The sequence below is a fragment of the Stutzerimonas sp. S1 genome, from assembly GCF_025966695.1.
Taxonomy (GTDB): Bacteria; Pseudomonadota; Gammaproteobacteria; order Pseudomonadales; family Pseudomonadaceae; genus Stutzerimonas.
Window position 1 is genome coordinate 428,751 of the sequence record NZ_JAOEIY010000001.1, and the last position, 115,343, is coordinate 544,093.

Here is a 115,343-nt window from a genome sequence, read left to right on the forward strand (position 1 = left end):
TTCCAGCAAGCGCTGCAAAGCTCCAGGGTTCTCAGTGAGGAGGACCAAGTAGGCGGAACGCCGCGCAACCGCTTCCACCAGCGGCAAAACGCGTTCGAGCACCAGATCCGGGTCGTCCTGTTCGACCGCCAATGCAAGCAGGCGCGGGATGAACGCATCTAGCCGCTCGCGCCCCAGCCGCTGCATGGTGCGCACCTGCTTGCCGTTGCGCAGCGCCGCTAGGCGCTGGCAGGCCGCCTGACCATCGCGAAAGCCCGCCTCGGTCAATTGCCGGCAGGCAAATTCCTCGTCCCAATCCTGCTCCCACAGCGGTAGCCATTCCCCGCCCACCAGGCTCTCGCCTTCGCTGTCTTCGTCCTCGTCGGGATCGGCGATGACCTGACGGAAATGCCAGTCGATACGCCCACGCCAGTGCAGCAACCGCTCATGAAACGCCTGCCAGCCATCGAAGCCGAGCATGAAGGCAACCCGCTCACAATCCACCTGGCTTTCCGGCAGCATCTGCGTCTGGCGGTCGCCGATCGTCTGCAGCGCATGCTCGGTGTAGCGGAGGAATTCGTAGCCTTCACGCAACTCGTCGACGGCTGCCGACGGCAGATAGCCTTGCCCTGCCAGCGTCGCCAATACCTTGAGCAACGACCGCTGTTGCAGACTGAGATCTCGCCCGCCGTGAATCAGCTGAAACGCCTGAGCGATGAACTCCACCTCGCGAATGCCGCCGGCGCCCAGCTTGATGTTGGCGGCCATGCCCTTGCGGCGGACTTCCTGCTGGATCAGCTGCTTCATGCTGCGCAGCGCCTCGATGGCCGAGAAGTCCAGGTAGCGCCGATAGACGAACGGCCGCAGCATTTCCAGCAGCTCCTTACCCGCCCGCTGGTCGCCGGCCACGACACGAGCCTTGATCATCGCGTAGCGTTCCCAGTCGCGCCCCTGGTCCTGGTAGTACTGCTCCAGCGCGCTGAAGCTGAATACCAGCGGCCCGGAAGAACCGTACGGCCGCAGGCGCATGTCGACGCGGAACACAAAGCCGTCGACGGTGATCGCATCGAGTGCCTTGATCAGGCGCTGGCCAAGGCGCACGAAGAAGTCTTGGTTATCCAGCGCGCGCTTGGCACCGACGGTTTCCCCACCTTCCGGATAACCGAAGATCAGATCGATGTCCGAAGACAGGTTCAGCTCGTGGGCACCGAGCTTGCCCATGCCCAGCACCACCATGTGTTGCGGCTTGCCGGAGCGATGCCCGGTTGGCACACCGAATTGCTCGCAATGACGGACGTACAACCAGTGATACGCCAGATCGATGCAGGCATCGGCCATCTCCGACAGGTCGCGGCAGGTTTCCGCCAGATCCGCCTGGCGGGCTAGGTCGCGCCAGATGATGCGCACCTGCTGTCGGTTGCGAAAACGCCGCAGTAGCACCGCTAGCTCATCTTCGCTGTCGCACTCGGCGAGCAAGGCCGCCAACATGGCTCGCATCTCGCCTGGTTGCAGCGCCCGCTCCAGCAGGCCCTCGCCCATCAGCTCCAGCAACATCTGCGGATCTCGGCTAACCTGTTCGCTGACAAAATCGCTGGCGGCACAGACGCGGCCGAACATCTCGCGCAGGGATGCCGGCCACGCGGCCATAGTCTGTCCGGACGAGCCGTCGATGCCCAGGAGGAACGACTCCTGCGCGCGACTGACAAAAGGCTGAAGCGAGACAGGTAATGCAGCCAGAGGTGGCAGGCTCATGTAGGTAATCCTTTTTCACCGTCGAAAACTGTGAATCGCGCGGCCTAGAGCCTCGCAACTGCCACTATCGGAGGATGGCAGCGCCACTGCTATTGTAGTTTTACTACTAAAGAATGCTGCAGGGGGCTGATCACGGCGTAGTTTTGTAGTAAAACTACAGGCGTCCGGCCCTATCCCCGGCATTACCCAAGAACATATATACGCCCCCGCTCAAAAAGCGGGACGCGCAGCAGGCGACCGATTCTGGAAGCCTTTCCGCCATGGAGCAAGCCATGCAAGATCTCGATCCCGTCGAAACCCAGGAATGGCTGGACGCCCTCGAGTCCGTCCTCGATCGCGAGGGTGAAGAACGCGCTCACTATTTGATGACGCGGATGGGCGAACTGGCCACCCGCAGCGGCACTCAACTGCCCTACGCGATCACCACGCCCTACCGCAACACCATACCCGTTACTCACGAAGCACGGATGCCCGGCGACTTGTTCATGGAGCGCCGCATCCGTTCGCTGGTGCGCTGGAACGCACTGGCCATGGTGATGCGCACGAATTTGGCGGATCCGGATCTGGGCGGCCACATCTCCACTTTCGCCTCCAGCGCGACGCTGTACGACATCGGTTTCAACTATTTCTTCAAGGCACCGACCGAAGAGCACGGTGGCGACCTGATCTATTTCCAGGGCCACGCCTCCCCGGGCGTCTACGCTCGTGCGTTCCTCGAAGGGCGCATCAGCGAAGAGCAGCTGAACAACTTCCGCCGCGAAGTGGACGGCAACGGCCTGTCCTCCTACCCGCACCCCTGGCTGATGCCGGACTTCTGGCAATTCCCCACGGTGTCCATGGGCCTCGGCCCGATCCAGGCAATCTACCAGGCACGCTTCATGAAGTACCTGGAAGACCGCGGCTTCATCCCAGCCGGCAAGCAGAAGGTCTGGTGCTTCCTCGGCGACGGCGAGTGCGACGAGCCGGAGTCCCTGGGCGCCATCTCCCTGGCCGGCCGCGAGAAGCTGGACAACCTGATCTTCGTCATCAACTGCAACCTGCAGCGTCTCGACGGTCCGGTACGCGGCAACGGCAAGATCATCCAGGAGCTGGAAGGCAACTTCCGCGGTGCCAACTGGAACGTCAACAAGGTCATCTGGGGCCGTCTGTGGGACCCGCTGTTCGCCAAGGACGAAGCCGGCCTGCTGCAGGCACGCATGGACGAAGTGGTTGACGGCGACTACCAGAACTACAAGGCCAACGACGGCGCGTTCGTGCGCAAGCATTTCTTCGGTGCACGTCCCGAGCTGCTGGAGATGGTCAAGGACCTCTCCGACGAGGAGATCTGGAAGCTCAATCGCGGTGGCCACGACCCGTACAAGGTCTATGCGGCCTATCACCAGGCAGTGAACCACAAGGGCCAGCCCACCGTGATCCTGGCCAAGACCATCAAGGGCTACGGCACCGGCTCCGGTCAGGCGCAGAACATTGCGCACAACGTGAAGAAGGTCGACGTCGAGAGCCTCAAGCGTTTCCGCGACAGCTTCAACATCCCGATTCGCGACGAGGATCTGGAAAAGCTGCCGTTCTACAAACCCGAGGAGGACAGCGCCGAGGCCAAATACCTGCGCCAGAAGCGCGAGGCACTCGGTGGCTTCGTGCCGCAGCGCCGCACCAGGAGCTTCAGCATCCCGACCCCGCCGCTGGACACCCTCAAGGCCATCCTCGACGGCTCCGGTGATCGCGAGATTTCCACCACCATGGCCTTCGTCCGCGTACTGGCACAGCTGGTCAAGGACAAGGATCTGGGCTCGCGCATCGTGCCGATCATTCCGGACGAGGCGCGTACCTTCGGCATGGAAGGCATGTTCCGCCAGCTCGGCATCTACTCCTCGGTCGGCCAGCTGTATCAGCCGGTAGACAAGGATCAGGTGATGTTCTACCGCGAGGACAAGAAAGGGCAGATCCTCGAGGAAGGCATCAATGAGGCCGGCGCCATGTCCAGCTGGATTGCCGCGGCGACTGCCTACAGCAATCACAACCAGCCGATGCTGCCGTTCTACGTGTTCTATTCGATGTTCGGCTTCCAGCGCATCGGCGACCTGGCCTGGGCGGCTGGCGACAGCCGTGCACGCGGTTTCCTCATCGGCGGCACCGCCGGACGTACCACGCTCAATGGCGAAGGCTTGCAGCACGAGGACGGCCACAGCCATATCCTCGCCGCAACCATACCCAACTGCCGCACCTATGACCCCACCTATGGCTACGAGCTGGCGGTGATCATCCGTGAAGGCATCCGCCAGATGACCGAAGAGCAGCAGAACATCTTCTACTACATCACCGTGATGAACGAAGCCTACCAGCAGCCGGCGATGCCGGAGGGCGTGGAAGACGGCATCATCAAGGGCATGTACCTGCTCGAAGAAGACAAGATGGACGCCGCGCATCACGTCCAGCTGCTTGGTTCCGGCACCATCCTGCGCGAAGTGCGCGAGGCGGCGAAGATCCTCCGCGAAGACTACGGCGTCGCCGCTGACGTCTGGAGCGTGCCGAGCTTCAACGAACTGCGCCGCGACGGCCTGGCGGTGGATCGCTGGAACCTCCTGCACCCGCACGAGAAGCCACAGCAGTCCTACGTCGAACAGTGCCTGGCTGGCCGCAAGGGCCCGGTAGTGGCCTCGACCGACTACATGAAGCTGTTCGCCGACCAGATCCGCCAGTGGGTACCGAGCCGCGAATACCGCGTGCTGGGCACCGACGGTTTCGGCCGCAGCGATAGCCGCAAGAAGCTGCGTCATCACTTCGAAGTGGATCGCAACTGGGTCGTGCTGGCCGCGCTGGAGCAGCTGGTCGCACGCGGGGAAATGGAAGCCAAGGTGCTGGCCGAAGCAATCGCCAAGTTCGGCATTGACGCCAACAAACCCAACCCGCTGGACTGCTGAGGAGCGAAGCCATGAGTGAACTGATTCGCGTACCCGACATCGGCAGCGGCGAAGGTGAAGTGATCGAGCTGTTCGTCAAGGTTGGCGATCGCATCGAAGCCGAGCAGAGCCTGCTGACGCTGGAGTCGGACAAGGCCAGCATGGAAATTCCGGCACCCAAGGCCGGTGTGGTCAAAGCCCTCAAGGTCAAGCTGGGTGATCGCCTGAAGGAAGGCGACGAACTGCTGGAACTGGAAAGCGAAGGCGGCGAAGCGGCTGCCGAAGCACCCGCCCCGGCAGCTGAAGCGCCGCAGCCGACCCAAGCACCGGACGAAGCCGAGGCTAGCGATGCTCCGGCCGCTAGCGAAACACCGGCGTCCGCCGGCGCTGCAGAGCAGAGTCAGGAAATCCGCGTGCCGGACATCGGCTCGGCCGGCAAGGCCAACGTCATCGAGATCATGGTCAAGGCCGGCGACTCGGTGCAGGCCGAGCAGTCGCTGATCACCCTGGAGTCGGACAAGGCCAGCATGGAGATCCCATCGCCGGCGGCTGGCGTGGTGGAAAGCTTGGCGATCAAGCTGAACGATGAGGTCGGCACCGGCGACCTCATCCTGACCCTCAAGGTCCAGGGCGCGGCACCGGCCAAGCAGGCCGAGTCGACGCCAGCACCGAGTCCCGCCGAACCGGCCAAGGCCGCAAGCCCAGAACAAGCCGACCGCAAGCCGGCACCAACCGCGCAGAGCGAAGCTCCACAGGCGGTCGGCGCACCGAGCCGCGACGGCGCCAAGGTGCATGCCGGCCCGGCCGTGCGCCAGCTGGCCCGCGAGTTCGGCGTCGAGCTGAGCGCAGTCGCCGGCAGCGGTCCGAAGGGACGCATCCTCAAGGAAGACGTGCAGCAGTATGTGAAGACCATGCTGCAGCAGGGCAAGGCCGAACCGACCGCAATGGCAACCGGCGGCGCCGGCATCCCGCCAATCCCTGCCGTGGACTTCAGCAAGTTCGGCGAGGTCGAGGAAGTCGCGATGTCGCGACTGATGCAGATCGGCGCCGCCAACCTGCATCGCAGCTGGCTCAACGTGCCGCACGTGACCCAGTTCGAGTCCGCGGACATCACCGAGCTGGAAACCTTCCGTGTGGCGCAGAAGGCCGCCGCCGAGAAGGCCGGCGTCAAGCTCACCGTATTGCCACTACTGCTCAAGGCTTGCGCGCACCTGCTGCAGGAACTGCCGGACTTCAACAGCTCGCTGGCCCCGAGCGGCAAGGCGCTGATCCGCAAGAAGTACGTGCACATCGGCTTCGCCGTGGACACCCCGGACGGCCTGATGGTCCCGGTGATCCGTGACGTCGACCAGAAGAGCCTGCTGCAGTTGGCCGGCGAAGCCGCCGAGCTGGCGGACAAGGCGCGCAACAAGAAGCTCTCGCCGGATGCGATGCAGGGTGCCTGCTTCACCATCTCCAGCCTCGGCCACATCGGCGGCACCGGCTTCACGCCGATCGTCAATGCGCCTGAGGTGGCGATCCTCGGTGTCAGCAAAGCCACCATGCAGCCGGTATGGGACGGCTCGGCCTTCCAGCCGCGCCTGATGCTGCCACTGTCGCTGTCCTACGATCACCGCGTGATCAACGGCGCGGCGGCAGCGCGCTTCACCAAGCGTCTGTCCGAGCTGCTGGCGGACATCCGCACGCTGCTGCTTTAACGCTCCATTGACGCACACAAAAAACCCCGCACAGTCGCGGGGTTTTTTGTTCCTCATCATCCTCGGAGCGTCAGCCCTTCTGCAGGTTGCGGATAAGGAATGATAGAGCCTTGGCCAGCTCTTCGGCGCCCTTCGGGTCGCGCAGGATAGTGACCAGCGGCGTGCCGTCGGCCGGACTATCGATGATGCAGGCCGGCCCCTGTGGCGGGCAGCGATAGCTCAGATAGGGATCGAGGCCATACACTGACAGGCTACGATTGCGCACCGCGATCCCGCTACCTGGGCCGCGCACCTCCTCCCGGACCTGTAGCTCGCCGGAGCCGGCGGCGCTCAATCGGTAGTGGAGGTCTTGCGGGTTCGGCACGCCGACCTGGTAAGCGACCCGCAGTGCGTAGGTATCGAGCAGGCCATTACTGTGTGCCAGCAAGGCGTCGCGCTCGCTGGAGACCATGTACAAGGCCTTCAGGTCGGACAGATAACGCTCGGCTTCGCTGGTGTCGAATTGCAGCGACTCGGCGGCGTGAACCTGCACTGCGGCATAGCAGAAAATCGATGCCACCAATAACTTCACCCGCCGACTTGTCAGTCCTCGTCGCATGATGCACCCTTGCTTGAAGTTAGTATTAATTCGCCATCGTTGGCTTGCTGGGGGCGATGCAAGAGCACAACCAGCGGTTCGGTCAGCATACTGGAAGCCAAGCGCTCGATGAAAATACATACCGATGCCGCCAGCCGTTTGGCGACCGAGGTTGTGACGCAGTTGCCAGTGCCGTCGAGGCTCGGAATGCTGCGTTTCGAGCGTTTGAACGAGGCCAGCTGGGCGTTGCTCTATCTGGACCCGGTATGTGAACGCCATTTCGGCGTCCCTGCCAACGAGCTCTGTTCGCTGATCGACTCGCCCTATGCCAGCCTGATGGAGCCGCACGCCCGACATCAGTTGCATGACCAGATTCAGCTGCAGCTGATGCGGCAGGCGTACTACTCGGTCGAGTACCGCCTGCACACACCTCGTGGCGTTCTCTCACTGACTGAAGTGGGCGAGCGTTGCCAGAAATACGGCCACGAGCTGCTTGCTGGATATCTGATTGCAGGGAAGCTTTCCGATTTGGATCACGACCGCGGCACTTCGCACGGCCTGCATGCCGTCCTCGGCCTGGAATCGCCAGATGAACAGTTGGAGCAGCTGGTACGCACGCGCGCCCAGCAGAACCTGATTGTCCGCCTGGCCCGTCATCGCTACGGCTCGTCCGACCCGCAGCTCGAGGCAGCCGAGTTGATCACCCAGGCGGCCTGCGAAGCCTACAATGTCTGCCGCGCGGCAATCTGGCAGTTGAACGGGACTCGTCTGGAAGCCATCGCCGCCTTCCGGCGCGACGACGACGGGTACGAATACCCACCGGTTATCGATCTCTCGCCCTTTCCGCGCTATCTCGACGCATTGCGCAACAGCCGTACCATCGACGCCCGTGACGTGCTGCTCGACCCGCGCACCAGCGAGCTGGCGCGTGGATTGTTGATACCCCGCGGGGTCCGCTCGGTACTGAATGCCACGATTCGCGTCGGCGGCGACATGGTCGGGCTGCTCTGCCTGCAGCACGATGGCGATCCGCGCACCTGGCAGCCAGACGAAGTCGCGTTCGCTGGTGAGCTCGCCGACCAGTACGCACAGGTCATGGCCAACCAGCAGCGTGTCAACGCCACCCAGATGCTACATCTGTTCCAGCGCGCAGTTGAGCAAAGCGCCAGCGCGTTCGTCCTCGTCGATCGCGACGGGCGGGTCGAATACGTCAACCCGAGCTTCACCACGATTACCCAGTTCTCCGCCGAGGAAGTCCGTGGTCATCGCCTGGCAGACCTTACCAGCCTGGAAAATCTAGGCGAGCTGCTGTTCGACACCTCTTCCGCACTGGCGCAGAACAACAGCTGGCAAGGCGAATTTCGCAGCCGGCGTAAGAACATGGAGCCCTACTGGGGCCAGCTGTCGATATCCAAGGTGTTCAACGACGCCGGCGAGTTGACTCACTACATTGGTATCTACGAAGACATCACCCGCAACAAAATGGCGCAGCAGCATATCGAACGGCTCGCCTACACCGACAACCTGACCAGCCTCGGCAATCGGCCATTCTTCATCCGCAGCATCGAGGAACGCTTCGCCAGCAATCGAATACCCCAGCTGTGCCTGCTGTTGGTCGACATCGACAATTTCAAGCGAATCAACGACAGCCTGGGCCACCAGACCGGTGACAAACTGCTGACCTGCCTGGCTCGCCGGCTGCGCAACAGCCTGAATCGCGACAGCGTGCTTGCCCGCTTTGCCAGCAACGAATTCGCCCTGCTGCTCGACGGCATGGATCTGGAGGAAGGCCAGCGCCTCGCCCAGCAGGTGCTGAGAACACTCGACAAACCGCTGTTCGTCGACCAGCAGCTGATCAGTGTCAGTGGCTCAATCGGCCTGGCATGCGCGCCGTTGCACGGCAGCGATCCGGAAACCCTCATGAAACACGCCGGCCAGGCGCTGCACAAGGCCAAGGCCAACGGCAAGAACCAGGTCCAGGTGTTCACCGATGCGCTGCATGCCGAGGCCAACTACAAACTGTTCGTCGAAAACAACCTGCGTCGCGCGCTGAACCAGAACGAACTGGAAGTGTTCTATCAGCCCAAGCTCTGCCTGCGCTCCGGACGCCTGCAGGGTGTCGAGGCATTGCTGCGCTGGAACCATCCGGACAAGGGCATGATCCGTCCGGATCAGTTCATCAGCGTGGCGGAAGAGACCGGGCTGATCATCCCGATCGGCAAATGGGTCGCACGCGAGGCGTGTCGTATGGGCATGCGTCTCGCGGCGCTGGGGCTCGGCAAACCGCAGGTTGCTATCAACCTGTCACCCAAGCAGTTCTCGGATCCGGATCTGATCGCATCGATCGCCACCATCCTGCACGAGGAGCAGCTGCCTCCTGAGCTACTCGAACTGGAACTGACCGAAAGCCTGCTGCTCGATGCCACCGAGGAAACCCGTCAACAGCTGCTCGGCCTGAAAGCACTGGGCGTGACCCTGGCGATGGATGATTTCGGCACTGGCTATTCCTCCCTCAGTTACCTGAAGAAGTTTCCCATCGACGTGATCAAGATCGATCGGAGTTTCATCAAGGACATTCCGGACAATCAGGACGACATGGAAATCACCTCGGCGGTAATTGCCATGGCGCGCAATCTGCGTCTCAAGGTGGTCGCCGAGGGCATCGAGACCCCCGCGCAGCTCGCATTCCTGCGTCGTCAGCGCTGCGATATCGGCCAGGGTTATCTGTTCGACAAGCCGATCCCCAGCACAGCGCTGCCGGATGCTCTACGACGTTATCCGCACTGGGCGTGAACCACCGCCGGCGACCAACCGGCAGCTAGCGCTTCAAGATGGCAGCGGCCTCCGGTAGCCTACCCTTCCGACATCCGCTCCGGCCGAGGTATCCCATGCCGCTACGCTCGCAGATACTTGTGCACCAGAACGCGCTACCCACCGCCGAACAGGCTCTGCCGGGACGCGCCAGCGCGATGCCCGTCCCCACCGAGCACTATGTCAACGGCCACCCGCTGCAACCGCCATTCCCCGCCGGCCTGCAGCAGGCACTGTTTGCCCTAGGCTGTTTCTGGGGCGCAGAGCGGCGTTTCTGGGAGCAACCGGGCGTGTGGACCACGGCGGTCGGCTACGCCGGTGGGCACACACCTAATCCGACCTATGAGGAAGTCTGCTCCGGCTTGACCGGCCATACCGAAGCCGTGCTGGTTGTCTTCGATCCGCAACAGATCGATTACCTGACGCTGCTCAAACGGTTCTGGGAATCGCACAACCCCACGCAGGGCATGCGCCAGGGCAATGATATCGGCACGCAATACCGCTCCGCGATCTACTGGCAGGACAACTCGCAACGTGATCTGGCGCTGGCCAGTCGGGCGGCTTTTCAACAACAGCTCACCCAGGCCGGGTACGGCGCAATCACCACGGAAATCGCCGAGGCGCCGACGTTCTATTATGCCGAGGCCTATCACCAGCAGTATCTGGCGAAGAATCCCGGAGGCTATTGCGGGCTGGGTGGAACCGGCGTGTGTATGCCTAGTTGACGCGGCAATGGCGCGCTGGGACTAAGCCACACTGGCGAGACGACGCAAGCACCAGGCATGTCATTCGATAGTTAATCCGCAGACAACCGAGCGGAAAAGAAAAAACCCCGCCGAAGCGGGGCTTTGCAGACTGAAAATCCTGACATCCGTGGTCTTGCACCATCCTGGCGCTATTCCCTTCCCCGGTCCGTCTTGTCGAGCGCGCTTTCCTTACGCAACGTCCATATGCAGAAGAGTACTGGCCGCCTCAGCGAGACAGTAGTAGCCATTTTGCATCACGCGCTGTAAGCAATTTCCTACATCCGAACCGTCCATGGCTCGGCCCGTAGGCAATCGCTTACAGCGACGTGCTTTTATGACCGGGGTGGTGGCATTAACGTTCCGCTCACATGGCCATTTAATTTCATAACGCCGTCAGATTAAGCCAACCTTCAGAATTCTTCGGATGCCAACAGGAACAAGGAATCGCTCCCTGCGCGCACCGTTGCGGTTAGCGAGTGAATACGCGGCAACAGGCGAGCGAAGAAGAAGCGTGCAGTACCGAGCTTGCTGCGATAGAACGCTTCGTCCTTGCCGAGCGCAGCCCGAGCCATCATTGCCCACATGTAGGCATACGCGGTGTAGCCGAACACATGCAGATACTCCACCGATGCAGCGCCGATTTCATTGGGGTTCTGCTTGGCTCGCTCAATGAGCCAGGCGGTCAGCTCATCCAGGTTGTCCAGGGCATTTCTCAGCGGTTCGACGAACTCGCTCAGCTCTGGCCCAGCGGAAGCGATGAAGCCGCGAATCTCGTCCGCAAAGGCGCGGTACATCTCGCCGCCACTGCCCACCACCTTGCGCCCGACCAGGTCGAGCGCCTGAATGCCATTGGTGCCTTCATAGATCTGGGTGATGCGGCAGTCACGCACCAGCTGCTCCTGGCCCCATTCACGGATGAAGCCGTGGCCGCCGAAGACCTGCTGGCCGTGCACGGTGGCCTCCAGTCCCATATCGGTGAGGAACGCCTTGGCCACAGGGGTCAGCAACGCCACCTGGGCCTCGGCACGCTGACGGGCCTCGGCGTCGTCGCTGAACTTAGCGATATCCAGCTGCAACGCTACATAACTTGAGAACGCACGGCCGCCTTCGTTCAGCGCCTTCATGGTCAGCAGCATGCGGCGCACGTCCGGATGCACGATGATCGGATCGGCCGCTTTGTCCTGCGCCACCGGGCCGGTCGGTGCACGGCTCTGGATACGCTCTCGAGCGTACTCGATGGCGCTCTGATAGGAACGCTCACCGGTAGCCAACCCCTGGATGCCGACCCCCAGACGCTCGTAGTTCATCATGGTGAACATCGCAGCCAAGCCCTTGTTCGGCTCGCCGACCATCCAGCCGGTGGCGCCGTCGAAGTTCATCACACAGGTCGCGGAGGCTTGGATACCCATCTTGTGCTCGATCGAACCGCAGGACAGCGAATTGCGTTCGCCCAGCGAGCCGTCATCGTTAACCAGGACCTTGGGGACCAGGAACAGCGAGATACCTCGCGAGCCGGCCGGTGCATCGGGCAGCTTGGCCAATACCAGATGGATGATGTTTTCGGTCAGGTCGTGCTCGCCACCAGTGATGAAAATCTTGGTCCCGCTGACCTTGTACGAACCGTCGGCCTGCGGCTCAGCCTTGGTCCGGATGATGCCCAAATCAGTACCCGCGTGCGGCTCGGTCAAACACATGGAGCCGGCCCAGACTCCGGCATACATGTTCGGCAGGTACTTCTGCTTCAGCTCCTCGCTGGCATGCGCGTAGATCGACAGGCAGGCACCGGAGGTCAGCATGGGATACAGACCGAAAGCCAGACTGGCCGAGTTCATCATCTCCTCAACCTGTGCCGAGATGGCCTTGGGCATGCCCATGCCGCCGTACGCTGGATCACCACCGACGCCAACCCAGCCGCCCTCAGCGTACAGGCGATAAGCTTCCGGATAACCAGCGGGCGTGGTGACCGTCCCGGCGTTCCAATGGCAGCCCTCTTCGTCGCCGCTGCGATTCAGCGGTGCGATGCTGTTGGCGGTAATCTTGCCCGCCTCCTCAAGAATCGCATCGGCCGTGTCGGCATCGACCACCTCGGCCAGGGTCGGCAGGGTCTGCCAGAGTTTCGGCGCATCGAAGACTTCATTCAGGACGAAACGCATGTCGCGCAGCGGCGCTTTGTAGTCAGCCATGGGAAGGGATCCTCGCAAGACACTGAGTGGCAGCCACTATGGGCCGTTTCGGCGAGTCTAACTGAATAACAAAGATAGGATTAAGCGTCTTTTTGTGACCAATAAGTTCTTATTGGTCACGCCAATTGCTTATGGACGGTTCAGCTCGACCGTTCCGCCATGCGCACGGCACCGCGGCCGCTGGCATGCGCGCGCACGCAGTTACGGCCAGCCTTCTTGGCGCTGTAGAGCGCCTGATCAGCCGCCTTGATGACCTCTTCGGGGCTACGCTGTTCGCCCTGCCGCTCGGCCACGCCGATGCTGATGGTTACCGAAACCTGGCTTGCCGAGGACTTTCCTCGCGCCAGGCGCCCGCGACGATCATCCTTCGGTCGCTTGTCGGTATCTCGCAACTGCAACGCATACGCCTCGACTGACTGACGCACGACGTCCAAGTGGGGCAAGCATTCATCGATGCTGCGCCCGGGGAAGACCAGAGTGAACTCCTCACCGCCGTAACGGTAGGCCCGCCCGCCGCCACCAACCTTGCGCAGGCGACTGGCGACCATCTTGAGCACCTGATCGCCGACATCGTGGCCGTGGGTATCGTTGAAGCTCTTGAAATGATCCACATCCGCCATCGCCAGCACATACTGACGCCCCAATCGCTGCAGCCGCTCGTTCAGAGCTCGACGTCCGGGCAGTCCGGTCAGCTCGTCACGAAACGCCATGAGGTAGGCTTCGTGGGCGATAGCTACCACCAGCATGAGCAGCACATGGCTGCTCAGCACGTTCAGCGCACCAGGGCGGCTGAATGTTTGCGGCAGCATCAGCAAAATACCAAACAGCGCAACGAGCTGAGCGGCGTGGGAGGGCCTGGGCTGGCGGAGGTACTGGACCACCAGTAACACCATCGCCAAGAGAAACGCGGGGTAGGCCAACTGGATCAGATTCAACCACTCGGCCCGCAACGCCGGCCAGCGAATCTCCACCAGCCAGGCGTGCAGCGCCTCCGGGAATCGCCGTGCCAAGGCCAATGCCACGACCCAAACCGCGAATAGCACGGCAGCGCGTGCCAGGCCGTCCTGTGCCAGATGGCTACGCTCCCGCCAGACGCCGTATAGGCCGTACAGCAGCGGCAGCAGCAGACTACACAGATGGAACGTCAGTGCAGCATCGTCCAGCAGCTTACGGTGGCTGCGGTAATAGTCGGCGTGAGTGTCGAGCAGGAAATAGACGATATAGACACAGAGCAACAGGAACAGCTCGCGAACGCGACCGTAAACCACACACAAGGCCCCACCCAGTAACAGCAGCACCGTCGGTAGGACGTTGTACAGCGATGTGAAAAACTCGTTGAGGGTGACTTGGCGCGCAACGATCAGTCCACCAACCAGCAGTGCCAGCGGTGCAAGGAAGTGGTTGAAACGAGGGGAGAACGTGCGTGACAAGGGAACTCCGGCTGATGCCGAGAAACTGGCATTTTGCCTTCTAGGCTTGAGGAGTACAGTCGACCAAGCGGCAAAACGGCAGCGTGAGCAAAACGCTTCCAATGTAAAAAGCCGCTGCAGAGCAGCGGCTTCGTTTTAACGCATCAAACCCATCAGTAACCGAGAGCGAAATCTTCCTCGGCCATCTCCATCAGATTGTCGGCGCCGGACAGCATGGCTTCTACATGCGTACGGGTACGCGGCAGGATGCGCGCGAAGTAGAAGCGCGCGGTCTGCAGCTTGGCCTTATAGAAACCTTCTTCCTCGGTGCCGGCCGCCAGCTTCTCGGCAGCGACGCGCGCCATGTCCGCCCAGAAGTAGGCAAGGCAGGCGTAGCCGGAGTACATCAGGTAGTCGACCGATGCGGCGCCGACTTCCTCGCGGTTCTTCATCGCGGCCATGCCAACCTTCATGGTCAGCTCGCCCCACTCCTTGTTCAGCTTGGCCAACGGCTCAACGAACTCCTTCACGGTGTCGTTGCCTTCGTTAGCCTGACAGAACTTGTGCACGATCTTGGTGAAGCCCTTGAGCGCCTCACCCTGAGTCATCAGCACCTTGCGGCCCAGAAGGTCCAGCGCCTGAATGCCAGTGGTGCCTTCGTACAGGCAGGAAATACGGCTGTCGCGCACGTTCTGCTCCATGCCCCATTCGGCGATGAAGCCGTGGCCGCCATAGATCTGCACGCCATGGTTGGCGGCTTCGAAGCCGACCTCGGTCATGAACGCCTTGGCGATCGGGGTGAGGAAAGCCAGCATGGCGTCAGCGGCCTTGCGCTGCTCCTCGTCCTGGCTGCGCTGCATCACGTCGACCTGCTTGGCGGCGAAGTAGAGCATGGCACGGTTGCCTTCGGCGAAGGCCTTCATGGTCAGCAGCATGCGGCGCACGTCCGGATGCACGATGATCGGGTCAGCGGCTTTTTCCGGCGCCTTCGGGCCGGTCAGCGAACGCATCTGCAGACGCTCACGCGCATACTTGATGCCACCCTGGAAGCCAATTTCGGCGTGAGCCAGGCCCTGCAGTGCCGTACCCAGACGCGCCGTATTCATGAAGGTGAACATGCAGTTCAGGCCCTTGTTCGGCGGGCCGATCAGGAAGCCGATGGCGCCGTCGAAGTTCATCACGCAGGTGGCGTTGCCGTGGATGCCCATCTTGTGCTCGATGGAGCCGCAGGACACACCATTGCGCTCGCCCGCTTCGCCTTCGGCGTTCGGCAGGAACTTCGGCACGATGAACAGCGAGATACCCTTGGTGCCGGCAGGCGCGTCGGGCAGGCGGGCCAGCACGATGTGCACGATGTTCTCGGCCATGTCGTGCTCACCAGCGGAAATAAAGATCTTGGTGCCGGTGACCTTGTAGCTGCCGTCGGCCTGCGGCTCGGCCTTGGTGCGCAGCATGCCCAGATCGGTACCGCAGTGCGGCTCGGTCAGGCACATGGTGCCGGTCCACTGACCGGAAACCAGCTTGGTCAGATAAGTCTGCTGCTGCTCGGGAGTGCCGTGCTCGTGCAGAGTGTTCATGGCGCCGTGAGACAGGCCGGGGTACATGCCCCAGGACCAGTTGGCTTCGCCGATCATTTCGCTCATGGCCATGCCGAGCGACTCCGGCAGGCCCTGGCCGCCGTGTTCGACGTCATGAGCCAGGCTCGGCCAACCGCCTTCGACGAACTGCTGATAGGCCTCCTTGAAGCCGGTCGGCGTCTTCACACCGGACTCGCTCCAGGTACAGCCTTCGGTGTCACCGACGCGGTTCAGCGGTGCCAGCACCTGCTCACAGAACTTCGCGCCCTCATCGAGAATGGCATTGACCATGTCCGGGGTGGCGTCTTCACATCCCGGGAGGCTCTGATAGTGCGCCTCGTAGCCGAGCAGCTCGTCACGTACGAAGCGGATATCGCGCAAGGGGGCCTTGTAATCGGGCATAGCGTAAACCTCAGCGGTGAGTTCTTGTTGCAGCTGACCGGCAAGTCCGGCCATTCGAATTCAATTCCGACCCCGAGGACGATACGCCCGAAGGGTCAAACAGGCGTTTGAAACATACGTTTCGACCCGGATGATGTCAAGCAGGGGAAAGGGCACCGTCGATCGGCTGAATCGGCCAGATCATGGGGCACAGTCGCACCCGCCTCGATGGCAGGCAAGACGGACAAGCGTGCTGGAAATGGATTGTTGCAATCGCTTGGGGCGACGGGGTGAGCGCGGGTGAGACGAGCCACGAGTCCGGAAACAACCGAGCTGGCGCCCGGCGAAAAATTGATGATGTCGCGCTGCAGAGGAAGAGAAAGCGGGAAGCTTGATCAGGCCTGGGTGTCGATCAACGTACCGAGCACTTCGTCGGCGCTCTGGATCATGCGGGCGCCGAGCTTGGCAGTGTGTTCGCCGACCTTCAGCTGAATCAGCTCTTCGGTAAGTTCGGCGACCGCCTGGGAGTTACCCAGCACGGGCGTACTGGTGGAGGCGATGCTCGATGCGGCCTGCTCGACGCGCTGCTGGCCGTTCTGAAAGGCGCTCAGCCCGGCGCCCATGAGGCTGTTGGTGATCTGCATGGCTCGCTCCGCGCGCTATCAGGTTGCCAGCATTCAAGCAGATGTCGGTTGCGCCGGCAAGGCGCTAGCTACCGGAATGCCGACCGACTGGCAGCTGCAACGACGCGAGCGACAGATGAAGTGCGACCTGCTGCGCGGTTGGCTGATCCAGGCGGGGCACGCGGCCGAGGCATGGCGCCGGCAGCAGCTCGGCCAGCGTCGCGAGGTTCTCTTCCAGCCGCGAGGTGGCAGGGTCGACGATATTGGCCACCCAGCCGGCCAACGCCAGCCCATCGCGAGCAATCGCTTCGGCACTGAGTACGGCATGGTTGATGCAACCTAGCCGCACACCTACCACCAGGATCACTGGCAAACCCAGCGCCTGGGGAACGACCGAGAGGCTTTCCCGCGCATTGAGCGGGACGCGCCAGCCACCCGCGCCTTCGACCAGAATGAAATCCGCCTGCCCGGCAAGCACCGGCCGTATCGCCTGAACCAGGCGCTCGACATTCAGCTCGACGCCGGCTTCGCGAGCCGCAATATGCGGGGCGATCGCCGGGGCGAAGGCGAACGGGTTGACCGTCGCATAGTCCAGCGCCGGGCTGCACTCGGCAGATAGGGCCAACGCATCGCTGTTGCGCAGACCCTCCCGCGTTAGCTCGCAGCCGGAGGCCACCGGTTTCACCGCGGCAGTGGACAACCCGGCATGGCGTGCCGCGTGCAGCAGGCCGGCGGCGATGGTGGTTTTACCCACGTCGGTATCCGTGCCGGCAACGAAGAAGGCTCGGGTCATTTCATGGCACCTTGCGCAGAATCCCGTAGACAACCTGATAGGTGGCGGGCAGCCCTTCTGGCTGACGCAGATGCTCGTAGGCTTCGACCAGCGCGCGAATCCGCGCGCGCCCGGTCAACCCACCGGGACGGCCGGGATTGAGGTTGTGTGCGCCGAGCGCCTTGAGCTCGTGCGTGAGCTGGCGCAGATCGGGGAAATGCAGCACTTCGGGGCGCACGTTCAGGCTATCCAGGCGCAGGCCGCTATCGCGACAGAATGTCTGGTAGACCGTCACCGAACGGAACCGATTGACATGGGCAAAGCCATCGACCGCCTGCCAGCTGTCGCGTAGTTCCTGCAACGTGCCACTGCACAAGCTGCTGAAAGCAAATGTTCCGCCCGGCCGCAAGACCCGGCGCACTTCACCCAACACAGCGGCGAAGTCCTCGCACCACTGCAGCGCCAGGCTGGAAAAGATCAGATCCAAACTGTCGTCGCGCAGCGGCAGCCGCTCGGCGTCCCCGGCGACGAAGTACCTCGCACCGCCCCGCGGCCGCGCATGACGCAACATGCCTTCGGCGATATCCAGCGCCATGCCTTCGGCCTGGGGAAAAGTGGCGTCCAGCGCACGGGAGAAATAGCCGGTACCACTGCCCAGATCGAGCCAGCAAGAGGGCCGATGGTCGCTCGGTAGCAGAGCCAGCAGTTGCTTGCCAACCTGCCGTTGCAGGGCGGCCACGCTGTCGTAGCTGGTCGCAGCACGGGAAAAGGACGCCGCAACCTTACGCTTGTCAGGTAACAGACTCACCGGGCGTTCATCGAGTGCCGCGTCAGTCATCCTCGCCCTCACCCATGAAGGCCAGCATCGCCGTCGCCACATCTTCGGCACGCTCCAGTGGCAGGCCATGACTGGCATTGGCCAGTACGTCGACTTCCACATCGGGCAACCAGGCGAGCAAGGCCTCCGCCGCAGCTGCCGGCACTAACGCATCGCTACCGGCGAACAGGTGCAGCTGCGGGCCGACATAGCGCTGCAGCGCCTCGCGACCGTCCAGCTCGGCCAGCAGCCTCAAGCCGGCGGCGTGCACGCCCTGGTGCTGATCGACCAGGCTGACCTGCAGCTGTCTGGCCAGCGTGCGCGGGTCGACGGCACCGCGGCTGCAGAGCAGGCCGAAGCGCTTGAGGGTGTCATCCGGTCCCAGACGAAACGCCTCTTCGAAGGCATCGAAAACATCTGCTGGCATCGCTGCGGGCCAGTCCTTGCGGCTGCGGAAACAGGGGTTGCTGCAGAGCGTGATCAGGCCTGGGCAGCGATCGCCGCGCCGCGCCGCCAGCTGCGTGGCCAGCATGCCGCCCAGCGACCAGCCAACCAGCCAGCTGTCGGCAGGCAAACGCGCATCCAGTTCGTCGAGCCATTCGTCGGGCTGCTCCAGCGCCGGCAAGAGGGCGATGTCGACCTGCAGGCGTGGTTCACGCTCGCGCAGTACTTCGGCCAGCGGTTCGAGAGCAGCCGGGCCGAATGCCCAGCCCGGAAGCAGAATCAGTCGATCACGCATCGTCGCACTCCTCGGGCAACAGTGCCCAGCATTCGGCCAGCGCCTCCAGCAGGCGCTCCAGCTGCGCATCACTGTGGGCTGCGGTGAAGGTGATCCGCAGCCGTGCGCTGCCGGCCGGCACGGTCGGTGGGCGAATGGCGCCGACCAGAATGCCGCGCTCGCGCAGCAGTGCCGACAACCTCAGCGCCCGTTCGCTGCTGCCGACCAGCACCGGCTGGATCGGCGTCGGGCTATCCATCAGCATCAGGCCGATCTGCGCGGCCCCCTCGCGGAAACGCGCCACCAAACGCTGCAGATGCTCACGGCGCCAGCCCTCGCTACGCAGCAGCTCCATGCTTTTGAGTGTGGCACAGGCCACCGCAGGCGGCTGGCTGGTGGTGTAGATGTAGGGACGGGCGAACTGGATCAGCGCCTCGATCAACGCCTCGCTACCGGCGACAAAGGCGCCCGCCGTGCCGAAGGCCTTGCCCAGCGTGCCGACCAGTACCTGCACATCGTCGATGCCCAGACCGAAATGCTCGACGATGCCGCCGCCGGTCGCCCCAAGCGGGCCGAAGCCGTGGGCGTCGTCGACCATCATCCAGGCGCCATGTCGCTTCGCCTCGGCGCAGAGCGCCGGCAGGTCGGCGAGATCGCCATCCATACTGAACACGCCGTCGGTGACCACCAGGGTGTTACCGCTGGCCTTTTCCAGGCGTTTGGCGAGGCTGGTCGCGTCGTTATGCAGATAGCGCGAGAAACGCGCGCCGCTGAGCAGGCCGGCATCGAGCAACGAGGCGTGATTGAGGCGATCTTCCAGCACCGAGTCGCCCTGTCCGACCAGCGCGGTGACCGCGGCCAGATTGGCCATGTAGCCGGTGGAAAACAGCAGCGCCCGCGGCCGCCCAGTGAACTCGGCAAGGGCTTCTTCGAGCTCGTGATGCGGCGTGCTGTGGCCAATCACCAGATGCGAAGCGCCGCCGCCGACACCCCATTTCGCGGCACCCTGTTGCATGGCGGCGATCACCTCGGGGTGGTTGGCCAGGCCCAGGTAGTCATTGGAACAGAACGCCAGCAGCCGCTCGCCATCGACGACCACTTCAGGCTGCTGCGGGGTCTGCAGCAATGCGCGTTGGCGATAGAGGTGCGCGGCGCGGCGCTCGGCGAGGCGGGAGGCGAGATCGAAGGTCATGGGCAGAACCGGTAACGGTGGATGGCCGCAAGCGGGCCATCCACCCTACGAATAAGTCGGCTTCGCGGTGAATGAGGCTCGGCTCATCCACCGCACCGCACATCAAACAGCAGCGTTGTAGAACAGCTTGGAATCACGCTGCTCGATCAGCGCCTGTTCGATGGCGGCCTGGTGCACCTCGTCGGCATGCTCGTGGCGCTCTTCCGGCTTGATGCCCAGGCGCGCGAACAGCTGCATGTCCTTGTCCGCCTGCGGGTTGGCGGTGGTCAGCAGCTTCTCGCCGTAGAAGATCGAATTGGCACCGGCGAAGAAGGCCAGCGCCTGCATCTGCTCGTTCATCTGCTCGCGGCCGGCGGACAGGCGCACATGGGACTTCGGCATCATGATGCGCGCCACGGCGAGCATGCGGATGAAGTCGAACGGATCGACGTCCTGCTCTTCGGCCAGCGGCGTGCCCTTGACCTTGACCAGCATGTTGATTGGCACCGACTCCGGGTGCTCGGGCAGGTTGGCCAGCTGGATCAGCAGACCGGCGCGGTCGTCCAGCGACTCGCCCATGCCAAGAATGCCGCCGGAACAGATCTTCATCCCCGCTTCGCGTACGTAGCTCAGCGTCTCCAGACGCTCGCCGTAGGTGCGCGTGGTGATGATGTTGCCGTAGTACTCCGGCGAGGTATCCAGGTTGTGGTTGTAGTAGTCCAGGCCCGCCGCCGCCAGCGCGCGGGTCTGCTCCTGATCGAGCTTGCCGAGGGTCATGCAGGTTTCCAGGCCCATGGCCTTCACGCCTTCGACCATCTTCAGCACGTAGGGCATGTCCTTGGCGGACGGATGCTTCCAGGCCGCGCCCATGCAGAAGCGCGTCGAGCCGATGGCCTTGGCTTCGGCCGCCGCCTCCAGCACTTTCTGCACCTCCATCAGCTTCTCTTTATCGAGACCGGTGTTGTAGTGGCCGGACTGTGGGCAGTACTTGCAGTCTTCCGGGCAGGCGCCGGTCTTGATCGACAGCAGCGTGGACACCTGCACGCGGTTGGCGTCGAAGTGCTGGCGATGCACGGTCTGCGCCTGGAACAGCAGGTCGTTGAAGGGTTGCTCGAAGAGCGCCTTGACCTCGGCGAGGGTCCAATCGTGACGCGTAACGGAAGCGGCGGTGGCGCTCATGGGCATTCCTTGTAATTAATAGCGGCTGGGCGGCCTGGCACGGATGCGGAATGGTTAGCCAAGCCCGATACGCTGTCAACCAGGAACGGAATCATGGTTAACAACTGGTTAAATAATGAACAATATTGCCTGCTGTGCGACGAACCCTGTGAAGGCCAGCCGCTGTGCAGCCCATGCGAGGCAGAACTGCCCTGGCTCGACGGCCATTGCGCAGTCTGCGCCGTCCCCCTGCCGACGCACGGCCTGACCTGCGGCGAGTGTCTGCAAAAGCGGCCCAGCTACGATCACGTCGAGGCGCCCTGGCGCTTCGCCTTCCCCGTGGATGCATTGATCACCCGCTTCAAGCATCAGGCACGCTGGCCCTACGGCCGCCTGCTCGGCGAGCGCCTGGCCCACCATCTGCAGCACGCCTTCAGCGACGGCCTGCCGCGGCCGGAACTGCTGCTGCCGGTGCCGCTGGCGCGCCGCCGCTTGCGCCAGCGCGGCTTCAACCAGGCGCAGATGCTGGCGCAATGGCTGGGGCGCGCACTGGCGATTCCGGTCGATGAGCGCGTGCTGGAGCGGATCGTCGATACGCCCCCGCAACAGCAACTGGACGCCGCCACACGCCGGCGCAACCTGCGCCAGGCGTTTACCGTTTCGGCCTCAGCCACGCTCGAAGGCCGCCATCTGGCGTTGATCGACGACGTACTGACCACTGGCGCGACCGCCGAGGCGCTGGCGCGACTGCTCAAGCGTGCGGGGGCGGCACGGGTGGACGTCTATTGCCTGGCGCGCACGCCGAAGCCGGGCGACTGAGCGGCTCGACACGCGGTGGAAATCCGCTGCGCGAGATTTCCACCCTACGAACTGATCGCGGCGGACGCGCGGTTGTTTAAAAGCCCGGGTGCAATACACTGAACGGTCTATCCTGCGGAGCCGGTCATGTCTCATCCCTTCGATACACTCACGCCGGACCTGGTCCTCGACGCCGTGGAAAGCATCGGTTATCTCAGCGATGCCCGCGTGCTGGCGCTCAACAGTTACGAGAACCGCGTCTATCAGGTGGGCATCGAAGGCGAAACGCCGCTGATCGCCAAGTTCTATCGCCCTGGCCGCTGGGGCGACGCGGCGATTCTCGAGGAACACCAGTTCAGCCTGGAACTGGCCGAACATGAGGTGCCGGTGGTGGCGCCGCTCGAGCGCAACGGCACGACGCTGTTCGAGCACGCCGGCTTTCGCTTCGCCCTCTTCCCTCGCCGCGGCGGCCGCGCACCCGAACCGGGCAACCTCGACCAGCTCTATCGTCTCGGCCAGCTGCTCGGGCGCATGCACGCGGTGGGGGCCAGCCAGCCTTTCGTACACCGGGAAACCCTGGGCGTACAGAACTTCGGCCACGACTCGCTGAGTACTGTGCTGGAAGGCGGCTTCGTACCCCGCAGCCTGCTGCCGGCCTACGAGTCGGTCGCTCGCGACCTGCTCAAGCGGGTCGAGGATGTTTTCGCCAGCACGAACTTCACCCCGATCCGCCTGCACGGTGATTGTCATCCGGGCAACATCCTCGCCCGCGACGATGCCTTCTATCTCGTCGATCTCGACGATTGCCGCATGGGCCCGTCGGTGCAGGACCTGTGGATGATGCTCGCCGGCGAACGCCACGAGCGACTGGGCCAGTTGGCCGAGCTGGTGGACGGCTACAACGAATTCCACGATTTCGCCCCCCGCGAACTGCCGCTGATCGAGGCCCTGCGCGCGCTGCGGTTGATGCACTACAGCGCCTGGCTGGCGCGGCGCTGGGACGACCCGGCCTTCCCCATGAGCTTTCCCTGGTTCGGCAGCGAACGTTACTGGGGTGACCAGATCCTGATCCTGCGCGAGCAGCTGTCGGCGCTACAGGAAGAGCCGCTCAGGCTGTTCTGAGGCATGACGCGACTGCGGCCCCGGGCGGTGGATGTGAAAAGCGGCATCCACCCTACGGTTGATCAAGCGGCGTAGGGTGGATCGCGCTGTACCAATCCACCGGGTGGCGATCCACCGAGTGACGATCCACCGGGTGGCGATCCACGGGACGCAATCCACCGCCTTGCGATCTCCGCGGCTCAGGCCTCTTCGATCAGCCAGTCCAGACGCCAGCCACCCTGGCTCTGCGCCAGCTGCTCCGCCAGCCACGGCAACAGCTCACGCAGTTCGTCCTCCAGCCCCCACGGCGGGTTGGCAATGGCCAGGCCCGAGCCGCTCAGGCGACTGGCGTCATCGGCCGGATGGACGAACAGTTCGGCGCGCAGCAGCTTCGGCGCGCCGCTGCGGGCGAGGTCCTGATAGAAGCGCTTGAGCTGACGTTCGTCCTTGATCGGATACCAGATCACGCCGATGGTCTGGCGCATGCGACCCAGCGCTTCCTTCAGCGCTGTCACGCAACGGCTCAGCTCGTCAGCCTGCTCGAAGGGCGGGTCGATCAGCAGCACCACGCGTTTTTCCCGGGTCGGCATCAGCGCGCGCGGCACCAGCCAGCCTTCACCGAGGTGCACGGCCACACGGCGGTCGCCGGCCATGTTGTCCTTGAGCAGCGCGCCATCCTCGGGATGTTTCTCGTTGAGCTGCAGGCGGTCCTGCTCGCGGGTCAACTGCCGCGCAAGCTCCGGCGAGCCGGGGTAATAGCGCAACGCGGCGTCGGGATTGAGCTCGCGGATCACCCCGAGGTAGTCATCGAGCAGCGCCGGGTGCGTCTCGGCCTGCCAGATGCGGGCGATGCCCTGCAGCCACTCACCGGTACGACTGGCCTGATCCCCCGCCAGATCGTAGAGACCAACCCCGGCGTGGCTGTCGAGGTAGGCGAACGGCGCCTCCTTGCGTGCCAGCAGGGCGAAGATCCGGCTCAGGACCAGGTGTTTGAACACGTCGGCATGGTTGCCGGCATGGAAGGCGTGGCGGTAGTTCATCTGATGGCTCCTCGAGAGCCGCGCAGTTTACCTGCGCCGCCCACTGCTGCGCAGGCGCTTCATGACCGATGACGTTTTCCTGTATGGGTGCGGCGACTACAGTTGACATTTACCTTCAACCAACGACAGAACGGAGCTGACCATGGACCTGCGCGATCTACTCGGCATAGAGCACCCCATCATCCAGGCGCCCATGGCCGGCGCGCAGAACCATCTGCTCGCCGCAGCGGTGTGCCAAGCTGGGGGCCTGGGCTCGATCCCTGCCGGCATGCTCAATGCCGCGGCACTGGAGGCCGAGCTGAGCGCCATCGAAGCGCTGACCGACCGGCCCTACAATGTCAATTTCTTCTGCCACCAGACCCCGGCCCACGATCAGGCTCGCATCGAAGCCTGGCACAGCCTGCTGGCGCCCTATTTCGCCGAGTTCGGCGTCGACCCGAGCCAGATCCCCAGCGATGCCACCCGCCAGCCGTTCGATGCGACGATGGCCGAGGTACTGGAGCGGCATCGGCCGGCAATGGTCAGCTTCCATTTCGGCCTGCCGACACCGGAACTGCTGCAGCGCGTCCGCGCCACCGGGGCGAAGATTGCTTCCAGCGCCACCACCATCGAAGAAGGCCTCTGGCTGCAACAGCACGGCGTCGATGCAGTGATCGCTCAGGGCCTGGAGGCCGGCGGCCACCGCGGCATTTTTCTCAGCGAGGATCTGACCAGCCAACTCGGCACCTTCGCCCTGCTGCCACAACTGGTCGCCGCGCTGGACGTTCCGGTGATCGCCGCCGGCGGCATCGCCGACGCGCGCGGGGTAGCGGCTGCGCAGGCACTGGGTGCCGCTGGCGTGCAACTCGGTACCGCTTACCTGCTATGCCCGGAGAGCCGCACCAACGCGTTGCACCGCGCCGCACTGAAGAGCACGCGCGCCCGGCATACCGCGCTGACCACCGTGTTCACCGGCCGCCCGGCACGCGGCATCGTCAACCGGATCATGCGCGAACTCGGCCCGCTGCCCGTAGGCGTGCCGGACTTCCCGCTGGCCGGCAACGCTATCAGTGCGCTGCGCGCGAAGACCGAAGGGCTCGACCTGGATCATTGCACGCCGCTGTGGGCCGGGCAGAACATCAGTGGCTGCCGGGAAGTCCCGGCCGCCGAACTGACCCGCGAACTGGCGGCCGGCTGGCGCCGCTGAATCAACTCGCCACGCGCACCAGCGGCACCTGCGCCAGCGCGGCGAGATTCGCCGAGCCGGTGCAGAAACAGGCGATGCGCAGTTGCTCGATCAGCACCCGGAAGTGCGTGACCACCGCTTCCGGCGACAGCAGCGCACTCTCCAGTACCGCCGCTGCCTGCCCGACCAGGTCGGCACCGAGGGCGATGGCCTTGGCCGCATCGATGCCGTCGCGAATACCGCCGGAGCCGATCACCGTGGCTTGCGGGCAGGCGCGGCGCACTGCCCGGATCGCCTCGGCCGTGGGAATGCCCCAGCCGACGAACGCTTCGGCCACCGCACGCTGCTGGGCATTGACCGCCCGCGCCGCCTCCACCGCGGCCCAGCTGGTGCCGCCGGCGCCGGCGATATCCAGCACGCTGACCCCGGCATCCAGCAGTCGGCGCGCTACGCTGGCCGAAAGCCCGGCGCCAACCTCCTTGACCACCAGCGGCACCTCCAGCGTGCGCGCCAGCTGCTCGATGGCCTGGAGCACGCCGCGCCAGTCACGGTCGCCGCCCGGCTGCACGGCCTCCTGCAACGGATTGAGGTGAATGATCAGCGCATCGGCGTCGATCATCGCCACCGCGCGGCGCGCTTCGTCTATGCCGTAGCCGCGCACCAGCTGCGCCGCGCCGATGTTGCCCAGCAGCGGCACGTCCGGCGCGAGGCGGCGCAGTTCGCCGGTCAGGCCGTGACTGGCCGCGCCCGACTCCAGCGCCACGCGCTGCGACCCCACGGCCAGAGCGATACGCAACTCCTGGGCGGCTTCGGCCAGGTGCCGGTTGATCGTCGTCGCGCGCCGCGCACCACCGGTCATCGAACTGATCAGCAATGGCGCGGCCAGCGCTTTGCCGAACAGGCTGGCCGACAGATCCACCGCATCCAGGTCCAGCTCAGGCAAGGCACAGTGCTCGAAACGCCAGGCCGCGAAGCCGCTGTTCAGTGAACGCCGCCCGCGCGCCGGGTCCAGCACGATGTCCAGATGATCGTTCTTGCGTGTCGTCAGCTCACTGTCACTCATGCCGGTGCCCCTCTACTGCGCCTGCCGGAAGGATGCCAGAAGACCTGCGGTTTTATGCAGCTATCACCCGAATGTATGGAGCTAGGCAGTGCCGTTACGCGCTCCTTAGACTCGGGTCCATACAAACGGAGGCTGACCATGACCGAGACCCTGCTCTGCCCGCGTAACCTGGCATTCGAACTCTACGAAGTGCTGGATGCCGAGGCCCTGACCCGCCGCGAGCACTTCGCCGATCACAGCCGTGAAACCTTCGACGCCGCCATCGGCACCGCGCGCACCATTGCCGAGAAGTACTTCGCACCGCACAACCGCAAGTCCGACGAGCACGAGCCGCAGTACGTCAACGGCGAAGCGGTGCTGATTCCCGAGGTCAAACCGGCAGTGGACGCCTTCATCGAGGCGGGCTTTCACAACGCCCAGCGCAGTTTCGACGACGGCGGCATGCAGCTGCCGAACCTGCTCTCGCGGGCCTGCTTTGCGCATTTCCAGTCGGCCAACATCGCCACCAGCTCCTATCCGATGCTGAGCATGGGCGCCTCGCACCTGATCGAGACCTTCGGCTCCGAGGAGCAGAAGCAGCGCTTTCTGCAGCCGATGCTGGAGGGTCGCTTCTTCGGCACCATGGCGCTCACCGAGCCGCACGCCGGCTCCTCGCTATCGGACATCCGCACCCGCGCCGAACCCGCCGGCGACGGCAGCTATCGGCTCAAGGGCAACAAGATCTTCATCTCCGGAGGCGACCACCCGCTGTCGGAAAACATCGTGCACATGGTGCTGGCCAAGCTGCCGGACGCGCCGCCCGGGGTGAAGGGCATCAGCCTGTTCATCGTGCCGAAGTTCCTGGTCAACGACGATGGCAGCCTCGGTCAGCGCAACGACGTGCTGCTCGCCGGTCTGTTCCACAAGATGGGCTGGCGTGGCACCACCAGCACCGCACTGAACTTCGGCGACAACGGCAACTGCGTCGGCTATCTGGTAGGCGAGCCACACAAGGGCCTGGCCTACATGTTCCAGATGATGAACGAGGCGCGCATCGGCGTCGGCATGGGCGCGATCATGCTCGGCTACGCCGGCTACCTCTATTCTCTGAACTACGCCCGCGAGCGCCCGCAGGGCCGCCTGCCCGACGGCAAGGACCCGGCTTCGACCCAAGTGCCGATCATCGAGCACACCGACGTCAAGCGCATGCTGCTGATGCAGAAGGCCTACGTCGAAGGCGCCTTCGATCTGGGCCTGTACTCGGCACGACTGGTGGACGACGAACACACCGCGGAGAGCGACGAGGAGCGGCGCAACGCCGGCGAGCTGCTCGACCTGCTCACCCCCATCGTCAAATCCTGGCCGTCGGAGTTCTGTCTGAAGGCCAACGAACTGGCCATCCAGATCCTCGGTGGTCATGGCTACACCCGCGAATACCCCGTGGAGCAGTACTACCGCGACAACCGCCTCAACCCGATCCACGAAGGCACCCACGGCATCCAGTCGCTGGACCTGCTCGGGCGCAAGCTGCTGCAGAACAAGGGCGCCGGCCTGCGCCAGTTGCTCGAACTGATCCAGGCCAGCTGCGAACGCGCTGCCGAATACGACTCACTGACCGCACTACGCCAGCCGCTGGAACAGCATATCGCCCAGCTCACCCGCGTGACCCAGGCGCTGCTCGGCGACCTGATGGCCGGCAAGGTCAACCAGACGCTGGCCAACTCGGCGCTGTATCTGAAGGTGTTCGGCCATGCGGTGATCGGCTGGCGCTGGCTGGAACAGGCACTGCGCGCCGAGCGCGGACTGGCCGAAGGCAATCCGGCGGATGCCGATTTCTACCGCGGCAAACTGCAGGCCGCGCGCTACTTCCTGACCTGGGAGATACCAGCCTGCGCGGCTGAACTGGCCATCCTCGAAGCGCGTGACGATACCTGCCTGGCCATGCAGGACGCCTGGTTCTAGAGCGATCCGCACATGCTGTTACAGCGCCCCGCTTCCGCGGGGCGTTTTTTTGACAGCCTGTCAAATCATCAGGTTAGAATCGCTGGCATGCCCCCTGCATGCGTGCAGCGGTATCAACCTGGGAGAGCGCGTTTGGACGTAGGCAACATCAACCACCTGTTTTTCATCGGTGCCTTGTTGGTTGCTGCGAGCATCCTGATGAGTTCCCTTTCGGCACGTCTCGGCGTGCCGATCCTGGTCATATTCCTCGCCGTGGGCATGCTCGCCGGCGTCGACGGCATCGGCGGTATCGTCTTCGAGGACTACCAGCTGGCTTTCGTCATCAGCAACCTGGCGCTGGCGGTCATCCTGCTCGACGGCGGGATGCGTACACGCAAGGCCACCTTCCGCGTGGCGCTCTGGCCCTCGATGTCGCTGGCCACCGTCGGCGTGGCGATCACCGCAGGCCTGACGGGGGTCGCGGCGGCCTGGCTGTTCGACCTGGAGCTGATCGAGGGCTTGCTGATCGGCGCGATCGTCGGTTCCACCGACGCCGCGGTGGTGTTCAACCTGCTCAACGGCAAGGGCCTCAACGAGCGGGTCGGCTCCACACTGGAGATCGAATCGGGCAGCAACGATCCGATGGCGATGTTCCTCACCGTAACCCTGATCGGCATGATCGCCTCGGGCCAGACCTCCTTCAGCTGGGCCGTGTTGCTCAGCCTGTTCCAGCAGTTCGGGATCGGCATCATGCTCGGCCTGCTTGGCGGCTGGCTGCTGCTGCAACTGATCAACCGCCTGAAGGTGGCCGACGGCCTCTACCCGCTGCTGGCAGTCAGCGGCGGCATCTTGATCTATGCCATCTCCGGTGCCGTCGGGGGCAGCGGCATCCTCGCGGTGTATGTCTGCGGACTGCTGCTGGGTAACCGGCCGATCCGCAATCGCTACGGAATCCTGCACATGTTCGACGGCCTGGCCTGGCTCAGCCAGATCGGCATGTTCCTGGTGCTCGGCCTGCTGCTGACACCGAGCGAGCTGATGCCGATCGCCCTGCCGGCATTGGCGCTGTCGCTGTGGATGATCCTGTTCGCCCGTCCGTTGTCGGTATTCGTCGGTCTGCTGCCGTTCAAGGGTTTCCACCTGCGCGAACGGCTGTTCATCTCGTGGATCGGCCTGCGCGGCGCGGTGCCGGTGATTCTGGCGGTGTTCCCGCTGATGGCCGGGCTGGACAATGCGCAGCTGTTCTTCAACGTGGCGTTCTTCATCGTGCTGGTGTCGCTGCTGCTGCAGGGCACTACCCTCGGCTGGGCGGCACGCAAGGCCAAGGTCGAGGTTCCGCCGGCGCCGGCGCCGATCTCGCGCACCGGCCTGCAAGTGCACACCACCAGCCAGTGGGAACTGTTCGTCTACCGGCTGAACGCGAAGAAATGGTGCGTCGGCGCCGCCCTGCGCGAGCTGAAGATGCCGCCGGGTACACGCATCGCCGCGCTGTTTCGCGGCACCGAGCTGCTGCACCCCTCCGGCAGCACCCGCCTGGAGGTCGACGACATCCTCTGCGTGGTCGGCCACGACGAGGATCTGCCGGCGCTCGGCAAGCTGTTCAGCCAGGCACCCAAGCGCGGCCAGGATCTGCGGTTCTTCGGCGACTTCATTCTCGAAGGTGAAGCCGAGTTGGGCGCCATCGCCGCGCTGTACGGGCTGAAGCTGGGTGAGATCGACGCGACTCAGGCGATCGGCCCGTTCATCGGCCGCCTGGTCGGCGGTCAGCCGGTGGTCGGCGACCAAGTCGAATGGAATGGCATGACCTGGACCATCGCCGTAATGGAAGGCGGCGAAGTGCGCAAGGTCGGCCTCAAGTTTCCCGAGGGCGAAAAGCCCGGCCCGCAACTGATGTTCTGACGCTACCACGGGCGCTCGTGCGCCCGTCTCGTAAACTCGCACTCGCCCGGCACAGCCCGTAGACTCAGCAGTCCCTCTGTACATCGATTGCACCCATGTCTTCTTTGCGCACCCTCCTGCTGGCGGCCCTCGCCGCCCTCACACTCAGCTCGCCGTCCCTACAGGCGCAGGCGCTGGATATCACCGGCAGCAAACCGGCCGCCGAGGGCGAAGCGAAACCCGCGGGCCCATCTCTCGCCGAGCAGATCCAGCAGCAGGCCGAGCAAACCGCAGCCGCGCGCAAACAGCTCGAAGAGCGCAAGACACAGATCACCCAGGCGCCCAAAGAAATCAGCGAGGCGCGGCGCGAGCTGGCCACGCTCAAGGCCAGCCCGGCCGAAGACCCGGCCCAACGCTACGCCAGCCTGAGCGTCGATGCGCTCGATCAGCGCCTGGCTGCACGGCTCGAGGAACTGGCCGAGTGGCAGAAGCAGCTCAGCGCTGCCAACAGCCTGATCATCGCAGCGCAGACGCGTCCCGAACGCGCCCAAGCCGCAATCGGCAGCGCCCAGGCGCGTATTCAGGAGCTCAACGCGCAGCTCAAGAGCAGCCGCGAAGGCGGCAAGAGCATCAGCGACGAACAGCGCAATCTGCTGAATGCGGAGATCGAAACCCTCAGCGTGCAGATCGAACTGCGCCGCCAGGAGTTGGCCGGGAACAGCCTGATGCAGGACCTCGGCAAGGCACGCCGCGACCTGCTCGCCGAGCGTATCGCCCGCGCCGAGCTGGAAACCCAGACGCTGCAGGCACTGATCAACGAGAAGCGCCGCGCCGAGTCCGAACAGACCGTCGCCGAGCTGTCGGCCAAGGCCCAGCAGGCCGGTTCCGACACACTGCTGGCCGCCGAGAGCGCGGAGAACCTCAAGCTTTCCGACTACCTGCTGCGCGCCACCGAGCGCCTGAACAGCCTCAACCAGCAGAACCTGCGGACCCGCCAGCAGCTCGACACGCTGAACCAGACCGACCAGGCGCTGGAAGAGCAGATCAGCGTGCTCGAAGGCAGCCTGTTGCTGTCGAAGATCCTCTACCAGCAGAAGCTGACCCTGCCCAAGGTGCAGCTGGACAAGAACCTCGCCGACGAGATCGCCGACCTGCGGCTCTACCAGTTCGAACTGAACCAGGCCCGCGAAGCCGCCGGCAATCCGGAAACCTACGTCGATCAGCTGCTGGCCAAACAGCCGCCCGAAGAGGTGACGCCGGAACTGCGCGCCGCCCTGCTGGAACTGGTCAACACTCGCAGCGAACTGCTCGACCGGCTCAACCGCGAGCTCAATGCGCTGCTCAACGAGTCGATCACCCTGCAGCTGAACCAGAAGCAGCTGCACGACACCGCGAAGGTGCTCAGCGCGACACTCGACGAGCAGATGTTCTGGATTCCCAGCAACAAGCCGCTGGATCTGAGCTGGCTGAGCAGCGTGCCGCGGCGTCTGGAACGCCAGCTCAGCACCATTCCCTGGGGCTCGGTGCTGGCCGAACTCGGCGCCGGGCTGAAGGAACGACCGGCGTTCTTCCTGCCGCTGCTGCTGCTGATCGCCTTCCTGCTCTGGCGCCGCCAGGCGATCAACACCAAGCTCGATGCACTGAGCCGCGACGTCGGCCACTTCCGTAACGACAGCCAGTTACACACGCCGCTGGCGCTGCTGCTCAACCTGCTGCTGGCGCTGCCCGGTGCGCTGTTTCTCGCCCTGTGCGGCTACCTGCTGCAGATGGATGCCCGCGGGCAGAACCTCGGCCTCGGCGCCGCGCTGTACGAGATGGCCCAGGCCTGGCTGGTGTTCTACACCGCCTACCGCATGCTCTCGCCGGGGCGGGTGGCCGAGCTGCATTTCCGCTGGTCGCAGCCGCAAGTCGCCTTCCTGCGCGACGAGGTGCGTCGCCTGGGGCTGGTGGTGCTGGCGCTGGTGGTCGTGGTGAGTATCGCCGAGCAGCAACCGGCCAACCTCGCCGAGGACGTGCTGGGCTTCGTCGTAGTCATGGCCTGCTATGCGCTGATGAGCTGGCGGATGGCGCGCATCCTGCGCAAGGGCCCGGCCAGCGAGAACGCGCCGCACGGACGGCTGCTGCTCGGCATGTTGTTCAGCGTGCTGCCGCTGCTGCTGATCGTCGTGGTCGGCATGGGCTACTACTACACGGCGCTGAAACTGACCGAACGACTGATCGACACCCTCTACCTGCTGATGGCCTGGGTCGCGCTGGAAGCCACCCTGGTTCGCTCACTGACCATCGCCGCGCGCCGCCTGGCCTACCAGCGGGCGCTGGCCAAACGTCAGGCGAGCGAGGAGAACGGCAATGCCGAGACACTGGAAACCCTCGAGGAACCGGGGCTGGACATCGAACAGGTCAACCAGCAATCGCTGCGTCTGACTCGCCTGGCCACTTTCGGCCTGTTCGTCGTCGCGCTGTACTGGGTCTGGTCGGACCTGATCTCGGTGGTGTCGTACCTGGATAACGTCACCCTCTACGAGTTCAGCAGCGGCAGCGGCGACACGCTGACCACCTCGGCGATCAGCCTGAACGACCTGCTCGGCGCCCTGACGATCGTCGTCATCACCCTGGTGCTGGCCCGCAACCTGCCCGGTCTGCTCGAGGTCGCGGTGCTCTCGCGACTGAATCTGGCGCCCGGCAGCGCCTACGCCACCGGCACGTTGCTGTCCTACACCCTGGTCGGCACCGGCATCGTCTCCACGCTGTCGACCCTGGGCGTCAGCTGGGACAAGCTGCAGTGGCTGGTGGCAGCGCTGTCGGTGGGCCTCGGCTTCGGCCTGCAGGAGATCTTCGCCAACTTCGTTTCCGGCCTGATCATCCTGTTCGAGAAGCCGGTGCGCATCGGCGACGTGGTGACCATCGGCAATCTGTCCGGCACGGTCAGCCGCATCCGCATCCGCGCCACCACCATCACCGATTTCGACCACAAGGAAATCATCGTCCCGAACAAGACCTTCGTCACCGACCAGCTGCTCAACTGGTCGCTGAGCGATACCGTCACCCGCGTCACCATTCGCATCGGCGTGGAGTTCGGCTCGGATCTCGAGCAGGTCCGTGAGCTGCTGCTGCAGGCCGCGCAGGAAAACCCCCGCGTGCTCAAGGACCCGGAGCCACAGGTGTTCTTCCTCAGCTTCGGCGAAAGCCGGCTGGAGCACGAGCTGCGCCTGCACGTGCGCGACCTTGGCGACCGCAACCCGGTGATCGACGAGATCAACCGCCGCGTCGACCGCGAATTCCGCGAGCGCGGCATCGTCATCGCCTTCCGCCAGCTGGACGTACACCTGAAGGACCGCGCCGGACATGAGCTGCTGCTGCCGAAGAACCAGCCGATCGTGACGGGCGGCCCGCTGATCAAGGATCCGGATCCAAGCTGAACCCCACTGCGCGGTAAGGGCCTAATCTGACTGAACGGGCCGCTGGTGCAGCGTGCCGCGAAACCCCGCGCCGCTCTGCCGCCGCACATTCACCGCCCCGCTGCCGGGCACACTTGCGGAGCCATCGTGAAGACCCTTACCGAGCTGCACTTCGACAATCGCTTCGCCCGCCTCGGCGACGCGTTCTCGACCGCCGTCGAGCCACAGCCGCTGGCCGATCCGCGCCTGGTGGTGGTCAGCGAAGCCGCACTGGCGCTGCTCGACCTGAACCCGGCCGAGGTCGAGCAGCCGCTGTTCACCGAGCTGTTCTCCGGACACAAGATCTGGTCCACCGCCGAGCCGCGGGCGATGGTCTATTCCGGTCATCAGTTCGGCAGCTACAACCCGCAGCTGGGCGATGGCCGCGGCCTGCTGCTCGGCGAAGTGGTCAACGCGGCCGGCGAACGCTGGGACCTGCACCTGAAGGGCGCCGGCAAGACGCCCTACTCGCGCATGGGCGACGGTCGTGCCGTGCTGCGCTCGTCGATCCGCGAGTTCCTCGCCAGCGAACACCTGCATGCGCTGGGCATTCCCAGCTCACGGGCGCTATGCGTCACCAGCTCGGCGACGCCGGTGTACCGCGAGCGCCAGGAGCGCGGTGCCATGCTGCTGCGCCTGGCGCCCAGTCACGTGCGCTTTGGCCATTTCGAGTTCTTCTACTACACCCGCCAGCACGCCGAGCTGAAGCAGCTGTTCGATCATGTCATCGCGGCGCACTTTCCCGCGCTGGGCGAACATCCGCAGCCGTACCTCGCACTGTTTCGCGAAGTGCTCGAGCGCACCGCCGCGCTGGTCGCGCGCTGGCAGGCCTACGGCTTCTGCCACGGGGTGATGAACACCGACAACATGTCGATCCTCGGCATCACCTTCGATTTCGGTCCCTACGCCTTCCTCGACGATTTCGACGCGCGCTTCGTCTGCAACCACTCCGACGACGGCGGTCGTTATTCGTTCGAGAACCAGGTGCCCATCGCCCACTGGAACCTCGCCGCGCTGGCCCAGACGCTGACGCCCTTCGTCGAGGTGCAGCGCTTGCGCGAAACGATGGAGCTGTTCCTGCCGCTCTACGAAGCCGAATGGCTGGACCTGATGCGTCGCCGGCTCGGTTTCACCCAGGCCGAGGCGGAGGACGACAGGCTGACCCGTCGGCTGCTGCAGCTCATGCAGGACAGCACCGTGGATTACACGCGTTTCTTCCGCGAACTCGGCGATCGCCCGGCAGCGCAGGCGGTGCAGCGTCTGCGCGAGGATTTCATCGACCTCGCCGGTTTCGACGCCTGGGCCGCCGACTACTGCGCGCGTAGCGCCCGCGAAAACGCCACGCCGGACTCCCGCCAGGCGCGCATGCACGCGGTCAACCCGAAGTACATCCTGCGCAACTACCTGGCGCAACAGGCCATCGAGGCCGCCGAACAGGGCGACTACGGCCCGGTGCGAGAGCTGCATGCGGTGCTCAGCCGCCCCTTCGACGAGCAACCCGGCATGCAGCGCTATGCCGAGCGCCCGCCGGAATGGGGCAAACATCTGGAGATCAGCTGTTCGTCGTAGGTCCGGTGCAACCCGCGCCGCTCACGCCTGATCGCCACTCCGCAACAGCGCCCTACGGATTCAAGGGCAGCAGCACCCTAAACAACGCGCCCTGCCCCTCCTCGCTCTCGACCTGAATGCGACCGTCATGCGCCTTGACGATCTGCTCGGCGATGAACAACCCGAGCCCCAGCCCGGCACTGCTCTCGCTGCCCTCGGCGCGCTCGAACTGGCAGAAGATCCGCGCCAGGCTCTCCGGCCGGATGCCGATCCCGTGGTCGCGCACCTCGATACAGGCACCCTCCGCACAGCGGGTCACGCTCACCTGCACCGGCTGGCCGGCACCGTAGCGCATGGCGTTGGTCAGTAGATTGGCGACGACCTGCTCGATACGGAAGGCATCCCATACGCCGATGATCGATTCGGTCTGCTGGAAGTGCAGCGTGCAGCCCTTGGCCTCCATCTGCGCGGCGAAGCTCTCCACCACATGGGCCACCAGTTGCACCAGATCGAGGCGCGATGGCCGGATCGACAGCTTGCCGGTACGGATGCGAGACACGTCGAGCATGTCGTCGATCAGGCGGATCAGACTCTGGATCTGCCGCTCATCCTTGTCGACCATGCTGCGCAGCTTGTCCTCGCTGAATGCCGCAAGGTTGTTGCGCGCCAGCTGCAGCTTGCGCAGCTGCACCTCGAGAATCAGCGTGTTGAGCGGCGTCTTCAGCTCATGGGAGACGATCGACATGAAGTCGTCGCGCATGCGCACGGCGTTCTCCAGCTCGGCCTGGGTGCTGCGCAGCTCGTCGAGCAGCACCTCCTGCTCGCGGCGGCTCTTCTCCAGCGCCTCCAGCTGGCGCGCCATACGCTTGCGGTTGCGATAGAGGTCGACGAACACGCTGGCCTTGCTGCGCACCGCGTGGGCGTCCAGCGGCTTGTGCAGGAAGTCCACCGCACCGCTCTCGTAGCCCTTGAAGGCATAGTTGAGCTCGCGCCCGGCGGCGCTGACGAAGACGATGGGAATGTGCTTGGTGCGCTCGGTGCCGCGCATCAGCTCGGCCAGCTGGAAGCCGTCCATGCCGGGCATCTGCACGTCGAGGATGGCCAGCGCGAATTCGTGCCGCAGCAGCAGCTCCAGCGCCTGCTCGGCCGATTCGGCCTGATGCACGCGGATGCCCGGCGCCTGCAACAGCGCGCCGAGCGCCAGCAGGTTCTCCGGCAGATCGTCGACGATCAGCAGATTCGCCTCATCGGTTTGATCGGGCATGACTCACTCCAGTTCGCGCAACAATCGGTGTATGTCGCGCAGGGGCAAAATGTAGTCCGGCGCGAAGCGCTGGAGTGCGGCTTTGGGCATGGTGTCGATCTCCGCTTCTCGCGGATCCTGGACGATGGTCAGGCCGCCGGCACGCTGAATCGCCTGCAGCCCGGCGGCGCCATCCTCGTTGGCGCCGGTCAACAGGATGCCCGCCACCCGCGGGCCCCAGGCATCGGCCGCGGATTCGAACAGCACATCGATCGAAGGCCGGGAAAAGTGCACGACGTCGTCCTGGCTCAGCGACAGGCTGCCATCGCGCTCGACCAGCAGGTGGTAGCCGGGCGCGGCAAAATACAGGGTTCCGCCACGCACCGCTTCCTTCTCGTCGGCCTCCTTGACCCGCAGCCCGGTCTTGCGGCGGAAGATTTCCGCCAGCTGCGTCGGCACATGCGGCGGAATGTGCTGCACCACCAGCAGCGGCAACCGGAAGGCAGCGCTCAGGCCGTTGACCAGCACGCTCAGGGCGGCCAGGCCACCGGCCGAGGTGCCGATGACCACCGCCTCGATGGCCGGCTGACGTTTGCCGGCGACAGACACCACGCTGCTCATAGCTTGCGAAAGATCCTTTCCTGCTTGTCGAACGCCTCGAACTGTCCAGCGTAGGCGGAAAACTCCACGGTTTCCTTGGCGCCCAGGCCGAGAAAACCGCGATGACAAAGCGACTCGTGAAACAGGCCGAAGGCCCGGTCCTGCAAGGGCCGGTTGAAATAGATCAGCACGTTGCGGCAGGAAATCAGCTGGGTTTCGGAGAACACGCTGTCGGTCGCCAGGCTATGGTCGGCGAACGTCACCTTGTCCCGCAGCGCCTTGTCCATGATCGCCGAGTCGTAGGCGGCGGTGTAGTAATCGGCGAAGCTGCCCGTGCCGCCGGCCTGCTGGTAGTTCTCGGTGTACTTGCGCAGGTGGTTGATCGGGAAGATTCCCTGCCGCGCCTGCGCCAGTGAACGCGGGTTGATGTCGGTGGCATAGATCAGCGAGCGCTCCAGCAGACCCTCCTCGCGCAGCAGGATGGCCATCGAGTAGACCTCCTCACCGGTGCTGCAGCCGGCGATCCAGATCTTCAGCGACGGGTAGGTACGCAGCACCGGCACCACCTGTTCGCGCAGCGCGCGGTAGTAGCCGGGATCACGAAACATCTCGCTGACCGGAATGGTCAGGTACTGCAGCAGGTCCATGAAGGCCTGCGCGTCGTAGAGAATCTTGCGCTGCAGCGCCGAAACGTTCGGGCAGTCGAGCTGCTTGAGCGCGAGCATCACCCGGCGCTTGAGCGACGCGCCGGAGTAGTCGCGAAAATCGTAGCTGTACTTGAGGTAGATCGCCTCGATCAACAGCTTCAGTTCGATATCGACGCTGCGCTCGGACATGTCACAGCAGCTCCACTTTCGGCAGCCATACGCGAATCAGCGAGAACAGTCGGTCGAGGTCGATCGGCTTGGCCAGGTAGTCGTTGGCGCCGGCCCGCAGGCAGCGGTCCTGATCGTCCTTCATCGCCTTGGCGGTCACCGCAATGATCGGCAGCTTGGCGAAGCGCGGGTCCTTGCGGATCTCCTCCATCGCGGTGAAGCCGTCCATCTCCGGCATCATGATGTCCATCAGCACCAGATCGATGCCGGCGTCGTGCTGCAGCTTGGCGATCGCTTCCAGGCCATTGCGGGCGATCTCCACCACCGCGCCCTTCTGCTCCAGCGCGCTGGTCAGGGCGAAGACGTTGCGCACGTCGTCGTCAACCACCAGCAACTTGCGCCCTTCGAAGGCCTTCTCGCGGCTGCGCGCGCTTTTCAGCATCTTCTGCCGTTCGGGCGGCATATCCGATTCAACCTTGTGCAGGAACAGCGTGACCTCATCGAGCAGGCGCTCCGGCGAGCGCGCGCCCTTGATGATGATCGAGCGCGAGTACTTGAGCAGCGCCGCCTCCTCGTCACGGGTGAGGTTGCGCCCGGTATAGACGATCACCGGCGGGAAGGAACAGATGTCCTCCTTGGCCATGCGCTCGAGCAGCTCGCTGCCGTCCATGTCCGGCAGCTTGAGGTCGATGATCATGCAGTCGAACACCGTATTGCGCAGCAGGTCGAGGGCCTGCTCGCCGTACTCCACGGCGGTGATTTCCACGTCGATGTCCTCGATCAGCCGCGACACGCTCTCGCGCTGGCGGGCATCGTCCTCGACCAACAGGATGCGCTTGACCTTCTGTGCCAGCTTGGCTTCCAGGCGGCTGAACACCTCCTTGAGCTCGTCACGGGTGGTCGGTTTCATCGCGTAGCCGACCGCGCCCATCTGCAAGGCGGCCTCCTTGCGATCCTCGACGGACACCACATGCACCGGAATGTGCCGGGTCGCCGGATTCTCCTTGAGCCGCTCGAGCACGGTCAGCCCGGAGTGGTCGGGCAGGCGCATGTCCAGCAGGATGGCATCGGGCTTGTACTGCAGCGCGGTGTCGAAACCATCGTCGGCGTTCTGCGCGATCAGACAGCTGTACTGCAGCTCGTGCGCCAGCTCGCGCAGGATGCAGGCGAACTGCGGTTCGTCCTCGATGACCAGCACCGAACGCTCCTTGAACGGATAGGCGTCACGATCATCGGCAAGCGGTTCGACGAGCGGTTTCGCCACCTTCGGCGGCGCCTCCGGGCGTCGCCGGCGGGGTGCTGCCACCGGGGCGGCGACCGCCGGCAGCGGCGCCGCTGGCGGCTCCGGTTCGCGCGCGCCGGCCACGTAGTTCTCCGGCAGCAGCAGGGTGAAGGTGCTGCCAACCCCGGCCTCGCTCTGCACGCTGATCGAACCACCGAGCAGCTGCGCCAGCTCACGGGAGATCGACAGCCCCAGGCCGGTGCCACCGTAGCGGCGGTTGGTGGTGCCGTCGGCCTGACGGAAGGCCTCGAAGATCGCCTCCTGCTGCTGCGGCGCGATGCCGATGCCGGTATCGGTCACTGCGAAGGCGATCTGCCCGTCCGCCCGCGGCGAGATGCGCAGGGTCACCGAGCCGCTTTCGGTGAACTTGAACGCGTTGGCCAGCAGGTTCTTGAGAATCTGCTCCAAACGCTGGCGGTCGGTGTACACGCTCGTTGGCAGCCCGGCGTCCAGCTCGACGTGAAACTCCAGCGCCTTCTCCAGCGACTGGGCGAAGAACAGGCTCTTCAACCCTTCGGCCAGGCGCGGCAGGATGGTCAGTTCCGGATGCACATCGAGCTTGCCGGCCTCGACCTTGGCGATGTCGAGGATGTCGTTGATCAGGGCAAGCAGATCGTTACCCGCCGAATAGATGGAGCTGGCGAATTGCACCTGCTCGTCGCTCAGATTGCCGAGCGGATTGTCGGCCAGCAGCTTGGCAAGGATCAGCGAGCTGTTCAGCGGCGTGCGCAGCTCATGCGACATGTTGGCGAGGAATTCGGACTTGTAGCGGCTGGCGCGCTGCAGTTCGTCGGCGCGCTCCTCGAGCAGCAGCTGTGCCTCGCGCAGACGCCCGTTCTTCTCATCCATCTCGTCGCGCTGACGGGCCAGGGTATCGGCCTGCTCGGCCAGCTGCTCGTTGGTCTGCTCCAGCTCGGCCTGCTGCTCTTCCAGATGCATCTGCGACTCGCGCAGCGCGCTGGACTGCTCCTCCAGCTCCTCGTTGGCGGAGCGTAGCTCCTCCTGCTGGACCTGCAGTTCCTCGTTGAGCTGCTGGGTTTCGGCCAGCACCCGTTGCAAACGCTGGCGATAACGCGCCGCCTCGATGGCTGCGCCAATCGACGCACCGATGCGCCGCAGCAGCTCGCTGTCCTCCTCACGCAACGGGCGCAGGAAGCAGAGCTCGATCACCGCATTGAGCATGCCGCTGTCCTCGACCGGCACGATCAGCACCGCGCGCGGGCTGGTAGTGCCGAGCGCCGAGCTGACCTTGAGGTAATCCGCCGGCAGCTGCTCGAGCGCCATCAGGCGCCGCTCGAGCGCCGCCTGGCCGACCAGGCCGGCACCGAATTCGAGCGTGCGCTTGTCGTTCAGCTGCTGCGGGTCGTAGGCGAACTCGGCGACCCGCTGCAACTTGCCGTCCTGCACCACGTAAAGGGCGCCAACGGCGACGTCGAGATAGCGCGCGAGGAATTGCAGGATGCTCTGACCCAGCGCCGGCAGCGCCATCTCACCGATGATTGCCTCACTCAACTGGCTCTGCCCGGCGCGGTACCAGGCCTGTTTCTCCAGTGCCTGGGCATGGGCCTGCTGGCGCTCCAGTGATTCGCTGTAGGTGTTGGACAGGCTGAGCAGGTCGCGGCGCCCGAAGTAGGCCAGCAGGCCACTGAAGATCAGGCTGAACAGCAGGAAGCCGCCGATCAGCGCCGTGGTGATTGTCTCGCTGAGCTCGGTGCGCTCAGCGCGAATCTGCCGCTCGGTGGCGATGAAATCGTTGAGCAGCGCGCGGATCTGTCCGCTCAGATTCAGGCCGCGACCGCCCTGCACCAACTCCTCGATCGACTCGCCACGGGCGCGCTGGGCGAACGCCTGTTCGGCAAAGCGCACCCACTCCTCGTGCAACGCGATCACCTGATCGACGCGGCTGAGCTGCATCGCATCGCCCCGCGCGTAGTCCTTCATCTCGGCCAGCTGCTTGCGCTGCGCCGGCAGCTCGCGGTTGTAAGGCTCGAGGAACACCTCGTCGCCGGCGATCAGATAGCCGCGCATCGAGGCCTCAAGGTCGCCCATCATCTTCGCCGCCTCGTGGGCATGGGCCACACCACGCACCGATTTGTCGACCCAGTGGCTGACTTCCAGCAGGTAATAGACGATGCCGCTGAAAAAGAACGCACTGAGAAAACCGAAGCCGAGTGGCACGGTCACGTTCCGGTTGAGGATGCGTCTGAAGTTGCTTCGATCGATGAAGGAATCGCTCATCTGGTTTCCTTTCCGGCGCCCCAATGGCAGGTCAGACACATGCGTGGCGCAACCGTCCGACGCGTGACTGCACGGTCATGGCATTCCGTGGTGTTTCGGGATGATCTTGAGTGTTCCGCGCACGATAGGTTCCGCCGCGGCAGGTGCCCGGACTCTACACAAGCCGCCCGACGAGCACAAAAAAGCCCGACGTCAGGTCAGGCTGTTTTATTTACTGATCGTTTCAGCGGCGGGCGATGATCCATACCGCGTGAATGATGCCGGGAATGTAGCCGAACAACGTAAGCAGGATGTTCAGCCAGAAGGCGCCACCCAGTCCCACCTGCAGAAACACGCCGAGCGGCGGCAGCAGGATGGCAAAAATGATGCGGATCAGGTCCATCGTGGTCTCCCCAGAATGCAAATGGCCAACAGGGCCTATGCAGTCGACCGGATGCGCGCACGACGGTTCCGTTGCCGCGGCGGCGAGACCAGGAACTGCTCAAAGGTTGCAGAGGGAACGGCAACCGCCGCCGATCGGCAGCGGTTGGCAGCTCCGAGGCGTCCGGATCGGTCGCCAGGTTGCACCTTATTCAGGTGCGGCTGGGGTAGACGCGACCGGCCAGTCGTGGGACCGGTCTTACTGCGTCCGGCGACGTGCGCCTTGTGGGCGAACACCGCGACCAAGCGTAGCGCTTAGTTTGCTAACTATTTCAGAGGTGCACTACCGCTGCCATTGGCGGAAGGTCGATAGTCGGGCGCGGGCGCGCGACGGCAGTCACGCGCCTGGCTGGTCGGCTATGCTGCTCGGTGAATTGCCTGCGCCGATCGCCTGGCGGTGGAACGCAGGGTCACTCCACAGTGCTGCACCCCTTTTTCAACAGGAATCCCACGTGCCCACATTCAACTCATTGCTGTCGTACGCCGCGCCACGCACTGCCCGCCTGCTGGGCCTGGCGCTGCTGGCCTTGAGTCTTGCGTCCTGCGCGCTGTTCTCGCCACGCGATCCGCTCAGCGTACAGGTCGCCGGCATCCAGCCGCTGCCCGGCGAAGGGCTGGAGCTGCGTCTGCTGGTCAAGCTGCGCCTGCAGAACCCCAACACCACGCCGATCGAATACGACGGCGTGGCGCTGAGTCTGGAAGTCAACGATCGACGCCTGGCCAGCGGCGTCAGCGATCAGCGCGGTACCGTGCCACGCTTCGGCGAGAGCGTGCTCAGCGTGCCGGTGACTATCTCGGCATTTTCCGTCGCCCGGCAGGCACTCGGCCTGGCCGAGCACATCGGTCTCGACGAGGTGCCCTACGTGCTGCGCGGCAAGCTGGCCGGCGGCCTGTTCGGCACCCAGCGCTTCGTCGAGAAGGGCACCCTGGATCTGTCCGGCGCGGCAACCGGCCCCTACCGGCGCGCGCCCTAGCGCTAGTCGGAGCTGCCCGCCAGCGCCGACGCCCACTCTGGCCGGCACTGCCCGGCGCGACAGCGATTGGCCTCGTGCGCCGGATCTTCCTGCATGAGCTTGCGGGTCACGCCGTTGGTCCAGCCGAATCCATCCTGCAGGGCGTATTCGCCGCCGCCAGCATGCTCGGTGCAGGGGCGCAGCACGTACTTTTCCACCAGCCGGCTTTCGCGCTCGAACAGGTAGCTGACGATCTTCAACCAGCGCTCTTCGATCTCCAGCGCCAGCGTCTGCTCGCCGTAGTGCTGCAAGCCACGGATGCCGATCCACTGCAGCGGCGCCCAGCCGTTGGGGCAATCCCATTGCTCGCCGCTGCCGTAGATCTCGGTGGTACGCAGCCCGCCCGGCGCCAGCAGGCGCTCGCGCACGATCCGCGCCACGCCAGCCGCCTGGTGCGCGCTGGCTTGCTGGACGAACAGCGGTGCCAGGGTCGCGGCGGTGAGGTTGTCACGCTGGCGTTGGTTCGCCCAGTCGTAGTCGAAGAAGGCGCCGCTCGCCTCGTTCCACAGGTAGCGGTTCATCGCGGCGCGCCGTTGCTGCGCGTATCCGCGGAACTGTTCGGCACAGTGTGGCTGGCCCCTGATCGCGCTGAGCCGGGCGATCTGCCGTTCCAGCTTGTAGAGGAAGCTGTTCAGGTCCACCGGCAGGATGCAGGTGGTGCGGATGCTCGCCAGACAGTGCGGGTCGTCCAGCCAGCGCGAGCTGAAGTCCCAGCCGGATTCCGCCGCGGCGCGCAGGTGGCGATACACCTCGTGGGCCGGTCGCGGCGAGGCGCGCGCGGTCTCGACATCCTCGCGATAGGACTCCTCGCGCGGCGTGTCGCGCTCATCCCAGTAGCGATTGAGCAGGCTGCCGTCGGCCAGGCGCACGCAACGCCGATGCGCTTCCCCCGGGCGCAGCGCCTCGCCGCCATCCATCCAGAACGCGTATTCCTTGCGCAGCTGCGGCAGGTAATCGCTGGCGCGATGCACGCCGGTTTCCTCGAACAGGTCGGTCATCAGCGCGAACACCGGCGGCTGCGAACGGCCCAGGTAGTAGGTGCGATTGCCGTTGGGGATATGTCCGTAGGTGTCGATCAGGTAGGCGAAGTTGTCGGCCATCGCGCGCAGCAGCTCGCAATGCCCGCTTTCGTCCAGCCCGAGCATGGTGAAGTAGGAATCCCAGTAGTACAGCTCGGTGAAGCGCCCGCCCGGCACCACATAGTCGTGCGGCAACGGCAGCAGCGAAGAGAACGGCGGATGCTCGCGCGGATGGCGGGTCAGCACCGGCCAGAGCCGGTCGATGTGGGTGGCGAGACTGTCGTCCGGGTTGGCGACGAAGGCCTTGCGCGGCAGCTCGTAGACGCTGAAGTTGGCGTGCACGAAGGCGGCCAGGTCGAAATCGGCGGCGGTGCTTTGTGCGCGGTAGTCGTCGAGGATCAGTTGCGGATGGCGGTGCGGTGCGCAGTCGACGAAGGTCTTGCTGTCGTCGAAGACGCGCTGCATCTGCACCGCGACGAATAGCTCCTCGTAGCGCTCGGCCGGGCTCAGGGTGTCGGCCGCACCGGCTTGGTCATACTCGAACGGGTAGTCGGCGTCGGTCATTGCTCGCGGTAATTCCATAGCAGGCCGCCATCGACGGTAAGTGTAGTCCCGGTGATGTAGTCGGCGTCGGCCGAAGCGAGAAAGGCCACGGCCCCGGCCACATCGCGCGGCTGGCCGAGACGGCCGGCGGGAATGTTCTGCAGCAGGCCGGCGAGCTTGTCCGGGGCATCGAGCAGCTCACGGTTGATCGGCGTTTCCACCGCCCCAGGCGCCACGTTGTTCACGGTGATGCCCAGCGGCGCCAGCTCGATCGCCAGGTTGCGCATGAGCATCTTCAGGCCGCCCTTGCTGGCGCAGTAACTGGCGAAATTGGGGTGCGGCAGCTCTTCGTGCACCGAGCTGTTGTTGATGATGCGACCGCCATGGCCGGCATCGCGCAAATGGCGGGCGAAGGCCTGGGCGAGGAAGAACGGCCCGCGCAGGTTGACCGCGAGCACCCGTTCGTAATCCTCGGCGCTGGCCTCGAGAAAGCTGGCCTGGGTCTGGATCCCGGCGTTGTTGACCAGGATATCCAGCCCTCCCAGCTGTGCGACGCTCTCGCGCACCAGGCGCTGGCAGTCCTCCACGCTGGCGACATCGGCGGCGACGATGCAGGCGCGACGCCCGAGCGCACGCACCCGCGCGGCACTCTCGCGGGCATCGGCGTCGTCTGCACGACCGTTGATGACGATATCGGCGCCCTCCTCGGCCAGCCGCACGGCGATACCGCGGCCGATTCCCTGGGTGCTGCCGGTGACCAGCGCGACCTTGTTCTGCAATCTCATGTGCACCTCCGCTACCAGCATCTTTCGCTAGAGGTTCTGACGGAAGCGGCTGCGGCATGTTCCCCGCGAGGCGCTCGCAACGGCGCCGAGCAGACATCCGCCAGCGTCACCGCCGGCTTTCTCGCGTCTCGGCAAAGGCGCACAATAGCGCGCTTTTCCGCGCCTCCGAGAAGGACTCCATGGCAACCGCCGACCTGCGCAAAGGCTACCTGCTGGGGCTCATCACCTTCGGCATCTGGGGCATGTTCCCGCTCTACTTCAAATCGATCGAGCAGTTCGGCGCGCTGGAGATCGTCACCCAGCGGGCGATCTGGTCGGCGCTGTTCGGCACCCTCGCCCTGCTGATCTGGCGCCACGCCGGTTGGTGGCAGGAACTGCTGGCCCACCCGCGGCGCATCGGCGTGCTGGCGATCTCCAGCCTGCTGATCGCCAGCAATTGGCTGATCTACGTCTGGGCGGTGAACCACGGCCACATGGTCGAGGCCAGTCTGGGCTACTACATCAATCCGCTGGTCAACGTCCTGCTCGGCTTGGTGGTGCTGCGCGAGCGGCTGCGTCCGCTGCAATGGCTGGCGGTGGCGATGGCGGCTACCGGGGTTGCCCTGCAGCTGCTGACGCTGGGCGAGTTTCCGTGGATCTCCATCGTGCTGGCGCTGAGCTTCGGCAGCTATGGCCTGCTGCGCAAGCAGGCACCCGTGGCGGCGCTGCCCGGGCTGGTGGTGGAGACCTGGCTGCTGCTGCCAGTGGCGCTGATCTGGCTGTTCGTCTTCGGCAGCGGCGCGAGCACCGAGCCAGCCTTCTGGAGCACGAGCGAGGCGCTCTGGCTGGTGGCCGCTGGCCCGGTGACGCTGATTCCGCTGCTGTGCTTCAACGCCGCCGCGCGTCACCTGCCGTATTCGACTCTGGGCTTTCTGCAGTACATCACGCCGACGCTGTTGCTGATCCTTGCCGTGCAGCTGTTCGACGAGCCCTTCCCGGCGGACAAGCAGCTGGCTTTCTTCTTCATCTGGGCGGGTCTGGCGGTCTACAGCGTCGACACCTGGCGGCTGATGCGCAAGAACAGCCTGTAGCGTTCAGCCCGCCGGCTGCAGCTTGAGCTCTACCATCAGATCGTTGGCGAGGGTTTCCAGGCGCTCCTGCAGCAGCTCCAGCGACAGTTCGCTGGGCACTGCCAGACGCGCCTCGGCGCGGAACAGCGGCTCGTTGCTCATCGGCGCCGGCAGCACCTCGGTGTCCAGACTCTCCAGGTTGACGCCGTGCTCAGCCAGCAGATGGGTGATGTCGCGCACGATGCCCGGGCGATCGTTGCCCACCAGTTCCAGCTGAATCTCCTGCCAGCTCGACGGCGGTTCCGTGCCGCTGTGCGCCAGCAGTACGCGGATACCTTGCGCCTCGAGCCCCTGCAACGCGGCGGTGAGCTCGGCATGCGCCGCCTGCGGCACCGCCACCCGCAGAATGCCGGCGAACTGCCCAGCCATGCGCGACATGCGGCTCTCCAGCCAGTTGCCGCCATGCTCGGCGATGCACTTGGCCAGGCGCTCGACCAGGCCGGGCTGATCGGCGGCGATGACGGTGAGTACGAGGTGATCCATGGGCTGCTCCTCTAGCGGAAATCGGACGCGCGCCAAGGGCGGCCTCATAGGTATAGCAGCCACGTACGGGATGGCACCTGCGGGGTACCGCCGGCCATCGCCCCGCGGGTGACAACGCCGCCACTTTCAGCGGACTGATTTTCCCCGGCGCTTCATGTAGTATCCGCCGACCCGGACTACAAGAAATTGCATCCGACAGATTTGAAGAAGAACCAAGTGAGGCGAGTAATGACTGAGCGCGTTCAAGTCGGTGGCCTGCAGGTCGCCAAAGTCCTGTACGACTTCGTGAACAACGAAGCGATTCCCGGTACTGGCGTCGATGCCGCGGCCTTCTGGGCCGGCGCTGATCGCGTCATCCACGACCTGGCGCCGAAGAACCGTGCGCTGCTCGCCAAGCGTGATGAACTGCAGGCCAAGATCGACGCCTGGCACCAGGCGCGCGCCGGTCAGGCTCACGATGCCGTCGCCTACAAGGCCTTCCTGCAGGAAATCGGCTACCTGCTACCGGAAGCCGAAGACTTCCAGGCCACCACCCAGAACGTCGACGAAGAAATCGCCAGCATGGCCGGCCCGCAGCTGGTGGTGCCGATCATGAATGCGCGCTTCGCCCTGAACGCCGCCAACGCCCGCTGGGGCTCGCTGTACGACGCGCTGTACGGCACCGACGCCATCTCCGAAGAAGACGGCGCGACCAAGGGCCCGGGCTACAACGAAATCCGCGGCAACAAGGTCATCGCCTACGCGCGCGCCTTCCTCGATGAAGCCGCACCGCTGGAAACCGGCTCGCACGTCGACTCCACCGGCTACCGCATCGAAGGCGGCAAGCTGGTCGTCGCGCTGAAGAATGGCAGCACCACCGGCCTGAAGAACCCGGCCCAGCTGCAGGGCTTCCAAGGCGAAGCCAGCGCGCCGGTCGCCGTGCTGCTGAAGAACAACGGCATCCACTTCGAGATCCAGATCGACCCGGCCAGCCCGATCGGCCGGACCGACGCCGCCGGCGTGAAGGACATCCTGATGGAAGCGGCGCTGACCACCATCATGGACTGCGAAGACTCCATCGCCGCCGTCGACGCCGACGACAAGACCGTCGTCTACCGCAACTGGCTCGGCCTGATGAAGGGCGACCTGGTCGAGGAGCTGGAAAAAGGCGGCAAGCGCATCACCCGCGCGATGAACCCGGACCGCGTCTACACCAAGGCCGACGGCAACGGCGAGCTGACCCTGCACGGCCGCTCGCTGCTGTTCATCCGTAACGTCGGTCACCTGATGACCAACGATGCCATCCTCGACAAGGACGGCAACGAGGTGCCGGAAGGCATCATGGATGGCCTGTTCACCAGCCTGATCGCGGTGCACAACGTCAAGGGCAACACCACCCGCAAGAACACCCGCACCGGCTCGGTCTACATCGTCAAGCCGAAGATGCACGGCCCGGAAGAAGTCGCCTTCGCCACCGAGCTGTTCGGCCGCGTCGAGGACGTCCTCGGCCTGCCTCGCAACACCCTGAAGGTCGGCATCATGGACGAGGAACGTCGTACCACGATCAACCTCAAGGCCTGCATCAAGGAAGCACGCGAGCGCGTGGTGTTCATCAACACCGGCTTCCTCGACCGCACCGGTGACGAAATCCACACCTCCATGGAAGCCGGCCCGGTAGTGCGCAAGGCCGCCATGAAGGCCGAGAAGTGGATCAGCGCCTACGAGAACAACAACGTCGACGTGGGTCTGGCCTGCGGTCTGCAGGGCAAGGCGCAGATCGGCAAGGGCATGTGGGCCATGCCTGACCTGATGGCCGCCATGCTCGAGCAGAAGGTCGGTCACCCGCTGGCTGGCGCCAACACCGCTTGGGTTCCCTCGCCGACCGCCGCCACCCTGCACGCCATGCACTACCACAAGGTCGACGTGCAAGCGCGTCAGGCCGAGCTGGCCAAGCGCGAGAAGGCCTCCATCGACGACATCCTCACCCTGCCGTTGGCGCAAGACACCAACTGGAGTGAGGAAGAGAAGCGCAACGAGCTGGACAACAACGCCCAGGGCATCCTCGGCTACATGGTCCGCTGGGTCGAGCAAGGCGTCGGCTGCTCCAAGGTGCCGGACATCAACGACATCGCGCTGATGGAAGACCGCGCCACCCTGCGCATCTCCAGCCAGCACGTGGCCAACTGGATGCGCCACGGCGTGGTGACCAAGGATCAGGTGGTCGAGAGCCTCAAGCGCATGGCCGCCGTGGTTGACCGCCAGAACGAAGGCGATCCGCTGTACCGCCCGATGGCGCCGGACTTCGACAACAGCGTGGCCTTCCAGGCCGCCCTGGAGCTGGTCCTCGAAGGCACCAAGCAGCCCAACGGCTACACCGAGCCGGTGCTGCACCGCCGCCGCCGCGAGTTCAAGGCCAAGAACGGCCTGTAACCCGCCTGCGAGCAGCACAGAGAGCCGCCCTTCGGGGCGGCTTTTTCATGCCGGCCAGAAACAAATCTGCACCAACCACAAGCGCACTGACACCGGTCAGCCTCGTCCGCCGCCGGCCTGACTAGACTTACGTCCAATGTGCCCGCAACGGGTCGCAGCCGAACATGGAAAAAAAGTGGAAACGAACCATGAGTAAAGCTGATGCTTTCGCCGAGGCGGGTAAAACCGCGGTCATGCAGAACATCCATGGCACCATGGAATTTCTGCGCAAGTACCCCCCGTTCAAACAGATGGAAACAGCCCATCTGGCCTTCCTCGTCGAAAACTGCGAGCTGCGCTTCTACGCCGAAGGCGACCGCATCATTTCGCCCGAGGACGGAGTGGTCGAGCACTTCTATATCGTCAAGCAGGGCCGGGTACACGGACAGCGACCGCATACCGCCAAGCGGGGTAGCGAGACCACCTTCGAGGTGATCGTCGGCGAGTGCTTCCCCATGGCCGCGCTGATGGGCGAGCGCGCCACGCGCACCGCCCACCTGGCAGCCGAGGACACCTTCTGCCTGCTGCTCAACAAGCCCGCCTTCGTCAAACTGGTGTCGATTTCCACCGTCTTCCGCGATTTCGCCATGCGTGGGGTCAGCAGCCTGCTCGACCTGGTCAATCAGCAGGTACAGATGCGCGCGGTGGAAAGCCTCGGCGAGCAGTATTCGCTGGACACCACCCTCGGCGAGCTGGCGCTGCACCATCCGGTCGCGTGCGCACCATCGCTGCCATTGCGTGAAGCGGTCGGCCTGATGCAGACGGAGAATGTCGGCAGCATCGTCATCGTCGACGACCAGCAGCGTCCGCTGGGCATCTTCACCCTGCGCGACCTGCGGCGGGTGGTGGGCCTGCAACAGGGCGAACTGGACAGCCCGATCTCGGCCTTCATGACCCAGCAACCGTTCCACATGCCACCGGAGGCGACCGCCTTCGACGCCGCCATCGCCATGACCGAACGGCATATCGCCCACGTCTGCGTGGTGAAGAACGGCCTGCTGTGCGGCGTCATTTCCGAACGCGACCTGTTCTCCCTGCAGCGCGTAGACCTGGTGCACCTGGCACAGACCATCCGCCATGCGGACCGTGTCGAGTCGCTGGTACTGATCCGCAGCGGCATCAAGCAGCTGGTGGACAACATGCTGGCGCATGGTGCGTCGTCCACACAGATCACCCACATCATCACCCTGCTCAACGATCACACGGTCTGCCGCGTGATCGAGCTGGCAATCGAGGACATGGGCGACCCCGGCGTACCGTTCACCTGGCTGTGTTTCGGCAGTGAAGGCCGCCGCGAACAGACCCTGTATACCGACCAGGACAACGGCATCCTCTTCGAAGCGGCCGACGCTGCCGAGGCGGCGCACCTGCGCGGGCGGCTACTGCCTCTGGCCGAGCGGATCAACCGCGATCTGGACACCTGCGGCTTCACCCTGTGCAAAGGCAACATCATGGCCAGCAACCCCGAGCTGTGCCTGTCACGCCAGGAGTGGGCCCGTCGCTTCAGCTCGTTCGTCCGCGAAGCGACCCCGGAGAACCTGCTCAGCAGCACCATCTACTTCGATCTGCGGGCCATCTGGGGTCCGCAGGAAGGCTGCGAACAACTGCGCCTGGGCCTGCTCGAGGAGATTGCCGACAATCGCCTGTTCCAGCGCATGATGGCCGACAACGCCCTGCGTCACCGACCACCGGTTGGGCGTTTCCGCGACTTCGTGCTGGCGCGCAAGGGCGACGGCAAGGACACGCTCGACCTCAAGGTCCAGGGCCTGACCCCATTCGTCGATGGCGCTCGACTGCTGGCCTTGGCCAACGGGATCGGCGAGTGCAACACACTTGAGCGTCTGCGCCAACTGGTCGAGAAAGGCGCCATCGAAGCCAAGGATGGTGCCGCCTACGAGGAGGCCTACCACTTCATCCAGCAGACGCGCATGCAGCACCACCAACAGCAAGCGCGCGACGAGGCGCCCTATTCCAATCGGCTCGACCCGGATACGCTCAACGCACTCGATCGTCGGATCCTGCGCGAGTCCTTCCGGCAGGCCCAACGCCTGCAGGCAAGCCTAGCCCTGCGCTACCAGTTGTAATCCGAGATGAAAATGACCTGGTTCCACCCCCGCGGGCCGAAGCTCACGCTCGATCATCAACAACGCCTGGCCAAGCTGCCGCGCCCCATCGCACCGGGCGAGACGCCACTGCGCCAGCAGCGGCTGGTGGTGCTCGACCTCGAAACCACGGGGCTGCACCTCAAGCGCGACCTGGTCATTTCCATCGGTGCAGTCACCATCGAAAACGCTGCCATCGACTTCTCCCAGCAATTCGAGTGCACCCTCAACCGTCAGGTGAAGGTGACCGAAAGCGTGCTGATCCACGGCATCGCGCCCAGTGAACTAGCCAGAGGACTGCCGCCCGCCGAAGCGCTGCTCCAGTTCATGGAGTTCGCCGGCGACAGCGTGTTCCTCGCCTTCCACGCCCCCTTCGACCAGCGCATGCTCGCCCGTGCGCTGAAGAAGGAGCTGGGCTACACCCTGGAAAACACCTTTCTCGATGTGGCCGAGCTGGCGCCCATGCTGTTTCCACAGGCGCTGATTCACCGCGGCGGTCTTGACCACTGGCTCGAGTACTTCCACATCGACAACCCGCAGCGCCATCACGCGTCCGCGGACGCCATGGCCACAGCGGAAATCGCGCTGATTCTGATGAATCGCGCCCAGCGCATGGGCATCGGACGCATCGACGAACTGGCCCAGCGACTCAGATGCTGGAACCGTTCACGCCAGGCCGCGCTGCACTCATTCTGATCGACCCCCGAAACACGATAGGCAGCTCGCCCGCCAATGCTGTCCCAGCCAAAGGTACGGTTGAGGGCAGGTCCACGCTCGCGTTCGCCACACGCCAGTCGAAGGAGAACTCGGCGGAAACCGGGCACTTCTTCGGGCCCGGACCGCTCGCCCACAAGCTGATCGCGCATATACCCCGCCCACACGCCGCTCGTCACAAGCAGGATGGCGGCAGATTGGCGCGGGTGGATCGAAGCGATTGGCTAACGAGCGAATCGTTGGCCAGCACGCCGACTACCGGTCGGCGTTGCAGATAGCCTGGTAAAGCGGGGAATCGGCTTCCAGCTCGGTCAAGGTTTCCATCTTGGCCTCACCGGCATCGTTCAGCCGGAACATTGCGCGCTCGTTGCAGAGCAGTTGGTATTTGCCGCTTTTCACCGTGGACGTCAGGTGCTGCTTTTCAAAGCGATACAGGACGAACCGAGCCAGACGCCCCTGGGGAGTGTCCTGGATCTGCGCGTTGGTGTTGTCGAGCACCGTGTAGGCCAGCGGCATGGGGAAACGCAGGGTCCAGGGCCGCCACAGCATGTGGCCCTCTTCGCTGGAGACGACCACCGAGCCTTGCGGCAGGCGAGCCTGTGAAGTCTGAAACCAGCTGTACTCGTAATAGATCGTGTAGCCGAACATGCCCAGACCGGCGAACACCGGAATGATCCACTTCGGCAGCCGCTTGCCAGACAGGGAGCGCAACAACAGCGCGATCCCGGCGCCCGCGAAGGCGGCGACGATTGCAGCAATGAGATGCCAGAACATATACAACTTCCTTAAAGAAATCGGGCTTCCAGATGGAAGCCCGATTTATGCCTCAACCCTGGGTCAGGTACCAGACCTGACTTCGGTTTGCGTCTCGCTTAGTGGGCGATCGCAGTACCAGCACCTTTCGGCGTACGTACGCTTTCAACCAGATCCTGAATCTCCTTCGGCGGAGCCTCGGTAGCCATCGAAACGGCGTAGGCGACAGCGAAGTTCAGGATGGCACCCACAGCACCGAAGGCCTGCGGAGAAATACCGAACACCCACTCAGCCGGTACGTTGGCGAAGCTGTTGGTGCCAGGAACGAAGAACCAGCCCAGGTACAGGAAAATGTACACGGCGGTGCTCACGATACCAACCAGCATTCCCGCAACCGCACCCTTGCTGTTCACGCGCTTGGAGAAGATACCCATCATCAGCGCCGGGAACAGGCTCGCTGCCGCGAGGCCGAACGCCAGTGCCACAACCTGAGCCGCAAAGCCCGGTGGGTTCAGACCCAGATAGGTGGCCAGGAGGATAGCTGCCGTCATGGACAGACGTGCCGCCATCATCTCGTTCTTCTCACTGATCTTCGGATTGATGAGCGTCTTGATCAGGTCATGACTGATTGCCGAGGAGATGGCCAGCAGCAGACCAGCCGCAGTCGACAGAGCGGCCGCGATGGCACCCGCAGCGATCAGACCGATGACCCAGCCCGGCAGGTTGGCGATTTCCGGGTTGGCCAGCACGATGATGTCGTTGTTGACAGTCAGTTCGTTGCCGTTCCAGCCACGCTCCTGTGCAGTCGGAGTGAACTTGGCGTTGGTGTCGTTGTACAACTGGATACGACCATCGCTGTTCTTGTCTTCCCACTTGATCAGACCAGTGGTTTCCCAGGTCTGGATCCAGCTCGGACGCTCGTCGTAGCGAATCGCTTCAGCCTTCGGACCTTCCGGATAGATGGTATCTACCAGGTTCAGACGTGCCATGGAGGCAACGGCCGGTGCGGTGAGGTACAGCAGGGCGATGAAGATGAGGGTCCAGCCAGCGGACCAACGAGCATCAGCCACCTTCGGCACGGTGAAGAAGCGAATGATTACGTGCGGCAGACCAGCGGTACCGATCATCAGCGACAGGGTGAACAGGAACATGTTCAGCTTGTTGTCGACGTCGGCGGTGTAGGCAGCGAAGCCCAGATCGGTCACGACCTGATCCAGCTTGTCCAGCAGCGGCAAGCCGGAATCGGCGTGAGTACCGAACATGCCGAACATCGGGATCGGGTTGCCAGTCAGCTGCATGGCAATGAACACGGCCGGAATGGTGTAGGCCACGATCAGCACGATGTACTGCGCCACCTGGGTGTAGGTGATGCCCTTCATGCCACCGAATACCGCGTAGGCGAACACGATGGCAGCGGCAATCCAGATACCAGCGGAGTTGCTCACTTCCAGGAAGCGAGAGAACGCCACACCAGCACCCGCCATCTGCCCGATTACGTAGGTAACGGAGATGAGGATGAGACAGACAACGGCTACCAGACGCGCACCACGACTGTAGAAACGGTCACCGATGAAGTCCGGCACAGTGAACTTGCCGAATTTGCGCAGATAGGGTGCCAGCAGCATCGCCAGCAGCACGTAGCCACCGGTCCAGCCCATCAGGTAAACCGAGGTGCCATAACCACCGGCAGCAATCAGGCCTGCCATGGAGATGAAGGAAGCTGCAGACATCCAGTCCGCCGCCGTTGCCATACCGTTGGTTATGGGGTGAACGCCACCGCCAGCAACGTAGAACTCTTTAGTTGACCCAGCGCGAGCCCAGACCGCGATCCCGATATAAAGCAGGAACGAGGCGCCCACGAACAGCATGTTGATCCAATATTGGCTCATAGTGGTTACTCCTCAACCCCGAATTCCTTGTCCAGTTTGTTCAGCCGCCACGCGTAGTGGAAGATGATCGCAATGAACGTGATGATGGAACCCTGTTGAGCGAACCAGAAGCCTAGATCCGAGCCCCCAACGGGGATTCCGGATACCAGCGGGCGCAGGAGGATACCGAAACCATATGAGACAAGAGCCCAGACCACTAAGCTCCAAATGATAAGGCGAACATTCGCCTTCCAGTACGCAGCAGCATTTTCTTTATCGTTGTCGGCCATTGACGTTCTCCGCCTTATTTTTATTGCGTGTGAAGGGAACCCACATGCTGAATTTAGCAGGGGTAGGTTAATGAATGAAAGCCCCGACTTTAGTCTGACGAACAAGATCGATTGACCAACCGGGCCTGCACCAGAAGGTGTACGTCGACCAGAGGCAGAGCGCCAGCATGGGCTACGGAACCTTCGCCGCAGACAGCCTAGAACACACCTGAAGCGCCAACCAGGCCGATCCCGACCTTGAAGACCCATCCTGCAAACGAGGCGATGAAACGGACTGGTCGGTCACGGCGTTATTAATCTCACCATTACTGAGCAGCGCAAGTAACTCACAACCGCCCGACAATTAATACAAACAAACAAATAAACAAATAAACAAATAAACAAATAAACAAATAAACAAATAAACAAATAAACAAATAAACAAATAAACAGACCAGAACAAGTTAACCCAACACTACACAACAAACTATCAACCAAATTAACAAACCGCTTAAAACAAATTAAACAAACAAAAAAGAGCAGACGCCATCAGCTATTCAATATGATCCTCTGATATTTCCTTTTTATTGCACGCGGCCTCTATTCCAGAAGCGGTGTCGCGCTGACACCAACAGCTCTGCCGGGCGTCCTCACGCCCACCTGCGCCGCTCGGACGGGTTATCTTCTTTATATAGGGGATGACCGATCGGCAGCGCAGCGCCCAGAGCGCCGCGGCAGAGAAGCCGACCGGACGCAGAAGCCAACCGGAATGCCGCATGCAAAGCCGGCCAGGTGCCCTGCGCGCCCGGCCGTCCCTGATGTTCGGCTCGGTGACGCCGCGCTAGCAGGCTGGTCGGCCGGCGGTATATTTGCCTGCCGGATCGATCGCGGCATTCAGATCGCGGATAGTCTCCGCGCCGATCAACAACGGATAGCTGAAGTGAGAGCGATCGGTCAGGTTCACTTCCGCTTCGCGCAACTGGTCGCCGATGCACAACTGCATGCCGACGATGGGGCGCTCTGCACGCGGCGGCTCGCGCTCCGGGTCAACGTTGCCGGCTTCCTCGACACGCGTCTTGATTCGGCTGATGCCGAGCAGGCGTCGCTCGTAAAGGGTGTCGTCGGCTCCATCGACCGCCAGGCGGAAGCGTACCCAGTCTTCGCCATCACGCTCGAACTGCTCGATGTCCCGTGCGGACAAGGAAGCAGTCATGGCGCCAGTATCCATCTTGGCCGGCAGAGTCTTGCCGAGTTCTTCGATCTTGATGTGTTCGTAACGTCCATAAAGGGTGGGCTCGGCTGCCAGCGCCGGTAGGGCGAACAGGCCGAAAAGGAATAAAGCGCGGGACAAAACAAACCTCCAGGGTGCGGGAATGGATAATTTTCGATCAACCTCCCTGCGAGGGGTTCCGTCTTCGGGTTTTCAGAACATTTCGTCATGCCGCCGGATTCCTCGCAACACCTTGCGACCGACTTCTGCGCCGGCGGCCTGATAGACTGCAGTCCGCCTCCTTTGCGAAGACTTCTTCCGTGCCCAGTACCGCCTTTTCATCATTACCCCTTTGCACCGCCACCCTCGCCAACCTCGAAGCGCTCGGCTACACCGAGATGACGCCGATCCAGGCGCAGAGCCTGCCGATCATGCTCAAGGGCCAAGATCTGATCGCCCAGGCGAAGACCGGCAGCGGCAAGACCGCCGCCTTCGGAATCGCTCTGCTGGAGCCGCTCAATCCGCGCTATTTCGGATGCCAGGCACTGGTGCTCTGCCCGACCCGTGAACTGGCCGATCAGGTCGCCAAGGAACTGCGCCGGCTGGCGCGGGCAGCGGACAACATCAAGATTCTCACCCTGTGCGGTGGCGTCTCCATCGGTCCGCAGATCGGTTCGCTGGAACACGGCGCCCATGTCATCGTCGGCACGCCAGGGCGGGTGCAGGAACACCTGAAGAAAGGCAGCCTGAAGCTGGACGGGCTCAACACGCTGATACTCGACGAAGCCGATCGCATGCTCGACATGGGCTTCTACGACGCCATCGCCGAGATCATCAGCCAGACTCCGACACGGCGGCAGACCCTGCTGTTCTCCGCCACCTATCCGGCCGGGATCAAGCAGCTCGCGGCGACCTTCATGCGCGACCCGCAGCAGGTCCGGATCGAGGCGCTGCACGACGATAGCCAGATCGAGCAACGCTTCTACGAGATCGACCCCAACGAGCGGCTGGAAGCGGTGCTGCGCGTGCTTGCCGGCTTCCGTCCACAGAGCTGCGTGGCGTTCTGCTTCACCAAGCAGCAATGCCAGGACGTCGTCGACTACCTCACCACACACGGCATCTCGGCGATGGCCCTGCATGGCGACCTGGAGCAGCGTGACCGCGACCAGGTGCTGGCGATGTTCGCCAACCGCAGCCTGTCGGTGCTGGTGGCGACAGATGTGGCGGCACGCGGCCTGGATATCGATGCGCTGGACATGGTGATCAACGTCGAACTGGCACGCGATGCGGAAATTCACGTGCACCGCGTCGGGCGTACCGGGCGGGCCGGCAACCGCGGCATGGCGATCAGTCTGGTAGCGCCGGCCGAAGCACATCGCGCGCAAGCCATCGAAAATCTGCAGAAGGCAGCGCTGAACTGGCAGCCGTTAGACAGCCTGAAGGCCAAAACCGGCGAGCCGCTGCAGCCACCGATGGTGACGCTGTGCATCGGTGCCGGTCGCAAGGATAAGCTGCGCCCCGGTGACATCCTCGGTGCGCTGACCGGCGAGGCCGGTATTCCCGGCAGCCAGGTGGGCAAGATCGCCATCTTCGACTTCCAGGCCTTCGTGGCAGTCGAACGCGACGTGGCCCGGCAGGCGCTCAAACGCCTGAATGACGGCAAGATCAAAGGCCGTTCGCTGAAGGTACGGGCGCTCTGAGCCGAGCACCCGTCATGCGCCCCACGACAGGTAGGGCGCATGCACTGACGCTGCAGTGATACGGGGCGAACGGTATAAGCTTTGCAGCAGACGAAGCTGATGGCGGAGACGCGTGACAGCCGCACCGCGCCGACGTCCAATAGCGTCTACTCCAGCCAAGGTCGTCCCACTTATGCCGACTCCCTCGCTCAGCCAATCCCTACGTCGCCTCTGGGCGCTGGAGAAGTTCGGCTACAGCCTGCGGGTGTTTATCGCGCTGGCCGGCAGCATGGGCCTGAGCTGGGGGCTCGACCAGCCCGGACTCATGATTCCGCTGTTCCTGGGCATCATTGCCAGTGCCCTGGCGGAAACCGACGACAGCTGGCGCGGCCGGCTGAGTGCGCTGCTGGTGACCCTGGTGTGCTTCAGCGTGGCCTCGATTTCGGTGGAGCTGCTATTTCCCTACCCGTGGCTGTTCACCCTCGGCCTGGCGGCTTCGGCCTTCGCCCTGGTGATGCTCGGCGCACTGGGCGAGCGCTACGCGACGATCGCCCAGGCCACGCTGATCCTGTCGATCTACAGCATGATCGCCGCCGATCAGCGCGACGGCGTGATGCTGCACTTCTGGCGCGATCCGCTGCTGCTGGTCGCCGGCGCCACCTGGTACGGACTGCTCTCGGTGCTGTGGAACGCGCTGTTCGCCCATCAACCGGTGCAGCAGAGCCTGGCGCGCTTGTATCGCGAGCTGGGACAGTACTTCAAGCTGAAGGCGATGCTGTTCGAGCCGGTACGCCAGCTCGACGTGGAAGAGCGCCGGCTGCACCTGGCGCAGCAGAACGGCCAGGTCGTCAATGCGCTCAATGCGGCCAAGGAAACCCTGCTGCACCGTCTGGGCAATGGCCGGCCCGGGGTGAAGATCAACCACTATCTGAAGCTGTACTTCCTCGCCCAGGACCTGCACGAGCGGGTCAGCTCCTCGCACTACCCCTACCAGGCGCTGGCCGAGGCGTTCTTCCACAGCGACGTGCTGTTCCGCTGCCAGCGCCTGCTGCGTCTGCAGGCCAGCGCCTGCGCCGAACTCGGCGACGCCATCCAGCTGCGCCAGCCGTTCCGCTACAGCGAGGCCAATGCACAGGCGCTCGACGATCTGCAGGCCTCGCTGGAGCATCTGCGCGAACAACAGAACCCGGCCTGGCGCGGCCTGCTGCGCTCGCTACGCGCGCTGTCGGGCAACCTCTCGACCATGCAGCGCCAGCTCGCCAGTGCGAGCAACCCGGATGCCTTGGTCGGCGAACAAGACAGCAGCCTGCTGGATCGCCAGCCGCAGTCGCTAAGCGAGGCGTTCAGCCGCATCCGTCTGCAGCTGACGCCGACCTCGCTGCTATTCCGCCATGCACTGCGCATGAGCATCGCATTGGTCTGCGGCTACGCAGTGTTGCATGCCATCCACCCGGAACAGGGCTACTGGGTGCTGCTGACCACGGTATTCGTTTGCCAGCCAAACTACGGCGCCACGCGGATCAAGCTGGTGCAGCGGGTGGGCGGCACCATCCTCGGTCTGGTCGCCGGCTGGGCACTGTTCGACCTGTTTCCCAGCCAGCCGGTGCAGGCGCTGTTCGCCGTGGCCGCCGGCGTGGTGTTCTTCGCTACCCGGAGCACGCGCTACACCCTGGCGACGGCCGCGATCACCCTGCTGGTGCTGTTCTGCTTCAACCAGGTCGGCGACGGCTACGGGCTGATCTGGCCACGCCTGTTCGATACCCTGCTGGGCAGCGCCATCGCTGCGACCGCGGTATTCCTGATCCTGCCGGACTGGCAAGGCCGCCGGCTGAACCAGGTGGTGGCCAACACGCTGAGCTGCAACAGCGACTACCTGCGGCAGATCATGCACCAGTACGAGAGTGGCAAGCACGACGACCTGGCCTACCGCCTGGCCCGGCGCAACGCGCACAACGCCGACGCGGCGCTGTCGACCACACTGTCGAACATGCTTCTGGAGCCCGGGCACTTTCGCAAGGACGCCGAGACCGGCTTCCGCTTCCTGGTGCTCTCCCACACCCTGCTCAACTACCTGTCCGGGCTGGGCGCCCATCGCGAGAGTCTGCCGGACGACGCCAGCGACGCACTGCTGGAATCGGCCGCCGAATGCCTGGCGCAAAGTCTCGATGAACTGGCAGCGGCGCTGCGCGACAACCGCCCGCTGGCGCTCCACAGCGAAGCGGAAGATGCCCTGGCCGAGCGGCTGGAACAGCTTCCCGACGACATCGACGACGGCCACCGTCTGGTGCAAACGCAGCTCGGCTTGATCTGCCGGCAGCTGGCGCCGCTGCGCAGCATGGCCGTGCATCTGCTCAAGCAGGGCACCATCGAGCCCGCCGGGCAGCCGTAAACCGATCGGCGCGGTAAGATGCGCGCCTTTGCGAACGAGGGCATACCGTGCGAACCACAGACGTCATCATCATCGGCGCCGGCGCGGCCGGGTTGATGTGTGCATTCAGCGCGGCGCTGCGCGGCCGCCAGGTGCTGCTGCTCGATCACGCCAACAAGGCCGGCAAGAAGATCCTCATGTCCGGCGGCGGGCGCTGCAATTTCACCAACCTGTATACCGAGCCGGCGAACTTCCTCTGCGGCAATCCGCACTTCTGCAAGTCGGCGCTGGCGCGCTACACCCAGTGGGACTTCATCGAGATGGTCAGCCGCCACGGCGTGCCCTATCACGAGAAGAAGCTCGGCCAGCTGTTCTGCGATAACAAGTCCAGCGACATTCTCGAGATGCTGCTCGACGAGTGCGCCCAAGCCGGTGTCGACCTGCGTCTCGCCACCACGGTCGAGACGATCGAGAAAACGGCAACAGGCTACGCGCTGCAGACCAGCGCAGGCGAGGTGCACTGCCAGTCACTGGTGGTCGCCACCGGCGGGCTGTCGATCCCGACGCTCGGCGCCAGCGGCTTCGGCTACCAGATCGCCCGCCAGTTCGGCCACCACGTGCTGCCGACCCGCGCCGGGCTGGTGCCGTTCACCATTACCGAGCCATCGCTCAAAGCGCTGTGCGGCGAGCTGTCGGGCACTTCGGTGGATTGCCTGGCCAGCTGCAACGGTCAGAGTTTCCGCGAAAACCTGCTGTTCACCCACCGCGGCCTCAGTGGTCCGGCGATGCTGCAGATCTCCTCCTACTGGCAGGCCGGCGATGCACTGACGATCAACCTGCTGCCCGATCGCGATGCCGAACGCTGGCTGCTCGACGAACAGGTCGCGCGGCCGAACGTGGAGCTGAAGACGGTGCTGGGCGAGGTATTCACCCGCAAGATGGCGGGCCTGCTCAGCGAGCAGTGGTTCGCCTCGAAGCCGCTCAAGCAGTACACCCCGACGGAGCTGAAAGGCATAGCAACACGACTCGCCGAGTGGACACTGGTGCCAGCCGGTACCGAGGGTTATCGCACGGCCGAAGTGACGCTGGGTGGTGTGGACACTCGCGAGGTATCGTCCAAGACCATGGAGTCGCAGAAATCAGCGGGGCTGTACTTCATCGGTGAGGTGCTGGATGTCACCGGCCATCTCGGCGGCTTCAACTTCCAGTGGGCATGGGCTTCGGGCTACGCGGCGGCGCAATACGTCTGAGGGCGAGCCCTCACTGACTGGGCGGGCTCGACGGCGGCGAGATTTCGCGCGGGCCGGCGGGGTCGGTGGCGGTGTTGTGGTACTCCTGAGCATTGTCCTCGACGTTGTCCAGGGCCGAGTTTTTCTCATCCTCCGGCGAACAGCCGGTAAGCGGCAGGACGAGAGAAGCGCACAGCAGCAGAGAGAATGGCTTCATCAGTACCTCCGAAGCGTTTCAGCAGCATTGGCTGCAGGAGCGCAGGCTCCCGCAGCCACGACCGATCACTGCGAGCTGCCGCTCGTGCCAGTGCCGGTGCTCGGCGCGGTGCCGGAACCAGATTCGGTATCCGTGCCACCTGCCGGTGGAGTTGTCATGCCGCCGCTGGTCCCGGTACCCGTGCCAGTCTCAGGAGCCGGCGTCGGTGCCGGAGCGGTCGACGGTGCAGCAGGCTGCTCGGTGGTCGCCGGCGGCGGCGTGGGCTCCGACTTCTTCTCCTCGCCACAACCGACCAGCAGCAGACCGAGAAGCGGTGGCAGTAAATAAGTTAGACGCATGGATAACCTCCTTCGGGTGAGCCGACGGTTGGCCGGCAAGTACTGAATCATCAAGATTCACGGGAGGTAGACCCGCGGATCGGGCAAGAGTGCCGCTGACCAGTATTTTCTTGTGCGACGAAAAGGTGCGACTACGTCGACCGGCTCCGAACCGCAGAACCAGTGGTCTTGCATGCTCCAGCCGGCGAACAGCGAGTCGACCAGCACCAACAGCCCGTGACGGATGCCACCACGAGCCACCAACGCCGTGCCACTCGACGACTTGTGCCCCGCAGGGAAATCAGGCCGCCTGCTTGGCGCTGAAGTCCTTCTTCAGACGGCTGCGCAGGGCCTCCATCTGCTTGCCCATGTCCTCCAGTTGCGCCGCATCGAACAGCTCGCGCGCCTCGGGGAACATCTCGGACTCCTCCTCCTCGATATGGTGTTCGAGCAGCTCCTTGCACACCTTCGCGCGGCCGGAAAACTCCACGCTGCCCGGCTCAGTGGCCTTGAGGTCCGGCAGCACCAGCGAGTCGACCGCGCGGTGCTCTTCCTTGGCCTCGTGATACATCTTCAGTTCCTCCTTGCCGCCAGCTTCCTTGTAGGCCGGATAGAGGATCTGCTCTTCCAGCTGGGTATGGATGGTCACTTCCATCTCCAGCTTGTGCAGCAGCTCGGCGCGGGTCTTGACCGCGCGTTCGGTGGACTCGGTCAGGCGCGTCAGAATTTCCTTCACACGCTCATGGTCCTGGATCAGCAGGTCGATGGCATTCATCAGGCATTCCTCTCGTAGCGGTAGGTTCGCGGTGCCGGGCTCGACGGCCCGGTTGGGCGGGGCTGCGCCACGTGTGCGGGCACAGCCCGTGACCGCTTAGGCGTACTCGTAGGTCGGCAGGGCCGTACGGCTCTGGCTCTGCAGATGCGCAATGGCCGGTGACATACCAGCCTCCAGGGCCAGGTCACGACGAACCGAGCTGACCACCCATTCCAGCTGGATGTCCGCCTGGGTCTGGCCCTTGGACAGGGCGCGCTTGATGATGATCCGATCATCGTTGCGCAGGGTCAGCAGCAATCCGCCATCCGGACGCGGAGTGGTGAGCACTTCGAACTCGGGGAAAGCGGCAGCGAGGTAACGTTGGGCAGCAGTCATTTGTTCTGTACTCCGGTAAAAGTTCCAGCACCGGACGTAGGAGCAGTGTTCGTGCCAATCCGAAGATCAGCAATATTTACTTTTAAATCAATATGTTATGCATTAACACGCAAAACAGACACCGTGCATAACGCATGATCGCGCACCGCTGGGCTTGCATTCTGCGGGACTTGGCGCACGGTTCAGTTCTTGCGCCAGACACTCGCCAGCCATGGCTGCTGGGCACGTGGCAGACCGCTGGGCCGGTAGTAGTGTTCCAGCTCGAGGAACCCAGCTGCGCACAGCAGTTCGCGCCAGGTCGGCCAGTCGTACCAGCAACCGTAACGATCGCCGCTCCAGCCCTCCTCGTTCTGCCCCCGCGGATTGGAGCAGAACAGCACCCCGCGCGGCTTGAGCGTCGCGTGCAGCTGGCGCAGCACACGTGGCAGCTCCCGGCTGGGCAGGTGGAACAGCACGGCGTTGGCGAAGATGCCATCGAAGGTTTCCTCCGGCAGATCGAGCTGCAGCAGGTCCTGCTGCCACACCTCGCAGCCGCTCTCGGCACGTGCCATGGCGACGAACGGCTCGGCGCCATCCAGCCCCACCGCGATATGGCCGAGTGCCGTGAAGCTCTTCAGGTCCCGCCCAGGGCCGCAGCCGAGATCAAGGATGCGCAGCGGTGGCGCCGCCTGGATATGTCGCAGCAAGGCCGCGATGTTCTGGCTGACGTCGTGGTCACGGGTGCCGGCACGAAAGGCTTCGGCGCTATGCCGATAGTGATCGAGCGTGCCCTCGACGATGGTACGCAGCTGTTCGGGGTCGGTCATGACACGGACTTGGGCGACAGGAAAAATCGCAGCCTAACCCTCTCGATCGCTACTGCCAAACCCCGGGCAGAGCGACTCTGCTGAACCTCGGCAGGTCGGCCAGCCGCAGCAGCCACCAAGGTCGCGGTTGACGAGGACGTGTCGATCGCTGAACTTGCACCAGCGCACTCGCTCCAACCCACAGCGCCCGCCTCGACGGCGCTGCCGCAAAACGTTCACAGAAGGCGTCGAGAATTGCAGTGATGAAGTCCTCCTCAAAAGTCGTTCTACTCGTCGAAGACGAGCCGCACATTCTCTGTCTGCTTTCCGATTACCTGGCCAGCGAAGGCTATCAGGTGCTGGAGGCGGACAGCGCCACCCGCGCGTTCGAGATCCTCGCGACGAAACCGCGTCTCGACCTGCTGGTGAGCGACTTCCGGCTGCCAGGCGGGGTTTCCGGAGTGATGATCGCCGAGCCGGCGCTCAAGCTGCGCCCCGACCTCAAGGTCATCTTCATCAGCGGCTATCCGATCGAAATCTACGAATCCGGCAGTCCCATCGCCCGCTCCGCGCCGGTGCTGGCCAAACCATTCTCGCTGGATTCGCTGCGCAGCCAGATCCAGCAGCTGCTGGCAGGCTGAGCCAGCCAGCAGAAATGAAAGAGCCCGCATTGCGCGGGCTCTTTCTTGCGGGTCGGATCAGTTGATCTTCGGATCCAGTTCGCCACTGGCATAACGCTGGAACATGCCTTCCAGGGAGATCGGTTTGATCTTGGAGGCATTGCCGGCGGTGCCGAACGCTTCGTAGCGGGCGATGCAGATGTCGCGCATGGCCGCGATGGTCTTGGCGAAGTACTTGCGCGGGTCGAACTCGCTGGGGTTCTTCGCCAGGAACTCGCGGATCGCGCCGGTGGAGGCCAGGCGCAGGTCGGTGTCGATGTTGACCTTGCGCACGCCGTACTTGATGCCCTGCACGATTTCCTCGACCGGCACGCCGTAGGTTTCGCCAATCTCGCCGCCGTACTGGTTGATGATCTTCAGCCACTCCTGCGGCACCGAGGAGGAACCATGCATCACCAGATGGGTGTCGGGGATGCGCGCATGGATTTCCTTGATGCGCTGGATCGACAGGGTGTCGCCGGTCGGCGGCTTGGTGAACTTGTAGGCGCCGTGGCTGGTGCCGATGGCGATGGCCAGGGCGTCGACCTTGGTGGCTTTGACGAACTGCGCGGCTTCTTCCGGATCGGTCAGCAGCTGGCTGTGATCGAGCACGCCCTCGGCGCCGACGCCATCTTCCTCGCCGGCCATGCCGGTTTCCAGGCTGCCCAGGCAACCCAGCTCGCCTTCCACGGAGACGCCGCAGGCATGCGCGAAGGCCACGGTCTGCTGGGTCACGCGCACGTTGTAGTCATAGTCGGCCGGGGTCTTGCCGTCTTCCTTCAGCGAGCCGTCCATCATCACCGAGGAAAAGCCCAGCTGGATCGAGCGCTGGCAGACGTCCGGGCTGGTGCCATGGTCCTGGTGCATGCACACCGGGATGTGCGGGAATTCTTCGATGGCGGCGAGGATCAGATGGCGCAGGAACGGGGCGCCCGCATATTTGCGCGCACCGGCGGAAGCCTGGACGATCACCGGGGAATCGGTCTTGTCGGCCGCTTCCATGATGGCGCGCATCTGCTCGAGGTTATTGACGTTGAAGGCCGGCACGCCATAGCCGAACTCGGCGGCGTGGTCGAGCATCTGGCGCATGCTGATGAGTGCCATGTTTTCCTTTCTCCCGGTCAGGGTCGTTTAATCGTGTAAGCCTGCCGCAGTGGCCGGCGCTGTTCAAGCGCGACACGCTGGGCGCGGCATTGTAGTGGCGGGCGCGCCGATTACCAGCGTTCACCCTAGGTTTTGGCGGCAGACGCACCGCGACCGCCGAGTCCGCCGCTGGTCAGAGGTTGATCAACGAAGCGCTGCAGCCGTGAGCCAGCAGCTCGTCGTCGGCCACGCGGTAGACCAGCGCCTCGTTGCCCTTGTCATGGAACGCGATCACGCCGTCGCTATAGAAACTGCCGTAGGTGGCAGGTTCCTTCTTCAGCCTGTGAATGCGTTCGCTATTACCAATCCTGAGATCGATCGCCGCGTGCCCGGCATCGGCGTAGCGCCAGGCGATGTACTGCTGGCCCTGGCACTTCCAGCGCACGAACGGCGCGTCCGGCCCGGATTGCCAGTGGCCGCAGCCGGCAAGCAACAGAGTGACCGCGAGGGTCGACAAGCCTTTCATTCCCGCTCCTTGGCAGTCGGTGGCTGGGTTCAGGGACAATCCTGCAGATCGTTACGGGTGGTCACCGTCGGGTCGCCACTGGCCTGCATCTCGACGCGCTGATCACGCTCGGCCGTGGGGCCACTCGCCGCCGGCGGCTCGAATACTTCGCAGGCCGTCTCCGGCGGACTGCCGGCACAACCGGCCAGTCCCAGACAGCAAACAGCAACAACGGCATAGCGCATGATGCATCCCCTTTCCTGTGTCTGACAGAACAGAGACCACAGGCGCCGGCCGGGGTTGCCACGCCGTTGCCTGCCGAGCAAGCCGCTGCCCGCCCGGCACGTGGTGGCGGTTACTCGGCGCCGCGCTGTTCCAGCACCTCGACCGCCGGCAGCACCTTGCCCTCGACGAACTCGAGGAAGGCACCACCACCGGTGGAAATGTAGGAGATCTGCTCGGCCACGCCGTACTTGTCGATCGCCGCCAGGGTGTCGCCGCCACCGGCAATGGAGAACGCCGGGCTCTGGGCGATGGCCTGGGCCAGGACCTTGGTGCCGTTGCCGAACTGGTCGAATTCGAACACGCCGACCGGGCCGTTCCAGAGGATGGTCTGCGAGGCCTTGAGCATTTCGCCGAACATGGCCGCGGTCTTCGGGCCGATGTCGAGGATCATGTCGTCGTCGGCGACGTCGCCGATGGCCTTGATCGTGGCCTCGGCACTCTCGGCGAATTCCTTAGCGACCACCACGTCAACCGGCAGCGGCACGGCGACTTTGGCGGCGATCGCCTTGGCGGTGTCGAGCAGATCGGCTTCATGCAGCGACTTGCCAACCTTGTAGCCGGCCGCGGCGAGGAAGGTGTTGGCGATGCCGCCGCCGACGATCAGCTGGTCGCAGATATCGGCGAGCGAGGTCAGCACGTCGAGCTTGGTCGACACCTTGGAACCGGCGACGATGGCAACCATCGGCCGTGCCGGCTTGTCCAGCGCCTTGCCCAGTGCTTCCAGCTCGGCGGCCAGCAGCGGGCCGGCGCAGGCGACCTTGGCGAACTTGGCCACGCCATGGGTCGAACCCTGGGCGCGGTGCGCGGTGCCGAAGGCGTCCATGACGAAGACGTCGCACAGCGCGGCGTATTTCTGCGCCAGCTCGTCGGTGTTTTTCTTCTCGCCCTTGTTGAAGCGCACGTTCTCCAGCAGCACCAGCTCGCCCGGCTTGACCTCGACGCCCTCAAGGTAGTCCTTGACCAGCGGCACCTCGCGACCGAGGGCCTTGGACAGGTAATCGGCGACCGGCTTGAGGCTGTCTTCCTCGCTGTAGACACCCTCTTCCGGACGCCCCAGGTGCGAGCAGACCAGCACCGCGGCGCCCTTCTCCAGCGCCAGCTTGATGGTCGGCAGCGAGGCGAGGATGCGTGCGTCGCTCTTCACCGCGCCATCCTTCACCGGCACGTTGAGGTCTTCGCGGATCAGCACGCGCTTACCGGCGAGGTCGAGGTCGGTCATCTTCAAAACGGTCATGTTGATCTTCCTTAAGGTCGATAGGCAGCGATGTTGCAGGCGCGGCTCGCTAGGCGCGATGAGCCACGCGCAGATAATGTTCGGTGACGTCCAGCATGCGATTGGCGAAGCCCCATTCGTTGTCGAACCAGGCCAGCAGGTTCACCAGCCGCGGCCCGGAGACCCGCGTCAGGCTGCCGTCGACGATCGCCGAATGCGGGTCGTGATTGAAATCGCAACTGGCATGCGGCAGCTCGGTGTAGGCCAGCAGTCCCTTCAGCGGGCCGCTTTCAGCGGCCTGACGCAGCACCCGGTTGATCGTCTGCGCATCGGTATCGCGCGCGGTCTGCAGGGTGATATCCAGGCAGGAGACGTTCACCGTCGGCACTCGCACCGCTTTGGCCTGAATCCGCCCGGAGAGTTCCGGCAGCAGGCGCTCGATGCCACGCGCCAGACCGGTGGACACCGGAATCACCGACTGGAAGGCCGAGCGCGTGCGGCGCAGGTCTTCGTGGTGATAGGCGTCGATCACCGGCTGGTCGTTCATCGCCGAATGGATGGTGGTGATCGAGGCGTACTCGATCCCGAGTGCATCGTTGAGCAGCTTGAGCAGCGGCACCCCGCAGTTGGTGGTGCACGAGGCATTGGACACCAGCCGTTCGGTGCCCGTCAGCTGCTGCTGGTTGATGCCCATCACCACGGTGGCGTCGATGTCGGCGGCGCTGGCCATCGGCTGCGAGAACAGCACCCGCGGCACGCCGGCGGCGAGGAAGCGCTCGCCATCGGCGCGAGTGGTGTAGGCACCCGAGCATTCCAGCACCAGGTCCACGCCCAGCGCCCGCCAGTCGATGGCCTCCGGGGTCGACTCGCGCAGCACCTTCACGCAATGGCCGTTCAGATGCAGGCAGTCGCCATCCACGCTCACCTCGCCGGGAAAGCGGCCGTGGGTGGAGTCGAAACGGGTGAGGTATTCCAGACTGGCCATGTCGGCCAGATCGTTGAGGGCGACGAACTGAAAATCGAAGGCTGCGCCGCGCTCATAGAATGCACGCAGCACGCAACGGCCGATGCGGCCGTAGCCGTTGAGGGCGACGCGATAGGGACGGGCGTTGGCCATCGGATTCGTCGATCCTGTCGATGGAAAACCGCTGCGCGGGTTCTCCACCCTACACAAGGTGATTTACGTAGGGTGGACGGCCGAAGCCATCCACCACCGCGCGATATCAGTCTTCCAGCAGCTCTTCGGCCACCGCGAGGATGTTATCGACAGTGAAGCCGAACTCCTCGAACAGCTGGTTGGCCGGGGCCGACTCGCCGTAGGTAGTCATGCCGATGATGCGGCCGTCCAGACCGACGTACTTGTACCAGTAGTCCGCATGCGCCGCCTCGATGGCGATGCGCGCACCGACTTCCACCGGCAACACCTGCTGCTTGTAGGCGGCGTCCTGCGCATCGAACACGCTGGTGCACGGCATCGAGACGACACGGACCTTGCGGCCCTGCTCAGTGAGCTTCGCGGCTGCCTGCACTGCCAGGCTGACCTCGGAACCGGTAGCGATGAGGATCAGCTCCGGCTCGCCCTGGCAGTTCTTCAGGATGTAGCCGCCGCGGGCGATGGCCGCTTCGGTCTCGTTGTCACGCACGTGGAACGGCAGGTTCTGGCGCGAGAAGATCAGCGCGCTCGGGCCGTCCTTGCGCTCGAGGGCGTACTTCCAGGCGACCGCCGATTCGACGGTATCGGCCGGGCGCCAGGTGTCCAGGTTCGGCGTGGTACGCAGGCTGGTCAGCTGCTCGATCGGCTGGTGGGTCGGGCCATCCTCGCCGAGGCCGATGGAGTCGTGGGTGAATACATAGAGCACGCGCTGCTTCATCAGCGCCGACATGCGCACCGCGTTGCGCGCATATTCCATGAACATCAGGAAGGTGGCGCCGTAGGGAACCAGGCCGCCGTGCAGGGCGACGCCGTTCATGATCGCGCTCATGCCGAACTCGCGCACGCCGTAATACATGTAGTTGCCCGAGGCGTCCTCGGCGACCACCGGCTTGCAACCCTTCCACAGGGTCAGGTTGGAGCCGGCCAGGTCCGCCGAGCCGCCGAGCAGTTCCGGCAGCAGCGGGCCGAAGGCGTTCAGGCAATTCTGGCTGGCCTTGCGGCTGGCGATGGTTTCGCCCTTCTCGGCGACCTCGCGGATGAACTGTGAGGCCTTCTCGGCAAAGTCCGCCGGCAGCTCACCAGCCATGCGCCGCTTGAACTCGGCGGCCAGTTCCGGGAACTCAGCGGCGTAGGCGGCAAAGCGCTGGTTCCACTCGTTCTCGGCCTCGGCGCCCTTCTGCTTGGCGTCCCACTCGGCGTAGATCTCGGCGGGAATCTCGAACGGCGGGTGGTTCCAGCCCAGCGCCTCGCGGGTCAGGGCGATCTCGGCGTCACCCAGCGCAGCACCGTGGGATTCTTCCTTGCCCTGCTTGTTCGGCGAGCCGAAGCCGATGATGGTCTTGCAGCAGATCAGTGTCGGACGGTCGCTCTTGCGTGCGGTTTCGATGGCGATCTGGATCTCGTCGGCGTCGTGGCCGTTGACGTTGCGGATCACCTGCCAGCCGTAAGCCTCGAAGCGTCGCGGGGTGTCGTCGGTGAACCAGCCGTGCACCTCGCCGTCGATGGAGATGCCGTTGTCATCGTAGAACGCGGTGAGCTTGTTCAGCCCGAGCGTACCGGCCAGCGAGCAGACCTCGTGGCTGATGCCTTCCATCATGCAGCCGTCACCGAGGAACACGTAGGTGTTGTGATCGACGATCTCGTGGCCGGGGCGGTTGAACTGGGCGGCCATGATCTTCTCGGCCAGGGCGAAACCCACGGCGTTGGCGATGCCCTGGCCCAGCGGGCCGGTGGTGGTCTCGACGCCGGCGGTGTAGCCGAACTCCGGGTGGCCCGGGGTCTTGCTGTGCAGCTGGCGGAAGTTCTTCAGGTCGTCGATGGACAGGTCATAGCCCGTCAGGTGCAGCAGCGAGTAGATCAGCATCGAGCCGTGACCATTGGACAGCACGAAGCGGTCGCGGTCGGCCCACTTGGGGTTGGTCGGGCTGTGCTTCAAGTGGTCGCGCCAGAGCACTTCGGCGATGTCCGCCATGCCCATCGGGGCACCCGGGTGGCCGCTGTTGGCTTTCTGCACGGCATCCATGCTGAGGGCGCGGATGGCATTGGCTCGCTCACGACGGCTGGGCATCGCTGAATCTCCTGCGGGGGTGATACGTAGAAAAAGGCGGCCATTTTCCCCTTTCGCGGGAGAGGGGGCAATGATTGAAATGGCCGAGCGTCAATCGAGCAGGCGTATTCCCTGAGCCTGCACGGCCGGCAGGTGCGCGAGCAGGTAGTCCTGCATCTGCGCCAGCACCGGGTGTACCTCGCCGTGCGCCGGCCAGACCAAGTAGTAACTGTCGCCGGAGCGCACCGCGGCATCGAACGGCAGCGCCAGCGTACCGCGCGCCAGCTCGGCGCCGACCAGCGCCAGGTCGCCGATCGATACGCCGTGCCCCTGCGCCGCCGCGGAAATCCCGAGCTCCAGCGTGTCGAACAGCTTGCCCTGCTGCCAGGCCACCGCATCGGCCAGACCGACGCGTTCCAGCCAGCGCCGCCAGTCGCGACAGTCGCGTGACGGATGAATCAGCTCCGCCGCTGCCAGTCGCGCCGCATCCCAGGGCGATGTGCCCAGCAGCGCCGGTGCGCAAACCGGCACCAGCCACTCGTCGAACAGTTTCAGGCGATTGAAATCGACCGGCAGATTGCCGTCACCGAGCAGGATCGCGCAGTCGAACGGTTCGCTGTGAAAGTCCACCGCATCCACGTCCATCCAGGCGCTGGTCAACTGCACACGCTGACGCGGATACGCCTGCTGGAAGGCTTCCAGCGTGCTCAGCAGCCAGCGCATGGTCAGCGTCGAGGGCGCCTTCAGGCGCAGCGCGCCACGCTGGCGGGTCACCGCGACGCAGGCGCTCTCGATGGTGCGAAAACCGACCTTCAGCTCCTGCGCCAGCCGCCGCCCGGTATCGGTCAGCGCCAGCTTGGAGCCTCGCCGCTCGAACAGCTGGCAGCCCAGCTGCTCCTCCAGTGTCTTCACATGCCGACTGACCGCACTCTGGGTGATGCACAGGCTCTGCGCCGCCTCGGTAAAGGAACCAAAGCGGGCCGCCACCTCGAAGGCGCGCAACGCATACAGCGGTGGCAACCGCGGCGTCATCGCGCACCCCAGCAGCATGAGTAAAACTCATTCCAGCAGACCGTTTTTTCCATTTTTCAACGCCTCGCTCCGTTCCGATACTCCGCTGCGACAGACTTCATCGACGCTCTGCCGCTCGATCAGGCCCACGCCTCGAATAAGTAAAACTCAGGGAAGGATGACATGTCCGCGGATAATTTCGACCACCTTCTGGCTGCCAGCATCACCCATGGCGGATTGAATCAGCGTCAGATCGCGCAGATCCTCAACTTCAAACTATTCGGCAACCCGGCCGGCTTCATGCGCCTGACGCAGCTGCCGATCGGCGAAATCCCTCCCACTCCGAGCAGCCGCGAATCGCTGTGCAAGGACGATGACAGCAGCGAGCGCCTGCTGCTGCAGGCGGCCGCCCTGCTGGGCGAGCCGGTCGGTTACGTGCAGGAGTCCGGCGGCTCGATCATCAACAACTTCTTTCCGCACCGGACGCAATCCCGGGCGGCGACGTCCGACAGCTTCGACACGGAGCTGGACCTGCATACCGAGAACGCCTTCCACGCCATCCAGCCTGACTACCTGCTGCTGCTCTGCCTGCGCCAGGACCCGACCAGCGAGGCGATCACCTACGTGGCATCGGTGGAGCGCATCCTCGACAAGCTGAGCTACGAGGAGCAGCTGTTCTTCCTCAACGAGCCCTACAACTTCCTTTCCGATTACGGGCCAAGCGAGAAGAACCAGCGCATCGACATCGACAAGCACCAGACGGTGCTCTACGGCGACCCCGACGCGCCATTTCTGCGCTTCGACCCACAGTTCATGCTGGCCTTCAGCAACCGCGCGCAGTCCCTGCTGGAACGCCTGCGCGACATTGCCTGGAGCGTCGTCGAGCCGGTGCGGCTGGACCCGGGTGACCTGCTGATCATCGACAACCGCCGCACCGTGCATGCACGCAGCCCGTTCGGCGCCCGCTTCGACGGCAGCGACCGCTGGATGCAGCGCACCTTCGCCATCTGCAACGCGCGCTACTACACCGAGCGCCTGGGCAAGCAATCGCGGGTCTACGGCCTGGTGACCGAACTATGAACGCCACCTACCTCGCCTTCGCCGCCGCGGTGGCCCTGCTGATCGCCTCCCCCGGCCCAGTGGTGGCATTGGTAGTCGCCGATGCCCGACGCGTCTGGCCGCTGTGGACGATCCTCGGCGGTGTGCTTTCGGCCCAGGTGCTGATGCTCGCGGCGCTGCTGGCGATCTATCTGGCGCTCGACCTCGAGCCGGTGATTCTCGAATGGGGCCAGGTGCTCGGCGGCCTCTACCTGATCTGGCTCGGCGCCGACGGCCTCTGCGGCGGCGGCAGCGAGTACGGGCGGCCGCGCAAGAGCCACGCGCATCACTTCTGGCGGGCGATGGCAGTCGGTCTGTCGAACCCCAAGGACATCCTGTTCTTCCTCGCCTTCCTGCCCGGTTTCATCCTTCCCGGCCAGCCATTCGCACCACAGGCGCTGGCGCTGATCGCGATCTGGGCGGTCATCGACCTGTCCGTCCTGCTCGCCTACAGCCTGCTGTCGCGCCGCCTCACCGGCACGGGTTTGCTGCAGCGCCTGCTGGACGTCCTGCCGAGCTACTTCCTCGTCGGCCTCGGCCTGACGTCCTGCTGCCTCGGCGTGCTGCGCATGCTGCAGTGACCCTACACCGCACAAGGCAATATCAAAACTTTTTGATATTGCCCTTGCTGTACGAAAAATGACCGACTAGACTGCGCGGCCTATGAGCCTGCGCCTGCCCCAGATCCGTTTCGACCCCAGCGACCAGCTGGCCGCGCTGTGCAAAGCCGGCGGCGAGGCGCTGCGCCTGAACGTGCTGCGCGCGCTGGCCAGCGATTCGTTCGGCGTGCTGGAGCTGGCACAGATTTTCGCCACCGGCCAGTCGGGCATGAGCCACCACCTCAAGGTGCTGACCCAGGCCGGGCTGCTGGCGACCCGGCGCGAAGGCAACGCGATCTTCTACCGACGCAACCTGCCGCAGGGCGACAGCCTCGGCGGCAAGCTGCACGCCGCGCTGCTGGAAGAGGTCGATCAGCTGGAACTGGCCGAGGATGTCCAGGCGCGCATCGCCGCCGTGCATGCCCAGCGCAGCGCCGCCAGCGAGGATTTCTTCGCGCGCATGGCCGGCAGCTTTCAGGCTCGTCAGGACCTGATCGCCGGCCTGCCGCAGTATCGCGACAGCGTGCTGGCGCTGCTCGATGCGCTGAACTTTCCGGCGCAGGCCAGCGCGCTGGAGGTCGGTCCGGGCGACGGCAGCTTCCTGCCCGAGCTGGCCTGCCGTTTCAGCCAGGTGGTCGCACTGGACAACAGCCCGGCCATGCTCGAGCTGGCACGCACGCGCTGCGAGCAGGCGGGCCTGAGCAACGTCGAGCTGAAGCTCGCCGATGCCCTGCATGACGACTGCCCGGCAGCCGATTGCGTGGTGCTGAACATGGTGCTGCACCACCTGGCGGCGCCGGGTGAGGCAGTGAAACAACTGGCGCGGCTGGTGAAGGTGGGCGGCAGCCTGCTGATCACCGAGCTGTGCAGCCACAACCAGAGTTGGGCCAGGGAGGCCTGCGGCGATCTCTGGTTGGGCTTCGAACAGGACGATCTGGCCCGTTGGGCCGATGCCGCGGGGCTCACGCCCGGCGAGAGCCTCTACATTGGCTTGAAGAACGGTTTTCAGATCCAGGCCCGGCATTTCTCCCGGCCCATCCCTGACGACCGACTCACCCACCGGTAATAGGAAACCGATTGATGAGCGAATACTCGATTTTCACCTCCGAGTCCGTGTCCGAAGGGCATCCGGACAAGATCGCCGACCAGATCTCCGATGCGGTGCTGGACGCCATCATCGCCGAAGACAAGCACGCCCGCGTCGCCTGTGAAACCCTGGTCAAGACCGGTGTGGCGATCGTCGCCGGCGAAGTCACCACCAGCGCCTGGGTCGATCTGGAGCAACTGGTGCGCGACGTCATCGTCGACATCGGCTACAACAGTTCGGACGTCGGCTTCGACGGCGCCACCTGCGGCATCATCAACATCATCGGCAAGCAGTCGGTGGACATCGCCCAAGGCGTCGACCGCTCCAAGCCGGAAGACCAGGGTGCCGGCGACCAGGGCCTGATGTTCGGCTACGCCAGCAACGAGACCGACGTGCTGATGCCGGCACCGATCCGCTTCTCCCACGCCCTGGTCGAGCGCCAGGCCGAAGCCCGCAAGAACGGCCTGCTGCCGTGGCTGCGTCCGGATGCCAAGAGCCAGGTCACCTGCCGCTACGAGAACGGCAAAGTCGCCGGCATCGACGCCGTGGTGCTGTCGACCCAGCACAACCCCGAGGTCAAGCAGAGCGACCTGCGCGAAGCGGTGATGGAGCTGATCATCAAGCATTGCCTGCCAGCCGAGCTGCTGCACAAGGACACCCAGTTCCACATCAACCCGACCGGCCAGTTCGTCATCGGCGGCCCGGTGGGTGACTGCGGCCTGACCGGGCGCAAGATCATCGTCGACACCTACGGCGGCATGGCCCGTCACGGCGGCGGCGCCTTCTCCGGCAAGGACCCGTCCAAGGTCGACCGTTCGGCTGCCTATGCCGGCCGCTACGTAGCCAAGAACATCGTCGCCGCCGGCCTGGCCGACCGCTGCGAGATTCAGGTCTCCTACGCCATCGGCGTGGCTCAGCCGACCTCCATCTCGCTGAACACCTTCGGCACCGGCAAGCTCGGCGACGACAAGATCATCGCTCTGGTGCGCGAGCACTTCGATCTGCGTCCGTACGCGATCACCACCATGCTCGACCTGCTGCACCCGATGTACCGCGCCACTGCGGCCTACGGCCACTTCGGCCGCAATCCCTACGAGATGACGGTGGGTGCCGACACCTTCACCGCCTTCACCTGGGAGCGTACCGACAAGGCCGACGCCCTGCGCGCCGCTGCCGGGCTGTAACGAGCCACGCGCACTGACAAAGCCCCGCCGGCCCAGCCGTGCGGGGCTTTGTCGTTTCAACGGAGACAAAACAGACGGCCTGCACGGCGACCGGTGCGAACCAGCGCGGGAAAACGGATCGCGCAGCTTGCGGAGCCACGACGCGGTTAGGCAAGGTGGCGCGCGGATAACCGATAAGGAGATTGGTCATGTCCGGCAAACCCGCCGCCCGCCTGGGCGACCCCACCGCATGCCCTAAGACCGGGCACGGCAACAATCCGATCACGTCCGGCTCGCCCGACGTACTCTTCGACGGTCTACCTGCAGCACGCCAGGGCGACCCCACCGCCTGCGGCAGCGCTCTGTCCGGCAACCTCATCGCCAATGTGCTGAACGGCAAACCGGCCGCCACGCTGGATAGCCTGGGGGATCACGGCAACGTGGTCATCGGTGGTTCCGGCAGCGTGATCATCGGCAATACGCCGGTCCCGGCGCCCTTCTCGCCACTCGCAGCACTGAACCTACAGCCGGCTGTAGAAAGCCAAGCCCTCGACACGCCCACCTCACGACACTCGCCAGCTCCGCAGCGACCTAGCCCCGGCCAAGCCCTGGTCTTGGATGAGAAGGCAGGTCACAACGCCCCGCACGGTCTGGAAGAAGAGGAGGAAGAGGAAGAACTCGCTAGCCGCCAGGCCGTCACCCTGCGCATCGGCGTGTTCTTCGACGGCACCGGCAACAATGCCGGTAATAGCGCGATCGGTACCCAGTGTCGCGCCTCGGATATCGGGTTGGGTGAGGTAGAGGCGCAGATCGTCGTCCAGCGCTGCGAAGCCCACCATCTCGATCCAGACAGTAGCTATGGGAACGATGTCAGCAACATCTGGCGGCTGTATGAGCTTTATCGCGACGAACCGGTACCCAAGGACTCCAGGACACCCAGCATCCTTCGCGTCTACGTCACCGGAGCCGGCACGACAACCGGCAAGAAAGACACGCTGTTCCCCGGGCAGGCACTTGGGCGAGGTGACACTGGCGTATTGGCCAAAGTCGATGAAGGTTTCTCACTTATCACTCAGGCACTGGATACCTTTCAGCAAGCGAACCCTGACTCGTCGCTCGGGACCCTCGAACTGGACATCTTCGGCTTCAGCCGCGGCGCGGCCGCAGCCCGACACTTCGCCAATCAGGTACTGCAACGTGCCAGCGGGCCATTGGGTGCATTGCATCGCCACGGAAAATTCACGCCTGACCCAGATTTCGAGTGGAACCGCGACCTCATCATCAACTTCATCGGTCTGTTCGATACCGTTGCGGCAATCGGCGGCTGGGAAGATTGGGCCGACCCCAGCGACGCCATGAATGGCGGCATCGACCTTCATCTGGCGTCCAATGCGGCCCGCCAGGTCGTCCATCTGGTGGCCCGTGACGAACACCGCCTCAACTTCGCCCTCAGCCGGGTCTCCTCGCCACACCGTGAAATCGTCCTGCCGGGCGCCCACTCCGACCTTGGCGGGGGCTACCTACCCCAGTCCGTAGAACGACTCTACGTCGCTCGCCCTCGTCGTAGCTGGGTCAGCCGTGCAACCCACCCGTTGCGTACTTTCGCCTATCAGCAGGCGCATGAGGACACCGAACTCGCCCATCAGGCCGACCTGCTCGATCCACAGGACCGCGCCGCACGTCTGGAGACCGATGTATGGGAACATTTCCCAGCATTTAACCAAAGCCGTACCGATGCGATGAAGTACGTAATGGCTGCGCCCTATCTGGAGCGTACGGTGTATGGGCACCTCTCTCGTGTGTATCTGCGAGTGATGCATGCGCTGGCAACCAGCAAAAAGGTACCTTTCAAAGAGGTTCCTGAAACCGAGGATTTGGGCTTGCCTGACGAGTTGCTGCCTATCTGTAACAAGCTGCTCACGTGGAGCCAGAGCGGCAAGGGATCGCTGGATGCGGATGAGGAACGTCTACTGCGTCAGCGCTACATCCATCTTTCATCCAACTGGAACGCAGCCGTCGGACAGGGCGGCGGTCGTTGGGACCTGGTTTTCGTCAACGCCCCTGCCGAGAATGGCCGTGAGCGCTACAAGGATATGCCCGGAGCAAAACAATGAAATCATTATGTTTGGGTCTCTTGGTATTCCTGCTCGCCGGTTGCGCCAACTCCGAGCAATACGCCAGCAACCTGCCCTATCCGTACTGGCGTCTAGGCTTTCTCGCTCCGGACTATATGGAAGTGTGGGTGGAGACTGCCGATGTGGAAGATATCCGCGGCAACTTCTTCCATCGAATGGGAGGTGGCACGGTATCGATTGCAAAGCCTGCCGATGGCAGCGGAAACGCTACTCGCTGGCGCAGCAATTTGGGCTGGGGCGCCGGGCGCCACGTTAACGGAGCCGACCTACCCAAGCGCATCTATGTTCGCTGGCAGTCGCTCGCTGAACCCCAAACCTACCGGGTAACGCTCGAAATTCCCGAGCGAGCCCGGCAACTGATGGTGGAGAAGCTTGTTCCACCTTGCCGCACCAGCGAATATCGCCATGCGCTGGCACTGGGCCTAGCGCCCGGCGGCGTGGTCAGAGGCTGGGTGATGAGCACTTGCGGTGGCCCAATCGAGATTCTACGCGCCCAGGCGGAAATCGAGCCGAAGGGGCCATCCCAAGGCAAAACTGGCGGTCGGTACGCGCTGCCCCTAGAGCTTGAATCCAAGGCCTATATAGAAAAACACGGCATCCCTTACGGATCATGGTAAGCAGGCAAACAATCATGACCGCACGCAACCTATCGCTCATTCTTGCTGTCCTGCTACTCGGCGGCTGCACCGCTGCCGAGAGACCCCCTGGCAGCCTACCCTACCCCTACTGGCGCCTGGGCTTCCTGGCACCGGACTATATGGAAGTCTGGGTGGAGACAGCTGCCGTGGAAGACATCCGTGGGCGGAAATTCTTCCACGTAGGTAGCGGCATAGCTGCCGTTCGTACGCCACCTGAAGATGTCAACGGCGCCGACCTGCCCAAGCACATCTACGTGCGCTGGCAATCCCTGGCCGAACCCCAGACCTACCGCGTCACCCTGGATATTCCCGAGCGCGCCCGGCAACTGATGAGCGAACGACTCGAACCACCCTGCCGTACCAGCGAGTACCGCCATGCCCTGGCGCTGGGACTCGCCCCTGGCGGTGTAGTCAGAGGCTGGGTCATGAGCACCTGCGGTGGGCCCATCGAAGTTCTTCGCGCCCAAGCGGAAATCGAGCCCAAGGGGCCATATGGCGGCCAATCCGATGGCGAATATTACTTCCTCTCGGAAAGCTCCAAAGCCTATATCGAAAAGCACGGAATCCCTTACGGCTCATGGTGAACAGGCAGCGATCATGACTGCATGCAACCTGTAGCTCGCTCTCACCTCTACTCAGCGGCTGCGCCAAGGCCGGAACAACCCCGGCGGCCTGTCCTATCAATATCGGCGCCGGGGTTTCTTCGCCCCGAACTATATGAAGGCCCGGATGGCGACCGCTGATATGAACGTCCGCGAACACAACCTCTTCCAAGCAGACAGCGGCATATCGGCTGGGGCGCGAGACGCCACGTCGCCACACACCCCGGCAGCAACCCCCGCCGGCTATCCTTGAGACGAACGACAGCCGCATCGCGCGGCCATGCAGCGAGAGCCTGCCATGCCCCTAGCCGCACTGGACACCTACGCCGACAGCTACGAAACCGCCGCCCAGCGCGCCAGCGCCAACGTACCGGTCATGGCACCGGCGTGCCGCACCGGCGAGGCTCGGCGGGCACTGAATGGCCAGCGCTACGACTGCGCCAGCCACATCGTGGTCTGCGACGAGCAACGGCGCTTCCTCGGTATCGTGCGCATCGAGGACCTGCTGGCCGCCGATGCGAACCTCAGCCTGGCCGCGCTGATGGATCCGGAAGCCCCCATCGTCGCCCCTGGCGTCGATCAGGAGGTCGCCGCCTGGCGCGCCGTTCGCAACCGCGAATCCGCCCTGACGGTGGTCGACCCGCAGGGCCTGTTCCTCGGGGTGATTTCACCGCACCAGCTACTGGCCGTGTTGCTCGCCGAGCATGAAGAAGATCTGTCGCGCCTAGGCGGTTTCACCAAGTCCAGCGAGGCCGCGCGTACCGCCAGTGAAGAGCCGGTCGAACGCAGCTTTCGCCACCGCCTGCCCTGGCTGTTGCTGGGCATGGTCGGCGCATTGCTGGCCGCCGACCTAGTCGGATCGTTCGAAGCCCAATTGCAGAGCATGGTGATGCTGGCGTACTTCGTCCCGGGCCTGGTGTACCTGGCCGACGCGGTCGGCACCCAGACCGAGACAGTGATCGTCCGCGGTCTCTCGGTGGGCGCGAAGATGCGTCGGATGATCAACCGCGAACTGCTGGTGGGGCTGGCAATGGGGCTGGTGCTGGCGCTGATCGCCATGCCTCTGGTGTGGTGGCGCTGGGGCGATGGGCAGATCGCATTGATCCTCGGTCTGAGCGTGTTCGCCGCCTGCTCGACGGCGACGCTGACCGCGATGGCGCTGCCCTGGTTGCTGAACTCGCTGGGGCTCGATCCGGCGTTCGGCAGCGGGCCGCTGGCCACGGTAATCCAGGACCTGCTGTCGATCCTGATCTACTTTGCCATTGCCACCGCGCTGCTCTGAGCCGCGTGCCGCGAACAGCTAGTTCTTCAGGCGATAGCCGGTCTTGAAGATCCACCACACCGCCAGCAGGCAGGCGCCGAGAAAACCGAGGATCATCGCCAGGCTGATGCCGATGCTGATGTCGGATACACCGTAGAAACTCCAGCGGAAGCCGCTGATCAGGTACACCACCGGGTTGAATAGGGTGACCTTCTGCCACAGCGGCGGCAGCATCTCGATGGAATAGAAACTGCCACCGAGGAAGGCCAGAGGCGTGACGATCAGCGCCGGGACGATCTGCAGCTTCTCCCAGCCGTCGGCCCAGATGCCGATGATGAAGCCGAACAGGCAGAAGGTGACGGCCGTCAGCACCAGGAATAGCGCCATCATCAGCGGATGCTGGATCTCGTAGTCGACGAACAGCCGCGCGGTGAGCAGGATGATCACACCGAGGATCAGCGATTTGGTCGCCGCCGCACCGACGTAGCCGATGACGATCTCGATATAGGAAACCGGCGCCGACAGCACCTCGTAGATGGTCCCGGAATAGCGCGGCATGTAGATACCGAACGAGGCGTTGGAAATGCTCTCGGTGAGCAGCGCCATCATGATCAGGCCGGGGATGATGAACGCACCGTAGGGAATGCCGTGCATCGCCTCCATGCGCGCGCCGATGGCCGAGCCGAACACCACGAAGTACAGCGAAGTGGAGATCACCGGGGTGGCGATGCTCTGCAGCAAGGTGCGCCAGGTGCGCGCCAGTTCGAACAGGTAGATCGCGCGGATCGCGTAGAAATTCATGCGGGCTTTTTCCTCAGCGACCGTGAACGAGGTTGACGAAGATTTCTTCCAGCGAGCTCTGGCTCGACTGCAGATCCTTGAAGTCGATGCCATGCGCCGCCAGGCGCTTGAGCAGCTCGGCAATGCCGGTGTCCTCATGCTGGGCGTCGAAGGTGAACACCAGCTGGTTGCCGGCATTGGTGAGCTCAAGGGGATAGCTGGCCAGCTCCGGCGGAATCTCGGCCAGGGGCCGCTGCAGATGCAGGGTCAGCTGCTTCTTGCCGAGCTTGTGCATCAGCACATGCTTGTCCTCGACCAGGATGATCTCGCCTTTGCTGATCACCCCGATGCGGTCGGCCATTTCCTCGGCTTCCTCGATGTAATGGGTGGTGAGGATGATGGTCACGCCACGTTCGCGCAGGCCGCGGACCATTTCCCACATGTCACGGCGCAATTCGACGTCAACGCCGGCAGTGGGCTCGTCGAGGAACAGGATCGACGGTTCGTGGGACAGCGCCTTGGCGATCATCACCCGTCGTTTCATACCGCCGGACAGGTCAAGGATGCGCGCGTCCTTCTTGTCCCACAGCGACAGGTCGCGTAGCAGCTTCTCCAGGAAGGCATCGTCCGGCGCCTTGCCGAACAGCCCGCGGGAAAAGCGCACTGTGGCCCAGACGCTCTCGAAGCCTTCGTTGAACAGTTCCTGCGGCACCAGGCCGATCTTCGAGCGCGCGGCACGGTAGTCGCGCACGATATCGTGACCATCGACCAGGACCCGACCGCTGCCGGGGTTGACGATGCCGCAGATGATGCTGATCAGCGTGGTCTTGCCGGCGCCGTTGGGGCCGAGCAGGGCGAAGATTTCACCCTTGCGGATTTGCAGGTCGATCCGCTTGAGGGCCGGATAGCCCGAGGCATAAGTCTTGGTGAGCTGCTCGATGGCGATCACGGGGGGCACGGGCGCATCTCTCCGAAAAACTGTGGATGGGCGATTGTAGTGAAACCACGAGCAGGGCGGGCGCCGGGTAACTGATGATCGTCATTTCGCGGCGCACGCAAACACGGCATGCTACGCGCCGCGGCTGAACGGAACGACCGGCCGCGCGACGGCGAAGCATGAGGATCCCTGTCATGAAACCCATCAAACTTACCTTTCTGGGCTTGTTCATCGGCCTGACGCTGCTCTGGCTGCTGGCTGACGATATTCTCGTGGAGCAGCTGGGCTTCTGGCCGCTGCGCACGCTGATGGTTCATTACAGCGGCATTCTCGGCATGGGCGCGATGAGCGTGGCGGTGTTTCTCGCCACCCGCCCGGTACGCGTCGAGCCATTGCTCGACGGCCTGGACAAGACCTATCGCCTGCATAAGTGGCTGGGCATCAGCGCGCTGGTGCTGGCGATCTTCCACTGGGGCTGGGCGCAGATTCCGAAATGGCTGGTCGGTTATGGCTGGCTGGAAAAGCCGGCGCGACGGGGTGCCCGTCAGGTCCACGAAGGGCTGCTCGGCTGGCTGCAAGGCAAGCGTGGCTTTGCCGAGGACATCGGCGAATGGGCGTTCTACGCCGCCGCCCTGCTGATCGTGCTGGCGCTGATCAAGCGTTTTCCTTATCGCTGGTTCTTCAAGACCCACCGCTGGCTGGCGCTGGCCTACCTGGTGCTGGTGGTGCATTCGGTGATCCTGATGCCGGCGGGATACTGGAGTTCGCCGCTCGGACTGGTGATGGGCCTGCTGCTCCTGGCAGGCACTATCGGCGCGTGCATGTCACTGTCGCACCGAGTTGGCCGTAAGCACAAGGTGGTCGGGCGGATCGAGCAGCTGACCTATCACAAGGACAACCGTGTGCTGCGTGTCGGCATCGCCCTGGATGGTCCGTGGCCGGGGCATCAGGCCGGGCAGTTCGCCTTCGTCACCTTTGACGAGCAGGAAGGCCCGCACCCCTTCAGCATCTCCTCAGCCTGGTGCAACGACGGCAAGCTGGCCTTCTCCATCAAGGGCTTGGGCGACTACACCAGCAGCCTGCCGGACAAGCTCAAGCAGGACGACTCGGTGACCGTGGAAGGCCCTTACGGCTGCTTCGACTTCAAGGGCCGCAAGAACGGGCAGATCTGGGTGGCCGGCGGTATCGGCATCGCTCCATTCATCGGTCGCCTGCAGGCACTGGCGGAAACCGGTGGCGGCGGCAACGTCGAGCTGTTCTACAGCACCAGTGCCCCGGACCAAGTGTTCATCGACAAGATTCGCCAGCTGGCCGAACGCGCACGAGTCCGCCTGCACGTGCTGGTCACCAGTGAGGACGGTCGCCTGACGCCGGAGAGGCTGCGGCAGATGGCGCCGTCCTGGAAAGGCAGCGACATCTGGTTCTGCGGACCGGCCGGGTTCGGCCACGACCTGCGCGACGACCTGATCAGCCGCGGCCTGGCACCGCAGGACTTCCATCAGGAACTGTTCAATATGCGCTAGCGCACGGCGCGGCAGTGCAGGCGGCAGGACAATCCACGCTCCCCCGGAGCAAGGATGCTCGCCATGCAACGCCTCATCGCGTCATTGCTGTTCGTCGTCTCGCCCTTCAGCCTGGCCGGCTGCCCACCCTGGAGCGCCAGCCAGGCACAGAGTGAAATCACCGAATTGCGCGGCCAGCTGGCCAGCTGGGACGACGCCTATCATCGCCGCGGCATTGCGCCAATCGACGACGAACTCTACGACCAGGCTCGTGCGCGCCTGAGCCAGTGGCAGCAGTGCTTCCCGGCGCAGGCCGGCGCACCGCAACAGCCACTGGCAACCGCGGGCGGCCCGCTACCGCACCCCATCGCGCAGACCGGCCTGACCAAGCTCGCCGATGCCGCAGCAGTGCGCGAGTGGATGGCAACGCGCGAGAACCTGTGGATCCAGCCCAAGGTCGATGGCGTCGCCGTGACGCTGGTCTATCGCAACGGGCAGTTGCAGCAGGCGATCAGCCGCGGCGACGGCCGCAGCGGCCAGGACTGGACAGCGCAGGCCCACCATCTGCCGGCGATCCCGCCTCGCCTGACGCAACACACCGACGTGATCCTGCAGGGCGAGCTGTACTGGCGGGAGCACGCCCATGTGCAGGCCAGCGCCGGTAGCGCCGGCGCGCGCAGCCGGGTCGCCGGCATCATGCACAGCCACCAGCCGGCGGCGGCGGCCAGCGCGGCGCGGATCGGCCTGTTCATCTGGGACTGGCCCAACGGCCCGGCCAGCATGGCCGAGCGGCTGGCCGGGCTCGAGGCGATGGGCTTCGCCGACAGCCGGCGCTTCAGCCAGCCACTGGCGAATTTCGAGGAGGCCCAGCAGTGGCGTCAGCGCTGGTACCACCAACCATTGCCCTTCGCCAGCGATGGCGTGGTGCTGCGCCAGAGCCGCCGACCGCCGGCGCGCCGCTGGCAGGCCGCGCCGCCGCACTGGGCGGTCGCCTGGAAATACCCGCCGCGCTCGGCGCTGGCCCAGGTGCGTACGGTGGAGTTCCGCATCGGCCGCCGCGGTCGGATCACGCCGCTGCTGCAGCTCGAACCGGTGCAGCTGGATGACCGTCGCATCACCCGCGTCAGCCTCGGCTCGCTCAGACGCTGGCAGGCACTGGACATCCGTCCGGGCGACCAGGTCGCCATCGCCCTCGCCGGCCTGAGCATTCCGCGCCTGGACTCGGTGGTCTGGCGCAGCCCGCAACGCACGCCGCTGCAGCCGCCAGATCCGACGCACTACCACGCACTCAGCTGCTGGCGCGCGACGCCCGGCTGCGAGCAGCAGTTTCTCGCGCGCCTCAGTTGGCTCAGCGGCGACCACGGGCTCGCCATCCCCGGCCTCGGCCAGGGAACCTGGAGCGCGCTACTTGACGCCGGCCTGCTGCCGGACCTGCTCGGTTGGCTGGACCTGGATGCGGTGACGCTGCAGCAGGCAGCCGGAATCGGGCCGACCCGCGCCACCACCTTGGCCAGGCATCTGATGGCGGCTCGCCAGCGCCCCTTTGTCGTCTGGCTGACGGCACTGGGCCTACCAGGCGATGCTGCCCTCTCGGAGGACGACAACTGGCAGCAGCTCGCCGCGCGCAGCAGCGCCGACTGGCAGGCCGTGCCAGGCGTGGGCCCGGCGCGGGCTCAGCAGCTGCGGCAGTTCTTCCAGGCGGCCGAGGTGCTGGCGCTGCGCGAGCGCTTGCAGCAGGCTGGTATCCGCGGATTCTGAATACTGTCGCCGCACTTCGCCCATCCATATGGGTCGAACGTGCTTACAACCACCAATGGAGCACGCATGTCTGTCTGGCGATTAGCGGCAGTGCTGGCGGCAAGCTGCCTGCTCAGCGGACAGGCGGTCGCGGCGACAGCCAAAGCCGCTCCGCCGTGCGACGAGCAGCGCCATCAACTCAGCGAACAGCTGCAGGAAGCGCGCCTGCGAGGCCATCAGGCTCGCCAGGCGCAGCTGAACGATCAGCTCCAGGCCCTCAATCAGCAATGCCAGGGACTGATCGCGCTAGGCGCGCGCCACACCAATGCCACGGAACAGGCCAGTCGGCGCGTCGAACGGCGCGAACTCCTCCTGCGCGCGGCATTGGCAACCGGCGATGCTCAGCTCATCGCGCTGCGCAAGGATCAATTGGCCAAGGCGCGTGCGCAGCTCGAGGCGGTACGCCACCCCTGAGTGGTGGTCAGTACGCGCGAAATTCCTTGTGGCAGGTTTCGCAGGCATCCTCGACGCGCTGGAACGCCGGCGCCACCTCCTGCGGTTTCAATGGCTGCACGGTGGTCGCGGCCACCAGGGCGGCAGTCTCGGCCTCGAGCATGCGCGCCAGTTCGTTGAAGCGCTCCTGCTGCTGCCACACATCGTCGCGCGCGTCGCTCTGTTCTTCCTTGACCGCCGGATAATGCTGCCATGGCTGGCGCGACAGCTCGTCGAGCTTCACCGCACCCGCGGCAAACGCCGCGCCATCGAAGGGCAGACGCCCGCGCAGCATGCCGCCGAGATCCTCCTTGATGTCGAGCATCTGCTGATAGATCGCCTTGCGCTTGCCGAGCGGTGAATTCGGATCGATACGGTCACAACCGGTCAGTACCAGCGCGGTCATCAGGGAAAGGCCCAACAGTTGCAGCTTCATGGTTACCCGCTCGCGAAATGCAAAGCGCGGGATTATCCCCGCTTGCGCGCGGGTGAACAAATCGCTCGGGTATCAACGCGACCATTGGCCACCGGCGCTCTCGCAATCAATTTTGGCCTGCGCACGATCACTGGCGTGGTAGTGGTAGGTGATGATCTTTGCCTGCTCCGGCACCGTGGTCGGTAAGGTGCCATTGTCCGCCTGGGTGCCGCCGGCTTGCTCGTTGGCCAGGGTTTCCGGCGTCACCGCTGCGGTGCAGACCCCGAAATAGCCTCCCGGGCAGCTTCGCCGCAATTCGCGACGGGCATTCTTCACTGCCTCGTCGTTGCGACAGAGCCAATCCATCGAGTCGTCCTCCGCCGGCATCCCGCGCAGCTCGAAGCACTTCTCGGTGACCACCGGTGCAGGCACGGCACCGGACGTTTCGCTATGGACATAACAGGACTGCGCCGCCGCCGGCAGGCTGACGGCAGCGGCGATCAGAGCCAGCGTGATGCGAAGCGTGGGATTCATGGGCGTCTCCTTGAGCATTCGCGCCCGGCGGGGCGCACCGGGCCTGAAGCTACGACCCGCGCGCCGACCGCAGAGTTCGCGCGATCGGGCCACCGCGACGGGGTTGGGATTGCCGACAGGCGCAGCTATAATCGCCAAGCTTTACTCGGCCGGCTCCGCTTCGGTCGTGCCCGCCACCCGTCCGAGGGGCGCTGCAGCAGGTATGAAAACCTGTTTTGGATCTCACAAGCCACGCGACTTACCTGTCGCGCCGCAGCAGATCCAGATCAGGCTTCACCTGTCAGGCTCGGATGGGGCGTTTCCTAGAACGCATCAACGGCGCCCATTCGCATCTATACGAATGGAGAACTCTTCGATGAGTGCTGTCATGACGCCTGCCGGTTTCACCGACTTCAAGGTTGCCGATATTTCCCTGGCCGCCTGGGGCCGCCGCGAGATCATCATCGCCGAATCGGAAATGCCCGCGCTGATGGGCCTGCGCCGCAAGTACGCCGCCGAGCAGCCGCTCAAGGGCGCGAAGATCCTCGGCTGCATCCACATGACCATCCAGACCGCGGTGCTGATCGAGACGCTGATCGCCCTCGGCGCCGAAGTACGCTGGTCGTCCTGCAACATCTTCTCCACCCAGGACCAGGCCGCTGCCGCCATCGCCGCCGCCGGCATCCCGGTGTTCGCCTGGAAGGGCGAGACCGAAGATGAGTACGAGTGGTGCATCGAGCAGACCATCCTCAAGGACGGCCAGCCGTGGGACGCCAACATGGTGCTGGACGACGGCGGTGACCTGACCCAGATCCTGCATGACAAGTACCCGCAGGTACTCGAGCGCGTGCACGGTATCACCGAGGAAACCACCACCGGCGTGCACCGCCTGCTCGATATGCTCAAGGGCGGCACGCTGAAAGTCCCGGCGATCAACGTCAACGACTCGGTCACCAAGAGCAAGAACGACAACAAGTACGGCTGCCGCCACAGCCTCAACGACGCCATCAAGCGCGCCACCGACCACCTGTTGTCCGGCAAGCAGGCGCTGGTGATCGGCTACGGCGACGTGGGCAAGGGTTCGGCACAGTCGCTGCGCCAGGAAGGCATGATCGTCAAGGTTTCGGAAGTCGACCCGATCTGCGCCATGCAGGCCTGCATGGACGGCTTCGAGCTGGTCTCCCCCTACAAGAACGGCCTCAACGACGGCACCGAAGCCAGCGTCGACGCCGCGCTGCTGGGCAAGATCGACCTGATCGTCACCACCACCGGTAACGTCAACGTCTGCGACGCCGGCATGCTCAAGGCGCTGAAGAAGCGCGCCGTGGTGTGCAACATCGGCCACTTCGACAACGAGATCGACACCGCCTTCATGCGCGCCAACTGGGGCTGGGAAGAGGTCAAGCCGCAGGTGCACAAGATCCACCGCACCAGCAAGACCGTCGACCCGACCAACGACGACTACCTGATCCTGCTGGCCGAAGGCCGCCTGGTGAACCTGGGCAATGCCACCGGCCACCCGAGCCGGATCATGGACGGCTCCTTCGCCAACCAGGTGCTGGCGCAGATCCACCTCTACAACGAGAAGTTCGCCGACCTGCCAGTCGCCGAGAAGACCCAGAACGTCACCGTCATGGTCCTGCCGAAGAAGCTCGACGAGGAAGTGGCGCTGGAGATGGTCAAGGGCTTCGGTGGCGTAGTCACCCAGCTGACCGCCAAACAGGCCGAGTACATTGGTGTGACCGTCGAAGGCCCGTTCAAACCGGACAGCTACCGCTACTGATCGGCTAAACGCCATCGGTAGGTGGGCAGCCGCGGCTGTCCACCGGACCTTCCCAGCGGCGGACCGCTTCGCGCGTCCGCCCTATGCCCGAACGGATCGATTTCATGTCTCAAGACCGCCGCTACAGTTTCGAGTTCTTCCCCACCAAGACCGAAGCCGGCCACGAGAAGCTGATGGGCGTCGCCCGCCAGCTGGCCGGCTACCAACCCGATTTTTTCTCCTGCACCTATGGCGCCGGCGGCTCCACCCGTGACCGCACGCTGAACACCGTGCTGCAACTCGACGGCGAGGTGAAGGTGCCGACCGCACCCCATCTGTCCTGCGTCGGCGACAGCAAGCAGGAGCTGCGCGAGCTGCTTAACATTTACAAGGATGCCGGCATCAAGCGCATCGTCGCCCTGCGTGGCGACCTGCCTTCCGGCATGGGCATGGCCAGCGGCGAGCTGCGCTATGCCAACGAGCTGGTGGAATTCATCCGCACGGAAACCGGCGATCACTTCCATATCGAGATCGCCGCCTACCCGGAGATGCACCCGCAGGCACGCAACTTCGAAGACGACCTGGCGAACTTCGTGCGCAAGGCCAAGGCCGGTGCGGACAGCGCCATCACCCAGTACTTCTTCAATGCCGACTGCTACTTCTACTTCGTCGAGCGCGTACGCAAGCTGGGGGTGACCATCCCGATCGTGCCGGGCATCATGCCGATCACCAACTACAGCAAGCTGGCGCGTTTCTCCGATGCCTGCGGCGCGGAAATCCCACGCTGGGTACGCAAGCAGCTCGAAGCCTACGGCGACGATCTGCCGAGCATCCAGGCCTTCGGCGAGCAGGTCATCAGCGAGATGTGCGAGAAACTGCTGGCCGGCGGCGCCCCGGGCCTGCACTTCTACACCCTGAACCAGGCCGAGCCGAGCCTGGCGATCTGGAACAACCTCAAGCTGCCACGTTGAGTTCAGCCAGCTTCGTGGAAATACGGAGCTGGCTAATGAACCCGTGACCTGCGACACTGTCAAAGCAATGCGGCGTTGACAGGCTCTGTTATACTCCGCGCTTCCGCCAGGCTTACGCCCGGATGTCGCCATCAGCAAATAGCGGCAGGACCGGACGGGATCGCACGCCAGTCGCGATTCGAGCCAGGCATGATCATCCCAGGGCCACGCCCTCTACGAGACAGGATCACTCATGTCCTTTGCTTCCCTCGGTCTCTCCGAGGCTTTGGCCGGTGCCGTCGAGGCCGCCGGTTATACCCAGCCTACTCCCGTGCAACAGCGGGCCATTCCCGCCGTGTTGCAAGGCCGCGACCTGATGGTTGCCGCCCAGACCGGAACCGGCAAGACAGGCGGTTTCGCCCTGCCGGTACTCGAACTACTGTTTCCGGGTGGTCACCCGGATCGTGAACACCGCTACGGCCCGAAACAGCCGCGCGTACTGGTGCTGACGCCGACCCGCGAGCTCGCCGCCCAGGTTCACGACAGTTTCAAGATCTACGCCCGCGACCTGCCGCTGAAAAGCGCGGTGATCTTTGGTGGCGTCGGCATGAACCCGCAGATCCAGGCCGTGGCCAAAGGCCTCGACGTGCTGGTCGCCTGCCCCGGCCGCCTGCTCGATCTGGCCAACCAGAAGGCCATCGACCTGTCGCATGTGGAAATTCTCGTCCTCGACGAGGCCGACCGCATGCTCGACATGGGCTTCATCCATGACGTCAAGAAGGTCCTGGCCAAGCTGCCGGCCAAGCGTCAGAACCTGCTGTTCTCGGCGACCTTCTCCAAGGACATCACCGACCTCGCCGGCAAGCTGCTGCACAACCCCGAACGCATCGAGGTCACGCCGCCGAACACCACCGTCGAGCGCATCGAGCAGCGCATGTTCCGCGTGGCTGCCAGCCACAAGCGCGCGCTGCTCGCGCACCTGATCACCCAAGGTGCCTGGGAACAGGTGCTGGTGTTCACCCGCACCAAGCACGGCGCCAACCGCCTGGCCGAGTATCTGGAAAAGCACGGTCTGCCGGCGGCCGCGATTCACGGCAACAAGAGCCAGAATGCGCGCACCAAGGCGCTGGCCGACTTCAAGGCCAACCAGGTGCGCATCCTGGTCGCCACCGATATCGCCGCCCGCGGCCTGGACATCGATCAGCTGCCCCATGTGGTCAACTTCGAGCTGCCCAACGTCGAGGAAGACTACGTCCACCGCATCGGCCGTACTGGCCGTGCCGGACGCAGCGGTGAAGCCATTTCGCTGGTCGCGCCGGACGAGGAAAAGCTGCTCAAGGGCATTGAGCGGATGACCAAGCAGCGCATTCCGGAAGGCGACCTGATGGGCTTCGATGCCAGTGCCATCGAAGTCGAGAAACCTGAAGTTCGCGAACCACGCCAGCCGCGCCCGCAGCGCGGCGAACGCAAGGCGCGTGGCGAGCAGCGCGACAAGCCGGCAGAAAAGAGCGCCGAGCAGAAGGAGCGCAACCGTCGCAACAAGCCGCGCAAGCCCGCACGCGACGGCGTAGCCGGTGAAGCCCAAGGCATCAGTCGGCCGCCACAACTGCCTCCGGATCGTGCGCCGGACGAGTTCCTTGATGACGAAGTGGACAACTTCGGCAACCGGGTCGACTACGTCAGCCCCTATCAGAACAAGCAGAACCGCGGCCGCCGTCCCGGCGCCCCAGCGCAACCAGGTAGCGCCCAACCACGTGCAGCCGGTACCGGTGGTGCACAGGGCAGGGGCAAGCGCCCGGCGCAGGGCAAGGGACAGAGCCAGGGTGGCCAGGCGCGCAATGGCCAGCCGCGGCGCAAGAACGAAGGCCGTCGGATTGACGAGCCGGCCGTGTCGCGCCAAGAGGTGGTCAAGCCGCGCGAGAAACAGCCGGTGATCATCCACAAGGAGTCCAAGGCGGACCGCCTGCCGAGCCTGGATCAGCTCGAGCAACTGCCAAGTCGACCGCGAGGCGAGAAGCCGGCCCTACTGACACGCAACCGCTGAGTCAGAGCCGCAAAGCAAAACGCCGCCCTATGGGCGGCGTTTTCGTATCTATCGACTGCATATCCCGGCCACAAGGCGTGACCGCAGCGACATCGTTCAGCTCTCCGCCGGGTTCGCCTCCCGCCAGCCGCCACCCAACGCCTTGAACAGGTTGACCTCGCTGATCATCTGCGCCAGGCGATCGCTGATCAGTTGCTGCTGCACACCGAACAGCTGGCGCTGCGCATCGAGCAGCGTCAAATAGCTGTCCACGCCGGTCCGGTAGCGCCGCTCGGCCAGACTGTAGTAGTCCTCGCTGGTCTGCAGCAGATCACGCTGAGCCTGAACCTGACGGGTATAGGTGGCCTGCGCCGCAAGGCCGTCGGCAACCTCGCGAAAGGCCGTCTGGATGGCCTTCTCGTATTCGGCAACCTGAATGTTGCGGCTGATCGTGGCGTAGTCCAGGTTGGCACGCAGCTGGCCGGCGTTGAAGATCGGCACGCTGATGCTGGGCGCGAAGGTCCAGTAGCCGGAGCCGCCATCGAACAGTCCGGACAGTTCGCTGCTGGCACTACCGGCCGCACCGGTCAGGCTGATACGCGGGAAGAACGCTGCACGTGCCGCACCGATACTCGCATTCACCGCCTTGAGCTGATGCTCGGCCTGGAGAATGTCCGGACGCTGGTAGAGCAAATCCGACGGCAAACCGATCGGCAGCTCGGCGAGCTGCTCGCGAGCCAGACCAGCGGACACCGGCAACCCTGCCGGAATGCTCTGGCCGAGCAGCAACGTCAGCGCGTTGCGATCCTGCGCGACCTGGCGGGTGTACTGTTCGATGCTTACCCGAGCGCTGTCCACCGCGCTGCGCGCCTGACGCAGCTCCAACGCCGAGGCCACGCCGACGTCAAAGCTGCGCTGAGTCAAGCCGAGGCTTTCCTCGTAGGTCTTGAGCGTATCGCGGGTGACCTGCAGCAGCGCCTGATCGGCCTGCAGCGTCAGCCAGGCGTTGGCGACGCTGGCGATCAGACTGATCTGCGTGCTGCGCTGGGCGGCCTCGCTGGCGAAGAACTCGTCCAGCGCCTGGTCACGCAGGCTGCGCAGACGACCGAACAGATCGAGCTCCCAGGACACACCGAAGGTAGCACTGTACTGGCTGCTGATCGTCGGCTCGCCGCTCATGCTGAGATCGCCCGGCATGCGAGTGCGGCTGCCGTTGCCATCGGCACTGACGGCGGGCAGCAGATCGGCACGCTGGACGCGGTAAAGCGCACGATACGCATCGACATTGAGCGCTGCCACACGCAGGTCGCGATTGTTTTCCAGCGCCACGCCGATCAGCTGTTGCAAGGCGGGATCACGGAAGAACTCGCGCCAACCCAGCTCCTCAGCCCGCTGCTCGCTGCCAGCCGCCCCATAGGCCTCGCCTTGCGGCCAGGCTGCGTCCACCGGTGCCTCCGGGCGCTGGTACTCGGGAATCAGCGAGCAACCACTGAGCGCCGCCAGTAACGCCAGGCTCATCAGAGACTTGGTCACAGTGCATTCTCCTTCTCGCCGGTGGCGGACTTCTTGCGGTCGAACATCTGGCTGATCATCACGTAGAACAGCGGAATCCAGAAGATGGCCAGCACCGCCGCAGTAAGCATGCCGCCGATCACCCCGGTGCCGATCGCATGCTTGCTGCCAGCACCAGCGCCGGATGCCAGTGCCAGCGGCACCACCCCGAGGATGAAAGCCAGCGAGGTCATGATGATCGGCCGCAGACGCATGCGACATGCCTGCAAGGCGGCGTCCACGTAGCTCATGCCCTGCTCGTGCAGCGCCTTGGCGAACTCGACGATGAGGATCGCGTTACGCGCCGACAGGCCGATGGTGGTGATCAGGCCGACCTGGAAGAACACGTCGTTGGACAGACCGCGGCCGAGGGTGAACAGCAGCGCGCCGATCACGCCCAGCGGCACCACCAGCATCACCGAGAACGGGATCGACCAGCTCTCGTAAAGCGCGGCCAGGCAGAGGAACACCACCAGCAGCGAGAGGGCGTACAGCGCAGGACCTTGCGCGCCGGCCAGACGCTCCTCGTAGGATTGTCCCGTCCAAGAATAGCCGATACCGGCTGGCAGCTGCGCCGCGATGCGCTCGACCTCGGCCATCGCGTCACCGGAACTGTAGCCAGGCGCCGGCTCACCGAGCATCTCGATGGCACTGACGCCGTTGAAGCGGGACAGCTTCGGCGAACCGTAAACCCATTCGCCGGTGGCGAAGGCGCTGACCGGCACCATCTGACCCGCCTCGTTACGCACGAACCACTTCTGCAGATCCTCGGGATTCATCCGCGATTCGGCCATGCCCTGCAGATACACCTTCTTCACTCGGCCTCGATCGATGAAGTCGTTGACGTAGTTACCGCCCCAGGCGATCGACAGAGTGCTGTTGATCTCAGCGAGGGATACCCCCAGCACGCGCGCCTTCTCGTCATCGATGAGCAACTGGAACTGCGGCTCGTCGCGCAGGGTGTTGGGCCGCACGCGAGTCAGCACCGGGCTCTGGCTGGCCAGCTGCATGAACTTGTCACGCGCCTGCTGCAGCACCTGTTGACCGACACCGGCACGATCCTGCAGGAACAGGTTGAAGCCGGTGGCAGTACCCAGCTCCATCACCGCCGGCGGTGCGAAGGCAAATACCATTGCATCACGGAAACTGCCGAAGTGCTGCTGGGCACGCTGCGCCAGGGCGAACACACCATCTTCCTTGTCGGTCCGCTCACCCCAGGGCTTAAGGCCAATAAACGCGATACCGGAGCTCTGGCCGCGGCCAGCGAAGCTGAAGCCGGTCACGGTGAACACCGATCTGACGATGTCGCCCTCTTCCTCGAGCAGGTACTCGCGCATCGCGTCGATGCTCTGCTGAGTACGTTCGGCGGTCGAACCGGACGGTGTCATGACCTGGGCGAACAGTACGCCCTGATCTTCTTCAGGCAGGAACGCCGTGGGAATGCGGGTGAACAGCACAGCCATCACCGCGACGATCAGCACATAGAGCAGGAGGAACGGTGCCTTGCGCTTGAGCACGCCCTTCACGCCGCGCTCGTAGCCGTTCACGCTGCGCTCGAAGGTGCGGTTGAACCAGCCGAAGAAGCCGCGCTTCTCGTGATGGTCGCCCTTGGCAATCGGCTTGAGCAGCGTCGCGCACAGCGCCGGGGTGAAAATCAGCGCCATGATCACCGACAGCACCATGGCCGAGACGATGGTGATCGAGAATTGCCGATAGATCACCCCGGTGGAGCCACCGAAGAACGCCATCGGCAGCAGCACCGCCGAGAGCACCACGCCAATACCCACCAGCGCGCCCTGGATCTGCCCCATGGATTTGCGCGTCGCCTCCAGCGGCGACAGGCCCTCCTCGCGCATCACCCGCTCGACGTTCTCCACCACCACGATGGCGTCGTCCACCAGAAGGCCGATCGCCAGGATCATGGCGAACATCGTCAGCGTGTTGATGCTGAAGCCAAACACCGCGAGGATGCCGAAGGTACCCAGCAGTACCACCGGCACCGCCAGGGTCGGCACCAGGGTGGCGCGGAAGTTCTGCAGGAACAGGTACATCACCAGGAAGACCAGCACGAAGGCTTCCAGCAGGGTCTCCATCACACCGGTAATCGAAGCGGAAATGACCGGCGTGGTGTCGTAGGGATAGACCACCTCGACGCCCGGCGGAAAGAACGGCTCGAGTTCGTTGATGGTCTTGCGCACACCCTCGACGGTATCCAGCGCGTTGGCGCCTGTCGCCAGCTTGAGCGCCAGCCCGGCAGCCGGCTTACCGTTGTAGTGTGCGCTGACGCTGTAGTTCTCGCCGCCCAGTTCGACCTTGGCGACATCGCCCAGGCGCACTTGCGAACCATCGCTGTTGACCTTGAGCAGGATCTCGCGGAACTGCTCCGGCGTCTGCAGGCGTGTCTTGCCAATCACGGTGGCGTTGAGTTGTTGCCCCTTGACCGCCGGCAAGCCGCCGAGCTGACCGGACGACACCTGCACGTTCTGCGCCTGGATGGCAGTCTTCACGTCCAACGGGGTCAACGCGAAATTGTTCAACTTGGACGGATCGAGCCAGATGCGCATGGCGTACTGAGCACCGAAGACCTGGAAGTCGCCCACCCCTTTGGTTCGCGAGAGCGGGTCCTGCATGTTGGCCACGATGTAGTTGGCCAGATCACGCTGGTCGAGGCTGCCATCGGTGGACACCAGACCAATGACGATGAGGAAGTTGCGCACCGCTTTGGTCACCCGAATGCCCTGCTGCTGCACTTCCTGCGGCAGCAACGGCGTGGCCAGCTGCAGCTTGTTCTGCACTTGGACCTGCGCGATATCGGGGTTGGTACCTTGCTCGAAGGTCACGGTGATCGCCATGCTGCCGTCGGAGTTGCTTTCCGAGGAGATGTAGCGCAGCCCGTCGATGCCGTTGAGCTGCTGCTCGATCACCTGTACCACGGTGTCCTGCACGGTCTGCGCCGAAGCACCCGGATAGGCCACCGCGATACCCACGGCCGGCGCGGCGATGCTCGGATACTGGTTGACCGGCAGCTTGAGGATGGACAGACCGCCCGCCAGCATGATCACCAGGGCGATCACCCAAGCGAAGATGGGTCGGTCGATAAAGAATCTGGACATGAACTACGACCCCCCCCTCAGCCTTCTTGGCCATTGGGGGCAGCCGCCGCCCCGTTGCCGTTGGCGACATTGCCGGCCGGTACGGCGTTGACTTCGACGCCCGGCTGGATGAACTGCAGTCCTTCGGTGATCACCCGGTCGCCGGGGTTGAGGCCTTCGCTGACCAGCCAGCGGTTGCCGACCGTGCGCTCGGTTTTCAACTGGCGCATTTCAACCTTGTTTTCGGCGTTGACCACCATGGCCACGGGATCGCCTTTGGTGTTACGCGTGACGCCCTGCTGCGGCACCAGCAACGCCTCGCTCTTGACGCCGGCCACCAGCTGAGCGCGGACGAACATGCCTGGCAGGAGGATGCGCTCAGGGTTGGGGAACATCGCGCGCAGGGTAACCGAGCCGGTACCGGTGTCGACCGACACTTCGCTGAACTCCAGCTTGCCCTCGTGCGCGTACTGGCTACCGTCTTCCAGGGTCAGGGTGACCTTGGCGGCATTCTCGCTGGCCTTCTGCAGACGGCCTTCGGCCAGGTCGCGACGTAGCGCCAGCAACTCCCGCGCGGGCTGAGTGACATCGACGTAGATCGGATCAAGTTGCTGGATGGTCGCCAGCTCATCGGCCTGGCCATTGCTGACCAGCGCCCCCTCGGTGACGGCGGAACGCCCGATGCGCCCCGAGATCGGTGCGAGTACCTTGGTGTACCGGACATTGATGCGCGCCTGCTCCAGGTTCGCCTCGGCCTGCAGCGCAGCGGCACGCGCCTCGTCATAGGCCTGGCGGCTGACAGCCTGATCCTTCACCAGATCGGCATAGCGATCCGCCAGTGACTTGCTCGAGGCCAGGCTGGCCTGAGCACTCTTGAGCGTCGCCTCGTAAACCGATGCATCGATCTGGTACAGCTGCTGCCCGGCTTTCACTTCGCTGCCTTCGGTGAACAGGCGCTTCTGGATGATCCCGTTGACCTGCGGTCGCACCTCGGCGATGCGATAGGCACGGGTACGTCCAGGCAGTTCGCTGGTCAGCGCAAAGGGTTCAGCCTCAAGGGTGACGACCCCCACCTGAGGCGTCTGCTGCGCCGGCGGAGCCGACTGCTGCTCGCAGCCCGCGAGCAGGATGGTCGCGGCGAAGAGGGAAAGCAGAGCAGCGCTGGCTGGCTTGATTGGCATGGGAAACCCCTTGAAAGCTGGCTGGCCAAGTGGAAAGGCGATGCGTCGCGGGCGCGGGCAGCGGAATCGGGGAAATATACTTACATCCATCACTGTCTGTAAACCGCCACGACCGAATCGAAATGTTGCGAAAACCCGATGCCAGACAGGGTTATTGCGGCGTGTCGGTAGGGTTTCGTCTGTTGAAGCAATCCTGGGCAAACACGCACAAAGCACAACGCCGGCAATGGGCCGGCGTTGTGCTTCAGCCGTCGGTAACGTTACTGCCGCACACCCTCGACCGAGATGATCAGGTCGACCGTCTGCGAAGCCGGGCCAAGGTCCATTTTGATGTCGAAGTCTTTCAGTTTCAGCGTCGTGCTGCCCTCGAATCCGGCGCGGTAGCCCCCCCACGGATCCTTACCCTCGCCAATGAACTTGGCAGCGATCACCACCGGCTTGGTCACGCCGTTGAGGGTGAGGTTGCCGGTGATGTCGGCCGTGCCTTCTCCAGTCGATTTGACCGAGGTGGACTCGAAGGTGGCAGTCGGATGCTTGCCGACGTTGAGGAAATCGTCGCTGCGCAAGTGCTTGTCACGCTCGGCATGGTTGCTGTCGACGCTGCCAGTCTGCAGCGTCACCTTGACCTTGCTGGCTTCCGGCTTGGCGGCATCGAAACTGAAGCTGCCGTCGAAATCCTTGAAGGTGCCCCACAGCCAGCTGTAGCCCAGGTGACTGATCTTGAAGTTGACGAAGGCATGTTGGCCTTGCTTGTCGATTACATAATCGGCCGCCAGGGCCTGGCCAGCAAACAGTGCCGAACCGAGGGCGAGCGCAGCGAGGGTTTTCTTCAGCATCGGGGTTTCTCCTAGCGAATTGAATTCAAACATCGGCACGGCCGAACATCCGCAGCAGCGTCGGATCGCGGTCGATGAAGTGGTGTTTCAGAGCGGCCAGACCATGCAGCCCGGCAAGAATGACCAGCGCCCAGGCCAGGTACTCATGCACCAGACCGGCGACGTCCTCCTGATTGGGAATCGAAGTCAACAGCGCCGGCACATCGAACCAGCCGAAGACGCTGATCGGACGGCCATCGGCAGTCGAGATCAGATAGCCGGACAGCATGACGGCGAACATCCCCAGATAAAGCACGCCGTGGCCAAGCCGGGTAGCCAGCCGCGTTGCACCACCGTGACTGGCCAGCGGCGCAGGGCCAGTACTGAGGAAGCGCCACAGCAGCCGCACGAACATCAGCACGAACAGCAAAATCCCAACACTCTTGTGAATGTCAGGAGCGGTGCGGTACCAGCTGCTGTAGTAGTTCAAGCCGACCATCCAGAAGCCGAGCCCGAACAGGCCGAATACGGCTATCGCACCCAGCCAGTGGAGCAGGATGCTGGTCAGGCCATAGTTGCTGGAAGTATTGCGCCAGTGCATCGCCGGGTTCCCAAGATTGAACAGTGCAATAAGCCTAGCGGCTTACCTATCGGAAAAGCGCGAATATTTTCGCTTTAAATCATCCATGCATTCGATACAAGCTCAGCAGCCGTGCCATCTCAAGGGGGACGCTTCTGCTAGGCTTCGCCGACATTCGAGGAGGAGCAACGATGAGCCTTAACGACAGCTGGATGCAACGCGACCTGGCGGTACTCTGGCATCCATGCACCCAGATGAAGGACCACGAACAGCTGCCGTTGATTCCTATCAGGCGCGGCGAAGGCGTATGGCTCGAGGATTTCGACGGCAAGCGCTACCTCGATGCGGTGAGTTCCTGGTGGGTCAACGTCTTCGGCCATGCCAATCCGCGCATCAACCAGCGCATCAAGGATCAGCTCGACCAGCTCGAGCACGTGATGCTGGCCGGCTTCAGCCACCAACCGGTGGTGGAGCTCTCCGAACGCTTGGTGCGGATCACCCCCGCCGGCCTTGCGCGGGTGTTCTACACCGATAACGGCTCTACCGGCATCGAAGTCGCGCTGAAGATGAGTTTCCATTACTGGCGCAACAGCGGACGACCGCGCAAGCAACGCTTCGTCACCCTGACCAACAGCTATCACGGCGAAACCGTCGCCGCGATGTCGGTAGGCGACGTCGCCTTGTTCACCGACACCTACAAGCCGCTGCTGCTCGATACCCTCAAGGTGCCCAGCCCCGACTGCTATCTGCGCCCGGCAGGCATGAGCTGGGAAGAGCACTCACGCAACATGTTTGCGCACATGGAGCAGACTCTGGCCGAGCACCATGACGAGGTGGCGGCCGTTATCGTCGAGCCGCTGATCCAGGGCGCCGGCGGCATGCGCATGTATCACCCGGTGTACCTCCGATTGCTGCGCGAAGCCTGCGACCGTTATGACGTCCATCTGATCCACGACGAGATCGCGGTGGGCTTCGGCCGTACCGGCACCATGTTCGCCTGCGAACAGGCTGGTATCTGCCCAGATTTTCTCTGCCTGTCCAAGGCGCTGACTGGCGGCTATCTGCCGATGGCGGCGGTGCTGACCACCGAACGCCTGTACCAGGCGTTCTACGATGACTATTCGACGCTGCGGGCATTTCTGCATTCGCACACCTATACCGGCAACCCGCTGGCCTGCGCCGCTGCCCTGGCGACACTGGACATCTTCGAACAGGACCAGGTGATCGAAGCGAACAAGGCCCTCGCCGCACGTATGGCACACGCCACTGCCCATCTGGCGGACCACCCGCACGTCGCCGAGGTGCGCCAGACCGGCATGGCACTGGCGATCGAAATGGTACAGGATAAGGCTTGCAAAACCGCCTACCCGTGGCAGGAACGCCGCGGGCTCAAGGTCTATCAGCATGCGTTGAAGCGTGGAGCACTGTTGCGACCGCTCGGCAGCGTGGTGTACTTCCTGCCTCCCTACTGCATCACTGAAGAGCAGATCGATTTTCTCGCCGAAGTGGCCGCAGAAGGCATCGATATCGCGACGCGCGACAATATGAGCGTCGCACTGCCTGCCGGCGCACCGAGCGAGTTTCGCGACCCCGGCTAATGCCCCGGTCGTTCGCCGCCATTGGCGGCAGGCTTCAGCCATACAGCTGAAAGCTATAAGCTTGCCGCCTGACTTGCCACTGATCGCCCCTACTTATTTATGCGCCTGTCCCGGTTCTTCATCGACGCCCCACTCACCCTCGGCTCGCACGAGTTGCCGGAATCCGCGGCGCATTACATCGGCCGAGTGCTGCGATTGGGGCCAGGCAGCGCGGTCCAGCTGTTCGACGGTAGCGGAAAGGAGTACCTCGGCGAACTCAGCGAGGTGAGCAAGAAGAGCGTACGCGTCGACCTGCAGGAGTGCCTGCCAGGTATGGCCGAATCGCCGCTCCAGGTGCATCTTGGTCAAGGTCTGTCGCGCGGCGAGCGCATGGACTGGGCAATCCAGAAAGCCACCGAGCTCGGCGTAGCACAGATCACCCCGCTCATCAGCGAACGCTGCGAGGTTCGACTGAAGGACGAGCGTGCCGACAAGCGCCTGGCCCACTGGCGGCAGATCGCGATCAGCGCCTGCGAGCAATGTGGTCGCTCGACTCTGCCGATCATCCATCCGCCCCAGGCACTTGGCGAATGGCTCGGCGTGGAGGCCGACCTGAAACTGGTTTTGCACCCGGTCGCCACAGCGCTGGCCAGTCATCCGCAACCACGCTCGCTGGCTTTTCTCATCGGTCCGGAGGGTGGCCTCAGCGATCAGGAAATCGAGCAGGCACGACGCGAGGACTTCCATGCGGCACGACTCGGCCCCCGGGTGCTGCGCACCGAAACGGCGCCAGTCGTCGCACTCAGCGTGGCGCAGCAACTGTGGGGTGACTTCTAAGCGTCCCGCAATGCGTATGCCACCGGGATCAGATCAACCCGGCATCGGCCAGGCGCTGCTCAAGACCGACCAGATCAGGGATGCGCGCTTGCACGTCACCCAGCTCCACCGCGTCCAGCTCTAGAGGAGCGAGCGCTGCCTCGGCGCGCACGAGCCCCTCGTCAACCTTGATCGAGTGAGGAATGCCCTGCACCAACAGGGCGATGAACTTGACGTCCTGACGACCGCCGAGCGCATTGAGTACGGCGATCCGCGCACCCGACCCGATATGCGCCGCACCATTCGACGCAGCCTCGAATGACAACAAAGGCAGGCTGAGATCCCGCCACTGGACCTGTCCAAGGAACCATGCGGGAGCGCCCTGCGTCACCTGCGGGGCGCGATAGGGAATCATCTCGGCCACCGCAACGTTCGGCAGCAACAACGTGCGATCGGCGAGTGGCACCAGCAGTCCGGTGAGGCTGGCACGGGCATCCTGGGTAGCAACCGATTGGCTCATGAGAAATCTCTTTCGAAGGACGTCGCGGTCAGGTTGGCCTGCTCCGCAAGATAATTGACCAAGGCTTGCGCGAGCTCACGCGGGTCGCCACTGAAGGAGCTGTAGCCACCCTCGCGCAGATTGTCCGGCATGCTCGAGCACGCGCAGGAGTCCGCCCGCTGGGTCCAGATCTTTCCGCCCTGACGCAACATATAGGCAGCCGCGGCACTGCCATCGCTGCCCATGCCGCTGAAAACGATCGCCCCACAACGATCGCCGTAGTGCTGTGCCAGATTGAGCATCATCTGGTCGATCGACGGGCTGTATGGTTCCGGCCAACCACGGCCACTGCAGTACATCTGGCGATCCGCGTCGAAGCCAAGCTCGTGCATGATCGGGGCAATCACCACCTCGCCGCAGCGGATGGTATCGCCGACGCGGCTCTGGGTTACCGTCCAGCCGCTATGGCGGCCAACCGCCTGGGAGAGCGCCGCCTCAAAGCTTGCTTCGATGTGCTGGGCATAGATGAAACCCAGCGGCAACCCCTCGGGCAGCGCATCCAGGAACGCCTTCACCGCTTCAGGGCCGCCAAGAGAGGCTGCCAGCAACCATACGCGAGGTGCCACTTCGCCAGCGGTCGGCGGGTGCTCGGCGAGCGCCTTGGGCAGGGCCAACTGCCCACCGCGCACCAGCTCAGCCCCCAGCACGTCCAGGCGCGGCCCCACCACCACAGCAGGATCACCAACCAACCGCTTGAGCTTGCCGAACAAACGGCGCTCCCAGCGAGGATAGTTTTCCGAATGGCGCTCCGGCGCATGCCCCTCGCCAAACAGCACCAACGTGCTGTCACGCTCGAGCAGCGCATCGACCAGCGGCGAATCCTCCGTCTGCGCCAGATCCACCAGCCAGAGATCCGCCTCGGTGCCTTCCAGATCAGCCAACTCCATTCGCGCCGGATCGTTGTTCAGCACGACTTGGTAGCCGTTCGCGCCAAGTGCCTGCTGCAGCACGTGGCGCTGCAGCGAAGTGTCGGCCAGAACCGCAATGCGGGCAGATGATGCCTCAGTCATTTACGTGAACCAGTCGCTGAATGCTCTCGAGCAATACCGACTCCTGATACGGCTTGCCCAGGTACTCGTTCACACCGATGGCGAGGGCCCGATCCCGGTGTTTCTCACCAGTACGCGAGGTGATCATGATGATCGGCAGATCTTTCAGCCGCTCGTCATGGCGCACCAGCGCCGCCACCTCGAAACCGTCCATGCGTGGCATCTCGATATCCAGCAGCATGATGTCCGGTTTGCGCTCCTGCAGCTGGGTAATGGCATCGACACCATCCTTGGCAGTGAGCACGTTCATTCCGTTGCGCTCCAGCAAACGGCTGGTGACCTTGCGTACAGTGACCGAATCGTCGACCACCATCACCAACGTCGGACGCTCGTTCTCGACTTCTGGCACTTCTGGCGATTGCAAGAGCTGCTGAGGCCGCTGCTGGGTTAGTTGCAAGTGCGCGTGCAGGATACGAATAGTGGCAAGCAGATCGAGAATGACCACCACGCGCCCATCGCCGAGGATGGTCGCACCGGATATCCCGTGTACCCCGGCAAATTGCGGCCCCAGGCTCTTCACCACGATTTCTCGCGAGCCCGCGAGGCTGTCCACCTGCACCGCGACACTGTGCTCTTTGGAGCGCACGAGAATGACCGGCAACGGCAGACTCTGCCCAACCAGCTTAGGCCGCTGCCCATTGTTCAGCAGCTCACCGAGATAGCGCAGTTCATAGGCCTGTCCGGCATATTCGAAACGGGGCGCATCTGGCTGGTAGTACGCTTCCAGCTCGTAAGGCGACACGCGCACGATACCTTCGATGGTATTCAGCGGAATCGCATAGAGGTCTTCACCCGAATACACCATCAATGCACGGTTGACCGAAACGGTGAACGGCAGGCGAATCAGGAAGCGCGTGCCCTCGCCCAAGGTGGATTCGATACTCATCGTACCGCCGAGCTGCTTCACTTCCGAGTGCACCACGTCCATGCCGACGCCACGACCGGAAATTTGCGTTACCCGCTCGGCGGTGGAGAAACCCGCCTCGAGGATGAACTGCAGGACCTCGTGCTCGCTGAGATCAGCGTCAGACGCCATCAGGCCACGCTCGATGGCCTTGCGACGCACGGCCGCCCGGTTGATGCCGCCGCCATCGTCGCTCAACGTGAGCACAATGTCGCCACCCTCGCGTGCCAAGTCGAGGCGAATGGTGCCTTGTTCCGGTTTGCCGGCGGCGCGACGCGCTTCCTGCGACTCGATGCCATGGTCCACGGCATTACGCAGCATGTGTTCCAGCGGTGCAACGATCCGCTCGAGGACGCTGCGATCCATCTCGCCTGTGGCGTTCCCGACGAGGAATTCCACCTGTTTGCCCAGCTCGGATGCAACCTGCCGGACGATACGACGCAAGCGAGGCACCAGTCGCTCGAAAGGCACCATGCGGGTACGCATGAGTCCTTCCTGCAGCTCGGTATTGACCCGCGCCTGCTGCAGCAGCAGCGTTTCGGCGTCGCGGTTGCGCGCCGCCAGGGTTTCCTTCAGGTCCAACAAGTCGGACGCCGACTCGAAGAGCGCACGCGATAGCTGCTGCAGCTGCGAGTGGCGGTCCATCTCCAGCGGATCGAAGTCGTCATATCCGGCACGCTCGGCCTCGGCCTGGTAGCGACTAAGGATCTGCGCCTGAGTTTCGGTATCCAGACGCCGCAACTGATCACGCACCCGCTCGATGGTAGCCTCCATCTCGTTCAGCGTGAAGCTGACGTCGCTGACTTGCTGCTCGACCCGGCCACGGAAGATCGAGGTCTCGCCTGCCAGGTTGACTAGGCCCTCGAGCAACTCTGCCGGCACTTTCACCAGCTCCTGCGGTGCACGACGTGCGGCTGCATCCTGCGCAGCCTGCTGGGCACGCTGAATGAAGGGCAGTACTTTCGCCGGAGCGACGTTGGCTGCCGGCTGCACACTGGCCGCGACAATAGGTTGCGCCAGAGGCTGCGGCAGCGCGGCCTCCACTACCTCATTAACCGCTGCCGGTGCTGGTGCACCGTCCGTTGCGTCCGTCATGAGGTACGCGCGCAGTTGCTCGACCTCCTTGAGCAACCCGTCATAACCCTGCTGGACATCGAGAAACAGGCTGTCCGGCCAGGGCGCACCCTGTTGCCGGGCTTCGCCCAGATGCTGCTCGAGATCATGCGCCATGTTGCCCAGACGACCTTGTCCGGCGAGCCGCGCGCCGCCTTTGAGCGTATGTAGAACCCGCAGCATGTCCGCTAGCGGCGTAGGGTCGTCACGCTGGGCATCCCAGCGGCCGAGCGCGGCTTCCATTTCCTCAAGCAGGTCGTCGGCTTCCTCGACGAAGATGTCGAGAATCTCTGCCTCTCCGGACTGCGGTTGGGGTGCTTGCGCTGCCTTGAGCGTAATGCTGCTGGGCGAGCTTAGCTGTTGCTCCGGATTGTCGCGAAAGCGGCGGATCGCTTCGATCAACTCCGTTCCATCAGGCCGCGGACGCCGGTTGCGCAGGGCATCCAGCATATCGGCCAAACGATCGTGACAGGCCTGCAAAAGGCTGAACAATTGCTCGGTTGCCCGGTACTTGCCGGCGCAGAGACCTTCGTACAGATACTCCAGCTCATGAGCAAGATCGCCAATTTCGCGGCAGTCGGCCATTCGCGCACCGCCCTTCAGCGTGTGCAAATCCCGCTGCAGCGCCTCGATCTCGAAGCTGTTGTCGACATCACTCATCCAGCGCTGTAAGCCAGCCGCAACGCTTTCCATGATGTCGAATCCTTCTTCGAGAAAGATGTCGACCAGCTCGGGATCAGCTTCATCCCGCGCTTCACGTTCCAGGTTCACCGCTTGCATTTCCGTCTGCGCGCGTTCAATCGGCTCGTCGAGTTCCACTGGGTCTTCAACTTCTAAGACCTCCGGAAGCGGCGGCAGCTCGTCGGAGCTGATCTGCTCATCGGATTGAGCTTCGCTGTCAGTCGCAGAACCAACGAAGTCTTCAAGCGCCGTACTAGCCTCGTCGGACATTTCGAGCGATTCAACCATCGCCGTCGGCCCCAACGACGGTATCGGCGTCATGGCCAGCTGCGCCTCTCCGCGAGGCAAGCCACCTTGCCGAAAGGCTCGAATCGTTTCGAGCAGATCGCTGGCCGCGGTCATCGGCACGCGCGCTTGCAGCTGTTCGAGCTGCAGCGCCAATTGATCGTGGCTGCGTTGCAGCAAGGCAGCGAGGTCCGCGGAGTGCATGTAGCGGCCGTCGGACAAACCTTCGTATAACGACTCCAGTTCGTGCGCGAGATCACCGACCGGTCGAACACCAGCCATTCGCGCTCCGCCCTTGAGCGTATGCAAATCGCGTAGGAGGGCCGAGAGTGCGAGCTGGTTAGACGGATCACCCAGCCAGCGTTCGAGGGCATCGCCAGCACTGTCCAGCAGGTCGACAGCCTCGTCGAGGAAGATCTCTACCATCTCCTGATCGAGACCGTCCTCATCGAGCGGATGTTCGAACATCTCGGATTCAGTCGACGAGATCGATGCCACGGTGGCAGCAGCTGGCGGCGCGGCAGAACTCGCTGAATCATCAATCTCAGCATCAAAAAAGTCGGGCGCCTCAGCTGCTTCTGCCGCAAGCCCCTCAAGCTGCGTCACCAGCTGCGGCTGGGCAGTCACCTGCAACGCTGCAGCGACCTGATCCATCATACCTACGAGGGCTTCGTGACCCTGCTCCACAGCATCGAAGAAGCGCTCGCTAACCGGCAGGCGCCCCTCCTGCACCACGGCATACAGCTCCAGCAGCGCCTGGCACAAGGCATCAATCTGCGGTAGATCGGCCATCTGAGCGCCGTGACCCAGGCTCGTCAGTTCCTGCAGCAACGCGGAAAGCTCTTGCCGCTCGGCCGGGTGTTCCCGCCAGCTGTGCAACAGATCCTCTGCATCAAGCAGGATATTCATGCCTTCGGCGAGAAACGCCGCGATCAAACTCGGATCACGCGCCTCTCCTTTGGCGTTCTCGCTGCGAGCGTCGGCTTCCGCGAGTCTGGCCTGATGCAAGGCATGAACCCGAGCAAGAAACTCCTCCGCCCCAACAATCGGGGCGAGTGGCCGCTCTTGAAGATTCTCTAGTCCCTGACGCAGAAGCTGTTCGGCATCGTGCAACAACTCCGCCTCGGCGAGATCCATCTGGACCAGGTTGGTCTTGAACTCCTTGACCATCTTCTCCAATGGAGTGGCAAGCGCCGCTATCGGCAAGATTCCAGCCATGTGCGCACTGCCCTTGAGCGTATGCAGGGCCCGTTGCAACGCATCGGTCACCGGCTGCGGCAGGCGCTGAGCACAGTCGGCGAGAAAATCGACCAAGGTAGTGAGATGCGCCTCAGCCTCGTTACGGAAAATCTCCAGCAACTGAGGGTCCAGCCCATCATCCGCTAGCCCGTCGAGGCTTGCTTCTTTCTCGCCAGCGGCCTCGCCTTCCGAGGTCACGGGCGGGGTGATCAGAGGCGCCTCACCCTTGGCTAAAGCATGTGCCCTGGCCGCGAGCTGATCAACATCGTTGCGTTGACGCTGGGCTTTGGCAGCAAACTCATCAACCAAAGCGGGCAACAAGTCAACGACATCGGCTACGACCTGCTTAACCGCGTCGCCGGGTTCGATGCTACGGTCAAGGACTCGATTGAGCAGATTCTCGATGGACCATGCCAGCTCCCCGATGATCAGCGCGCGCACCATACGGCCACTGCCCTTCAAGGTGTGAAAGGCACGCCGCACCTCACCCAGCACGTCCTTGTCTGCTGGATTGGACAGCCATGTAGGCAAATGCTCGCGGATCGTATCAAGTACCTCGGCGGCCTCCTCGATGAAGACCTCGAGCAGTTCGTCGTCGACCGGCTCCTCATCCACTGGAGGCGGTAGCAGACTCGGCGGCACATCCTGCGCCGGCGGGTTGATCGCGATGACCGGAGCAGCCATGACCTGATCCAGCCCCAGCGCGGCAACAGGCTCGTCGACCTGCTCGTTCAACGGCGGTAGCGTGACTTCCGGCAGCTCGAGGGCGGCGATATCGGCCTCGCTCAACTGATCGCCTTGGTCGGCCTCTTCAATCATTTCAACAGCTGCCGTCGGCAGTTCCAGCTGTTCGTCAGCGGACACCTCGCTGCTGTTCTCGCCATTCTCGAGTTCGGCAGAGGTGTGATCGGCCTGTGGCGCAGCTTCAGCGACCGGAGCGCTTAGCTCGGATTCATCGAGACCCAAACAGGTTTCAAGATTTTCGTCACGACTGAACGCTTCCCGGGTAGGCTCCGGCTCGGGAAACAGGAACTCGATCTCGTCCAACGGATCGTCGCAATGCTCGTATGGTGGTTCAATCTCGCCGCTGGGTGATGCCTCGGCGAAAAGTGGGTAGCCCAGATTCCGCAAGCTCTCTTGCGCAACATCGAGAATCAAGTCTCCCTGGCTACCGCAATCTTCGCTCAGGCGCTCCAAGTAATACTCAACGCTGGTAATAGCATCGGCCAAAGTATCCAGGCTCTGCCAATCCGGCACGGCACGGCGTGCCAGCAGCTGTTCCTGAATGTAGCGGTTGCACGCATCGAGCAAGCCGGCTGCGCGCTCCAGCGGAATCATCACAAGCCCCCCGCGCGCCTGAGTCAACAGCTCGGGAACCTTGGCCAGATGCTCGTGATTCCATTGCGATGCAATGAATTCGATGATCGCATCCTTGGCCTGCTCAAGCGCGGTGCGCGCCTCCTTGATCACCAGCTGATGAATCTGCGCCACATCGGTAGTCGGAAGATGCCGGGCCTCGTCCTGCCCCTCGGTCGAGGAACCGACCATTCCGGCCAGAGTCGCCTCCACATAGAGCAGCGCGCCGGCGATATCCATCAACACCGCGTCATCAGGCTGACGCAGACCCGAGGACAGGCTCTGGATGAGTCCGATCTGATCGAGAATAATCTTGCGTGGCTGGGCAAAACCCAGCACGGCGAGGGTGTCGGCGATCTGTTTCAGAGGTGCCTGCAGACCCGCCAGCTCGTCGATGACCTTGCGGTCGCTCCGCACGAACAGGTCCAGACTATCCTTGACCCGTACCAGCTCTTCACACAGTGCCGCGACCACCGAACGCATCGCCCCACGATCGGGGCCGGCGAGCTGCGCGCGCTCCTGATCCACTATCGCCGTGTCAGGAAGCGCCTCGTCGAGCCGGTAGTGCTCTTTCAACGCTCGCAGGCGAGGCGTGTGGCTAGGTGCCTTGGCCACATAGAACAGCAAGTTCTTGATCAGCTCATCGGGTGCCGGCTGATTCAGACCGTCGGCCCCTTGCTCGCCTAGGCGCTTCAGCTCTTTGTCCACCTGCCGCAGCAGGGTCCGCACCGAGGCACCGTTGCTCACCGCACCGCTGGCCAAGCCCTCGGTCATCCCGGACGCAATCTGCCAAAGCGCGCCGACTGGCGCCCCTTGGCACAGAGTCTCCAAGCGTGCGAACACTCGCGCCATGTACCCCAGATTGGTCGGCAAGTCCTGATTGCGAATCACCCCAACCAGCGCCACCTGCAGCATCTGCCTTAACTTGCGCAACAGTGCTGGTAGTTCCTCTGTGCGCAGACGATCCACGAATTCGTGGGACAGGGCGGGGGTGCGTTCGGACAAATCAGGCGCGAACAGGCTGGTTTCCGACAGCAGCTTCTCGCCTCGTGCGGCCCGCAGATCGTTGAGCAGCGGCAGTACCACCATCGGCAGATCCCGGCGCGCGCTCTGAATGCGGTCAAGGTATACCGGCATCTGCAGGATCGCCTGCATCAGTACTTCGAGCGCCTCAGTCTGATTGGCGACACGACCTTCCAGCAGTGCACGCGCGAGCTGCTCCATCTCCTCGGCCAACAGCGCAGCGCCGAAGAACTCGACCATCTGTAGAGTGCCATGCACCTGATGCACATAGGTCAGGCAGAAGCGCATCCGCGTCGAATCCTGCGGAGCCTCGACATAAGCTTCCAAGGCTTGGCGCGCCTGTTTGAGGGTCTCGGCGATCTCGCCTTTCACCCATTCCAGGGCGACATAATCGTGCCGATCACCCATAGCGACTCCGCTCATAAACTTTTCCGGGTAAAGGCCAGGACCTGATCGTTGGCTACCGGAACCAAGTCCGGATGCTGCCAACCCACCACTTCACCGACGCCGATTACTAGTAATCCTCCCGGTGCTAGCCGTTCGGCCAGACGATTGAGGATTTCGCGACGCCGCCAGCGGCGGAAGTAGATCAGCAGGTTCTGACAGAAAATGACGTCCATACCTGAGAGTGGCGCGGCAGCCAGCTCCAGCACATTCAGCTTGGCGAAGCACACCCGAGCAGCCAGCGTCGGGATGATCTGCATACGATCGCCGGGTATCGTCTTGAAATAGCGCTCGCGCAAGTCCGGGGCCACCTGTTCCAACCTGCGAACGCCGTAAACGGCATCGCGGGCCCTGTCTAAGGCGCTGAGACTGATGTCGGTACCGGTCACGCCAAAGCTCTCGTCGCGACCGCTCCCCCGCAAGACTTCGGCGGCACTGATGGCCAGCGAGTAGGTTTCCTCGCCGCTGGCACAACCCACGCTCCAGAGCGCCCAAGGTCGCTCTATACCTTCACTCTGAAGGCGCAGGGCCAGATGTTTTTCAAGTAACGCGAACGAGTCGGGATGACGATAGAAGCGGGTCTCCTGCACCGTCAGACGATCCATCAGCATCGACCATTCCACCGCACCACGCGGACCCGAGGTGACCTGGCGGAAGTAGCTGGAATAGTCGGCGGCGCCAATCTCACGCATCCGCGCACTGAGATTGGTTTGTAAGAAAACCCGCCGCCCCTCGCTAACAACCATGCCTGACCGCTCTTCAAGCAAGGCCTGCCAGTCATGGAACTCCGATGGCGACATCTCGGCCAAGGGCTCCAACGCCCAGTCCAACCGTGGCTGCATGCTGCCCTGCCCCTCGCTCATGATCATAGGCGGTGACCGTCAACGGCCACCGCTCCGGTCAAATCAGGCCCGATCCTGAGCATCCGGCAAGGTGAAACCGGAAACCGACTGGCGCATCTCGTTGGCCATCTTGGCAAGATTACCAATGCTCCTGGCAGTGGCCGTGGTACCAGACGAGGTCTGCGAGGTGATCTCTTGAATCACGTTCATGGTGTTGGAGATGTGACCGGCAGACGAGGCCTGCTGCCGCGCCGCGTTGGAGATGTTTTGGATCAAAGCCGCAAGGGTCTTGGATACCTTCTCGATCTCCTCCAGTGCCACACCGGCATCCTGGGCCAGACGCGCACCGCGCACCACTTCCGAGGTGGTCTGCTCCATCGAGATTACTGCTTCGTTGGTGTCGGTCTGAATCGTCTTGACCAGCGCCTCGATCTGTTTAGTCGCCGCCGAGGAACGTTCCGCCAGGCGTTGAACCTCGTCCGCAACCACTGCGAAGCCGCGGCCCGCATCGCCCGCCATGGAGGCCTGGATCGCGGCGTTCAGTGCAAGGATGTTGGTCTGGTCGGCGATATCGTTGATCAGGCTGACGATGTCCCCAATCTCCTGGGACGATTCACCGAGACGTTTGATCCGCTTAGAGGTGTCCTGGATCTGCTCACGGATGTTATCCATGCCAGTGATCGTGTTGTGCACCACCTCGTTACCCTTGTTGGCAATCGCTACTGATCGCTCCGCTACCGCCGAAGATTCAGCAGCGTTAGCTGATACCTGATCAATCGACACGGCCATTTCGTTGATGGCGGCGGAGGCTCCGGCAATTTCTTGAGCCTGATGCTCGGACGCCTCGGCAAGATGCATCGCGGTCGCCTGGGTTTCCTGCGCGGCGCCCGAAACCTGAACGGCAGTCTGGTTGATGGTTTCCACCAGTTCGCGCAGCTGGTCGATGGAATAGTTGATCGAGTCCGCGATGGCACCGGTGAAATCCTCGGTCACAGTCGCTGCCACGGTGAGATCACCGTCGGCGAGATCACCGATTTCATCAAGCAGACGCAGAATCGCCGCTTGGTTGCGCTCGTTCTTTTCGGCAGTTTCGCTCAGACGCCGACGGGCTTCCTGCACCATCACCAGACCAATCAGAATGATCGATGCAAGGGCTAGCGCGCCTAGGATGTAACCTGCAATCGTGTTGATATAGCGGGCATCTGCACGATGCTGCAGGCCCTCACCAAGCGCAGAGGTCTTATCGAGTAGCGTTTGCGAAACCTCGAAGATGCTGTTCGCCGACTCGCGCACCTGAAACAATTCGGGCGAGGTTTCAAGGATCTCGTCCACTGAGCCCGACACGAACTGGAACAGCTCGGCAATCTCAGCCAGCCGATCCAGCGCCTCGGCGTCGGTCGCGCGGCTGATACCCATCGCCACGTTGCCTTCAAGCATTGCATTCAAGACACGACCGAACAGACTCGCATCGCGACCAAACATGTCGGCCGCCTGCACCGAATCCTGATCACCGGATAGCACCTTGTTCACCGACCCGAGAATACGCTCGGCCAGCAGCGACTGACGCTGTGCGACAGAGACCTGGGCTGCAGGCGCTCCGCTTTCCAGCAGAATGTCGACTACCTCTTCGTACTCCACCTGCAACTGGGGGATGGTTTCGGCCAAAGTGGTCGCTACCTGGTGCAGCGAAAGTACGGTCTGCTCACTGGCGAGAATCGCGTCGGTGTTGCGACGCAACGTATTCCAATCCTGCTGCACCGCATCGATTTCGCTCTGCAGCGATTGCGGTACCGCGGGCAGCCCAATGCTCTCGTCACCTTTGGACAAATAACCCCAGCGCTGATCGAAGTCGTTGCGCGCCTCCTTCAACGAGGCGAAAGCCTCCTGCGTACCGGCCGCCGCTTCTACCGCGTTCTTCGCAATCCGCTGAGACAACACACGCAGTTCGCCAGCGTGCGCAATGTACTCGTTATCGTGATCGGCCTGTCGGTTGACGTACGCGAAGTTCGCGAACAACAGCACGATCGAAACAATCAGGACAATGAACAGCCCGGTGATGAGCGTATTGCTACGCAGCCCGCTCAACAAAGCAATCGCATTCATTTTTTTCATTATCCGGCCCCCGCCTGGACCTCCGTGCGCTTCCATCCAAGAACCAAAAGGTCGGCACCTGCCGACCCACCTACATTAGAAAGCGACATCCAGAAAATTCGGATGCGCTGCCAGCGCATGCGGGCTGAAAACCAGCCACGGTTGCTCACGCTGGAATACCCCATGAATAAACGGCTGGATCGAAGCCTCCACTGGAGGAACCTGCTCCGAGAATGCCTCTACCGGAAAATGCTGCATGCCGAACACCTCATCAACTGTGAGGCCGGCGAACACCTCTTGGTGGTCCACTACCAGGACCCGGCGCTGCTTGCGCAACGGCGAGAGCTCATAGCCCAGATAACCGCACAGATCCATCACTGGCAGCAATCTGCCACGGACGTTTGCAACTCCCTTGACCCAGCTTTTTACCCCAGGCAACAAGGTGTAGCGCGGCTCATGCAGGATCTCACCGACCTCCCCCATCGGCGCGACGAACAAACGCCCCCCCATACGGAAACCGATTCCGCCCCAGGTCTGAACCACTTCCTGCTGCGATGGCAAGCCTGCAGCCAACTGACGGCAACGGCTATCGAGTTCCAGCAAGCGCTGAAATGGCGTCTGCTTATCCGACATCTTTGGCCACTCCCTTTACCCCAATCGGGATACTCCGGCCTTAGCCAGCCAGTACGGCATTCAGAGTCTGCAGTAGTGTCGCCTCGTCCACCGGCTTAGTCAGATAATCCTTGGCCCCCTGGCGTTTGCCCCAGACCTTATCGGTTTCCTGATCCTTGGTGGTGACGATGATCACTGGAATGTGACTGGTTTCCGAATCTTTGGTCAGCTGTCGCGTGGCCTGGAACCCGTTCAGACCCGGCATCACGATATCCATCAGCACCGCATCCGGCTTTTCCTGACGGGCCAACGCCACGCCATCCGCGCCATTCTCGGCCTTGAGAACAACATGCCCATGCTTTTCCAGCATGGCAGCCAGCTTGTACATTTCGGTCGGCGAATCATCAACAATCAGAACGCGAGCCATGTTTTCTCCATTAGAGGCTTCAGCAGCACAACACAGGGTCAGGATGCCTGCTCAACTGGCGCGAAATCAGGCACATGAGCCTTGATTGCACCGAGGAGCTCTTCTTTGCTGAAAGGTTTGGTGAGGTATTGATCGGAGCCGACGATGCGCCCTTTCGCCTTATCGAACAAGCCGTCCTTAGAAGACAACATGATCACTGGCGTCGACTTGAACGAGCTATTGTTCTTGATCAAGGCACATGTTTGATAGCCATCGAGACGCGGCATCATAATGTCAACGAAGATGATGCGTGGATGAGTATCCGCTATCTTGGCAAGCGCATCGAAACCATCCACAGCCGTGATGACATCACAACCTACTTTCTTCAGCAGGGTTTCAGCGGTGCGACGAATCGTTTTCGAATCATCGATCACCATGACCTTCAAGCCCTCGGAGTGCTGTTCCATTTCGCCCTACCATCGCCTCGGTGAGTCGTAGTTTTTCGTTATGTCAGAGTGCCGGAAGGCCCTGAAACCGACGGATGTAGCCTCGTCGAGGGACCTTTTTAGCACACTCATCATGCGCACGCTATCAAGCGGAAAAGCATACGGATTTTCCTTGACCCAGCGCACAACCACCGCCAATCTGCGTCGACATTTCAGGCCTTGTCGGCCTCATCGCCACACATGCGGAGAACCAACCATGACCGTTCGCGTCGGGATCATCATGGACCCTATCGCGCAGATATCCTTCAAGAAGGACAGCTCGCTGGCCATGCTACTGGCCGCGCAAGCGCGCGGCTGGGATCTGCACTATATGGAGCAGTGCGACCTTTACCAGCATAACAGCGAGGCTCGTGCGCGGACGCGGGCGCTGCAAGTATTCGACAGCGCCGCCCACTGGTTCGAAATGGGCGCGGAGCGCGATATCGCACTTTCCGAACTCGACGTGATCCTCATGCGCAAGGACCCGCCCTTCAACAGCGAGTATGTCTACGCCACCTACCTGCTGGAACTTGCCGAAAAAGCCGGCACGCTAGTGGTCAACCGACCGCAGAGTCTCCGTGACTGCAATGAGAAGTTCTTCGCCACGCAGTTTCCCCAATGCACGCCACCCACTCTGGTCAGCCGGCGGTCGGACATTCTGCGCGAGTTCGCGCGCGAACAGCGTGACATCATTCTCAAACCCTTGGATGAAATGGGCGGCGCGTCCATATTTCGCCACCGGGAAGGCGATCCCAACCTTTCGGTGATCTTGGAGGTGCTGACTGAACATGGCAGCCGCCAGATCATGGCGCAGCGCTATATCCCGGCCATCGCCGACGGCGATAAGCGCATCCTCATGATTGACGGCGAGCCCATCCCCTACTGCCTGGCGCGTATCCCTGCCGCCGGCGAAACACGTGGGAACCTGGCGGCCGGCGGACGCGGCGTGGCTCAACCCTTGTCGGCGCGCGATCGGGAGATCGCTGGCATCGTAGGACCGGAACTGCGCAAGCGTGGCCTGTTGTTCGTCGGACTCGACGTCATTGGCGAATACCTTACCGAGATTAACATCACCAGTCCGACCTGCATTCGCGAGATCGACAACGCGTTTG

91 protein-coding genes and 1 riboswitch (2 of these 92 cut by a window edge) are annotated in these 115,343 nt (G+C 63.7%); of the genes, 37 read left to right on the plus strand and 54 right to left on the minus strand.

Annotated features, from left to right (window positions below; translation table 11 throughout):
• Positions 1 to 1,731, minus strand: partial view of a bifunctional [glutamate--ammonia ligase]-adenylyl-L-tyrosine phosphorylase/[glutamate--ammonia-ligase] adenylyltransferase gene (gene glnE / locus N8H22_RS01995; RefSeq protein ID WP_264588948.1) — the 5' portion only. Its footprint begins 1,206 nt before the window's first position; only the first 1,731 of its 2,937 coding nucleotides appear in the window; its start codon is at positions 1,729 to 1,731; the stop codon falls past the left edge of the window.
• A gap of 272 nt (positions 1,732 to 2,003) precedes the next feature.
• On the opposite strand from glnE, the gene aceE reads away from it, so the two are divergent.
• Both aceE and aceF read left to right on the plus strand, forming a co-directional pair.
• Positions 2,004 to 4,652 carry a pyruvate dehydrogenase (acetyl-transferring), homodimeric type gene (gene aceE, locus N8H22_RS02000; RefSeq protein ID WP_264588949.1) on the plus strand — a complete coding sequence of 883 codons (2,649 nt, stop codon included), beginning with the start codon at positions 2,004 to 2,006 and terminating at the stop codon, positions 4,650 to 4,652.
• Between the two features lie 11 nt (positions 4,653 to 4,663).
• Complete coding sequence (gene aceF / locus N8H22_RS02005; RefSeq protein ID WP_264588950.1) at positions 4,664 to 6,328, plus strand: dihydrolipoyllysine-residue acetyltransferase; 1,665 nt, start codon at positions 4,664 to 4,666, stop codon at positions 6,326 to 6,328.
• Positions 6,329 to 6,398: 70 nt separating this feature from the next.
• Here aceF and N8H22_RS02010 read toward each other — a convergent pair whose 3' ends face one another.
• Positions 6,399 to 6,926, minus strand: a complete 528-nt coding sequence (locus N8H22_RS02010) for a hypothetical protein (RefSeq protein ID WP_264588951.1) — start codon at positions 6,924 to 6,926, stop codon at positions 6,399 to 6,401.
• Positions 6,927 to 7,034: 108 nt separating this feature from the next.
• Here N8H22_RS02010 and N8H22_RS02015 point away from each other — a divergent pair, with 108 nt between their 5' ends.
• Both N8H22_RS02015 and msrA read left to right on the plus strand, forming a co-directional pair.
• Positions 7,035 to 9,698, plus strand: a complete 2,664-nt coding sequence (locus N8H22_RS02015) for an EAL domain-containing protein (protein WP_264588952.1) — start codon at positions 7,035 to 7,037, stop codon at positions 9,696 to 9,698.
• Between the two features lie 95 nt (positions 9,699 to 9,793).
• Positions 9,794 to 10,441, plus strand: a complete 648-nt coding sequence (msrA, locus tag N8H22_RS02020) for a peptide-methionine (S)-S-oxide reductase MsrA (protein WP_264588953.1) — start codon at positions 9,794 to 9,796, stop codon at positions 10,439 to 10,441.
• Positions 10,442 to 10,872: 431 nt separating this feature from the next.
• Here the strand turns inward: msrA and N8H22_RS02025 are convergent, their stop codons facing one another.
• The 9 genes from N8H22_RS02025 to bioB form a co-directional block, all read right to left on the minus strand.
• Entirely contained in the window at positions 10,873 to 12,645 is a 1,773-nt protein-coding gene (locus N8H22_RS02025; RefSeq protein WP_264588954.1) for an acyl-CoA dehydrogenase C-terminal domain-containing protein, read from the minus strand.
• A gap of 140 nt (positions 12,646 to 12,785) precedes the next feature.
• Positions 12,786 to 14,075 (minus strand): GGDEF domain-containing protein, encoded by a 1,290-nt coding sequence (locus tag N8H22_RS02030; RefSeq protein ID WP_264588955.1) that lies wholly within the window; start codon positions 14,073 to 14,075, stop codon positions 12,786 to 12,788.
• Positions 14,076 to 14,227: 152 nt separating this feature from the next.
• A complete protein-coding gene (locus N8H22_RS02035) occupies positions 14,228 to 16,033 on the minus strand; it encodes a phenylacyl-CoA dehydrogenase (RefSeq protein ID WP_264588956.1) in 1,806 nt (601 codons plus the stop codon).
• A 374-nt stretch (positions 16,034 to 16,407) separates the two neighbouring features.
• Positions 16,408 to 16,656 (minus strand): hypothetical protein, encoded by a 249-nt coding sequence (locus N8H22_RS02040; protein ID WP_264588957.1) that lies wholly within the window; start codon positions 16,654 to 16,656, stop codon positions 16,408 to 16,410.
• Between the two features lie 64 nt (positions 16,657 to 16,720).
• Positions 16,721 to 17,428 (minus strand): dethiobiotin synthase, encoded by a 708-nt coding sequence (gene bioD, locus N8H22_RS02045; protein WP_264588958.1) that lies wholly within the window; start codon positions 17,426 to 17,428, stop codon positions 16,721 to 16,723.
• A 1-nt stretch (position 17,429) separates the two neighbouring features.
• Positions 17,430 to 18,245, minus strand: a complete 816-nt coding sequence (bioC, locus tag N8H22_RS02050) for a malonyl-ACP O-methyltransferase BioC (RefSeq protein ID WP_264588959.1) — start codon at positions 18,243 to 18,245, stop codon at positions 17,430 to 17,432.
• A complete protein-coding gene (locus N8H22_RS02055) occupies positions 18,238 to 18,963 on the minus strand; it encodes an alpha/beta fold hydrolase (RefSeq protein ID WP_264588960.1) in 726 nt (241 codons plus the stop codon). Before N8H22_RS02055 ends, bioC begins: the two co-directional genes overlap by 8 nt.
• Positions 18,956 to 20,134 carry an 8-amino-7-oxononanoate synthase gene (bioF, locus tag N8H22_RS02060; RefSeq protein ID WP_264588961.1) on the minus strand — a complete coding sequence of 393 codons (1,179 nt, stop codon included), beginning with the start codon at positions 20,132 to 20,134 and terminating at the stop codon, positions 18,956 to 18,958. Before bioF ends, N8H22_RS02055 begins: the two co-directional genes overlap by 8 nt.
• 102 nt (positions 20,135 to 20,236) lie before the next feature.
• Positions 20,237 to 21,292, minus strand: a complete 1,056-nt coding sequence (gene bioB, locus N8H22_RS02065) for a biotin synthase BioB (RefSeq protein WP_264588962.1) — start codon at positions 21,290 to 21,292, stop codon at positions 20,237 to 20,239.
• 93 nt (positions 21,293 to 21,385) lie between these two features.
• On the opposite strand from bioB, the gene N8H22_RS02070 reads away from it, so the two are divergent.
• The gene (locus tag N8H22_RS02070; protein ID WP_264588963.1) at positions 21,386 to 22,090 is read left to right on the plus strand and encodes a ComF family protein; all 705 of its coding nucleotides are present in this window, start codon (positions 21,386 to 21,388) and stop codon (positions 22,088 to 22,090) included.
• A gap of 126 nt (positions 22,091 to 22,216) precedes the next feature.
• A complete protein-coding gene (locus tag N8H22_RS02075) occupies positions 22,217 to 23,191 on the plus strand; it encodes a serine/threonine protein kinase (RefSeq protein WP_264588964.1) in 975 nt (324 codons plus the stop codon).
• A gap of 179 nt (positions 23,192 to 23,370) precedes the next feature.
• Here the strand turns inward: N8H22_RS02075 and N8H22_RS02080 are convergent, their stop codons facing one another.
• Positions 23,371 to 24,210, minus strand: a complete 840-nt coding sequence (locus N8H22_RS02080; RefSeq protein WP_264588965.1) for a 23S rRNA (adenine(2030)-N(6))-methyltransferase RlmJ — start codon at positions 24,208 to 24,210, stop codon at positions 23,371 to 23,373.
• 142 nt (positions 24,211 to 24,352) lie between these two features.
• Here N8H22_RS02080 and N8H22_RS02085 point away from each other — a divergent pair, with 142 nt between their 5' ends.
• Positions 24,353 to 25,396: a nitronate monooxygenase gene (locus tag N8H22_RS02085; protein WP_264588966.1), complete on the plus strand. Its 1,044-nt coding sequence runs from the start codon at positions 24,353 to 24,355 to the stop codon at positions 25,394 to 25,396.
• Between the two features lies 1 nt (position 25,397).
• Here N8H22_RS02085 and fni read toward each other — a convergent pair whose 3' ends face one another.
• Positions 25,398 to 26,438 (minus strand): type 2 isopentenyl-diphosphate Delta-isomerase, encoded by a 1,041-nt coding sequence (gene fni, locus N8H22_RS02090; protein ID WP_264588967.1) that lies wholly within the window; start codon positions 26,436 to 26,438, stop codon positions 25,398 to 25,400.
• 138 nt (positions 26,439 to 26,576) lie between these two features.
• Here fni and N8H22_RS02095 point away from each other — a divergent pair, with 138 nt between their 5' ends.
• From N8H22_RS02095 to N8H22_RS02110, 4 genes are all read left to right on the plus strand, one after another.
• Positions 26,577 to 28,379 (plus strand): acyl-CoA dehydrogenase, encoded by a 1,803-nt coding sequence (locus N8H22_RS02095; protein ID WP_264588968.1) that lies wholly within the window; start codon positions 26,577 to 26,579, stop codon positions 28,377 to 28,379.
• A 132-nt stretch (positions 28,380 to 28,511) separates the two neighbouring features.
• The gene (locus N8H22_RS02100; RefSeq protein ID WP_264588969.1) at positions 28,512 to 30,257 is read left to right on the plus strand and encodes a potassium/proton antiporter; all 1,746 of its coding nucleotides are present in this window, start codon (positions 28,512 to 28,514) and stop codon (positions 30,255 to 30,257) included.
• A gap of 95 nt (positions 30,258 to 30,352) precedes the next feature.
• On the plus strand, positions 30,353 to 33,655 hold the full coding sequence (gene mscK / locus N8H22_RS02105) for a mechanosensitive channel MscK (RefSeq protein WP_264588970.1): 3,303 nt from the start codon (positions 30,353 to 30,355) through the stop codon (positions 33,653 to 33,655).
• 126 nt (positions 33,656 to 33,781) lie between these two features.
• Positions 33,782 to 35,242 (plus strand): protein adenylyltransferase SelO, encoded by a 1,461-nt coding sequence (locus tag N8H22_RS02110; protein WP_264588971.1) that lies wholly within the window; start codon positions 33,782 to 33,784, stop codon positions 35,240 to 35,242.
• Between the two features lie 52 nt (positions 35,243 to 35,294).
• Here the strand turns inward: N8H22_RS02110 and N8H22_RS02115 are convergent, their stop codons facing one another.
• The 5 genes from N8H22_RS02115 to N8H22_RS02135 all read right to left on the minus strand — a co-directional run bounded on the left by N8H22_RS02115 (position 35,295) and on the right by N8H22_RS02135 (position 41,781).
• A complete protein-coding gene (locus N8H22_RS02115; RefSeq protein ID WP_264588972.1) occupies positions 35,295 to 36,485 on the minus strand; it encodes a hybrid sensor histidine kinase/response regulator in 1,191 nt (396 codons plus the stop codon).
• Between the two features lie 3 nt (positions 36,486 to 36,488).
• Entirely contained in the window at positions 36,489 to 37,085 is a 597-nt protein-coding gene (locus N8H22_RS02120) for a chemotaxis protein CheB (protein WP_264588973.1), read from the minus strand.
• Positions 37,082 to 37,900, minus strand: coding sequence for a CheR family methyltransferase (locus N8H22_RS02125; protein ID WP_264588974.1), 819 nt, complete (start codon positions 37,898 to 37,900; stop codon positions 37,082 to 37,084). The genes N8H22_RS02120 and N8H22_RS02125 overlap by 4 nt, the downstream gene beginning before the upstream one ends.
• Before the next feature lies 1 nt (position 37,901).
• Positions 37,902 to 41,399: a response regulator gene (locus N8H22_RS02130; protein ID WP_264588975.1), complete on the minus strand. Its 3,498-nt coding sequence runs from the start codon at positions 41,397 to 41,399 to the stop codon at positions 37,902 to 37,904.
• Positions 41,400 to 41,622: 223 nt separating this feature from the next.
• The gene (locus tag N8H22_RS02135) at positions 41,623 to 41,781 is read right to left on the minus strand and encodes a YqaE/Pmp3 family membrane protein (protein ID WP_264588976.1); all 159 of its coding nucleotides are present in this window, start codon (positions 41,779 to 41,781) and stop codon (positions 41,623 to 41,625) included.
• 490 nt (positions 41,782 to 42,271) lie between these two features.
• Between N8H22_RS02135 and N8H22_RS02140 the strand changes: the two genes are divergently transcribed.
• A complete protein-coding gene (locus N8H22_RS02140) occupies positions 42,272 to 42,793 on the plus strand; it encodes an LEA type 2 family protein (protein ID WP_264588977.1) in 522 nt (173 codons plus the stop codon).
• Positions 42,794 to 42,795: 2 nt separating this feature from the next.
• On the opposite strand, the gene treF is transcribed toward N8H22_RS02140, so the two are convergent.
• Complete coding sequence (treF, locus tag N8H22_RS02145) at positions 42,796 to 44,415, minus strand: alpha,alpha-trehalase TreF (RefSeq protein ID WP_264588978.1); 1,620 nt, start codon at positions 44,413 to 44,415, stop codon at positions 42,796 to 42,798.
• Positions 44,412 to 45,179, minus strand: coding sequence for a glucose 1-dehydrogenase (locus tag N8H22_RS02150; protein ID WP_264588979.1), 768 nt, complete (start codon positions 45,177 to 45,179; stop codon positions 44,412 to 44,414). Before N8H22_RS02150 ends, treF begins: the two co-directional genes overlap by 4 nt.
• A 179-nt stretch (positions 45,180 to 45,358) precedes the next feature.
• Between N8H22_RS02150 and rarD the strand changes: the two genes are divergently transcribed.
• A complete protein-coding gene (gene rarD, locus N8H22_RS02155; RefSeq protein ID WP_264588980.1) occupies positions 45,359 to 46,249 on the plus strand; it encodes an EamA family transporter RarD in 891 nt (296 codons plus the stop codon).
• Positions 46,250 to 46,252: 3 nt separating this feature from the next.
• On the opposite strand, the gene N8H22_RS02160 is transcribed toward rarD, so the two are convergent.
• The gene (locus N8H22_RS02160) at positions 46,253 to 46,771 is read right to left on the minus strand and encodes an ACT domain-containing protein (RefSeq protein ID WP_264588981.1); all 519 of its coding nucleotides are present in this window, start codon (positions 46,769 to 46,771) and stop codon (positions 46,253 to 46,255) included.
• 228 nt (positions 46,772 to 46,999) lie between these two features.
• On the opposite strand from N8H22_RS02160, the gene N8H22_RS02165 reads away from it, so the two are divergent.
• From N8H22_RS02165 to N8H22_RS02175, 3 genes are all read left to right on the plus strand, one after another.
• Positions 47,000 to 49,180 carry a malate synthase G gene (locus N8H22_RS02165; protein ID WP_264588982.1) on the plus strand — a complete coding sequence of 727 codons (2,181 nt, stop codon included), beginning with the start codon at positions 47,000 to 47,002 and terminating at the stop codon, positions 49,178 to 49,180.
• 188 nt (positions 49,181 to 49,368) lie between these two features.
• Entirely contained in the window at positions 49,369 to 51,303 is a 1,935-nt protein-coding gene (locus tag N8H22_RS02170; RefSeq protein WP_264588983.1) for a putative nucleotidyltransferase substrate binding domain-containing protein, read from the plus strand.
• A gap of 6 nt (positions 51,304 to 51,309) precedes the next feature.
• Positions 51,310 to 52,017, plus strand: a complete 708-nt coding sequence (locus N8H22_RS02175) for a 3'-5' exonuclease (RefSeq protein WP_264588984.1) — start codon at positions 51,310 to 51,312, stop codon at positions 52,015 to 52,017.
• A 273-nt stretch (positions 52,018 to 52,290) separates the two neighbouring features.
• Here N8H22_RS02175 and N8H22_RS02180 read toward each other — a convergent pair whose 3' ends face one another.
• The 4 genes from N8H22_RS02180 to N8H22_RS02195 all read right to left on the minus strand — a co-directional run bounded on the left by N8H22_RS02180 (position 52,291) and on the right by N8H22_RS02195 (position 56,276).
• Positions 52,291 to 52,809 (minus strand): hypothetical protein, encoded by a 519-nt coding sequence (locus N8H22_RS02180; protein WP_264588985.1) that lies wholly within the window; start codon positions 52,807 to 52,809, stop codon positions 52,291 to 52,293.
• A gap of 98 nt (positions 52,810 to 52,907) precedes the next feature.
• On the minus strand, positions 52,908 to 54,677 hold the full coding sequence (locus N8H22_RS02185; protein ID WP_264588986.1) for a sodium:solute symporter family protein: 1,770 nt from the start codon (positions 54,675 to 54,677) through the stop codon (positions 52,908 to 52,910).
• Positions 54,678 to 54,682: 5 nt separating this feature from the next.
• On the minus strand, positions 54,683 to 54,946 hold the full coding sequence (locus N8H22_RS02190; RefSeq protein ID WP_264588987.1) for a DUF4212 domain-containing protein: 264 nt from the start codon (positions 54,944 to 54,946) through the stop codon (positions 54,683 to 54,685).
• A gap of 820 nt (positions 54,947 to 55,766) precedes the next feature.
• Positions 55,767 to 56,276, minus strand: coding sequence for an ATP-dependent zinc protease (locus tag N8H22_RS02195; RefSeq protein WP_264588988.1), 510 nt, complete (start codon positions 56,274 to 56,276; stop codon positions 55,767 to 55,769).
• Between the two features lie 179 nt (positions 56,277 to 56,455).
• On the opposite strand from N8H22_RS02195, the gene dbpA reads away from it, so the two are divergent.
• The 3 genes from dbpA (at position 56,456) to N8H22_RS02210 (ending at position 61,432) form a co-directional block, all read left to right on the plus strand.
• Positions 56,456 to 57,835, plus strand: a complete 1,380-nt coding sequence (gene dbpA / locus N8H22_RS02200; protein WP_264588989.1) for an ATP-dependent RNA helicase DbpA — start codon at positions 56,456 to 56,458, stop codon at positions 57,833 to 57,835.
• A gap of 172 nt (positions 57,836 to 58,007) precedes the next feature.
• Positions 58,008 to 60,203, plus strand: coding sequence for a YccS family putative transporter (yccS, locus tag N8H22_RS02205; protein WP_264588990.1), 2,196 nt, complete (start codon positions 58,008 to 58,010; stop codon positions 60,201 to 60,203).
• A 47-nt stretch (positions 60,204 to 60,250) separates the two neighbouring features.
• A complete protein-coding gene (locus N8H22_RS02210) occupies positions 60,251 to 61,432 on the plus strand; it encodes an NAD(P)/FAD-dependent oxidoreductase (RefSeq protein ID WP_264588991.1) in 1,182 nt (393 codons plus the stop codon).
• Between the two features lie 10 nt (positions 61,433 to 61,442).
• Here N8H22_RS02210 and N8H22_RS02215 read toward each other — a convergent pair whose 3' ends face one another.
• The 5 genes from N8H22_RS02215 to N8H22_RS02235 form a co-directional block, all read right to left on the minus strand.
• On the minus strand, positions 61,443 to 61,628 hold the full coding sequence (locus N8H22_RS02215) for a hypothetical protein (protein ID WP_264588992.1): 186 nt from the start codon (positions 61,626 to 61,628) through the stop codon (positions 61,443 to 61,445).
• 65 nt (positions 61,629 to 61,693) lie between these two features.
• Entirely contained in the window at positions 61,694 to 61,966 is a 273-nt protein-coding gene (locus N8H22_RS02220) for a hypothetical protein (RefSeq protein WP_264588993.1), read from the minus strand.
• 280 nt (positions 61,967 to 62,246) lie between these two features.
• Entirely contained in the window at positions 62,247 to 62,720 is a 474-nt protein-coding gene (locus N8H22_RS02225) for a hemerythrin domain-containing protein (protein WP_264588994.1), read from the minus strand.
• A 96-nt stretch (positions 62,721 to 62,816) separates the two neighbouring features.
• On the minus strand, positions 62,817 to 63,095 hold the full coding sequence (locus N8H22_RS02230; RefSeq protein ID WP_264588995.1) for a DUF3509 domain-containing protein: 279 nt from the start codon (positions 63,093 to 63,095) through the stop codon (positions 62,817 to 62,819).
• A 182-nt stretch (positions 63,096 to 63,277) separates the two neighbouring features.
• Positions 63,278 to 63,901, minus strand: coding sequence for a class I SAM-dependent methyltransferase (locus N8H22_RS02235; RefSeq protein ID WP_264588996.1), 624 nt, complete (start codon positions 63,899 to 63,901; stop codon positions 63,278 to 63,280).
• Between the two features lie 242 nt (positions 63,902 to 64,143).
• Between N8H22_RS02235 and N8H22_RS02240 the strand changes: the two genes are divergently transcribed.
• Positions 64,144 to 64,521: a response regulator gene (locus tag N8H22_RS02240; protein WP_264588997.1), complete on the plus strand. Its 378-nt coding sequence runs from the start codon at positions 64,144 to 64,146 to the stop codon at positions 64,519 to 64,521.
• Positions 64,522 to 64,578: 57 nt separating this feature from the next.
• On the opposite strand, the gene fba is transcribed toward N8H22_RS02240, so the two are convergent.
• The 7 genes from fba to N8H22_RS02275 all read right to left on the minus strand — a co-directional run bounded on the left by fba (position 64,579) and on the right by N8H22_RS02275 (position 71,857).
• Positions 64,579 to 65,643 carry a class II fructose-bisphosphate aldolase gene (gene fba / locus N8H22_RS02245; protein ID WP_264588998.1) on the minus strand — a complete coding sequence of 355 codons (1,065 nt, stop codon included), beginning with the start codon at positions 65,641 to 65,643 and terminating at the stop codon, positions 64,579 to 64,581.
• Between the two features lie 172 nt (positions 65,644 to 65,815).
• The gene (locus tag N8H22_RS02250) at positions 65,816 to 66,148 is read right to left on the minus strand and encodes an MliC family protein (RefSeq protein ID WP_264588999.1); all 333 of its coding nucleotides are present in this window, start codon (positions 66,146 to 66,148) and stop codon (positions 65,816 to 65,818) included.
• Between the two features lie 29 nt (positions 66,149 to 66,177).
• Positions 66,178 to 66,372 (minus strand): hypothetical protein, encoded by a 195-nt coding sequence (locus N8H22_RS02255; protein ID WP_264589000.1) that lies wholly within the window; start codon positions 66,370 to 66,372, stop codon positions 66,178 to 66,180.
• Between the two features lie 110 nt (positions 66,373 to 66,482).
• Entirely contained in the window at positions 66,483 to 67,646 is a 1,164-nt protein-coding gene (locus N8H22_RS02260; protein WP_264589001.1) for a phosphoglycerate kinase, read from the minus strand.
• A gap of 49 nt (positions 67,647 to 67,695) precedes the next feature.
• Entirely contained in the window at positions 67,696 to 68,742 is a 1,047-nt protein-coding gene (gene epd, locus N8H22_RS02265) for an erythrose-4-phosphate dehydrogenase (protein WP_264589002.1), read from the minus strand.
• Positions 68,743 to 68,848: 106 nt separating this feature from the next.
• The gene (gene tkt, locus N8H22_RS02270) at positions 68,849 to 70,846 is read right to left on the minus strand and encodes a transketolase (RefSeq protein ID WP_264589003.1); all 1,998 of its coding nucleotides are present in this window, start codon (positions 70,844 to 70,846) and stop codon (positions 68,849 to 68,851) included.
• 90 nt (positions 70,847 to 70,936) lie between these two features.
• A complete protein-coding gene (locus N8H22_RS02275; RefSeq protein WP_272890695.1) occupies positions 70,937 to 71,857 on the minus strand; it encodes a LysR substrate-binding domain-containing protein in 921 nt (306 codons plus the stop codon).
• Between the two features lie 162 nt (positions 71,858 to 72,019).
• On the opposite strand from N8H22_RS02275, the gene N8H22_RS02280 reads away from it, so the two are divergent.
• The 8 genes from N8H22_RS02280 to N8H22_RS02315 all read left to right on the plus strand — a co-directional run bounded on the left by N8H22_RS02280 (position 72,020) and on the right by N8H22_RS02315 (position 80,440).
• Complete coding sequence (locus tag N8H22_RS02280; RefSeq protein ID WP_264589005.1) at positions 72,020 to 72,916, plus strand: TauD/TfdA family dioxygenase; 897 nt, start codon at positions 72,020 to 72,022, stop codon at positions 72,914 to 72,916.
• Positions 72,913 to 73,515, plus strand: a complete 603-nt coding sequence (locus N8H22_RS02285; protein ID WP_264589006.1) for a LysE family transporter — start codon at positions 72,913 to 72,915, stop codon at positions 73,513 to 73,515. The genes N8H22_RS02280 and N8H22_RS02285 overlap by 4 nt, the downstream gene beginning before the upstream one ends.
• A gap of 82 nt (positions 73,516 to 73,597) precedes the next feature.
• Complete coding sequence (locus N8H22_RS02290) at positions 73,598 to 74,599, plus strand: metalloregulator ArsR/SmtB family transcription factor (protein WP_264589007.1); 1,002 nt, start codon at positions 73,598 to 73,600, stop codon at positions 74,597 to 74,599.
• A gap of 14 nt (positions 74,600 to 74,613) precedes the next feature.
• Complete coding sequence (metK, locus tag N8H22_RS02295; protein ID WP_264589008.1) at positions 74,614 to 75,804, plus strand: methionine adenosyltransferase; 1,191 nt, start codon at positions 74,614 to 74,616, stop codon at positions 75,802 to 75,804.
• Positions 75,805 to 75,992: 188 nt separating this feature from the next.
• Entirely contained in the window at positions 75,993 to 77,897 is a 1,905-nt protein-coding gene (locus tag N8H22_RS02300) for a DUF2235 domain-containing protein (protein ID WP_264589009.1), read from the plus strand.
• A complete protein-coding gene (locus N8H22_RS02305) occupies positions 77,894 to 78,535 on the plus strand; it encodes a DUF2931 family protein (RefSeq protein ID WP_264589010.1) in 642 nt (213 codons plus the stop codon). The genes N8H22_RS02300 and N8H22_RS02305 overlap by 4 nt, the downstream gene beginning before the upstream one ends.
• A 14-nt stretch (positions 78,536 to 78,549) precedes the next feature.
• Positions 78,550 to 79,140, plus strand: a complete 591-nt coding sequence (locus tag N8H22_RS02310; RefSeq protein ID WP_264589011.1) for a DUF2931 family protein — start codon at positions 78,550 to 78,552, stop codon at positions 79,138 to 79,140.
• Positions 79,141 to 79,456: 316 nt separating this feature from the next.
• Complete coding sequence (locus N8H22_RS02315; RefSeq protein ID WP_264589012.1) at positions 79,457 to 80,440, plus strand: magnesium transporter; 984 nt, start codon at positions 79,457 to 79,459, stop codon at positions 80,438 to 80,440.
• A gap of 18 nt (positions 80,441 to 80,458) precedes the next feature.
• Here N8H22_RS02315 and N8H22_RS02320 read toward each other — a convergent pair whose 3' ends face one another.
• Both N8H22_RS02320 and N8H22_RS02325 read right to left on the minus strand, forming a co-directional pair.
• The gene (locus N8H22_RS02320; protein WP_264589013.1) at positions 80,459 to 81,220 is read right to left on the minus strand and encodes an ABC transporter permease; all 762 of its coding nucleotides are present in this window, start codon (positions 81,218 to 81,220) and stop codon (positions 80,459 to 80,461) included.
• Positions 81,221 to 81,233: 13 nt separating this feature from the next.
• Positions 81,234 to 82,157, minus strand: coding sequence for an ABC transporter ATP-binding protein (locus tag N8H22_RS02325; protein WP_264589014.1), 924 nt, complete (start codon positions 82,155 to 82,157; stop codon positions 81,234 to 81,236).
• Between the two features lie 173 nt (positions 82,158 to 82,330).
• On the opposite strand from N8H22_RS02325, the gene N8H22_RS02330 reads away from it, so the two are divergent.
• From N8H22_RS02330 to N8H22_RS02340, 3 genes are all read left to right on the plus strand, one after another.
• Positions 82,331 to 83,659 carry a ferric reductase-like transmembrane domain-containing protein gene (locus N8H22_RS02330; protein WP_264589015.1) on the plus strand — a complete coding sequence of 443 codons (1,329 nt, stop codon included), beginning with the start codon at positions 82,331 to 82,333 and terminating at the stop codon, positions 83,657 to 83,659.
• A 63-nt stretch (positions 83,660 to 83,722) separates the two neighbouring features.
• Positions 83,723 to 85,396: an NAD-dependent DNA ligase LigB gene (gene ligB, locus N8H22_RS02335; RefSeq protein ID WP_264589016.1), complete on the plus strand. Its 1,674-nt coding sequence runs from the start codon at positions 83,723 to 83,725 to the stop codon at positions 85,394 to 85,396.
• Between the two features lie 66 nt (positions 85,397 to 85,462).
• Complete coding sequence (locus N8H22_RS02340; RefSeq protein ID WP_264589017.1) at positions 85,463 to 85,849, plus strand: DUF1090 domain-containing protein; 387 nt, start codon at positions 85,463 to 85,465, stop codon at positions 85,847 to 85,849.
• Positions 85,850 to 85,856: 7 nt separating this feature from the next.
• Here the strand turns inward: N8H22_RS02340 and N8H22_RS02345 are convergent, their stop codons facing one another.
• Positions 85,857 to 86,303, minus strand: a complete 447-nt coding sequence (locus N8H22_RS02345; protein WP_264589018.1) for a cytochrome c — start codon at positions 86,301 to 86,303, stop codon at positions 85,857 to 85,859.
• A gap of 72 nt (positions 86,304 to 86,375) precedes the next feature.
• Positions 86,376 to 86,816, minus strand: coding sequence for a hypothetical protein (locus N8H22_RS02350; RefSeq protein WP_264589019.1), 441 nt, complete (start codon positions 86,814 to 86,816; stop codon positions 86,376 to 86,378).
• 177 nt (positions 86,817 to 86,993) lie between these two features.
• A riboswitch (S-adenosyl-L-homocysteine riboswitch) is annotated at positions 86,994 to 87,147 on the plus strand.
• Positions 87,148 to 87,171: 24 nt separating this feature from the next.
• Between N8H22_RS02350 and ahcY the strand changes: the two genes are divergently transcribed.
• From ahcY to N8H22_RS02365, 3 genes are all read left to right on the plus strand, one after another.
• Entirely contained in the window at positions 87,172 to 88,578 is a 1,407-nt protein-coding gene (gene ahcY / locus N8H22_RS02355; RefSeq protein ID WP_264589020.1) for an adenosylhomocysteinase, read from the plus strand.
• A gap of 104 nt (positions 88,579 to 88,682) precedes the next feature.
• Positions 88,683 to 89,528 (plus strand): methylenetetrahydrofolate reductase [NAD(P)H], encoded by an 846-nt coding sequence (gene metF / locus N8H22_RS02360; RefSeq protein ID WP_264589021.1) that lies wholly within the window; start codon positions 88,683 to 88,685, stop codon positions 89,526 to 89,528.
• Positions 89,529 to 89,760: 232 nt separating this feature from the next.
• Positions 89,761 to 91,551: a DEAD/DEAH box helicase gene (locus N8H22_RS02365; protein WP_264589022.1), complete on the plus strand. Its 1,791-nt coding sequence runs from the start codon at positions 89,761 to 89,763 to the stop codon at positions 91,549 to 91,551.
• 96 nt (positions 91,552 to 91,647) lie between these two features.
• On the opposite strand, the gene adeC is transcribed toward N8H22_RS02365, so the two are convergent.
• The 5 genes from adeC to N8H22_RS02390 form a co-directional block, all read right to left on the minus strand.
• Positions 91,648 to 93,063: an AdeC/AdeK/OprM family multidrug efflux complex outer membrane factor gene (gene adeC / locus N8H22_RS02370; protein ID WP_264589023.1), complete on the minus strand. Its 1,416-nt coding sequence runs from the start codon at positions 93,061 to 93,063 to the stop codon at positions 91,648 to 91,650.
• Complete coding sequence (locus N8H22_RS02375; protein WP_264589024.1) at positions 93,060 to 96,194, minus strand: efflux RND transporter permease subunit; 3,135 nt, start codon at positions 96,192 to 96,194, stop codon at positions 93,060 to 93,062. The genes adeC and N8H22_RS02375 overlap by 4 nt, the downstream gene beginning before the upstream one ends.
• Before the next feature lie 17 nt (positions 96,195 to 96,211).
• Positions 96,212 to 97,354: an efflux RND transporter periplasmic adaptor subunit gene (locus tag N8H22_RS02380; RefSeq protein WP_264589025.1), complete on the minus strand. Its 1,143-nt coding sequence runs from the start codon at positions 97,352 to 97,354 to the stop codon at positions 96,212 to 96,214.
• Positions 97,355 to 97,614: 260 nt separating this feature from the next.
• Positions 97,615 to 98,190, minus strand: a complete 576-nt coding sequence (locus N8H22_RS02385) for a YceI family protein (protein ID WP_264589026.1) — start codon at positions 98,188 to 98,190, stop codon at positions 97,615 to 97,617.
• Positions 98,191 to 98,215: 25 nt separating this feature from the next.
• Positions 98,216 to 98,770: a cytochrome b gene (locus N8H22_RS02390; protein ID WP_264589027.1), complete on the minus strand. Its 555-nt coding sequence runs from the start codon at positions 98,768 to 98,770 to the stop codon at positions 98,216 to 98,218.
• A 170-nt stretch (positions 98,771 to 98,940) separates the two neighbouring features.
• On the opposite strand from N8H22_RS02390, the gene N8H22_RS02395 reads away from it, so the two are divergent.
• Both N8H22_RS02395 and N8H22_RS02400 read left to right on the plus strand, forming a co-directional pair.
• The gene (locus tag N8H22_RS02395) at positions 98,941 to 100,347 is read left to right on the plus strand and encodes an adenosylmethionine--8-amino-7-oxononanoate transaminase (RefSeq protein WP_264589028.1); all 1,407 of its coding nucleotides are present in this window, start codon (positions 98,941 to 98,943) and stop codon (positions 100,345 to 100,347) included.
• 99 nt (positions 100,348 to 100,446) lie between these two features.
• Positions 100,447 to 101,163 carry a 16S rRNA (uracil(1498)-N(3))-methyltransferase gene (locus N8H22_RS02400; RefSeq protein WP_264589029.1) on the plus strand — a complete coding sequence of 239 codons (717 nt, stop codon included), beginning with the start codon at positions 100,447 to 100,449 and terminating at the stop codon, positions 101,161 to 101,163.
• 28 nt (positions 101,164 to 101,191) lie between these two features.
• Here the strand turns inward: N8H22_RS02400 and N8H22_RS02405 are convergent, their stop codons facing one another.
• The 8 genes from N8H22_RS02405 to pilG all read right to left on the minus strand — a co-directional run bounded on the left by N8H22_RS02405 (position 101,192) and on the right by pilG (position 114,213).
• Positions 101,192 to 101,662 carry a chemotaxis protein CheW gene (locus N8H22_RS02405; RefSeq protein ID WP_264589030.1) on the minus strand — a complete coding sequence of 157 codons (471 nt, stop codon included), beginning with the start codon at positions 101,660 to 101,662 and terminating at the stop codon, positions 101,192 to 101,194.
• A complete protein-coding gene (locus N8H22_RS02410; protein ID WP_264589031.1) occupies positions 101,659 to 102,711 on the minus strand; it encodes a chemotaxis protein CheB in 1,053 nt (350 codons plus the stop codon). The genes N8H22_RS02405 and N8H22_RS02410 overlap by 4 nt, the downstream gene beginning before the upstream one ends.
• Entirely contained in the window at positions 102,704 to 109,759 is a 7,056-nt protein-coding gene (locus N8H22_RS02415) for an Hpt domain-containing protein (RefSeq protein ID WP_264589329.1), read from the minus strand. The genes N8H22_RS02410 and N8H22_RS02415 overlap by 8 nt, the downstream gene beginning before the upstream one ends.
• Before the next feature lie 11 nt (positions 109,760 to 109,770).
• A complete protein-coding gene (locus N8H22_RS02420; protein ID WP_264589330.1) occupies positions 109,771 to 110,637 on the minus strand; it encodes a CheR family methyltransferase in 867 nt (288 codons plus the stop codon).
• Between the two features lie 63 nt (positions 110,638 to 110,700).
• Complete coding sequence (locus tag N8H22_RS02425) at positions 110,701 to 112,749, minus strand: methyl-accepting chemotaxis protein (protein WP_264589032.1); 2,049 nt, start codon at positions 112,747 to 112,749, stop codon at positions 110,701 to 110,703.
• A gap of 75 nt (positions 112,750 to 112,824) precedes the next feature.
• Positions 112,825 to 113,361, minus strand: coding sequence for a chemotaxis protein CheW (locus N8H22_RS02430; RefSeq protein ID WP_264589033.1), 537 nt, complete (start codon positions 113,359 to 113,361; stop codon positions 112,825 to 112,827).
• 40 nt (positions 113,362 to 113,401) lie between these two features.
• Positions 113,402 to 113,767, minus strand: coding sequence for a twitching motility response regulator PilH (gene pilH / locus N8H22_RS02435; RefSeq protein ID WP_008568495.1), 366 nt, complete (start codon positions 113,765 to 113,767; stop codon positions 113,402 to 113,404).
• A 38-nt stretch (positions 113,768 to 113,805) separates the two neighbouring features.
• Entirely contained in the window at positions 113,806 to 114,213 is a 408-nt protein-coding gene (gene pilG, locus N8H22_RS02440; RefSeq protein WP_003282729.1) for a twitching motility response regulator PilG, read from the minus strand.
• A 235-nt stretch (positions 114,214 to 114,448) separates the two neighbouring features.
• On the opposite strand from pilG, the gene gshB reads away from it, so the two are divergent.
• Positions 114,449 to 115,343: the 5' portion of a glutathione synthase gene (gshB, locus tag N8H22_RS02445; protein ID WP_264589331.1), read on the plus strand. The gene runs 56 nt beyond the window's last position; the window shows 895 of its 951 coding nt (coding positions 1-895); the start codon lies at positions 114,449 to 114,451; its stop codon lies off the right edge, out of view.

Excerpts from the sequence above, each read along its gene's own strand:
- N8H22_RS02180 (WP_264588985.1), bottom strand. The coding sequence starts at position 52,809 with ATGTTCTGGCATCTCATTGCTGCAATCGTCGCCGCCTTCGCGGGCGCC.
- ligB (WP_264589016.1), top strand. The coding sequence starts at position 83,723 with ATGCAACGCCTCATCGCGTCATTGCTGTTCGTCGTCTCGCCCTTCAGC.
- N8H22_RS02130 (WP_264588975.1), bottom strand. The coding sequence starts at position 41,399 with ATGAGCGATTCCTTCATCGATCGAAGCAACTTCAGACGCATCCTCAAC.
- N8H22_RS02085 (WP_264588966.1), top strand. The coding sequence starts at position 24,353 with ATGGACCTGCGCGATCTACTCGGCATAGAGCACCCCATCATCCAGGCG.
- N8H22_RS02225 (WP_264588994.1), bottom strand. The coding sequence starts at position 62,720 with ATGAATGCCATCGACCTGCTGATCCAGGACCATGAGCGTGTGAAGGAA.
- N8H22_RS02240 (WP_264588997.1), top strand. The coding sequence starts at position 64,144 with ATGAAGTCCTCCTCAAAAGTCGTTCTACTCGTCGAAGACGAGCCGCAC.
- N8H22_RS02300 (WP_264589009.1), top strand. The coding sequence starts at position 75,993 with ATGTCCGGCAAACCCGCCGCCCGCCTGGGCGACCCCACCGCATGCCCT.
- N8H22_RS02315 (WP_264589012.1), top strand. The coding sequence starts at position 79,457 with ATGCCCCTAGCCGCACTGGACACCTACGCCGACAGCTACGAAACCGCC.
- tkt (WP_264589003.1), bottom strand. The coding sequence starts at position 70,846 with ATGCCCAGCCGTCGTGAGCGAGCCAATGCCATCCGCGCCCTCAGCATG.
- N8H22_RS02330 (WP_264589015.1), top strand. The coding sequence starts at position 82,331 with ATGAAACCCATCAAACTTACCTTTCTGGGCTTGTTCATCGGCCTGACG.
- ahcY (WP_264589020.1), top strand. The coding sequence starts at position 87,172 with ATGAGTGCTGTCATGACGCCTGCCGGTTTCACCGACTTCAAGGTTGCC.
- N8H22_RS02260 (WP_264589001.1), bottom strand. The coding sequence starts at position 67,646 with ATGACCGTTTTGAAGATGACCGACCTCGACCTCGCCGGTAAGCGCGTG.
- N8H22_RS02425 (WP_264589032.1), bottom strand. The coding sequence starts at position 112,749 with ATGAAAAAAATGAATGCGATTGCTTTGTTGAGCGGGCTGCGTAGCAAT.
- N8H22_RS02285 (WP_264589006.1), top strand. The coding sequence starts at position 72,913 with ATGAACGCCACCTACCTCGCCTTCGCCGCCGCGGTGGCCCTGCTGATC.
- pilG (WP_003282729.1), bottom strand. The coding sequence starts at position 114,213 with ATGGAACAGCACTCCGAGGGCTTGAAGGTCATGGTGATCGATGATTCG.
- pilH (WP_008568495.1), bottom strand. The coding sequence starts at position 113,767 with ATGGCTCGCGTTCTGATTGTTGATGATTCGCCGACCGAAATGTACAAG.
- N8H22_RS02290 (WP_264589007.1), top strand. The coding sequence starts at position 73,598 with ATGAGCCTGCGCCTGCCCCAGATCCGTTTCGACCCCAGCGACCAGCTG.
- N8H22_RS02255 (WP_264589000.1), bottom strand. The coding sequence starts at position 66,372 with ATGCGCTATGCCGTTGTTGCTGTTTGCTGTCTGGGACTGGCCGGTTGT.
- N8H22_RS02280 (WP_264589005.1), top strand. The coding sequence starts at position 72,020 with ATGTCCGCGGATAATTTCGACCACCTTCTGGCTGCCAGCATCACCCAT.
- N8H22_RS02040 (WP_264588957.1), bottom strand. The coding sequence starts at position 16,656 with ATGCAGATCACCAACAGCCTCATGGGCGCCGGGCTGAGCGCCTTTCAG.
- N8H22_RS02135 (WP_264588976.1), bottom strand. The coding sequence starts at position 41,781 with ATGGACCTGATCCGCATCATTTTTGCCATCCTGCTGCCGCCGCTCGGC.
- N8H22_RS02235 (WP_264588996.1), bottom strand. The coding sequence starts at position 63,901 with ATGACCGACCCCGAACAGCTGCGTACCATCGTCGAGGGCACGCTCGAT.
- N8H22_RS02165 (WP_264588982.1), top strand. The coding sequence starts at position 47,000 with ATGACTGAGCGCGTTCAAGTCGGTGGCCTGCAGGTCGCCAAAGTCCTG.
- N8H22_RS02175 (WP_264588984.1), top strand. The coding sequence starts at position 51,310 with ATGAAAATGACCTGGTTCCACCCCCGCGGGCCGAAGCTCACGCTCGAT.
- aceE (WP_264588949.1), top strand. The coding sequence starts at position 2,004 with ATGCAAGATCTCGATCCCGTCGAAACCCAGGAATGGCTGGACGCCCTC.
- bioF (WP_264588961.1), bottom strand. The coding sequence starts at position 20,134 with ATGACCTTCGATCTCGCCTCCCGCCTCGCCGAGCGCCGCGCCGCGCAC.
- N8H22_RS02055 (WP_264588960.1), bottom strand. The coding sequence starts at position 18,963 with ATGCGTGATCGACTGATTCTGCTTCCGGGCTGGGCATTCGGCCCGGCT.
- fni (WP_264588967.1), bottom strand. The coding sequence starts at position 26,438 with ATGAGTGACAGTGAGCTGACGACACGCAAGAACGATCATCTGGACATC.
- N8H22_RS02010 (WP_264588951.1), bottom strand. The coding sequence starts at position 6,926 with ATGCGACGAGGACTGACAAGTCGGCGGGTGAAGTTATTGGTGGCATCG.
- N8H22_RS02170 (WP_264588983.1), top strand. The coding sequence starts at position 49,369 with ATGAGTAAAGCTGATGCTTTCGCCGAGGCGGGTAAAACCGCGGTCATG.
- N8H22_RS02015 (WP_264588952.1), top strand. The coding sequence starts at position 7,035 with ATGAAAATACATACCGATGCCGCCAGCCGTTTGGCGACCGAGGTTGTG.
- N8H22_RS02025 (WP_264588954.1), bottom strand. The coding sequence starts at position 12,645 with ATGGCTGACTACAAAGCGCCGCTGCGCGACATGCGTTTCGTCCTGAAT.
- N8H22_RS02305 (WP_264589010.1), top strand. The coding sequence starts at position 77,894 with ATGAAATCATTATGTTTGGGTCTCTTGGTATTCCTGCTCGCCGGTTGC.
- N8H22_RS02385 (WP_264589026.1), bottom strand. The coding sequence starts at position 98,190 with ATGCTGAAGAAAACCCTCGCTGCGCTCGCCCTCGGTTCGGCACTGTTT.
- N8H22_RS02220 (WP_264588993.1), bottom strand. The coding sequence starts at position 61,966 with ATGCGTCTAACTTATTTACTGCCACCGCTTCTCGGTCTGCTGCTGGTC.
- N8H22_RS02350 (WP_264589019.1), bottom strand. The coding sequence starts at position 86,816 with ATGAATCCCACGCTTCGCATCACGCTGGCTCTGATCGCCGCTGCCGTC.
- N8H22_RS02125 (WP_264588974.1), bottom strand. The coding sequence starts at position 37,900 with ATGTCCGAGCGCAGCGTCGATATCGAACTGAAGCTGTTGATCGAGGCG.
- N8H22_RS02430 (WP_264589033.1), bottom strand. The coding sequence starts at position 113,361 with ATGTCGGATAAGCAGACGCCATTTCAGCGCTTGCTGGAACTCGATAGC.
- metF (WP_264589021.1), top strand. The coding sequence starts at position 88,683 with ATGTCTCAAGACCGCCGCTACAGTTTCGAGTTCTTCCCCACCAAGACC.
- N8H22_RS02340 (WP_264589017.1), top strand. The coding sequence starts at position 85,463 with ATGTCTGTCTGGCGATTAGCGGCAGTGCTGGCGGCAAGCTGCCTGCTC.
- N8H22_RS02080 (WP_264588965.1), bottom strand. The coding sequence starts at position 24,210 with ATGAACTACCGCCACGCCTTCCATGCCGGCAACCATGCCGACGTGTTC.
- bioC (WP_264588959.1), bottom strand. The coding sequence starts at position 18,245 with ATGACTGACGCGGCACTCGATGAACGCCCGGTGAGTCTGTTACCTGAC.
- N8H22_RS02250 (WP_264588999.1), bottom strand. The coding sequence starts at position 66,148 with ATGAAAGGCTTGTCGACCCTCGCGGTCACTCTGTTGCTTGCCGGCTGC.
- rarD (WP_264588980.1), top strand. The coding sequence starts at position 45,359 with ATGGCAACCGCCGACCTGCGCAAAGGCTACCTGCTGGGGCTCATCACC.
- N8H22_RS02185 (WP_264588986.1), bottom strand. The coding sequence starts at position 54,677 with ATGAGCCAATATTGGATCAACATGCTGTTCGTGGGCGCCTCGTTCCTG.
- msrA (WP_264588953.1), top strand. The coding sequence starts at position 9,794 with ATGCCGCTACGCTCGCAGATACTTGTGCACCAGAACGCGCTACCCACC.
- bioB (WP_264588962.1), bottom strand. The coding sequence starts at position 21,292 with ATGAGCGCCACCGCCGCTTCCGTTACGCGTCACGATTGGACCCTCGCC.
- N8H22_RS02150 (WP_264588979.1), bottom strand. The coding sequence starts at position 45,179 with ATGAGATTGCAGAACAAGGTCGCGCTGGTCACCGGCAGCACCCAGGGA.
- N8H22_RS02395 (WP_264589028.1), top strand. The coding sequence starts at position 98,941 with ATGAGCCTTAACGACAGCTGGATGCAACGCGACCTGGCGGTACTCTGG.
- N8H22_RS02115 (WP_264588972.1), bottom strand. The coding sequence starts at position 36,485 with ATGCCCGATCAAACCGATGAGGCGAATCTGCTGATCGTCGACGATCTG.
- N8H22_RS02070 (WP_264588963.1), top strand. The coding sequence starts at position 21,386 with ATGGTTAACAACTGGTTAAATAATGAACAATATTGCCTGCTGTGCGAC.
- N8H22_RS02390 (WP_264589027.1), bottom strand. The coding sequence starts at position 98,770 with ATGCACTGGCGCAATACTTCCAGCAACTATGGCCTGACCAGCATCCTG.
- N8H22_RS02345 (WP_264589018.1), bottom strand. The coding sequence starts at position 86,303 with ATGAAGCTGCAACTGTTGGGCCTTTCCCTGATGACCGCGCTGGTACTG.
- N8H22_RS02400 (WP_264589029.1), top strand. The coding sequence starts at position 100,447 with ATGCGCCTGTCCCGGTTCTTCATCGACGCCCCACTCACCCTCGGCTCG.
- N8H22_RS02275 (WP_272890695.1), bottom strand. The coding sequence starts at position 71,857 with ATGACGCCGCGGTTGCCACCGCTGTATGCGTTGCGCGCCTTCGAGGTG.
- N8H22_RS02230 (WP_264588995.1), bottom strand. The coding sequence starts at position 63,095 with ATGACTGCTGCCCAACGTTACCTCGCTGCCGCTTTCCCCGAGTTCGAA.
- treF (WP_264588978.1), bottom strand. The coding sequence starts at position 44,415 with ATGACCGACGCCGACTACCCGTTCGAGTATGACCAAGCCGGTGCGGCC.
- N8H22_RS02075 (WP_264588964.1), top strand. The coding sequence starts at position 22,217 with ATGTCTCATCCCTTCGATACACTCACGCCGGACCTGGTCCTCGACGCC.
- yccS (WP_264588990.1), top strand. The coding sequence starts at position 58,008 with ATGCCGACTCCCTCGCTCAGCCAATCCCTACGTCGCCTCTGGGCGCTG.
- N8H22_RS02415 (WP_264589329.1), bottom strand. The coding sequence starts at position 109,759 with ATGGGTGATCGGCACGATTATGTCGCCCTGGAATGGGTGAAAGGCGAG.
- N8H22_RS02035 (WP_264588956.1), bottom strand. The coding sequence starts at position 16,033 with ATGCCCGATTACAAGGCCCCCTTGCGCGATATCCGCTTCGTACGTGAC.
- epd (WP_264589002.1), bottom strand. The coding sequence starts at position 68,742 with ATGGCCAACGCCCGTCCCTATCGCGTCGCCCTCAACGGCTACGGCCGC.
- fba (WP_264588998.1), bottom strand. The coding sequence starts at position 65,643 with ATGGCACTCATCAGCATGCGCCAGATGCTCGACCACGCCGCCGAGTTC.
- metK (WP_264589008.1), top strand. The coding sequence starts at position 74,614 with ATGAGCGAATACTCGATTTTCACCTCCGAGTCCGTGTCCGAAGGGCAT.
- N8H22_RS02095 (WP_264588968.1), top strand. The coding sequence starts at position 26,577 with ATGACCGAGACCCTGCTCTGCCCGCGTAACCTGGCATTCGAACTCTAC.
- mscK (WP_264588970.1), top strand. The coding sequence starts at position 30,353 with ATGTCTTCTTTGCGCACCCTCCTGCTGGCGGCCCTCGCCGCCCTCACA.
- bioD (WP_264588958.1), bottom strand. The coding sequence starts at position 17,428 with ATGACCCGAGCCTTCTTCGTTGCCGGCACGGATACCGACGTGGGTAAA.
- N8H22_RS02410 (WP_264589031.1), bottom strand. The coding sequence starts at position 102,711 with ATGACTGAGGCATCATCTGCCCGCATTGCGGTTCTGGCCGACACTTCG.
- N8H22_RS02310 (WP_264589011.1), top strand. The coding sequence starts at position 78,550 with ATGACCGCACGCAACCTATCGCTCATTCTTGCTGTCCTGCTACTCGGC.
- N8H22_RS02405 (WP_264589030.1), bottom strand. The coding sequence starts at position 101,662 with ATGAGCCAATCGGTTGCTACCCAGGATGCCCGTGCCAGCCTCACCGGA.
- N8H22_RS02160 (WP_264588981.1), bottom strand. The coding sequence starts at position 46,771 with ATGGATCACCTCGTACTCACCGTCATCGCCGCCGATCAGCCCGGCCTG.
- N8H22_RS02365 (WP_264589022.1), top strand. The coding sequence starts at position 89,761 with ATGTCCTTTGCTTCCCTCGGTCTCTCCGAGGCTTTGGCCGGTGCCGTC.
- N8H22_RS02375 (WP_264589024.1), bottom strand. The coding sequence starts at position 96,194 with ATGTCCAGATTCTTTATCGACCGACCCATCTTCGCTTGGGTGATCGCC.
- N8H22_RS02320 (WP_264589013.1), bottom strand. The coding sequence starts at position 81,220 with ATGAATTTCTACGCGATCCGCGCGATCTACCTGTTCGAACTGGCGCGC.
- N8H22_RS02420 (WP_264589330.1), bottom strand. The coding sequence starts at position 110,637 with ATGCAGCCACGGTTGGACTGGGCGTTGGAGCCCTTGGCCGAGATGTCG.
- N8H22_RS02190 (WP_264588987.1), bottom strand. The coding sequence starts at position 54,946 with ATGGCCGACAACGATAAAGAAAATGCTGCTGCGTACTGGAAGGCGAAT.
- N8H22_RS02380 (WP_264589025.1), bottom strand. The coding sequence starts at position 97,354 with ATGCCAATCAAGCCAGCCAGCGCTGCTCTGCTTTCCCTCTTCGCCGCG.
- N8H22_RS02120 (WP_264588973.1), bottom strand. The coding sequence starts at position 37,085 with ATGAGCAGCGTGGTGTCTGTCGCCGGCAAACGTCAGCCGGCCATCGAG.
- aceF (WP_264588950.1), top strand. The coding sequence starts at position 4,664 with ATGAGTGAACTGATTCGCGTACCCGACATCGGCAGCGGCGAAGGTGAA.
- N8H22_RS02215 (WP_264588992.1), bottom strand. The coding sequence starts at position 61,628 with ATGAAGCCATTCTCTCTGCTGCTGTGCGCTTCTCTCGTCCTGCCGCTT.